The 115,343-nt window shown below is 44.2% G+C and carries 91 protein-coding genes and 2 tRNA genes (2 of these 93 running past the window's edge); 56 read left to right on the top strand and 37 right to left on the bottom strand.

The annotated features are described in order from the left end of the window. Window positions 1-13, top strand: partial view of a sterol desaturase family protein gene (locus PO830_RS04300; protein WP_272852296.1) — the 3' portion only. It extends 863 nt beyond the left edge of the window; the window shows 13 of its 876 coding nt (coding positions 864-876); its start codon lies beyond the left edge, outside the window; its stop codon occupies window positions 11-13. A 66-nt stretch (window positions 14-79) separates the two neighbouring features. On the opposite strand, the gene PO830_RS04295 is transcribed toward PO830_RS04300, so the two are convergent. Continuing rightward, a complete protein-coding gene (locus tag PO830_RS04295; protein WP_272852500.1) occupies window positions 80-238 on the bottom strand; it encodes a GIY-YIG nuclease family protein in 159 nt (52 codons plus the stop codon). 35 nt (window positions 239-273) lie between these two features. After that, window positions 274-346 (bottom strand) — tRNA-Met (locus tag PO830_RS04290). 115 nt (window positions 347-461) lie between these two features. On the opposite strand from PO830_RS04290, the gene PO830_RS04285 reads away from it, so the two are divergent. Then, window positions 462-2,000 (top strand): hypothetical protein, encoded by a 1,539-nt coding sequence (locus PO830_RS04285; protein ID WP_272852295.1) that lies wholly within the window; start codon window positions 462-464, stop codon window positions 1,998-2,000. A 1-nt stretch (window position 2,001) separates the two neighbouring features. Here the strand turns inward: PO830_RS04285 and PO830_RS04280 are convergent, their stop codons facing one another. The 7 genes from PO830_RS04280 to PO830_RS04250 form a co-directional block, all read right to left on the bottom strand. Beyond that, complete coding sequence (locus PO830_RS04280; protein ID WP_272852294.1) at window positions 2,002-2,367, bottom strand: STAS/SEC14 domain-containing protein; 366 nt, start codon at window positions 2,365-2,367, stop codon at window positions 2,002-2,004. Between the two features lie 31 nt (window positions 2,368-2,398). Continuing rightward, window positions 2,399-2,581: a CPXCG motif-containing cysteine-rich protein gene (locus PO830_RS04275; protein ID WP_272852293.1), complete on the bottom strand. Its 183-nt coding sequence runs from the start codon at window positions 2,579-2,581 to the stop codon at window positions 2,399-2,401. 5 nt (window positions 2,582-2,586) lie between these two features. Next, window positions 2,587-4,359: a patatin-like phospholipase family protein gene (locus PO830_RS04270; protein ID WP_272852292.1), complete on the bottom strand. Its 1,773-nt coding sequence runs from the start codon at window positions 4,357-4,359 to the stop codon at window positions 2,587-2,589. A 55-nt stretch (window positions 4,360-4,414) separates the two neighbouring features. Next, window positions 4,415-5,740, bottom strand: a complete 1,326-nt coding sequence (locus PO830_RS04265) for a TolC family protein (RefSeq protein ID WP_272852291.1) — start codon at window positions 5,738-5,740, stop codon at window positions 4,415-4,417. Beyond that, window positions 5,727-8,924 carry an efflux RND transporter permease subunit gene (locus PO830_RS04260; RefSeq protein ID WP_272852290.1) on the bottom strand — a complete coding sequence of 1,066 codons (3,198 nt, stop codon included), beginning with the start codon at window positions 8,922-8,924 and terminating at the stop codon, window positions 5,727-5,729. Before PO830_RS04260 ends, PO830_RS04265 begins: the two co-directional genes overlap by 14 nt. A gap of 1 nt (window position 8,925) precedes the next feature. Next, entirely contained in the window at window positions 8,926-10,074 is a 1,149-nt protein-coding gene (locus PO830_RS04255) for an efflux RND transporter periplasmic adaptor subunit (protein ID WP_272852289.1), read from the bottom strand. A 73-nt stretch (window positions 10,075-10,147) separates the two neighbouring features. After that, window positions 10,148-12,064 (bottom strand): ABC-F family ATP-binding cassette domain-containing protein, encoded by a 1,917-nt coding sequence (locus tag PO830_RS04250; RefSeq protein WP_272852288.1) that lies wholly within the window; start codon window positions 12,062-12,064, stop codon window positions 10,148-10,150. Window positions 12,065-12,119: 55 nt separating this feature from the next. On the opposite strand from PO830_RS04250, the gene PO830_RS04245 reads away from it, so the two are divergent. Continuing rightward, the gene (locus PO830_RS04245) at window positions 12,120-12,494 is read left to right on the top strand and encodes a DUF983 domain-containing protein (RefSeq protein ID WP_272852287.1); all 375 of its coding nucleotides are present in this window, start codon (window positions 12,120-12,122) and stop codon (window positions 12,492-12,494) included. 6 nt (window positions 12,495-12,500) lie between these two features. Here the strand turns inward: PO830_RS04245 and PO830_RS04240 are convergent, their stop codons facing one another. The 8 genes from PO830_RS04240 to PO830_RS04205 all read right to left on the bottom strand — a co-directional run bounded on the left by PO830_RS04240 (window position 12,501) and on the right by PO830_RS04205 (window position 23,021). Continuing rightward, on the bottom strand, window positions 12,501-13,541 hold the full coding sequence (locus tag PO830_RS04240; protein ID WP_272852286.1) for an NAD(P)/FAD-dependent oxidoreductase: 1,041 nt from the start codon (window positions 13,539-13,541) through the stop codon (window positions 12,501-12,503). 67 nt (window positions 13,542-13,608) lie between these two features. Beyond that, window positions 13,609-14,508 (bottom strand): type IX secretion system ring protein PorN/GldN, encoded by a 900-nt coding sequence (porN, locus tag PO830_RS04235; RefSeq protein WP_272852285.1) that lies wholly within the window; start codon window positions 14,506-14,508, stop codon window positions 13,609-13,611. Window positions 14,509-14,523: 15 nt separating this feature from the next. Continuing rightward, entirely contained in the window at window positions 14,524-16,098 is a 1,575-nt protein-coding gene (gene porM, locus PO830_RS04230) for a type IX secretion system motor protein PorM/GldM (protein WP_272852284.1), read from the bottom strand. 39 nt (window positions 16,099-16,137) lie between these two features. Continuing rightward, entirely contained in the window at window positions 16,138-16,779 is a 642-nt protein-coding gene (gene porL, locus PO830_RS04225) for a type IX secretion system motor protein PorL/GldL (RefSeq protein ID WP_272852283.1), read from the bottom strand. Window positions 16,780-16,844: 65 nt separating this feature from the next. Further along, window positions 16,845-18,221 carry a type IX secretion system lipoprotein PorK/GldK gene (gene porK, locus PO830_RS04220; RefSeq protein WP_272852282.1) on the bottom strand — a complete coding sequence of 459 codons (1,377 nt, stop codon included), beginning with the start codon at window positions 18,219-18,221 and terminating at the stop codon, window positions 16,845-16,847. 115 nt (window positions 18,222-18,336) lie between these two features. Then, window positions 18,337-19,497 carry a formimidoylglutamase gene (locus PO830_RS04215; RefSeq protein ID WP_272852281.1) on the bottom strand — a complete coding sequence of 387 codons (1,161 nt, stop codon included), beginning with the start codon at window positions 19,495-19,497 and terminating at the stop codon, window positions 18,337-18,339. Beyond that, window positions 19,494-21,989, bottom strand: coding sequence for a type I DNA topoisomerase (gene topA / locus PO830_RS04210; RefSeq protein WP_272852280.1), 2,496 nt, complete (start codon window positions 21,987-21,989; stop codon window positions 19,494-19,496). The genes PO830_RS04215 and topA overlap by 4 nt, the downstream gene beginning before the upstream one ends. A 243-nt stretch (window positions 21,990-22,232) precedes the next feature. Continuing rightward, window positions 22,233-23,021, bottom strand: a complete 789-nt coding sequence (locus tag PO830_RS04205) for a hypothetical protein (protein ID WP_272852279.1) — start codon at window positions 23,019-23,021, stop codon at window positions 22,233-22,235. A 125-nt stretch (window positions 23,022-23,146) separates the two neighbouring features. Between PO830_RS04205 and miaB the strand changes: the two genes are divergently transcribed. The 9 genes from miaB to PO830_RS04160 all read left to right on the top strand — a co-directional run bounded on the left by miaB (window position 23,147) and on the right by PO830_RS04160 (window position 30,852). Beyond that, window positions 23,147-24,604 (top strand): tRNA (N6-isopentenyl adenosine(37)-C2)-methylthiotransferase MiaB, encoded by a 1,458-nt coding sequence (miaB, locus tag PO830_RS04200; RefSeq protein ID WP_272852278.1) that lies wholly within the window; start codon window positions 23,147-23,149, stop codon window positions 24,602-24,604. A 6-nt stretch (window positions 24,605-24,610) separates the two neighbouring features. Continuing rightward, window positions 24,611-25,885: a sigma-54 interaction domain-containing protein gene (locus PO830_RS04195; protein ID WP_272852277.1), complete on the top strand. Its 1,275-nt coding sequence runs from the start codon at window positions 24,611-24,613 to the stop codon at window positions 25,883-25,885. A 4-nt stretch (window positions 25,886-25,889) separates the two neighbouring features. Then, on the top strand, window positions 25,890-26,396 hold the full coding sequence (locus PO830_RS04190) for an LptE family protein (RefSeq protein ID WP_272852276.1): 507 nt from the start codon (window positions 25,890-25,892) through the stop codon (window positions 26,394-26,396). Beyond that, window positions 26,396-27,283, top strand: a complete 888-nt coding sequence (locus tag PO830_RS04185; RefSeq protein WP_272852275.1) for a hypothetical protein — start codon at window positions 26,396-26,398, stop codon at window positions 27,281-27,283. The genes PO830_RS04190 and PO830_RS04185 overlap by 1 nt, the downstream gene beginning before the upstream one ends. A gap of 6 nt (window positions 27,284-27,289) precedes the next feature. Further along, entirely contained in the window at window positions 27,290-27,643 is a 354-nt protein-coding gene (secG, locus tag PO830_RS04180; RefSeq protein WP_272852274.1) for a preprotein translocase subunit SecG, read from the top strand. Between the two features lie 147 nt (window positions 27,644-27,790). Then, entirely contained in the window at window positions 27,791-28,066 is a 276-nt protein-coding gene (locus tag PO830_RS04175) for a co-chaperone GroES (RefSeq protein WP_272852273.1), read from the top strand. 43 nt (window positions 28,067-28,109) lie between these two features. After that, a complete protein-coding gene (gene groL, locus PO830_RS04170) occupies window positions 28,110-29,744 on the top strand; it encodes a chaperonin GroEL (RefSeq protein WP_272852272.1) in 1,635 nt (544 codons plus the stop codon). 247 nt (window positions 29,745-29,991) lie between these two features. Then, window positions 29,992-30,411, top strand: a complete 420-nt coding sequence (locus tag PO830_RS04165) for a hypothetical protein (protein WP_272852271.1) — start codon at window positions 29,992-29,994, stop codon at window positions 30,409-30,411. A gap of 3 nt (window positions 30,412-30,414) precedes the next feature. Then, window positions 30,415-30,852, top strand: coding sequence for an RDD family protein (locus PO830_RS04160; protein WP_272852270.1), 438 nt, complete (start codon window positions 30,415-30,417; stop codon window positions 30,850-30,852). 323 nt (window positions 30,853-31,175) lie between these two features. Here PO830_RS04160 and PO830_RS04155 read toward each other — a convergent pair whose 3' ends face one another. The 3 genes from PO830_RS04155 to xrtF are packed head-to-tail and all read right to left on the bottom strand — an operon-like array spanning window position 31,176 to window position 32,714. Beyond that, window positions 31,176-31,712 carry a DUF3347 domain-containing protein gene (locus PO830_RS04155; protein ID WP_272852269.1) on the bottom strand — a complete coding sequence of 179 codons (537 nt, stop codon included), beginning with the start codon at window positions 31,710-31,712 and terminating at the stop codon, window positions 31,176-31,178. Between the two features lie 38 nt (window positions 31,713-31,750). Further along, entirely contained in the window at window positions 31,751-32,170 is a 420-nt protein-coding gene (locus PO830_RS04150; protein WP_272852268.1) for an exosortase F system-associated membrane protein, read from the bottom strand. After that, a complete protein-coding gene (gene xrtF / locus PO830_RS04145; RefSeq protein WP_442870045.1) occupies window positions 32,163-32,714 on the bottom strand; it encodes an exosortase family protein XrtF in 552 nt (183 codons plus the stop codon). The genes PO830_RS04150 and xrtF overlap by 8 nt, the downstream gene beginning before the upstream one ends. 80 nt (window positions 32,715-32,794) lie before the next feature. Between xrtF and PO830_RS04140 the strand changes: the two genes are divergently transcribed. Further along, window positions 32,795-33,250 carry a GAF domain-containing protein gene (locus PO830_RS04140; RefSeq protein WP_272852266.1) on the top strand — a complete coding sequence of 152 codons (456 nt, stop codon included), beginning with the start codon at window positions 32,795-32,797 and terminating at the stop codon, window positions 33,248-33,250. Here PO830_RS04140 and PO830_RS04135 read toward each other — a convergent pair whose 3' ends face one another. Beyond that, window positions 33,251-34,507 carry an ABC transporter permease gene (locus tag PO830_RS04135; protein WP_272852265.1) on the bottom strand — a complete coding sequence of 419 codons (1,257 nt, stop codon included), beginning with the start codon at window positions 34,505-34,507 and terminating at the stop codon, window positions 33,251-33,253. It lies immediately after the preceding gene. 128 nt (window positions 34,508-34,635) lie between these two features. Here PO830_RS04135 and purH point away from each other — a divergent pair, with 128 nt between their 5' ends. The 6 genes from purH (at window position 34,636) to rodA (ending at window position 41,718) form a co-directional block, all read left to right on the top strand. After that, the gene (purH, locus tag PO830_RS04130) at window positions 34,636-36,168 is read left to right on the top strand and encodes a bifunctional phosphoribosylaminoimidazolecarboxamide formyltransferase/IMP cyclohydrolase (protein ID WP_272852264.1); all 1,533 of its coding nucleotides are present in this window, start codon (window positions 34,636-34,638) and stop codon (window positions 36,166-36,168) included. Between the two features lie 62 nt (window positions 36,169-36,230). Continuing rightward, window positions 36,231-37,265 carry a rod shape-determining protein gene (locus PO830_RS04125; protein WP_272852263.1) on the top strand — a complete coding sequence of 345 codons (1,035 nt, stop codon included), beginning with the start codon at window positions 36,231-36,233 and terminating at the stop codon, window positions 37,263-37,265. A gap of 11 nt (window positions 37,266-37,276) precedes the next feature. Next, entirely contained in the window at window positions 37,277-38,101 is an 825-nt protein-coding gene (gene mreC / locus PO830_RS04120; RefSeq protein ID WP_272852262.1) for a rod shape-determining protein MreC, read from the top strand. Further along, window positions 38,091-38,597, top strand: coding sequence for a rod shape-determining protein MreD (locus PO830_RS04115; protein WP_272852261.1), 507 nt, complete (start codon window positions 38,091-38,093; stop codon window positions 38,595-38,597). The genes mreC and PO830_RS04115 overlap by 11 nt, the downstream gene beginning before the upstream one ends. Next, the gene (gene mrdA / locus PO830_RS04110) at window positions 38,597-40,459 is read left to right on the top strand and encodes a penicillin-binding protein 2 (protein WP_272852260.1); all 1,863 of its coding nucleotides are present in this window, start codon (window positions 38,597-38,599) and stop codon (window positions 40,457-40,459) included. The genes PO830_RS04115 and mrdA overlap by 1 nt, the downstream gene beginning before the upstream one ends. 2 nt (window positions 40,460-40,461) lie before the next feature. Next, window positions 40,462-41,718 (top strand): rod shape-determining protein RodA, encoded by a 1,257-nt coding sequence (rodA, locus tag PO830_RS04105; RefSeq protein WP_272852259.1) that lies wholly within the window; start codon window positions 40,462-40,464, stop codon window positions 41,716-41,718. Window positions 41,719-41,720: 2 nt separating this feature from the next. Here the strand turns inward: rodA and PO830_RS04100 are convergent, their stop codons facing one another. Then, complete coding sequence (locus tag PO830_RS04100; protein ID WP_272852258.1) at window positions 41,721-42,527, bottom strand: DNA/RNA non-specific endonuclease; 807 nt, start codon at window positions 42,525-42,527, stop codon at window positions 41,721-41,723. A gap of 114 nt (window positions 42,528-42,641) precedes the next feature. On the opposite strand from PO830_RS04100, the gene PO830_RS04095 reads away from it, so the two are divergent. The 6 genes from PO830_RS04095 (at window position 42,642) to PO830_RS04070 (ending at window position 52,483) form a co-directional block, all read left to right on the top strand. Continuing rightward, complete coding sequence (locus PO830_RS04095; protein WP_272852257.1) at window positions 42,642-44,507, top strand: tetratricopeptide repeat-containing sensor histidine kinase; 1,866 nt, start codon at window positions 42,642-42,644, stop codon at window positions 44,505-44,507. Beyond that, window positions 44,500-45,240: a LytR/AlgR family response regulator transcription factor gene (locus PO830_RS04090; protein ID WP_272852256.1), complete on the top strand. Its 741-nt coding sequence runs from the start codon at window positions 44,500-44,502 to the stop codon at window positions 45,238-45,240. Before PO830_RS04095 ends, PO830_RS04090 begins: the two co-directional genes overlap by 8 nt. 118 nt (window positions 45,241-45,358) lie before the next feature. Next, window positions 45,359-46,300, top strand: a complete 942-nt coding sequence (locus PO830_RS04085; protein ID WP_272852255.1) for a hypothetical protein — start codon at window positions 45,359-45,361, stop codon at window positions 46,298-46,300. 173 nt (window positions 46,301-46,473) lie between these two features. Further along, window positions 46,474-48,099 carry a vitamin K epoxide reductase family protein gene (locus PO830_RS04080; RefSeq protein ID WP_272852254.1) on the top strand — a complete coding sequence of 542 codons (1,626 nt, stop codon included), beginning with the start codon at window positions 46,474-46,476 and terminating at the stop codon, window positions 48,097-48,099. 606 nt (window positions 48,100-48,705) lie between these two features. Further along, a complete protein-coding gene (locus tag PO830_RS04075) occupies window positions 48,706-50,901 on the top strand; it encodes a peptidase domain-containing ABC transporter (protein ID WP_272852253.1) in 2,196 nt (731 codons plus the stop codon). A gap of 298 nt (window positions 50,902-51,199) precedes the next feature. Further along, the gene (locus PO830_RS04070; RefSeq protein WP_272852252.1) at window positions 51,200-52,483 is read left to right on the top strand and encodes an HlyD family secretion protein; all 1,284 of its coding nucleotides are present in this window, start codon (window positions 51,200-51,202) and stop codon (window positions 52,481-52,483) included. Here PO830_RS04070 and PO830_RS04065 read toward each other — a convergent pair. Both PO830_RS04065 and PO830_RS04060 read right to left on the bottom strand, forming a co-directional pair. Continuing rightward, window positions 52,480-53,583, bottom strand: coding sequence for an ABC transporter permease (locus tag PO830_RS04065; RefSeq protein WP_272852251.1), 1,104 nt, complete (start codon window positions 53,581-53,583; stop codon window positions 52,480-52,482). The two genes, PO830_RS04070 and PO830_RS04065, sit on opposite strands and share 4 nt — an antisense overlap. A gap of 50 nt (window positions 53,584-53,633) precedes the next feature. Beyond that, the gene (locus PO830_RS04060; RefSeq protein WP_442870050.1) at window positions 53,634-55,766 is read right to left on the bottom strand and encodes a carboxy terminal-processing peptidase; all 2,133 of its coding nucleotides are present in this window, start codon (window positions 55,764-55,766) and stop codon (window positions 53,634-53,636) included. Between the two features lie 208 nt (window positions 55,767-55,974). Here PO830_RS04060 and surE point away from each other — a divergent pair, with 208 nt between their 5' ends. Genes surE through PO830_RS04035 form a run of 5 tightly spaced genes read left to right on the top strand, consistent with a single transcriptional unit; the run spans window position 55,975 to window position 60,787 of the window. Then, a complete protein-coding gene (surE, locus tag PO830_RS04055) occupies window positions 55,975-56,754 on the top strand; it encodes a 5'/3'-nucleotidase SurE (protein WP_272852249.1) in 780 nt (259 codons plus the stop codon). Next, window positions 56,739-57,038 (top strand): hypothetical protein, encoded by a 300-nt coding sequence (locus PO830_RS04050; RefSeq protein WP_272852248.1) that lies wholly within the window; start codon window positions 56,739-56,741, stop codon window positions 57,036-57,038. Before surE ends, PO830_RS04050 begins: the two co-directional genes overlap by 16 nt. 1 nt (window position 57,039) lies before the next feature. Further along, window positions 57,040-58,158, top strand: coding sequence for a lipid-A-disaccharide synthase (lpxB, locus tag PO830_RS04045; protein ID WP_272852247.1), 1,119 nt, complete (start codon window positions 57,040-57,042; stop codon window positions 58,156-58,158). A 44-nt stretch (window positions 58,159-58,202) separates the two neighbouring features. Beyond that, window positions 58,203-58,706 (top strand): C40 family peptidase, encoded by a 504-nt coding sequence (locus tag PO830_RS04040; protein WP_272852246.1) that lies wholly within the window; start codon window positions 58,203-58,205, stop codon window positions 58,704-58,706. 53 nt (window positions 58,707-58,759) lie between these two features. Beyond that, window positions 58,760-60,787: a ComEC/Rec2 family competence protein gene (locus PO830_RS04035; RefSeq protein WP_272852245.1), complete on the top strand. Its 2,028-nt coding sequence runs from the start codon at window positions 58,760-58,762 to the stop codon at window positions 60,785-60,787. Between the two features lie 8 nt (window positions 60,788-60,795). On the opposite strand, the gene PO830_RS04030 is transcribed toward PO830_RS04035, so the two are convergent. The 3 genes from PO830_RS04030 to PO830_RS04020 form a co-directional block, all read right to left on the bottom strand. Next, complete coding sequence (locus PO830_RS04030) at window positions 60,796-61,332, bottom strand: thioredoxin family protein (RefSeq protein WP_272852244.1); 537 nt, start codon at window positions 61,330-61,332, stop codon at window positions 60,796-60,798. 78 nt (window positions 61,333-61,410) lie between these two features. Continuing rightward, window positions 61,411-63,006, bottom strand: a complete 1,596-nt coding sequence (locus tag PO830_RS04025) for a peptide MFS transporter (protein WP_272852243.1) — start codon at window positions 63,004-63,006, stop codon at window positions 61,411-61,413. A 29-nt stretch (window positions 63,007-63,035) separates the two neighbouring features. Next, entirely contained in the window at window positions 63,036-65,252 is a 2,217-nt protein-coding gene (locus tag PO830_RS04020; protein WP_272852242.1) for a S9 family peptidase, read from the bottom strand. Between the two features lie 144 nt (window positions 65,253-65,396). Here PO830_RS04020 and PO830_RS04015 point away from each other — a divergent pair, with 144 nt between their 5' ends. Continuing rightward, window positions 65,397-66,725, top strand: a complete 1,329-nt coding sequence (locus tag PO830_RS04015) for a hydroxymethylglutaryl-CoA reductase, degradative (RefSeq protein WP_272852241.1) — start codon at window positions 65,397-65,399, stop codon at window positions 66,723-66,725. Continuing rightward, entirely contained in the window at window positions 66,722-67,639 is a 918-nt protein-coding gene (locus tag PO830_RS04010; RefSeq protein WP_272852240.1) for a GYDIA family GHMP kinase, read from the top strand. The genes PO830_RS04015 and PO830_RS04010 overlap by 4 nt, the downstream gene beginning before the upstream one ends. Before the next feature lie 51 nt (window positions 67,640-67,690). Here the strand turns inward: PO830_RS04010 and PO830_RS04005 are convergent, their stop codons facing one another. From PO830_RS04005 to PO830_RS03975, 7 genes are all read right to left on the bottom strand, one after another. Continuing rightward, window positions 67,691-69,796: a peptidylprolyl isomerase gene (locus tag PO830_RS04005; protein WP_272852239.1), complete on the bottom strand. Its 2,106-nt coding sequence runs from the start codon at window positions 69,794-69,796 to the stop codon at window positions 67,691-67,693. Window positions 69,797-69,887: 91 nt separating this feature from the next. After that, the gene (locus tag PO830_RS04000) at window positions 69,888-71,141 is read right to left on the bottom strand and encodes a hemolysin family protein (protein WP_272852238.1); all 1,254 of its coding nucleotides are present in this window, start codon (window positions 71,139-71,141) and stop codon (window positions 69,888-69,890) included. A gap of 58 nt (window positions 71,142-71,199) precedes the next feature. After that, complete coding sequence (locus PO830_RS03995; RefSeq protein WP_272852237.1) at window positions 71,200-71,397, bottom strand: hypothetical protein; 198 nt, start codon at window positions 71,395-71,397, stop codon at window positions 71,200-71,202. Next, window positions 71,387-71,977, bottom strand: a complete 591-nt coding sequence (gene lptC / locus PO830_RS03990; protein WP_272852236.1) for an LPS export ABC transporter periplasmic protein LptC — start codon at window positions 71,975-71,977, stop codon at window positions 71,387-71,389. The genes PO830_RS03995 and lptC overlap by 11 nt, the downstream gene beginning before the upstream one ends. 2 nt (window positions 71,978-71,979) lie before the next feature. Next, complete coding sequence (locus tag PO830_RS03985; protein ID WP_272852235.1) at window positions 71,980-73,338, bottom strand: tetratricopeptide repeat protein; 1,359 nt, start codon at window positions 73,336-73,338, stop codon at window positions 71,980-71,982. A 19-nt stretch (window positions 73,339-73,357) separates the two neighbouring features. Beyond that, entirely contained in the window at window positions 73,358-74,602 is a 1,245-nt protein-coding gene (locus PO830_RS03980) for a hypothetical protein (protein ID WP_272852234.1), read from the bottom strand. Continuing rightward, complete coding sequence (locus PO830_RS03975) at window positions 74,602-75,330, bottom strand: type III pantothenate kinase (protein WP_272852233.1); 729 nt, start codon at window positions 75,328-75,330, stop codon at window positions 74,602-74,604. The genes PO830_RS03980 and PO830_RS03975 overlap by 1 nt, the downstream gene beginning before the upstream one ends. A gap of 141 nt (window positions 75,331-75,471) precedes the next feature. Here PO830_RS03975 and PO830_RS03970 point away from each other — a divergent pair. Continuing rightward, window positions 75,472-75,544: transfer RNA gene (locus PO830_RS03970), tRNA-Phe, on the top strand. A gap of 332 nt (window positions 75,545-75,876) precedes the next feature. Here the strand turns inward: PO830_RS03970 and PO830_RS03965 are convergent. Further along, window positions 75,877-77,433 (bottom strand): glycoside hydrolase family 32 protein, encoded by a 1,557-nt coding sequence (locus tag PO830_RS03965; protein ID WP_272852232.1) that lies wholly within the window; start codon window positions 77,431-77,433, stop codon window positions 75,877-75,879. A gap of 19 nt (window positions 77,434-77,452) precedes the next feature. Further along, the gene (locus PO830_RS03960; protein ID WP_272852231.1) at window positions 77,453-78,469 is read right to left on the bottom strand and encodes a LacI family DNA-binding transcriptional regulator; all 1,017 of its coding nucleotides are present in this window, start codon (window positions 78,467-78,469) and stop codon (window positions 77,453-77,455) included. 799 nt (window positions 78,470-79,268) lie between these two features. On the opposite strand from PO830_RS03960, the gene PO830_RS03955 reads away from it, so the two are divergent. The 10 genes from PO830_RS03955 to PO830_RS03910 all read left to right on the top strand — a co-directional run bounded on the left by PO830_RS03955 (window position 79,269) and on the right by PO830_RS03910 (window position 99,836). After that, a complete protein-coding gene (locus tag PO830_RS03955) occupies window positions 79,269-82,403 on the top strand; it encodes a SusC/RagA family TonB-linked outer membrane protein (RefSeq protein WP_272852230.1) in 3,135 nt (1,044 codons plus the stop codon). Window positions 82,404-82,413: 10 nt separating this feature from the next. Next, the gene (locus PO830_RS03950; RefSeq protein WP_272852229.1) at window positions 82,414-83,964 is read left to right on the top strand and encodes a RagB/SusD family nutrient uptake outer membrane protein; all 1,551 of its coding nucleotides are present in this window, start codon (window positions 82,414-82,416) and stop codon (window positions 83,962-83,964) included. Window positions 83,965-84,159: 195 nt separating this feature from the next. Further along, window positions 84,160-87,417, top strand: a complete 3,258-nt coding sequence (locus PO830_RS03945) for a VCBS repeat-containing protein (protein ID WP_272852228.1) — start codon at window positions 84,160-84,162, stop codon at window positions 87,415-87,417. Continuing rightward, the gene (locus PO830_RS03940) at window positions 87,414-90,767 is read left to right on the top strand and encodes a CRTAC1 family protein (protein ID WP_272852227.1); all 3,354 of its coding nucleotides are present in this window, start codon (window positions 87,414-87,416) and stop codon (window positions 90,765-90,767) included. Before PO830_RS03945 ends, PO830_RS03940 begins: the two co-directional genes overlap by 4 nt. Beyond that, window positions 90,760-94,002 (top strand): VCBS repeat-containing protein, encoded by a 3,243-nt coding sequence (locus tag PO830_RS03935; RefSeq protein WP_272852226.1) that lies wholly within the window; start codon window positions 90,760-90,762, stop codon window positions 94,000-94,002. The genes PO830_RS03940 and PO830_RS03935 overlap by 8 nt, the downstream gene beginning before the upstream one ends. Beyond that, window positions 93,977-95,305: a vanadium-dependent haloperoxidase gene (locus PO830_RS03930; protein WP_272852225.1), complete on the top strand. Its 1,329-nt coding sequence runs from the start codon at window positions 93,977-93,979 to the stop codon at window positions 95,303-95,305. Before PO830_RS03935 ends, PO830_RS03930 begins: the two co-directional genes overlap by 26 nt. A 3-nt stretch (window positions 95,306-95,308) precedes the next feature. Then, complete coding sequence (locus PO830_RS03925) at window positions 95,309-96,214, top strand: GyrI-like domain-containing protein (RefSeq protein ID WP_272852224.1); 906 nt, start codon at window positions 95,309-95,311, stop codon at window positions 96,212-96,214. A gap of 10 nt (window positions 96,215-96,224) precedes the next feature. Then, window positions 96,225-97,403 carry a glycoside hydrolase 100 family protein gene (locus PO830_RS03920; protein ID WP_272852223.1) on the top strand — a complete coding sequence of 393 codons (1,179 nt, stop codon included), beginning with the start codon at window positions 96,225-96,227 and terminating at the stop codon, window positions 97,401-97,403. 148 nt (window positions 97,404-97,551) lie between these two features. Continuing rightward, a complete protein-coding gene (locus PO830_RS03915) occupies window positions 97,552-98,886 on the top strand; it encodes an MFS transporter (RefSeq protein WP_272852222.1) in 1,335 nt (444 codons plus the stop codon). Window positions 98,887-98,897: 11 nt separating this feature from the next. After that, window positions 98,898-99,836 carry a carbohydrate kinase family protein gene (locus PO830_RS03910; RefSeq protein WP_272852221.1) on the top strand — a complete coding sequence of 313 codons (939 nt, stop codon included), beginning with the start codon at window positions 98,898-98,900 and terminating at the stop codon, window positions 99,834-99,836. A gap of 12 nt (window positions 99,837-99,848) precedes the next feature. On the opposite strand, the gene PO830_RS03905 is transcribed toward PO830_RS03910, so the two are convergent. Continuing rightward, entirely contained in the window at window positions 99,849-101,525 is a 1,677-nt protein-coding gene (locus tag PO830_RS03905; protein WP_272852220.1) for a sodium:solute symporter, read from the bottom strand. Window positions 101,526-101,627: 102 nt separating this feature from the next. On the opposite strand from PO830_RS03905, the gene PO830_RS03900 reads away from it, so the two are divergent. The 13 genes from PO830_RS03900 to PO830_RS03840 all read left to right on the top strand — a co-directional run. Continuing rightward, window positions 101,628-102,380 carry a DUF481 domain-containing protein gene (locus PO830_RS03900; protein ID WP_272852219.1) on the top strand — a complete coding sequence of 251 codons (753 nt, stop codon included), beginning with the start codon at window positions 101,628-101,630 and terminating at the stop codon, window positions 102,378-102,380. A 114-nt stretch (window positions 102,381-102,494) separates the two neighbouring features. Then, window positions 102,495-102,827, top strand: a complete 333-nt coding sequence (locus PO830_RS03895) for an arsenosugar biosynthesis-associated peroxidase-like protein (RefSeq protein ID WP_272852218.1) — start codon at window positions 102,495-102,497, stop codon at window positions 102,825-102,827. A 3-nt stretch (window positions 102,828-102,830) separates the two neighbouring features. Continuing rightward, window positions 102,831-103,895 carry an arsenosugar biosynthesis radical SAM (seleno)protein ArsS gene (arsS, locus tag PO830_RS03890; protein ID WP_272852217.1) on the top strand — a complete coding sequence of 355 codons (1,065 nt, stop codon included), beginning with the start codon at window positions 102,831-102,833 and terminating at the stop codon, window positions 103,893-103,895. 180 nt (window positions 103,896-104,075) lie between these two features. Continuing rightward, on the top strand, window positions 104,076-104,588 hold the full coding sequence (locus PO830_RS03885; protein ID WP_272852216.1) for a TIGR04282 family arsenosugar biosynthesis glycosyltransferase: 513 nt from the start codon (window positions 104,076-104,078) through the stop codon (window positions 104,586-104,588). A gap of 55 nt (window positions 104,589-104,643) precedes the next feature. After that, window positions 104,644-107,856: a SusC/RagA family TonB-linked outer membrane protein gene (locus tag PO830_RS03880; protein WP_272852215.1), complete on the top strand. Its 3,213-nt coding sequence runs from the start codon at window positions 104,644-104,646 to the stop codon at window positions 107,854-107,856. A 10-nt stretch (window positions 107,857-107,866) separates the two neighbouring features. Then, complete coding sequence (locus PO830_RS03875; protein ID WP_272852214.1) at window positions 107,867-109,309, top strand: SusD/RagB family nutrient-binding outer membrane lipoprotein; 1,443 nt, start codon at window positions 107,867-107,869, stop codon at window positions 109,307-109,309. A gap of 14 nt (window positions 109,310-109,323) precedes the next feature. Beyond that, on the top strand, window positions 109,324-110,658 hold the full coding sequence (locus PO830_RS03870) for a sodium:solute symporter family transporter (protein ID WP_272852213.1): 1,335 nt from the start codon (window positions 109,324-109,326) through the stop codon (window positions 110,656-110,658). Continuing rightward, window positions 110,643-111,470, top strand: a complete 828-nt coding sequence (locus PO830_RS03865) for a metallophosphoesterase family protein (RefSeq protein WP_272852212.1) — start codon at window positions 110,643-110,645, stop codon at window positions 111,468-111,470. Before PO830_RS03870 ends, PO830_RS03865 begins: the two co-directional genes overlap by 16 nt. A 30-nt stretch (window positions 111,471-111,500) precedes the next feature. Further along, window positions 111,501-112,007, top strand: coding sequence for a rhodanese-like domain-containing protein (locus tag PO830_RS03860; RefSeq protein WP_272852211.1), 507 nt, complete (start codon window positions 111,501-111,503; stop codon window positions 112,005-112,007). Window positions 112,008-112,014: 7 nt separating this feature from the next. Further along, window positions 112,015-112,698 carry a TIGR04282 family arsenosugar biosynthesis glycosyltransferase gene (locus PO830_RS03855; RefSeq protein ID WP_272852210.1) on the top strand — a complete coding sequence of 228 codons (684 nt, stop codon included), beginning with the start codon at window positions 112,015-112,017 and terminating at the stop codon, window positions 112,696-112,698. 6 nt (window positions 112,699-112,704) lie between these two features. Further along, window positions 112,705-113,517, top strand: a complete 813-nt coding sequence (locus PO830_RS03850) for a purine-nucleoside phosphorylase (RefSeq protein WP_272852209.1) — start codon at window positions 112,705-112,707, stop codon at window positions 113,515-113,517. 11 nt (window positions 113,518-113,528) lie between these two features. Further along, the gene (gene arsM, locus PO830_RS03845; protein WP_272852208.1) at window positions 113,529-114,497 is read left to right on the top strand and encodes an arsenosugar biosynthesis arsenite methyltransferase ArsM; all 969 of its coding nucleotides are present in this window, start codon (window positions 113,529-113,531) and stop codon (window positions 114,495-114,497) included. 153 nt (window positions 114,498-114,650) lie between these two features. Next, window positions 114,651-115,343, top strand: partial view of a DUF547 domain-containing protein gene (locus PO830_RS03840; protein WP_272852207.1) — the 5' portion only. 111 nt of this gene lie beyond the right edge of the window; the window shows 693 of its 804 coding nt (coding positions 1-693); its start codon is at window positions 114,651-114,653; the stop codon falls past the right edge of the window.

Raw genomic sequence — 115,343 nt, 5'->3', positions numbered from 1 at the left:
AGGACAGAAGTAAGAAGTTGTCGTCTTCAGCATGCCTCGATGGTTCTTCTATTTTCCAGTATCGCAGCTAGATTTACCCCTAAACGAATGTAAAAAGCCACCAAGACCCATACCTTACCGTCCAACCTTTACCCAACTTGTTATGAGAAAGCATCCTAGAAATCAGGTTTGAAGTGAAACCTGTATAGACTTTTCCAGCCGTTTCAGAATCCAATATATATACTACATATTCTTCCATAAAAAAACTCCTCATTTCTGAGGAGTTTTCCTTCGTAGCGGGGACTGGACTCGAACCAGTGACCTTCGGGTTATGAGCCCGACGAGCTACCTACTGCTCTACCCCGCGATGTGGAAGGCAAAGATACAATCATTTTTAATTCTGACAAGTCAAATACCAGCGAAATTTAACAGTTTCTCACAAACTTTTTTGGAGTAGTCATGGATTGTTTATTTTTAATTATATGTCAAAAACACGCAAACGCCTGCTTCTCACAGCGGGAATCTTACTTCTGATCTTTTTACTTGGCTATGGCATCGGAACGGTTGTGATCCGTGCTAAAATTGATGCCGCCATTTCAGAAGCACTTCCTAACGAATATGCATTAGAATATCAAAAAAGTGAGTTTAATCTGTGGACTGCAACGTATGCACTTCAACAACCCACCTTGCGCATAAACGATAGTGCCGCTCAGCCCGTTTTAAAGGTTTCTCTAGAAAAGGTGCGACTTCAGGGTATTGACTATTGGGGGTACCTCGTTAAGGATGCCATTCGCATCAAAAACCTCCGATTGGACCAACCACAACTTCAATATTATTCGGCCCGCTCATTCCCTACCTCAGATTCTGGAAAAAAGAAGTCAACTAAAACCTTTCAGATTAAGAACGTTCAACTGAACAATGCCACTATTGAGGTGTTGCAGGAAGCCGATAGCCTCAAAATGTACCTCGCCAATGTTTCCGCAGCGATTAATAACATAGCTCCCATTCAAAAGAAGATTCCCTCGTACGACGAAGTTTCATTTTCTTCCGATTCGTTGTTTGTGCAACTCAATGCTTTTGACCAACTTACCCTGAACAATATTCAGTTAGAAGACGCGCAATTGCGTTTGGACGAATTTCGGATCACTACGCAAGGTTCGGAAGCTGACTTGTCCAAGGCCTCTCCAAAAGAAAAAGACCATTACGATATTGTGATTCCGAAATTGACCTTCAACGGATTTAAGGCACGACATCAAGCGACTTCCTGGGGTGTGTATGCCCGGTCTTTGCGATTGTCGCAACCGGACATCAAAATCTATCGTGATAAACGTTTGCCCGACGATACCAGCTTTAAGCCCATGTTCGGCCAACTTCTTCGGGAGCTGTCGTTTCCGCTAGGAATAGATTCGGTTGATGTGGAAAATTTGAAATTAATATATCGTGAGAAAATAACGACCTCCGAACCTCCGGGAGAAGTTACGTTCTCTAACTTTCAAGCAGCTATCGCCAATGTAGGCAACACCTACCCAGACAGTACGCAAACCCGCATAGACGTCACCACCCATATTTTTAAAAATACCTCAATCGACGCCCTTTGGACGTTTCGCGTACAAGATACCTTAGACCGATTTACCTTTGAATGTGAAGCCGGAGCGTTCCAGTCGCAAGTGATGAACAGCTTTACCATTCCTTCCTCCCGTATGGCCTTAGAGGGACGTATCAATAAGACCTACTTTACCATTACTGGCGACGATGACCAAGGCCACATCAACCTGAAAACCAATTTTAAGAACTTTAGGATTCGCATGTTAGAAGAGGAAGGCCGAGACACCAAAGAAATTACCAATTTATTGGCGAATGCGGTGGTCAATAAAGAATCGAGCGATGAAGAAGACAATTTTAAGGAAGGGAAGGCAACCACCGCGCGCGTTAAGAACAAATCTGCTTTTAATTATATCTGGATCAATATCATGGCCGGGCTTCGGAAGGCTATCTTAGATCACAACGACGATGACGACTAGGCTAATCTATGGGAGCTTCGGCAATCCAAGACATGGCTTTTAAGCGCTGTTCGGTAGGAAAGGATCGTACTTCGCCTTCCATGATGAAGTCGTCAATCTTTCCGCAGAGATGAATCCAATTGCGATTGGTCACCAGGGCGATCTTATGAAAACTCTTGGCGTGATTGAATTTGAACAATACATTATCGAATACCGCCTGTAAAGAGAAGCCATCAATGTAAGCGTCTTCCAGATAGAGGTTGATCTTCGGAAAGGTTTCCAGCTTGTTGACGATGAGACGTTGTAACTTGTCTCCTTGTTCGGAAGTAAATTTACCTTCGATCAAAAAGCCAACGGTATTGTCCGAAAAACTGAAACTGGAGATCATAAGTCGCTCTTTATCAATACAAGGTACAAAATTATTGCTCGATACTATGCGCTTCAAACGATTCAATAGCACCTCCCTGACAATGCACATGAATTTGAATAGGATTGCAACACACCTCACAATCTTCAATATAGGTTTGCTGCGATACAGAAACATCAACCAACATGGATATGGGTTCCCAGCAATGGGGACATTGAAAAAAGTGTTCTATCATTTTAACTACAGTAATTCATTGTCCCGGAGTTCCTGCTCCAGGTTTTCTTTTACGAACCGATAGCCGGCCCGTTTGGCGTAAAAGAAATTGGCCAGCCCAGAAAGCACCGAACTATTCACCATATATTTCACTAAATAGCCGATTCGGTTTTTTATTTTTTTCTTGTAGCGTTTCTCGAACTCCCTGAACGACACTTTAGGGTAGGCAAATAAATTGATTTTGGCATCTTCTCCAAAAGCAGCTACATCCAGTTGCTCGTCGAAATTACACTTTACCCGAAGGTCCGGAATAAACGGAAAGTACTTTTTCCCGTTAGGGTCTCGTGGAGGCAACGCAAATTCGAAACGCTTTATAGCCTCCTCCGGCAGGGTAACACTTAGACGCTTTTCGGTATTTTCTTGAGCCACGGCAAAGTGATACCGTAAGAAATTCTGGCAGTTTTTGCGACCCAGCTGAAAGTCGTGTTTTCGGAAGTCACTATTAATAAACCCGGCAAATCCCGCAATGGGCGCACTTGCCAGGTCACTTTTAGGACGTACCCATGCCCCGTTTTTCTCTACTTTTCGGATGGGTTCAATTAAGAACTTGGTACGGTCGTTCGTATCGAGGGCATCAATAATACCATCTTGGTTGAACATCACTTGATTCCGAAGCGCCTTAAACAAGCCTGATAAGGTTGCAAAGATACCTTTGCCTGTGTACGCCACATCCCGATCCTTATTGGGAAAGGGATCCACCATGATGACCGCATACTTTTCATTTTTGCAATGCTCGGGATTCTTTTCCTTCAATATTCGCAGCCCAATTCCATAAGGCTCATTATTAATAACACCACCATCTACCGAAGTGAAGCTATAGGTATCACCATCGGGAAGTAAGGCGGTTATTCCGGCACTCTCGTTGAAGAGGTACTTTGGGTAGCGCTGAATGTACTCGGAAGCTACCTTCATCTCCCGCGATTCTAGTCCCACCGGAAAAGCGGCCGTGCTCAGGGTCGCATTTTTCAGATAATTGATATGTTTTTCATCTTGAAGGTCTAACACGTAATAAAGCTCTTCTTTTGATTCAGGAATTCCCACCTTGAATTTTTCATTAGTGAGCTTGTAGCGGAAAAATCCACCGTGATTGGTAATGATCGTTCCTTTGGAACCGGAGCGGTCTAATTGATCAAAATTTACTTGAAAATTGAGACCGCGTAAGTTGGTTGTCGTAAGAATAACATCCAGACTATCGGAAGCAAATTTGGGCAACACTCTAGGTTCTTTCACCTGTAAGGCATTATCGGCTATTTCTTCGATTGGAAGGGTGTTGAGCAGTGAATGAACCGCTTTGTACTGTTTTAGGTCATCTACTTTTAACAATTTATCGAGGGTATCGCTCTGTTCATCATCGGCCATATGCACCCAACTTTGATAAAACACATTGTTTTCTCCCAGTTCGTTTCTACTGCCGAAACTGCGGTATTTTTTATCCGCCAGTGCCAGGAGCATCAGCGTACATGAAATTCCTCCGGCAGAAGAGCCGCTCAGAACGTCTATTTCTACCTGATGCATCGGAATACTGTGGTCGTAGTTTGGGTCACTGGGGCCCAATTTTCGGTTTTTCTCCTTAGCCGCTTCCCAGAGGGCTAGGGTATCTAATAGATAGTCCAGAACGCCCGCTGTATAGGCGCCTGCCGAAACAGCTCCAGCCATGGTAATGCATAATTTAACGGTATTCTTATCCTCCATAATGTCACGTAACGATTGATACAGTTGAAAAGTAACCAAAGTTTCCATGATTACAGAAGGCTTTCCCACCAAATTGAAAGGGGATTTTTCCTAAGGCAAGCGCTTAAAAATCAACGTTCAGCAGTTGTCCGGTAAGTTGCAGTAATTCTAATTCTGCCAATTTCGCTTCGTATTTTGCCAAATTCTTATTGGTCTTCGCATTGAGCAAGTTGATTTGTGCCTGTCTTAGTTCTACGGAAGTGATTTGCCCTAGTTTGTAGCGTTCTTGCGAGCGGTCATAATTATTTTGCGCCGTCGTAACATTTTGTTCTTGCAGTCGAAATACCTCTAAGAGGTTCTCATAATTTCCTTGAGCATTGGCAATATCTCTATTCACCTCGAGCGTGATCTGCTGCAACAACAACTCCTGAGAATCTTGCTGAATACGAAGATTCTTCACATTGGTAATACCACTTCCGCCATCAAACAAATTCCACGTCAAACTGACCCCCGCAGAATACCCAGTGGTGGTGCTGCTCGTGGCAAAGCTGGTTACCGGAAAATTACCTTGATTCCAACCGTAAGACCCGCTTAAACCAATGGTTGGTAAGAATATTGATCTACTGGCCTTATAATCATAATTGGTAATAGAAATATTCTTTTGCGCCTGAAGTAAACGAACATTGTTCGTGTCGGCAGTTCGAACGAAATTTTCAAGTTGCAATTCTCCGATAAAGGACACCGTGGTATCCACTTCAAAATTACGATCCAGATCGCTATTTAACACCACCGTAAGATCGCGCTTGGTATTGCGCAACTGTTGACGAGCGTTCATTAAGTTAATGCTATCGGTAACCAGGTCGACTTCGGCATTAAGCACCTCCAATTTATTTACCTGTCCGTATTCAAAACTGTACTCCGCACGCGTTAATCGATCGCGTGTATTGTTATAGGTTTGCTTTAACACGGCCACATTTTCGGTAATTCTGGCGACCTCATAATACACCGAAAAGAGCTGCAATGTAGTGGTTTCTATGGTCTGCCGTACTTGTAATTCTGTGAGGTTATATTCCTCTTTTAAGCGCTTGTAGGTGTACCACCTTCCCAATCCATCAAATAACGTATAGTTCAGGTTCAAAGACGCGTTGTAACGCTCGGTTTCCGCACCCTCGACATTATTTTCCGACCCGTCTCGAAGTACCACCTCCTGGTCTTCCACATTGTAATTGGCTCCGGCATTTCCAGTGAGTCGAGGTAGGTATCCTGAATTGAGAATACCTTGATTATTATCTGCTATTTCAAGGTCGTTACCCGCTATTTCTATTCCAAAGTTATTGGAAAGGGTCTCTTCAATCGCTTCCTCTTTAGAAAGCACCGGGCCCACTTGCCCTATGCTATAACTCGAGAAGAGAATTCCTACAATAAGTAAGGCATGCTTAAGCTGCTTCATGCTGTTCTTTCTGTTCTTTGATGGCGCGTTCTACTTCTTCTTTATCAATTTTGTTCCCCGTAAGCAACCATTTACTACCTGTTTTTACGCTGTTGGTAAAGCTCAATAACAAGGGTAGGATGATGAGGGTGAGAATGGTCGCAATTCCAATTCCGTAGGCAATAGAGATGGCCATCGGCTTTAAGAATTGGGCCTGTCTGCTCTTTTCCAGGAGCAAGGGTGCAATCCCTGCAATCGTCGTCAAGGAGGTTAAAAAGATCGCTCTGAAACGTGTTCTTCCGGCTTCATACAAGGCTTCATCAAATTTCATCCCTTCCTTGAGGTAGGTGTTGAATTTTCCGATAAGTACGAGTCCGTCGTTCACCATAATTCCAACCAAAGCGATAATTCCTAAGGCTGAAAGGATATTGATAGGGAAATCATGAATCCAGTGACCCCAGGCCACCGCGATAAAGCTAAACGGTATCATGAGTATCAATAAGAGCGGCTGACTATAGCTTCGGAAAGTAAACGCAATCACCACATAGATCAAAAAGATGACTATAGGCACTACGGTGTTTGCCGAACGTTGTAATTTCAACGCCTCCCTATTCTGTCCTTCATACAAGGCCGTTACCGTTGGGTACTTTGAAAGTATTTCGGGCATGACCAAGTTTTCAATTTCCGCCAGTACCTCGGTGGGGCTATCTTTTGGGTTCTTCATGTCCGCATTTACCTGTATCTCTCGTAGCCCGTTTAAGTGACTTATACTTTCATCACCTCTCGCGATATTGTAATCGGCAATCTCGGCAAAGGGCACACGCTGTCCTGTAGGCGTAACAATCCGCATGTCATCCAGGTCAGTAATCGATTCTCTGTTAATTCGGTCGAAACGCACCCATACCCGAATTTCGTCCTGGCCTCGTTGAAATCGTTGCGCTTGTAACCCAAAGAATCCAGCGCGCACCTGACTCATCACTTCGCGTAAATTAAGTCCTAACGCATAGGCGTTTTCTTTGAGTCGGATGTTAATTTCTTTAATTCCTTCCGGGTCGGTATCGGTAACATCGGCCAACATAGAATTGTTCTCCAAATTCAATCGCAACTCATTTTTGGCCGCTTTGAGTTCTTCCGTATTGTTTCCTAAGAGCGAGACAGACACCGGACTCCCGCCAAAGTTTCCACCACTACCAAACGTAAGTCGCTCTACCCCGTACACCTCTCCTACTTCTTCCCGAATGGAGGCGGTTATTTCAGGAGAACCAAAATCGCGCTCTTCTCCCGGCAGCAGATTTACCTGTAAGCTCGCTTTATTGTTTCCGGGCCCTACACGTTTGATAATATTTTCAACCACCTGCTTGTTGTCAGTTTGACGTGCGGTATAATCTTCATTCACCCGCCAGGCCGCCGATTCTACATAAGTAATGATGGAGTCAGTGATCGCTGGGTTAGTACCTTCCGGCATCAACAGGTCGATACTCACCCGGTCGCTGGCTATACTTGGGAAAAACGCGGAACGAATAATACCACCTTGCATAGCGCCAATGGTTAAGATCATAAAGGCAAGCATAATCGCAAAGGTGATGAACCGTTGCTTCAGGGCAAAGCGTAACATCGGACTGTAAATATTATCTCGACAATAGCGCATAAAGCGATCGCCGTATTCATTGAACACTCTAAGTTTCATAAAAAACTTATCGATGCCCTTTTTGTTCTTTTTATCCACTTCATCTTCGTGCACCAATGCCTTCGAGTGGGCAATATGGGCGGGGAGAATGATCAAGGCTTCCACGAGTGAAACGATGAGGGTAAGCATTACAATTACAGAGACTTCACTAAAAAAGTCACCAATACGCCCATCGAGAAACAAAAAGGTAGAAAAGGCCAATACCGTGGTGATAATAGCCGACAGAATGGGCGGCATCACTTCCATGGTACCGTCGATGGCCGCTTGAATACGTGGTTTTCCACGTTCGTAATGTTGGTAAATATTTTCTGAAATAACAATTCCGTCGTCCACCAGAATCCCGATCACGATAATCATTCCGAAGAGCGATAGCACATTGATGGTCACACCAAATTGCGCGGCAAAGATGAACATCCCCAAGAAAGCAATAGGCAATCCAAAGGCCACCCAAAAAGCCAGTCGGGTATTAAGAAAAAACGATAAGAAAATAAGCACGAGTAAAATACCAACCGCACCATTCTCTAATAGGAGCTGCGTACGTTGTTGGAGTCGGATAGACGAATCTGAAACCACATCGATTTGTACCCCATCGTATTTTTGATTGAATTCTACGATGTATTCGTTTACCTGTTCTGCGGTGGAAATAAGGTCTTCGTTATTGGTATTGGTAATTTCAATATTGACCGCGACGTTTCCATTGAAATAGGAGGCATTGGGAGTTTCCGAAAAACGATCGCGAACGGTTGCCACATCCTGTAATCGAACGACCGTTCCATCATTCTGAGCACGTACCACCAGGTTGTTTAATTCGTCTCCATAGTACGAACGGTTATTGGCCCGAATCAGATAATCTTCGGCTTCGGTTTTAATGTTTCCACCGGTCGATAAAATATTCGCCTGACTCACGGCGGAAGCCACCTCAGCAAACGTTAGATTATACGCCAGCAGATCGTTTTCCCGAACCGCGATCTCAATCTCCTCTTCGGGATATCCCGAAACCGAAATTTGTGAAATGCCCTCCATCGCGCGTAGATCATTCTCAACCTGTCTGCCAATTTGCTTTAACGCACTGAGTTCGATATTATCTCCGCTGATCGCAAAATCGATGGTTTGCCGTATGCGTTCTTGCTTTGCGACCACCAGCGGTTCCATCCCGGTGGGAAAGTTTGGAACGCGATCTACGGCATTCTTAACTTCTGCCAGCATTGCGTCGATGTCTTCGTCACTATCAATCTCAACAGTGATACTTCCCCCATTTTCCCGGGAAGTAGAAGTTACGCGCTCTATTCCTTTGAGACCTTTTAGGTTGTCTTCAATTTTTAAAACCACACCCTCCTCGATCTCTTGCGGCGCTGCTCCTGGATACGCAATGCTTATGTTTATAATCTCCGGGTCTTGTAAGGGAAAGAAGGAGGATTGCAGCTGAAAAATACCCAATACTCCAAAGATGATGAAGGCGATGATCAAGACATTGACCGCCACTTCATACTTTATAAAATAACTAATTACCTTTCTCATCTCACTGCACCACTTGATTCGAAGAAGCGTCTCCCGGCAGTGACTCTTCATTCACTTTAACGCGCATTCCGGCGTAGGCCCCGGGAATAGGTTTCGCCAATATCTTTGTACCGTCAGGCACTCCTTTTACCACCACTGTTTTGGGTGAAAAGTACACGGGATCAATCGTTATGGTATTTAACACGCTATCTCGCACGATAAAAATTTCGTCTTCGTCAACCAATAGTTTTCTGGAAATCTCGATGGCATTGGGTTCGTCTTTCGCTTCCAATTGCGCTTCCAGATACATGCCTTCTTTCAGGTTTTCACCTTTCACTTCAACAAACACCTGAATGGTTTGTGTGGCTTGATCTACTCGTGCATTGATACGGCTCACCGTACCGGTATAGGTATTGTTTCCTTCCAGGGTCGCCAAAGTGACTTTTTCATTCAATCCCAAAAGATCGCTATAGGTTTTTCCGATAGACAACTCCAATTCATACACCGAGGTGTCAATGAACTCACCTAGTTTTTGTCCTTGTCGAATTAACGTTCCTTGCGTCACCAACGCTTCAGTGACTGTTCCCGTAAAGGGGGCTCTAATACTGTATTTCCCGAGGCGTTGCTCTAAGTTTTTAATATTGTAATAGGAAGCCAATACGCCGCGACCGGTGATGAAGTAATTCACTTTCTCATCATCAATACTCGGTAATTCGGGCACCGATTCATTCAAATTGAATTCATCTAAATATTGTTGCCACTTCGGAAAGGCTTGCGGATAATCCAGGCGTAAATCAGGCATTAGGGAAGTCACTAAATTGTAGAAGTCACTTTTCGCCGATTGCACGGAAGCGTAATATTCTGCCGCATTGATGCGCAACAAGGTTTCGCCTCTGCGATAGGTTTGCCCGGCTTTAAAATCGTGTGCGCTATTCTGAAAAACCCCTTGAACTTCGGCGTATAATTCCAGTCGGTTTTTCGCCACTAGATTTCCGTTCGCAGGAATCGTAATAGGTACCACACCGTTTTGAACTTCCTCAGCAAAAACGGTCTTGATTACTTTATCAACTTTTGGCTTTGTTTTCGTATTACTTTCGATGATAAAATAAGCCGCTACGATAGAAATACCGATGATAAGAACACCCAGTAGAGTGAGGATTAATTTACGCATGCCAAGGCTTTGAGAGTTAGTTTTTCAAAAATAGTGCGCCTTGGAGCGACAACCGTTAAAAGTATATTAAATGTTAGTTCAGGGCTTCAATTTGGAGGGTAAGTTCTTCCCAGGCTTCCATAAGACGCTGCACCTCGTTTTTTTTCTTCTCATAAATATCGAAGAAGGTAGGATCTGAAACCGTTTCATCGTAATTGGTTTCCATCGCGACGTCGTGCTCTTTGATTTCTCGTTCAAGACTGGCGATTTTGGCTTCGGTATTGCTCAATTTATTCTGAAGCGATTTTAGTTTTTTCTGTGCCTTATAATCTAATTTTCCTTCAGACGTTTTCTGCGGTACCTCTTTCTTCTGTTGTTCGCGTTTCTCTGCCTCTCGTAGGTTCTGAAGGTTTCGCTGTTCCAAGAAATAGTCGATATCGCCTAAATACTCTTTAATCTTGTGATCTTTAAACTCGTACACACGTTCGCTCAAGCCTTGCAAGAAGTCTCGGTCGTGAGATACCAAGAGCAAGGTACCCTCAAAATTGTTCAAGGCTTCTTTTAGCACATTTTTAGATTGAATGTCTAAGTGATTGGTAGGCTCATCCATGACCAACACGTTGAAGGGTTGCAACAAGAGTTTCGCTAAAGCGAGTCGGTTGCGTTCGCCCCCAGATAACACACGTACGTATTTGTCTACTTCCTCTCCCCGAAACAAGAACGCCCCAAGAATATCACGAACCCGCGGTCGTGTTTTCTCATCAGCCGCATCGAGCATGGTATCTTCCACGGTTTTGCTTCCGTCGAGGTATTCGGCCTGGTTTTGCGCGAAATACCCAATTTGAACATTATGCCCCAACTTCAGTTGTCCCTGATGTTCGATCTCTCCCACTATGATCTTCGCCAGTGTGGACTTTCCCTGCCCATTCTGCCCCACAAAGGCGATCTTGCTTCCGCGTTCGATCATGAGGTCAATATTCCGAAGCACTTCTTTCTGACCATAATTCTTTGAAATCTTCTCAGCTTCCAGCACTACCTTTCCGGGCGTCACAGAGAGGGGAAAACGCAAACTCATGACCGCGGTATCTTCTTCATCTACCTCAATGCGATCAATCTTATCTAGCTTTTTGATTAGCGATTGCGCCATGGATGCTTTGGTGGCTTTCGCGCGAAACTTTTCGATGAGCTTTTCGGTATGCTCAATTTGTTTTTGCTGATTCTTTTGAGCCGCCAATTGTTGCTCTCTTAGTTCAGAACGAACCACCAAGTATTTAGAATACGGCTTCGGAAAATCGTAAATTGATCCTAAGGAAATCTCGATGGTGCGATTGGTGACCCGGTCTAAGAACATCTTATCGTGCGATACCAACATAACCACGCCGGGATAGGCATTCAGGAAATCTTCGAGCCATAAAATAGATTCAATATCGAGATGGTTCGTAGGCTCATCTAATAGTAGAATATCGTTATTCTGAAGTAATAGCTTCGCCAATTCAATGCGCATTCGCCAACCACCAGAAAAGGTTTCGGTTGTTTTATTAAAATCCTCTCGCTGAAACCCGAGCCCTTGTAAAATTCGCTCGGTATCGCCTTGATAATTATACCCTCCAATGATTTCATATTGATGCTGCACCTCATTGAGATCTACCATCAATTGATGATACCCATCGCTTTCGTAATCGGTTCGCTCGGCAAGCTGTTCATTGATGTTCGCTAATTTTTTCTCCAGCCGTTTGATCTCAGTAAAAGCTTGGTAGGCTTCCTCCAGAACGGTTCGGCCTTGTTCAAAATCGATGTCCTGTTTCAGAAAGCCAATAGAAACTTCTTTATCGGTGGCAATTTGACCCTTATCGTATTCCTGCTCTCTGGCAATAATTTTCAACAAGGTTGATTTCCCGGCACCATTCTTTCCAACGAGCCCCACACGATCGCCAGGAGTAAGCTGAAAGGTAATACCACTAAACAACGCATCGCCTTGAAAAGAAACCGAAAGATCGTGAATGTTCAACATGAATGTCTGCTATTTTGTGCAAAGATGCTTAATTTTGAGAAGGAAACAAAAGCGAATGAAAGGAACCAAAGTCTACAGTATCTTTACCAGTACCTGCCCGGTGTGTCACAGCGGAAAGATGTATAAAAATCCGAATCCCTATGTGCTTTCAGAAACGCTGAAAATGCACGAACACTGTCCGCATTGCCACACCAAATTCAAGATAGAACCATCTTTCTTCTATGGTGCCATGTATGTGAGTTATGGCGTGGGCGTCGCATTTGCCGTGGCAGCATTTATCATTGCATTTTTTATGTTCGGGCTGAATCGATTAAATACCTTTTTTGTGATCATGGGAACCTTAATCGTGATGCTTCCGGTGATCGTACGTCTCTCCCGAAACATTTGGATCAATTTCTTTTTCAAATACGATCCGGAAAAAGCAAAGTAATTACCATCACAAAAACCGTTTTAGGTCTACTTCTGTAGGTAGTGGTTGGGCTCCTTCTAAGGCATCCAGCAACCAAGTAGCCAACAAGGGTGCCATAAACAGGCCTCGTGTTCCCAATCCGTTCATAAAACAAAGCTGGTCTGTCTCAAACCATCCCAACAATGGCTTTCGATCGGCGACCGTAGGCCGCATCCCAACACTTCGACCGATGATCTCGTAGTTGCAGTGCAGCATTTTAATGAGGGCTTTCTCCAACGTCTCTAAACTGCCACTCGTGGGAGTGGGACTGAGATCTTTATGGATAAAGGTTGCTCCCACACGGTAGGTGTCCTTCCCAAGCGGTATGATGAAAAAGGGGCCTTTAAGTACTGCGTCGAGTTCGAGTTTAGGAGCCCGAATGGTAATATACTCTCCTTTCTTTGGAAGGATATTCTTTGGAAGAAAATACGGATTACGCAAGGCTCCTACCCCTTCACAAAATATCACACGCTTTGCTTGCCATTGTTTATACTGAAGGACGCCCTCGACCCGTTGCAATTGGTCATACGCAAAGGATTCATTCACCCATCGTTGCTGGTGTTGTAAATAGCTTCGGAAGCCTTCTAAGAGGAGGGGTGTTTTAAGCTGTAATGTATTGCGTACAGTACCCAGACCAAATGGAGCTTTTATCGCCTCGTATGGATTGACAGCAATTTGTGACCTTAAAAACGTTTTGCATTGTTCTGAATCACTGGCCACCAACCAGTCGTTTTGTTCTTCTGCACTTTGCAAGATGCGGCGTACCGGAATTTCGTCTAGAAATTCGGGAGACAGGTCTTTTTGCAGATCTCGATAAAAGTGTTGAGCCGATTCAAAAAATTCCGAAGCCTTCCAGACCGCTTTAAAGCGTTTCAGCACCACCGGATTGATGGTACCTCCGGCCACCGCCGTAGCACCGTCTTCTTGAGTATCGAATACCACAAAAGAGTGCCCTCGTTCTTCCAATCGGCGCGCCAGGGCGAGTCCGCCAATCCCTAAACCCACAATGATATAATCCAGCTGCTGCATGCGCAAAAATAGAAAAACCCTCTCAAGCATCGCTCAAGAGGGTTTACAATATATTACTTGAAACTAATTAATAGTTCCAGAGATCGATCTCAATATTTCGAATTTGCTCTTTAATGCGCTCCGACTCCAACAACTGCATCAGCGCATTGTCGTTGATATAATCGGCTACGCCTCGGTCGCCCTGAACGTTGTCTTCTTTGTAGATTACGGCATTGAATCTTCTTGAGTTCAACAGATGATCATAGGAAATAGGCTGTGATGTATTCTTTCGGTTAAAGGCTTTGGCATTGTGTAATACTTCACGAGCACCCGGAAACCACACCCAGAATAATTCCACCTTAGAATCGATGTTATCATCAGGAAAGGCTTTGGCACGCGCTTCATTGGCTACCGGACACAATCCTAGGAGACGATATTTCAACTCCCCCTGGCGTTTGTCTAGATACCAAATTCCACGAATTCGCCACTCTTCAATATCACCGGCATCCAGTGTAAATCGACGAATGTACTGTCGATCTACGGTACCTTCAGCGTTAAACTGCTCAATACCTAGGTCGGTTGTATCACTGTATACCAAAGATGCACTTAAATCATCCAAGGTACGCTTTTCCGTAAAGTACGAATCTGCATATACATCCTCGATCTTACCGTCTTTGATACCACGAACTAATACATCGTATAACGATCGGCGTTCGGCTCCAATGTTGTTGGTGTCGATCGGGTAGTACAGTGGGAAGTTCACGCGCTCATCGAGATCGATGATTTCCCAGGTGGTTTTCGACCAAAGTACATCTCGCTCATCGGTATACCCATACGGCAACGGTTCGTCGTTATCGTAGGCGATCTGAGCTTCGGTTTTCTTCCCGATCTCTTCCGGCGTTTTGGCATTCAAGACGTTGAGCTGTGCGTGTGCACTTACTCCCATCAAGAGGCCAATTCCACATAAAACAACATTCTTAAGAGTCATATTCGTTTGTTTATTCTAGTTTGTCAATTCGATCACTACAGGAGCGGTCTTCTTTAACTTAACGCCACTACCTGCAATATTAGTATTGATATCAAAAATTTGTACCGCTTCTCCGCGACCAGCACGACGCAATGCCGCTTTGGCCTGTGCGTTAAGCGAAGTTCCGTTAACACGAACCGTTGGTTGTCCAGACACTTTAAAGCTAAATCCAGTCACACGAAGGTTTAAGTCGAAGTCGAAATCTTCTAACAACGCACCAATACTTGAAATTTCAAGTCCTTCACGCTGCATACGAACGATTCCTGTTTCTCCACGCACGGATCCTACCGGTGCAGGGATGTCTTTAATACGGAATTCTGAAGTCGTATTTACTTTCTGTCCGTCTGGAAGGGTACCACTTGCAGAAATGTTCACCGTTCTTCCGGTTCCGGGACGCATCACGTACTTACTACCCGATGTTTTTGATAATCCACTTGCAGAAGCAGAAACTTTATTATCTGGAATTCCAGGAATAGAGATCGTCATTGGGTTATCTACTCCACGGTATACAACGTTCATCTTATCGGCAGAGATAACGGCAGCATTCGGTTTAGAAATCGTAGCGAAACCTGTTTTTACAGGAACTTCTACTTTTTCTCCTCCTTCTCCGTATACCAGCATTCCTTCGATCTTGTGATCTCCAGGACTACCAGCGCCTACGTTTAAGACTACGCGCCCGCCTTGAACTGAGTATTGGTCTTCAGAAAGCGGTCTTCCATCTAGCGTAAGATTTACCTCCTGAGGCACAGTGCTCGCATCGGTACGCCCTAGCATGATCGCTCCGTTAAAGGTTTCTCCCGAATAGTATGCTGATTTTTCAACATCCATGATCGTAGAGTAGTTACTGAAAGAAAGTGCCGCGGCTTGTTGACCCGATAACATTTTCTGAAGGATCTCACTTTTATTCGTCTTTACATCATTTTGGATAGACGTCATTTTTGTCAAGGACGCGATCAATGGGAAGCCTTCGTAGTGGTAATTCAACCAGTCTTGTTTGGTTCCATCTCGTGTTTCCACTTGTCCGGTTCCAAAGTTTTCTTCAAGACTCGCTTTGATTTCATCAGCGCCTGCCACTTTCTTAGCGACGGCTGTATCAGACAAAACTTCCATCATACCGTTGCGGTAAGCAGCCATTTTATCGATAAACTCTTGTCCCTCGGGCTTCAAATTTTCACCCCGGAAAAACAAGTTGTTGAAGTAATCTGGCTTGTCCATTACTTCATAATCCTGAGGGTCTTCAACATTCGCTACCGCTCCAGCCTTTAAACCTTCCAGATACGTATCCAATTCGTTTGAAATGGTTGCAATTTCTTGTGCTTTGGCTTCTACCGCCGCATATTGTTCGGGCTCATCACTGGCCTTGGTCGCTAACCCATCCATAAAGGCCTGGTTACGCTGACTCGCCTGTGTATTTGCCGAATTGATCTTTTCGTTTAGAAGTCCAAATGCGGAAAGTACCTCTTTGGACATATTCAGTGCAAGCATAGCGATGAACACCAAGTACATTAGGTTAATCATCTTCTGCCGCGGGGATAATGCTCCTTTAGCCATCTTTAGTTTTTTGAATTAATAAAAATATCTAAGGGAACCTTAGTTTCGGTTCATTGCAGAAAGCATTCCACCATATACTCCGTTTAACGAAGATAAGTTTGACGCCAAGTGCTCCATTTGCTGCTTCAATTGAGCGGCATTTTCGGCAACTTGTTCGTTCACTTCTGCCTGACGGCTGGTAGATTCTACCTGAACTTTATACAAGCTGTTTAACGATTCCATTTGAGCGGCAGCCAATGCCATCTCTTCACTGTATTTTTTCGTGGAGGTCATTGCTTCAGCAGTAGGCGCCATATTCTTTGCAGCACCTTCGAAAGAGCGAATGCTGTCTCCTAAGCTGCTCATCAATTCAGAATCGATTTTCGCTTCCTTCAACATCGCATCTAATTTCTTAGAAAGAATTCCTTGAGCGTCTTTAGGCTCTTCCTTCTTCGTCATTGTCTTTCCACCAGCTAATTCGGGATACACTAAAGACCAGTCAAGATCATCTTCTACCGGTTCAAAAGCAGAAATAGCGAAAATGATCGCTTCGGTAATCAGACCAATGGCCAAAAGAATACCTCCGTTAAGGGGACCTAATTCCCAGTGAAGGATTTTAAAAAGTGCTCCTAAGATTACAATAGAAGCTCCAAGGCCATAGGCCATGTTAAAAAGTCGTTTTGATGATTTAGACTGTGCCATAATACATTCGTTTTTTAGTTAAGTTAAGTAGTTAAGATTGAGTTCTTTGATATTGTAAGGAGCGCTTATCGCGCATCTCCATAGGCTTGATTTAGGGTTACATCAGTTCCCATGTAGTCTTGTACGGTTCGGAAACCAATATAACTTCTAGCAGAGTCTGCGTATTCGTAATCACGCGTACTTACTTGCAAGAAATAGGCTACGTCTTTCCACGATCCTCCACGCACCACTTTGCGCATGTTCTCATCGTCGTTAACGTTGGGGTTCATGGTAGAGGTATACTCATAAGCAGCAGGATCGTAAGAAGAAGCTACCCATTCGCTTACGTTACCAGCCATGTTGTAAAGGTTGAAATCGTTTGGCTCGTAGGCATCGGCCTCTACTGTGTATAAGGCTTGATCTGCCGCATAGTCACCACGCAAGGGCTTAAAGTTGGCCATAAAACATCCTCGGTCATTTTTGGCATACGGACCACCCCATGGATAGGTACCTGATTCCAGACCGCCACGCGCGGCATATTCCCACTCGGCTTCACCCGGAAGACGGAAGGAGTTTACATGTTGACGACGACGTGATTTCTGATACGAATTTTTGTACAAGGTTCTCCACGCACAGAAGGCTTTCGCTTGTTTCCAGTTAACGCCCACTACGGGATAGTCTCCATAAGCCTCATGCCAGAAATAATCGTTGTGCATGGGTTCATTATACGAATAGTTGAAATCCTTGATCCACACCGTAGTGTCGGGATAGACCATGATTTCCTCTTTCTTGATAAAGTCAGAGCGCTTCCCGTTCGAACGAGCTGCTGCCTGAATATCCATGTAGGTATACTGGAACTTTAATTTATTGACGTCGATGGTACGCTGCCCATTATAGGCTTCTTCCGCAGGAATGTACATGGTGTCCATAACCTCCGCATAATACACGTCAGGATATTCTTCGGTGTCCCAAACAAGATCGATATCGCGATTGATCTTACGACCTGCGTAAAAATCTTCGCCCATACCATAATAATTATCATACATATATTGTTCGTATGGCGTCATTTCTTCTTCTCCTCCTTCTTGATCGACAAAGGCGTATTCACCAATACCGTCCTCTCCGGGAGCGGCGCCTACTTCATCCGCCAGGATGGCGAGCTTTAGACGAACCGTAGAATCACGTACCCACTCGACGAATTGTCGGTATTCGGCATTCGTGATTTCAGTTTCATCCATATAGAACGAACGCACCGTTACCGTTTTGGTAGGGGCGTCATTAACTGCAACAAAATCATCATCAGATTTACCCATGATGAAAGAACCACCAGGGATCAAGGTCATACCGTAAGGCTTTTCGGGGTGCCACTTCTTCCCTTGGGCTCCCACCAATTCACCTCTGTCTCCAGCATTACAACTTAATAATAAGGACAGAATCGCAATGAATGCAATCGACTTCTTCATAGGTATTTAGGTTAAATTTTGTCAGATTCAAGGGCGTAAACCTATCTATAAAATTTCAAAAAAGCAACAATTTTATAAAAAAACGCTTGAAGCTGAATGTACTTAGTTCGCTAGGTTATACTTCATTTTTTCGACGGGCTTTCCACCATCGTTCAGGAATTTCCTGATTCGTTGCACCCAAATAATCGCCATAAGTGCAAGGTAATAACGTTCTTCTTTTTAATTTATTATTAACATTCGAAATAAACGGCAGTTCCATCCACCATCGCCCGGTTTTCTTACTCTTTTTGAAAACCAAGACCGTATCGTCCACAGGAACCTGATACGTTATATAATGAGCCTCATCTTCAAAATCTTCATCTGCAATTCTAAAGTTGACTCCTTCTATAAAGTACCACAGCACTTGAGCGATCAACATCGCCCCGGAATTCATTCGATCTAAAGCACTCATTTCGAACACGCCAAAGGACGTTACCCGATTACTGATCCCGGCATAGCGTGCCAAAGCACATACTTCGCGGCCGTCTAAGCCATTGGGACTCGTATTATGATAACTCATTTCGGCGCTTTTTATTGCGGAAATATCTAAGGTAACGATATCGGCAGCACGCATGATGGGCTCTACGGATGTAATGTCTTTGGTGACCTCCCCCAGGCGATAGGCATCGAAAAACAACTTCTCCATGAGAGTGATCTCTGCCGCCGGGTTGAAATACGACTGATATCCCAGCACACTGTAATTAAATAAGTTATAAGGCTTCTCGACGATAATTTTCCCTACGTACGAAACATTTGAGATCGGTTTTTCGGCATCGCCCAGGTCAAACCGACTGTCAATATTGACCATGTTCACCATCTCACCTACCTCATCGTACGCTCTATACAGCGGAAACACCAAATCCTGACTTCCGCCTAAGAGCAGCGGAATTACCTTTTTCTGTAGCAAAGCGGAAAGCACCGTTCGAACTGCAAAGTACGTGTCTTGTACGGTTTCTCCCGCCTCAATATTTCCCAAATCGATGATGGAAGTCGCCCAATTTCCCGGGAAGAGTTGGTAAAAGCTTTTTCGCACCGCTTCAAATTGCGGCACTCCCCCGATGTAATTAATGTCATTGCGATGTTCTTGAATTCCCACCAGAGCCAAGGCCACCCCCTTTAAAGAAGGCAGGTCACCTTTCGTGGCGTGTATCTTTATCTGTTTTCCGAGGACTCCCTCAGGTAATATCTCGCGGTGGGCTACAACCGATTTAGGGACGGGGGAAAGAAATTCGATCATTTTTTCTTCGCAGTGCTTTTACGCTTTCGGGTTTTCTTTTTAGGCGCCTTCTTTTCCAGAAGTTCTTGTGCTTCTTCCAGCGTCATTTTATCGGCCTTCGTGGTTTTTGGCAGTTCAATTTTGGTTTTTCCTTTGATCAACTTGAAGCGACCCCAACGTGCCTTCTCCAAACGTATGCCTTCATCGGGCCATTCGTTTACCAATTTATCGATCTCCTTTTGCTTCTTATCTTCGATCAGTTGGATGATGTCTTCTTCGGAAAGATTATCGAAGTCATATTTTTTATTGACATTAATAAACATGTCATTCCACTTGATAAAAGGACCGAAACGACCCTTCCCTTTCTGCACCGGAAGTCCTTCGTATTCGTAAATAGGCGCATCGGCCTTCTTCTTTTGTTCGATCAGTTCTTTGGCCAAAGCCATATCTACGTCTAAGGGATCTTTCCCCTTCGGAAGGGAAATAAATTTCTTTCCGAAGCGAACATAAGGACCATAGCGTCCATTATTCACTTCCACCTCTTCCCCTTCATACACGCCGAGCGTCTTCGGAAGCTTGAAGAGGTCTAATACTTCTTCAAAGGTCACTAAATGCAATTGCTGATCGGGTCGCAAACTGGCAAATTTCTTTTCCTCATCGTCGGGCGCTCCAATTTGCGCCATGGGACCGTACTTCCCTAAACGAACCAACACCGGCCGTCCCGTTTCGGGATCTTCCCCCAAGATACGCTCACCGCTTTCGCGATCGGCGTTTTCCTGCACATCTTCCACATGCGGATGAAACTTCTTGTAGAAGTCTTTCATCATCTGCGTCCACTCTTCTTTTCCTTCGGCGATATCATCAAAGTCTTCCTCCACCTTCGCCGTGAAATTATAATCGAGAATGTTTCCGAAGTGCTCCACCAAGAAATCATTCACGATCATCCCAATATCGGTGGGAACCAACTTTCCTTTATCACTTCCCACAGTTTCTGTCAATTCCTTTTGCTTGAGCGTGTCTTCTTCCAACACCATTTGCAAATACGCCCGTGGCTCGCCTTCAATAGACCCTTTTTCCACATAATTTCTACTGATAATGGTAGAAATGGTAGGAGCATAGGTAGAGGGACGCCCAATGCCCAGTTCTTCCAATTGTTTCACCAGCGACGCTTCCGTAAAGCGATAGGGCGGTCTAGTAAATCGCTGGGTTGCCGTAATATAGTCGTTATTGAGCAGCTCTCCTTCGGAAAGGTGCGGAAGCATCCCGTCTTGCTCTTCGTCTTCGGTATCGGTTCCTTCCAGATACACCTTTAAGAAACCATCGAATTTGATCATTTCCCCATTAGCGTGAAATTGCTCTTCCACCGGTTGTGCGGCTTTGATCTCAATTTTCACCTGTGTACGCTCTAATTGGGCATCACTCATCTGAGATGCGATGGTTCGTTTCCAGATAAGATCGTACAAACGCTCCTGATCGCGATCGCCGCTAATGGAGTGCTTGCTCATATCGGTGGGTCGAATGGCTTCGTGCGCCTCTTGTGCGCCTTTTGACTTCCCCTTATAGTTTCGGGGTTTGCTATATTTTGAACCGTAAGAGGTTTCAATTTCCTTCTGGGCAGCGTTTCGTGCGTCTTGCGATAAATTCACGCTATCGGTTCGCATATAAGTAATGAGACCGGCTTCGTAGAGTCGCTGTGCAATCGTCATGGTTTTCCCTACTGAAAAATATAGCTTTCGAGACGCCTCCTGCTGTAAGGTACTAGTGGTAAACGGTGCTGCCGGAGATTTCTTGGCGGGTTTTTTAGTTAGTTCTGCAATAGCATATTCGGCTCCCTTATTGCGCTCAAGAAAGGTGCGCGCAGCGGCTTCAGTCTCTATATTTTTCGGAAGTTTTGCTTTGAACGAACTACCTTCCTCTGTTTCAAAAACGGCATCCACGCGATAGGAGGCTTGGGGTGTGAAGGCTTCAATGTCGCGCTCACGCTCTACGATTAGTCGTACAGCCACACTTTGCACACGCCCGGCTGAGAGTCCGCCTTTCACCTTCCGCCATAATACCGGAGACAATTCGTATCCCACCAATCGATCTAGGACGCGGCGGGCTTGCTGCGCATTGACCAGGTTGTAGTCTATGCTACGAGGGTTTTCAATCGCTTTGAGAATAGCCGACTTCGTGATTTCGTGAAACACGATACGTTTGGTATTGGCATCCGAAAGATCTAATTCTTCAGCAAGGTGCCAGGCGATGGCTTCTCCTTCGCGGTCTTCATCACTCGCCAACCAAATAGTTTCTGCTTTTTTGGCCAGATTCTTCAATTCCTTGACCAAACTCTTTTTATCAGGAGAGACTATATATTTAGGTGTAAAATCCCCTTCGGTATCCACGCCCAATTCTTTGGAAGGCAGATCCGCTATATGTCCAAAACTCGAGGTTACCTTGAAATCTTTTCCGAGAAATTTTTCTATGGTTTTGGCTTTCGCAGGAGACTCCACTATCACTAAATTCTTTGCCATCGTCAACTTTTTAGGAGTACAAAAGTATAGGATTTTTTTAAATACATCGCTGTCGAAACAAAAAGCCCGCAAGTTATGCGGGCTCTCTATCAAGGTATTTCACTTCCAATAAATACTAAACTTTACTTTTCCTGTTTCAGAAAAGCACCTAGAAGATGTGATATTTCTGAAAGGTTGCGTCTCAAATGATAATTCTTTCAGGCATACAGCCCACAGGAATACCATTCAAAACATTTCAATCCCTCAGAATGATTCGTTTATCGCACCAGTATCTGGCGCTTCGGGGGCTGCCGTCGGGCCCTCCGTAAACCCTATCGTGTCTTTATAGACATAATACATGGGAATGTGCACAAAATACGCCGTAACAATAACCCCAATAAAACACGCCAATATGCCCAATTGAGCGATCATGGAAGAAACAATGATCAAGCCGAAGATGATCAACCAGAAACGATTACCCAACTTAAAGCTTGCCTTGATGGTGTCGGAAACAGATAATTCTGAATTAAACGCAAAGATGGGCGCAATGAGCTGCAGCGGCACCATCACGTAAAAGATTGGTAAATAACACAGTAAGGCAGCGAGTATGGCAATTCCGAAGACCGCCAGGTTCAGCACAAATAATTTTCCAAAATTGCCTTTCAAATACGTAAAGTAGCCCCCCGTATCTTCATGGGTTTGAAAATCGGCTTTCTTCATCACCCGATAAAAATGAAGATTGATCGCGAATACAAAAATTTGCATCACAAAGCTCAACACCAAAATCAACAAAGCATATCCTACAATCGCCGCCGGGGCATAATCGAAAGAGGGCTCATAACCATACTGACTGGCCTCAAAAGCTTCGATGTAGAATGGAATCATAGGAATATAAACGATCACTATAAAAGGAAACACAAACGCCATACTTAGGAGTCCGTGTAACAAGCCTTGCGTCCAAACTTCTTTAAACAAATTAAAACTTTTGGTGAGAATGTCTCCAAAATCGGGTTTGGGTGCAGCCTCAATACGCTTGAAAATAGAATGTTCCATGAGCAGGTTGGTTGTCAGTTGATGACCCAAAATTAGGAAAAAGAAAGCTGCCATTTTGACACAAACTTAAATTTAATTGTATCTTTGCTGATTCAATTGAAAGCAGAAGCACCAGACACTTATTTATGGAGACCCAAGAGAAGATTATTGATGAAAGCAAGCAGGGGGAAGCGTTGATGCAAACTCCTGAAGGATCGAACAGTCGTAAACTTTACATTGAAAGTTATGGTTGTCAGATGAATTTTAGCGATAGCGAAATTGTCGCTTCAATTCTTGCTAAACAAGGTTTCAATACAACCCAAAAGATGGAGGAAGCCGATCTGGTACTGGTAAATACGTGTTCCATTCGTGACAAAGCCGAACAAACTGTTCGCAAACGCCTCGAAAAGTACAACGCGGTAAAAAAACAGCACAATCCCAATATGAAAGTCGGGGTCTTGGGCTGCATGGCAGAACGGCTAAAAAGTAAGTTTTTAGAGGAAGAAAAGATCGTAGATATGGTCGTGGGCCCCGATGCCTACAAAGACCTTCCTAATTTGTTAGAAGAAGTAGAAGCCGGTCGTGACGCGGTGAACGTGATCCTGTCGAAAGAAGAGACCTACGGAGATGTTGCTCCGGTTCGCCTGGGCGGAAATGGTGTGACGGCCTTCGTGAGCATCACTCGAGGATGTGACAATATGTGTACGTTTTGCGTGGTGCCCTTTACCCGCGGAAGAGAACGCAGCAGAAATCCTTTGAGCATTATCGATGAAGTAAATGATCTGGCGGAAAAGGGCTATAAAGAAATTACGCTTTTGGGGCAGAACGTGGATAGTTATTTATGGTATGGCGGCGGACTCAAAAAAGACTTTAAAAATGCCACTGACATGCAGAAAGCTACGGCCACCAATTTTGCGCAACTGCTGGAACTCGTAGCCCAGGCCCAACCCAAAATGCGTATTCGCTTTTCTACTAGCAATCCGCAGGACATGACGGAAGACGTACTGCATAGCATGGCAAAATACCCGAACATTTGCAACTATATTCACTTACCGGTGCAAAGTGGAAGCACGAGAATTTTAAAAGAAATGAATCGACAGCATACTCGAGAGGAGTATATGGCGCTCATCGATACGATTCGTGACATTATTCCTAACTGTGCCATTTCGCAAGATATGATCTCTGGCTTCCCCACGGAAACCGAAGAAGACCATAAGGACACTCTAAGCTTGATGGAATACGTGAAATACGACTTTGGGTTTATGTTTATGTATTCGGAACGTCCCGGCACCATGGCCGCTCGAAAATTGGAAGATGACGTGCCGGAGGAAGTCAAGAAACGACGTCTTATCGAGATCGTAAACCTGCAACAAAAGCACAGCGCCTATCGCACTCAGGAATTTGTGGGGAAAACGGTGGAGGTGCTAATCGAAAAGGAATCGCGAAAAAGCGATGCCGAATGGAGCGGTCGTACCGAGCAAAACACGGTGGCAGTATTTCCGAAGGAACAGTATAAGGTTGGTGACTTTGTGATGGTAAAAATCGAAGATTGCACCACCGCTACCCTATTGGGGAAGGCTGTGGGGTATTCAGAAAATAATTAAATACCTATGGAAAGCGTACAAGCCGTTAAACAACGTTTCGGAATTATAGGAAGTGACCAAAAACTGGATCGCGCCATCGAGAAGTCCATTCGCGTGGCCCCTACCGATATTTCGGTGTTGGTTACCGGAGAAAGCGGAGTAGGAAAAGAAAGCATTCCGCGTATCATACATTCGCTCTCCCACCGAAAGCACAATAAATATATCGCCGTAAACTGTGGCGCCATTCCCGAAGGCACTATTGATAGTGAACTCTTTGGACACGAAAAAGGGGCGTTTACCGGGGCAACGGCTACCCGCAGTGGATACTTCGAAGTAGCTGACGGGGGAACGATTTTTTTGGACGAGGTAGGAGAACTTCCGCTTCCTACACAGGTTCGTTTGTTACGAATTCTGGAAAACGGTGAGTTTTTAAAAGTAGGTTCCTCTAAAACACAAAAAACGGACGTACGTATCGTGGCCGCCACGAATGTGAACATGGCGGAGGCAATTTCCAAAGGACGATTTCGAGAAGATCTTTACTACCGACTTAGTACCGTGGAGATCAATTTACCACCGCTTCGGAATCGTGGGGAAGACATCCACTTATTGTTCCGAAAGTTTGCTGCCGATTTTTCTCAGAAGTATAAAATGCCGACAATCCGACTTGAAGATGCGGCTGTTCGCTTGTTGTTAAAGTATCATTGGGGCGGAAACATCCGTCAATTGCGGAATATCACAGAACAAATTTCAGTACTGGAGCAAGAGCGTCAGATCACCTACGACACCCTGCGAAACTACCTCCCTGACGTGGGGAGCAACTTACCGGCCGTCATTCAGCAGAAAAAACAAGAAAGCGATTTTAGCAGCGAACGAGAAATTCTCTATAAAGTGCTGTTCGATATGCAACGCGATGTGAACGACCTAAAGAAGCTTACGCTCGAATTGATGAAGAATGGCAACGCCAAAGATGTGCAGGAGGAGAATTCTTCTTTGATCAATAAGATCTATGCGGAAAATAATTCGTACAAAGACAAGTTATCTTCTATGGTGGATGCCGAAGAGGAAGAGGACGCGCACGATGTAGAAGTGCTGAGCATTCCCGAACCTTCAGGAGAACCGAAAGACCGATACGATTTCGCCGAAGATATAGAAGAAGAGGAAAGCCTCTCCCTTCAGGACAAAGAACTGGAATTGATCAAAAAATCGCTGGAAAAGAACAACGGAAAACGAAAAGCGGCGGCCGAAGAGTTAGGTATCAGCGAACGCACCTTATATCGAAAGATCAAACAATACAATCTCTAAGGCTATGAATCGTTGCAAACATCTTATCCTTTTACTCTTTTCGTGTAGCTTGTTGCAAGGATGTGGCGTCTACTCCTTTACAGGCGCCAATGTAGGGAATGCCAGCACTTTTCAGGTCAATAACTTTTTAAACAATGCGCCCATTGTAGAACCGGGAATTGCGCGAGACTTTACCATCCTTTTACAGGATCTTATTCTTACGCAAACCAGTTTAGACCTTGTAAACAATGGTGGTGATCTTATTTACGAAGGCGAGATCACCGAGTACTACGTAGCTCCTATTACGGCGACCGCACAAAGTACGGCGGCGCAAAACCGACTCACTATTTCTGTGAACGTTCGGTTCTTCAACACGCTAGAACCTGAAAAAGATTTTGAACAACGCTTTTCCTTCTACTTTGATTACGGCGGAAGCGCGCAACTAACAGGAGCGCAATTAGAGAATGCTCTGGCAGAGATTTTTGAACGGATTACTCAAGATATTTTTAACGCCTCGCTCGCAAATTGGTAATGACAACAGATCGCTACACATACCTATTAGCACATCCACAGGAGATCGACGAGTCTCATATGAAGGCGTTGGAAACAGTAGTGGAAAAATTTCCTTACTTCCAAAGTGCGCGCGCCTTACAGCTCAAAGGACTCAAAAACCAAGGCAGCTACCTATACAATGAGGCACTAAAAAAAACGGCAGCGCATACTACCGATCGGGATATATTGTTTGATTATATCACATCGGAAGAGTTTGTGCAGAACAAGATCTCAGAGCAAATTCTTCAGCACGATCCTTCCGTGAACGAAATTGAAGTTATTGCGGAAAATGTTTCGGAAGCCGTGAGCGTTGACCTCGACAACAAAATGAAGGCAGAGCTGAAAAAAGCGGAAGCCATTTTAAATCCAGAACTATTCGAACGCAAAGTAGCCTCGGTCGTCGATCTCACTGAGACACCAACTTCCGAAACGACCGCGACTGAAAAACCTTCAGACACGGTGAAGCCGGAAGCTCCGCTTCCGTTTACCAAAGCAGACACTCATTCGTTTGCCGAATGGCTAAAACTGACCAAGGCCGAACCTATTGAACGGGAGGAAACAACAGGTGCCGAAGATGAAAATGAAGAAGAAAAAGCGCGCAAATTTGCGCTTATCGACAAATTTATACAGGAAACACCAAAATTAGAACCTACTTCGCGCCCTTCCGAAGGGAATAAAAACCTTGCTAAACCCTTTACAAAACCACAGGAATCCCTAATGACAGAGACCTTGGCGAAGGTTTATTTACAACAGAAAAACTATAAAAAAGCCATTCAGGCCTATAAAATTTTAATTTTGAAAAATCCCGAAAAAAGTGGTTTCTTTGCAGACCAAATTCGGGCCATAGAAAAATTAAAAAATTCGTAATTCGATATGAGTACATTTACAATATTCCTCGTTTTGATCATCTTTATCGCCTTTTTGTTGGTGGTAGTGATCATGGTACAGAATCCAAAAGGTGGCGGACTTTCTTCCACGTTTGGCGGTGGCGGCGGTCAGCAAATGGGTGGTGTTAAGAAAACAACCGATTTCTTAGACAAGAGTACCTGGACCTTGGCGACCGTAATGTTAGCGCTTATCTTACTTTCAAACATTCCCATCATGGGAGGCAGCGGAAGTCAGGTGGAAGACTACCAACAAGATAATTTAGAAGCGACCATGCCGGCTACCGAAAGTGACGCTGGTACTGACACCGGTGGAACTTCAACCGAGGGCGATCAAGAATAATTCGTTTCGAAATACTGCAAAAAACAATGCCAGCTTCTGACAAGCTGGCATTTTTTATTTCAATCTGTCAGTTTTTAGATCATGGCACAATTTCTGTCTTTTGACGCGTGACACTTTGAAAATTTATCAACTAAAATAATTTTGAATATGGCATTAAAAATTCAACCCCTCTCAGACCGCGTTTTAGTGGCCCCTCAAGAGGCTGAAACAAAGACGGCATCGGGTTTATACATTCCCGATTCGGCTAAAGAAAAGCCGCAACAAGGAAAAGTAGTGGCTGTCGGAAAAGGCAAAAAAGATCACGACATGACCGTAAAGGTAGGTGACGTGGTATTGTACGGAAAGTACAGTGGAAGCGAATTAAAATTTGATGGAAAGGATTATCTCATCATGCGTGAAGATGATATTCTCGCTATCATTTAAACCGTAGTTCAACAATATATAACAGCATAAAATTTAGCATATTATGGCAAAAGATATAAAATTTGATGTAGCTGCACGCGACGGAATCAAGCGCGGTGTAGACGCATTGGCCGATGCGGTAAAAGTAACGCTCGGACCCAAAGGACGAAATGTAATTATTGGTAAATCGTTTGGAGCCCCACAGGTAACCAAAGACGGAGTTTCCGTAGCGAAAGAAATAGAGCTTGAAGACGAGCTGGAAAACATGGGAGCGCAAATGGTGAAGGAAGTCGCTTCCAAAACCAATGATCTCGCCGGAGACGGAACCACCACGGCTACCGTATTGGCGCAAGCTATTGTAAAAGAAGGATTGAAAAATGTGGCTGCCGGAGCCAACCCTATGGATCTGAAACGCGGTATTGACAAAGCTGTAGAATCTGTCGTAAAGGAACTGGAGAAGCAAGCCACCAAAGTAGGAAACTCTACCGATAAGATTAAGCAAGTCGCAGCCATTTCAGCAAACAACGACGATCAAATTGGAGACCTTATCGCACAGGCATTTGATAAAGTTGGTAAGGAAGGCGTGATCACCGTAGAGGAAGCCAAAGGAACCGATACCTATGTAGATGTCGTGGAGGGAATGCAGTTTGACCGCGGTTACTTATCTCCTTACTTCGTGACCGATAGCGAAAAGATGCAGACCGAGTTGGAAAACCCAATGATCTTGTTGTTCGACAAAAAGATCTCGAACATGAAAGATTTACTCCCAGTTCTTGAACCTGTAGCGCAACAAGGAAAATCATTGCTGATTATTGCAGAAGACGTAGAAGGAGAAGCCTTAGCCACATTAGTTGTGAACAAACTTCGCGGCTCCTTAAAGATCGCCGCTGTAAAAGCTCCAGGATTTGGAGATCGACGCAAAGCCATGTTAGAAGATATCGCAATCCTCACCGGAGGAACGGTTATTTCGGAAGAGCGTGGATTTACTTTGGAGAACGCCACTATGGAGATGCTGGGAACCGCTGAAAATGTAACCATCGATAAGGATAACACGACCATTGTAAATGGAGCTGGAAAGAAATCAGACATCCAGGCGCGTGTGGGTCAAATTAAAGCGCAAATTGAGACGACAACGAGCGACTATGATAAAGAGAAACTTCAGGAACGCCTGGCGAAATTAGCCGGTGGGGTTGCTGTTCTATACGTAGGCGCTGCTTCTGAAGTAGAAATGAAAGAGAAGAAAGACCGTGTAGATGACGCCCTTCATGCCACTCGTGCTGCGGTAGAAGAAGGTATCGTTGCCGGAGGTGGTGTTGCGTTCGTTCGCGCTTTAAAAGTGTTAGAAAAGTTGACAACCGACTCGTTGGATGAATCCACGGGAGTGCAAATCGTCGCACGCGCCATCGAAGCACCGCTTCGCACTATTGTAGAGAACGCAGGAGGCGAAGGTTCAGTGGTCATCAACAAAGTGTTGGAAGGTAAAAAGAACTTTGGATACGATGCGAAGAGCGAAACCTATGTGGACATGCTTAAAGAAGGAATTATCGATCCTAAGAAAGTGACACGAATTGCACTGGAAAACGCAGCTTCTGTGGCCGGAATGATCCTGACTACCGAGTGTGCGTTAATCGATATTAAAGAAGACAATCCAGCTCCAATGCCTCCTATGGGCGGCGGTGGTATGCCAGGAATGATGTAAGAAACAAGCACTATTTATCTAAGAACCCTCCCCTTAAAACGGGAGGGTTTTTTTATGCGATACGATGTAACATTACTCTGCTTTCATGAATCACCAGAAAATATAATTGCATAGTTTTCAGTATTTTATCAATTTTATAACATCAATTGTTTATGGGTCTACTCGTTCTCCCTTTTATGGCCGAGTAGTAATCGGCTCGCGACCGCCGAAAAGCGCAAGAGTAGGCATCACCATAAACCTTTATATTATGTCAACACGTATCTATGTAACCCGAACCCTTCTTATGATTGTAATGATTTTAGTCACCCTTTCTGAAGTCAGAGCACAAGAAACCACAGTAGTAAATAATGCTACGCTATCACAATATGTGCCTGCAGGCGAAAGCAGTCGGAATTTTTGTCAAGACGTAACCATTGAGATTGATGGTCAATTTATCACAATTAGTACCACAGTCACTATTTGTTGCAACACAGAGCATTTTATATGTTTTCCTATCTTTAAGAATCACAAACAAGCCAGTGCGCGAAAAAATAGTGATTCGGTTACCGTCATAAGCTCCAATACCTTCACTTGGGGAGCTAATCAAATCTCGGTGAAGCCCGGAACGTATGCGGTAGACGAAGAGGGTAACATCACTGATCTCGAATACTGGGTTCAAAAAAAATAAACTATGAACACGATCGCATTACGAAGAATAGTAGCTTATCTCATCGATGGCCTTATCATAGGAATCATATCCAGCATTGTTACATCATTCATCCGCCCATTTTTTAATCCAATTCAATATACCTGGTGGGGTATGGACATTGAATTCAATGCCGAATTTTTACTATTCTTCTATCTGGGGTATTTTGTTCTGTTTGATTTCACCCACAGAGGCGTTACTTTAGGAAAGCTGATTAGCGGTATTCATGTAGTCTCTAGTAGTCATTTAGCACTATCGCCCACGCAACACGTGAAACGTTCTTTGATAAAAATGATTTCTGTGGTGTTTTCCTTGATCGCCTTCCTGGTCTTCATTGTTACAAAAAACTGGACCCTTCACGACACCATCGCAAAAACGACAACCGTGTCTAGAACTGGTACCGTGGAAGCTTCCAACGAATAAGAACACCACACAAAAAACCCTCTCAAAGGAGAGGGTTCTAGGTTCATATTAAGTGTATTCATAAATTGTAACAGGCATTTCCAATCTCTAAGAACGGACTGCCAGAGAAATCTGCTTACTTCTTGTTGGCAGGTTTCGGAGCCTTCTTCGCAGGTTGCTGCTGAGCTTTCGCTTGTGGCTTCTTGGTTTGCTTTTTTTCCTTCATTATGTCATTATTTAAAGACAATTAAAGGTACGCTTGAAACCTAATAGTCAGTTGTTAATTGGCGAATTTTTAACCAAAAGTGAATCTTTCTAAAGCCGCTATACTGACATTAAAATTTTTATTCGATCTTTGAATCGACACGGCCACAACGCAGCATCTTATCTCCAAAATAGGGATTATAAATTTCTTTGGAATCACTTAACCAGTAAGCACCGGTATTATTGAAAGCCATAGGGCAGTATTGCTTGTAGACAGCACCTTCCGAAAGCGCTCCTTCTAATAACGTTTCTACTTCCGCAGTAACCACTACAAATGCTTCTCGCTGTGCCTCCACATCTTCAGCTTCTACCATGGCTTGCCCCGCCATAAAAGCCTTCTCACTAACTCCTATATTAGCAAAGGCCGTGAGTAAATTAGACGCAGCCGTTTGTGTCGCTTCCTTATCGGTTTGTACTAACGCATTTTTTACTTCAAGGTATTGATCAAACACTTGCTCCATCTTGGCATCATTAAAGGAAGTGGTTTCTTCGGAAGCTTCTATGGTAATGGGCGCCTCATTATCTACGGTAACCGTTTTCGGTTCTTTCTTTTCGTTTCCGCAGGCAATCAACGTTAATACTAGGCCGAAATATAAACAGTTTTGAAGGGTTCTCATATCTAACGAATTTCTTTCCGCAAAGATACAAATTACTGCTATCGCTGCTGAAAATAAAACGCCGGAATTAACAACAAGACTAAGACAGGGTGAATCAAAAATCGGCGTACATAGAAAATTACCCCGGTGGATGGTGTTTCCAGATGCAACAACACGATGAGTAACACCATGGCCACGATAAATAAAACGATATACAACAAAGATGAGAGTAACAGCACGCCTCGTTTTTGAAAGAGTGCCCACAACAGCAGAAGTGATATCACGCTATTCAACCAAAAACGTGCTCCCATATGCAGCCCCCACTTCCATAGCTCTATCTGCGGAAGCGATTGCGATAAATGACCCGATTTAAAATAGGCGATCAAAGGATCGTAAAATAGCTGTGGCGCCCTTGCACGAATAGCCACGAGTACTAGCACCGCTATAATCCCAACGAAAATTCTGAGGAGTTTATTCATGCTTGTTGGCTATAGGTTTGAGTTGTCGCACCCAAACGATCCACAGTAGAAACACCATTCCGTAGATCAGGCCGGGAAAAACGATGCCGTGTAACCAAGAGGCATGCTGCGGATATTCGTAAAGAGCAATCGCTAAGACTGCAATACGAATTAAATTGACACTGTATATTAAAACGGCTCCGGTCAACAGATAAAGCAGCGTTTTCTTCCATTGTTGGGCAAATGCGATGACAAATGCCATGAATAATATAATAATACTCACCGAATTACACCCTTCGATGATACGCGCTAAATAGTCGCCATTTACATACAACTTCATCGTAGGCTTATCGGGATGGGGTGCTACCATAGCCTCATACTCAAAAACACGAATGACCGCTGTACTTTGTTTGGCCACAAGGTGGGTGATCAGATCGGGTTTGTAGGCACTTTCTTCCGAAAGATGGAGATACCCACCATACAACCCACTAAGCACTAGATAACTTCCAAAGAACAACCCCAAAAAAAGGAGCACCGATTTGTATTTTCTGAATATCGTTCGCAACAGAGGCTTTTTAACAAAAATACAGCATTCCGAATTGGCAAAAGCGTCCCTTTTCAAATACATTTACAAAAAATTCGCACATGCCATTCGATATCTTAAAAAAAGAAGTAGTTACCTTATTGCAACAACCCAAGAAATCGGTTGATGACCGACTTACAGAGGTGTGTGTATTATTGCAGGAACGCATCGGGTATTATGACTGGGTAGGCTTTTACTTTGCCAACCACGACACCAAAACACTGCATTTGGAAGCCTTTGCGGGAGAGCCTACCGATCATACTGAAATCCCCTTCGGAAAAGGGATCTGCGGGCAGGTGGCCGAAAGCAATGCGAACTTTGTAGTTCCTGATGTAAAGGCGCAAAACAATTACATAGCGTGTAGTATCTATGTAAAAGCTGAAATTGTGATTCCCTTGTTTAAGGACGGAATAAATATGGGTCAGATTGACATTGATTCGCACACGGCTGATCCGTTTTCTCCGGAAGACGAAGAATTTCTGGTTTGGGTGAACGCTGAAGTCGCGAAGATCTTATAATTACATTCCTGTTCGAATGGCCTCTACGGGATCTAATCGCGAGGCCGATATGGCCGGAAGAATCCCGGAAACCAGTCCGATGACTGCCGAAATAGCCGTTCCCAGGAAGAGGTTCCAGGGAGATAATACAAATTCGAAATCCCCAGTAAACTGTGACGCGATTAACGAGACGATAAACACGAAGAAGAGTCCGATTAACCCACCTATCACCGCCAAAATCACTGCTTCAAAGAGGAATTGAAATAAAATAAACTTATTCTTGGCACCTAGCGATTTCTGAATTCCAATGAGGTTGGTGCGCTCCTTGACACTCACAAACATAATATTGGCAATACCAAACCCACCAACAAGCAACGAAAACCCACTAATGATAAGTCCGATGACATTCATTTGCCCTGTGATGTTATCGATAAAATCGGCAAATCCTTGTAATTGGTTGACAAAAAAGGTGTCAATTTCATCAGGCTTTAGGCCTCGCATCTGTCGTAATTTTTGAGTGAGCAAGGCGATAAATTCGGCTTGATCTACGTCCTTTTCGGGTTTGATAACAATGAATGGAAAAAGATTTTTGTTGTTAACACCATAAATCTTACGCACCATATTTACCGGTAGAAACACTGCTGTGTCTTTACTATTTCCGAAGAGACCACTCCCCTCCTTCTTCAGCACCCCAATCACGTTGAACTTACGACCGTAGAGTCTTACTTTCTTCCCGATGGCTTCCGGACCCGACCCAAAGAGGGTCTGTGCGATTTCGTCTCCCAATACAATCACCGGAGCACCACTAATGGATTCCGGCTCGTTAAAAAATCGTCCTTCAGCAATCTGCAGCGCCTCAATATCGTAATATTCTTCAGTCACCGCACCAATTTCTACGTTACCCACCGATTTGTCCTGATATTTTACGGTTTCCGCAGCCACATTAAGGGTGTAGGAAGCGGCATACAAATTGGGTGTATTCCGTTTTAAATATTGATATTCTTCATAGGTAACATCGGGAAACTGCTCGTATTTCCAACGAGGAACATCGGTAGGACCAAAGGAAAACCGACCTACAAAAATGGTGCTGTTATCGAGGGAGCTTATGCTGCCCTCAATCTCTTTTTTGAGGGAATCTACAGCAGCGAGTACCGCGATAATGGAAAAAATACCAATAGTCACTCCAACTAACGAAAGAAAGGTGCGCAGCTTATTATTTTTAAGCGCGTTGATCGCAAAATTGAAGCTTTCTTTTAAAACACGAAGATAGATCAACATAGAGAAAAACCGGTTTATGGCGCAAGGTAAAGATAGGTCTTTTTATGCGTCTCAATGTTACAAAAATCTCCCTTTATTGTTTATTTTTGCACCTATCTTACGCAGTATTAACGAATAAATCACTTTTCATGAGCGACTCCAAAAAGATTACTTCCGCGCTAATTTCGGTATTTCACAAGGATGGTTTAGAACCCATTGTCAAAAAACTGAATGATCAGGGAGTAACCCTTTATTCTACCGGCGGTACCGAAAAATTCATCAAAGAGCTAGGCATTCCAGTGGTACCGGTAGAGGAGCTTACCGATTATCCTTCCATATTAGGAGGTCGTGTAAAAACATTGCATCCCAAGATCTTTGGAGGGATTTTATACCGTGGAGATCATCAAGACGACTTAAAAGAAATTGGGAAATACAGCATTCCGCAGCTAGATGTGGTGATCGTAGATTTGTATCCGTTTGAAAAAACAGTGGCGAGCGACGCCAGTGCACAGGAAATTATTGAGAAAATTGATATCGGAGGTATTTCGTTAATTCGAGCGGCTGCTAAAAACTTCAAGGAAACCTTATGTGTCTCGAGTCGCGACGACTACCAGGAGGTCTTAACCCTGCTTTCAGAACAGGAAGGAAGTACCACCTTGGAACAGCGAAAGCTTTACGCCGCAAAGGCCTTCCAGATATCATCGCATTACGACACCGCCATTTTCAATTACTTCAATAAAGACGAAAAAATCGATGCGTTCAAGCTAAGTGAGAGCAAGGGAAAAACTCTTCGTTATGGGGAGAACCCACATCAAAAAGGGTATTTCTATGGAGATTTCGAAGCCATGTTCGATAAGCTCCACGGAAAAGAATTAAGTTACAACAACCTGTTAGACGTAGATGCTGCTGTGAATCTCATGGCCGAGTTTACCGGCGAAGCCCCCACCTTTGCTATTTTAAAACACAATAATGCCTGCGGTCTAGCGCAGCGAGAATCGCTTCACCAAGCCTATGTCGATGCGCTGGCGGGCGATCCGGTTTCTGCTTTCGGAGGGATTCTCATCAGTAATACTGAGATCGACAAGGCGACCGCCGAAGAAATTCATTCCTTGTTTTGTGAGGTGGTGATCGCTCCCTCGTTTGCTTCCGAAGCGCTCGAAATTCTCAAGGGAAAAAAGAACAGGATTTTGCTGGTTCAGAAGGAAACCCCACTTCCTTCAAAACTCGTTAGAACCTGTCTTAACGGCACCTTAGTACAAGAACGAGATAGTAAAACCGATGACAAAAACGGACTTTCCGAAGTGACCCACAATAAACCCACTGAAAAACAGTTAGAGGATTTGTTATTTGCTTCCAAAATTTGCAAACACACCAAATCGAATACGATCGTGTTGGCCAAGAACAAGCAACTTTGTGCCAGCGGAACCGGGCAAACCTCCAGAGTAGATGCGTTGCGTCAAGCCATCGACAAAGCGAATCACTTCAAGTTTGATTTGCAAGGTGCTGCAATGGCGAGCGATGCGTTCTTCCCCTTCCCAGATTGTGTAGAAATTGCAGACAATGCCGGAATCACCAGCGTTATTCAGCCGGGGGGGTCGATAAAAGATCAGCTGAGCATTGATTATTGCAACGAAAATGACCTCGCTATGGTATTTACCGGGACCCGTCATTTTAAACACTAAAATTGTTACATTTGTTGGAATAGCAAGCATTACAAAGACAAACCTATTACACCGAAAGATTTATGGGATTTTTTGATTTCCTAACCGAAGAAATTGCGATCGACCTAGGGACGGCCAATACCTTGATTATCCATAATGATAAAGTAGTGGTGGACGCCCCATCTATCGTTGCCAGACATCGCACTACCGGAAAGATTATTGCCGTAGGACGGGAAGCGTCTATGATGCAGGGAAAAACCCATGAAAATATTAAGACGATTCGCCCTTTGAAAGATGGAGTGATCGCCGATTTCGACGCGAGTGAGAAGATGATCAATATGTTCATCAAAGACATTCCTGCCTTGAAAAAGAAATGGCTCAACCCTTCCCTTCGGATGGTTATCTGTATTCCTAGCGGAATCACCGAAGTAGAGATGCGTGCAGTAAAAGAAAGTGCTGAACGGGTGAACGGAAAAGAGGTCTACCTGATTCACGAACCTATGGCCGCCGCTATTGGTATTGGTGTTGATATCATGCAGCCGAAGGGTAATATGGTGGTTGATATTGGAGGAGGAACCACCGAAATTGCTGTGATCGCTTTAGGAGGAATCGTCTGTGATAAGTCGGTTAAAATCGCGGGAGACGTCTTCACAAATGATATTATCTATTATATGCGCACCCAACACAATCTGTATGTGGGAGAGCGTACTGCGGAAAAAATTAAGATTCAGATTGGGGCTGCTACCGAAGATCTCGAACTTCCCCCGGAAGAAATGGCCGTTCAGGGCCGAGATTTATTAACCGGAAAACCGAAGCAGATTCAGACTTCCTTCCGTGAAATCGCAAAAGCACTGGACAAATCTATTTTGCGTATCGAAGATGCCGTAATGGAAACGCTTTCGCAAACACCCCCAGAATTGGCTGCCGACATTTACAATACCGGGATCTATCTCGCCGGAGGCGGGTCGATGCTACGTGGGTTAGACAAGCGGTTGTCGCAAAAAACAGACCTTCCCGTCTATATCGCTGAAGACCCCTTGCGAGCGGTGGTTCGCGGTACCGGGATTTGCCTTAAGAACCTCAACAAATACAAAAGTGTATTGATCGGTAAACAATAAGCAGCGACCCCATGCAACAGATCCTATTTTTCTTTATACGGAATAAGAACTTTCTGTTGTTTGTCATTTTATTTGCGATATCATTTTTCTTTACCGTACAATCTCATTCCTATCACAACAACAAATTTATGACCTCTGCGAATTTTTTCAGCGGAGGCGTCTACACTATTAAAAGTGGTATCACCGACTATTTTGGCCTGGAAGATCAGAATGCGTTGCTGCTTGAAGAAAACCGGCGATTACGACAATTGCTGGGCTCGCGTATAGCATCCGACAGTAGCGCTATCGACTCCTTGCCGCCTGATGGTCCATACGCCTTTGCCAGTGCCCGGGTGATCAACAATTATTACGCGAAAACGAAAAACCATATTACGATTGATAAGGGACGAAATGACGGCCTTGAAATTGATATGGGTGTTATTTCTTCTCAAGGCGTAGTAGGCATCGTTAGTAGTGTTTCTGCGAACTATGCGACCGTCCAATCGATTTTGAATACCGAAAGTCAGATTAACGCCAAACTGGAAAAATCGGGTCATTTTGGAACGGTGGTTTGGGAAGGTAAGAACCCTTCCGAAGTAACGCTTATCGATATTCCACGTATCGCGCCCGTAGCGGAAGGCGATATCGTGGTTACAGGAGGTCGCTCTACCATTTTTCCGGAAGGTATTTTGGTAGGTACTGTAGCCACCTACCAATTGGCGCAGGGAGAATCCTATTACGATCTAACGGTTACACTATTTAATGACATGACCAATTTGGATCACGTTTACATCATTGAGAATCGTGATCTACAAGAAATCCGGCAACTAGAAACCACCGTGGAGGATGCAGAATAGCGAAATTATTACCAACCTTTCCCGCTTTATCATAGTGTTGCTACTTCAGGTATTGCTGCTCAATCACATCAACTTTTTAGGGTATATAAACCCCTACCTCTATCTTCTGTTCATCCTGTTATTTCCCTTTACTGGGAACAAGAGCTTGCTCATCGTTTTGAGCTTTCTCCTTGGGTTATTCGTTGATATTTTTGGGGATTCTGGTGGGGTTCATGCAGCGGCTTCCGTGTTCGTCGCATGGGTGCGACCGTGGTTGCTTAAATTTTCCTTTGGAGTGAGCTATGAATACAACGCCGTACGCGTCAGTAAAGGAGCTCTATCACAACAACTTACGTTTATTTCTATTTTCGTGTTCCTCCATCATTTGGTGTTATTTTCAATGGAGGTTTTTAACGTTTCTCATATACTTTTGATCCTGCAATCTACGTTGTTCAATAGCCTCTTTAGTATCCTTGTTATTCAATCTGTAATTCTTATCTTTAGTAGAAACAGCTAATGCGAAAGTTACTCTTACTTATACTTGTACTTGTTAGCGGCGTGGTCTTCGCGTCACGGCTTTTCTATTTGCAGATTTACGATACTTCCTTTGACAAGCTTTCGGAAAACAATGCAATTAAAATTCAATACGATTACCCCCAACGCGGCTATATTTTTGACCGTAACGGAAAGCTTCTGGTATCTAACCAGCCCTCCTACGATGTCATGGTGATTCCGCGAGAGGTAAAACCCTTAGACACCTTAGAATTCTGCAAACTGCTGAAACTAACAAAAGAACAGTTTATCACCAAACTCGAGAAGGCCCGAGTCTATTCGCCTCGCCTTCCGTCGGTAGTTATTCCACAGCTTACCAAAGCCGAATACGCGTATTTATCAGAAAAAATGCACAAGTACGAAGGCTTTTATATTCAGAAACGATCGCTTCGAGATTATCAGATCGCTCATTCGGCGAATGTGTTAGGGTATATTGCCGAAGTAAACAACCGCATCATTGAAAACAACCCGTATTATCGCATGGGAGACCTTATTGGTATGCAAGGTGTAGAAGAGCAGTATGAAGATGTCTTACGTGGTGTTAAAGGGGTAAAGTATACCCAAAAAGACCGCTTCAATCGTGAGATCGGGCCGTATAAAGGCGGAGCTTTTGACACCCTTCCCGAACGGGGAAAAGACATTGTGCTAACTATTGAATCGCAACTTCAGTCCTACGGAGAAGAACTGATGATCAACAAGCGCGGCGGTATTGTTGCCTTAGAGCCTTCTAGCGGAGAAATATTGGCGCTAGTTGCGGCTCCAAATTACGATCCGGCCTTGCTGGTAGGAAGAGAGCGATCTAAGAATTTTACGAGGCTCTGGTATGATACTATTGCGCGACCCTTGTTTGACCGTGTTCTCAAAGGCGAATACCCTCCAGGGTCTCCTTTTAAAACTCTCACCGGACTCATCGCTTTGCAGGAAGGTGTTATAGATACCAAGGAAAAAGTGTATTGCCCGCATGGCTACGTTTATGGACGTGGTAGAAAATTAGGATGTCACAGCCATGTTACGCCGCTCGCTATGGAAGGCGGTATTGCGAATTCTTGCAATGCCTATTTCTGTACGGTGTATCGAAGAACTATTGAGAAGTATCCGAGTCCGCAGGAAGGCATTCAAAACTGGCACAACCACCTTAAAAGTTTCGGGTTAGGAGATTATTTGGGATACGACCTTCCTATCGGTAGTAAAGGCCTCATTCCCGACTCTACCTACTACAATCGATGGTATCCAGAACGTAACTGGTATGCTACAGCAACCATTTCCAACGCTATCGGTCAAGGAGAGGTAAGTTTAACTCCGATGCAGATGGTTAATTTCACGGCTACTATTGCCAATAGGGGTTGGTATATAAAACCGCACATCATAAAGAATATCAAGGGGGTGGATACGATTCCTTCGGAATACAATAAAAAACAATACACCACTATTGATGCGAAACATTTTGAGCCTGTGGTAGAAGGAATGCACGATGTCTATCGCTATGGAACCGCTTCTAGTCTTAAGATTCCGGAAATTGAGATCTGCGGAAAGACAGGAACGGCTGAAAACTATACGAAGATTGACGGCAAGCGCGTGCAGCTAACCGACCATTCAGTTTTTGTGGCATTTGCTCCGAAAGACAACCCAAAAATTGCCATTGCCGTTTTTGTTGAAAATGGCTATTGGGGAAGTCGGTGGGCCGGGAAGATCGCGAGTCTCATGATCGAAAAATACATAAAGGGAGAGATCACCCGAACAGATCTTGAAAAGTACGTGCTAGAGGGTAGCCTCATGGATGAATACGCGAAACCATACAGTGGCGAACCCTTTAAAATTAACCAATAGTAGTGAATCCAAGAGGAGAATATGTCAAGTACGATTGGATTACTATTTTCCTGTATCTGGCTCTGGTGGCCATTGGATGGATCAATATCTACAGTGCTTCTGCCAACGAGGCCATTGAGCCGTTTAGTTCCTTTCAGGAAGAATACGTAAAACAACTCTTATGGATTGGGCTTAGTGTCTTGCTCATTGTCGTAGTACTTGCACTTGATTCAAAGTTCTACAACCGCTTCGGAAGTATCATTTATCTCGTTTCTTTGGTGTCACTCTTAGGGCTATTCGTGCTCGGAAAAAACATCAATGGGGCTACCAGTTGGTATGCCTTGGGGCCGGCCTCCATTCAGCCCAGTGAGTTTGCGAAAGCAGCAACAGCATTGGCGTTAGCGAAGTTCATTAGTGATATTCAAACAAACATCAAGAGTTACAAGCACCAGCTACAAGCCTTTATAATAATCGCGCTTCCGGCTTTGTTTATTATTCCACAGCCCGATCCCGGAAGTGCCTTAGTATACGCCGCCTTCTTGTTTCCACTGTATCGAGAAGGACTTCATTTTATCTATCTATTATTAGGCTTCTTTGCGGCGGCGCTATTCTTCGGAACACTCATCTTAGGAACCACCTGGATTTCCATCTTAATTGTGCTCATCGCAGCCTTTGTGTTTTTTTGGCGAAGAAAAAAACGCCCTAACTTAGTGCGATACGGACTCATAAGTGTGATCTGTATTGGCTTCGCTTTTTCGGTGAATTATATCTTTAACAATGTATTTGAACAACGCCATCGCGATCGATTCAATATTGTACTGGGAAAAGAAACCGATTCCCAAGGAATAGGCTACAACACCAATCAAAGTGAAATCGCTATAGGAAGTGGCGGTTGGACCGGAAAAGGATGGACCCAAGGTACCCAAACCAAAGGAAATTTTGTGCCGGAGCAGCAAACCGACTATATTTTTACGACTGTGGGAGAAGAGTGGGGCTTTGTTGGAAGTATGGTAGTTATTGTACTGTTTATACTCCTCATTGTTCGTATTTTAAGCAGAGCTGAACAGCAAAAGGCACAATTTAACCGGATATATGGCTACAGTGTTGCCGCTATATTGTTTATCCATTTCTTTGTGAATATTGGTATGGTAACCGGGCTGTTACCCACCATTGGAATCCCCCTCCCTTTCTTTAGCTATGGAGGTTCCGGTCTTTGGGGCTTTACCATTTTGTTATTTATTTTCGTACGTCTCGATGCGTCCAACACCTTTTACAAATAAGGCTATTGCCACCAGGTAGTTGCTACAGTCGCTTCCAGTGGATGTTCTATGGAATCGGTCAGCTTCGGAAAGAAATCAATTCCCGTCACGGCTTCCAAAGCATCTACGGAAACAGTATAGTCAAAATACGAGCGACTACTCGGTTGATTCGGAATCAGAAATGCAATGACCTTATAGCTTTCTCCATCAGTTGCCAGCACGATTTTATAAAATGCCTCCGGCACAGACACCGCTTCCCGGCCTATTGCGTGTAATTCGTTGCGTAGCACACCACCAACGATGACATAAAGCGCACCCTTGTCTTCTGTCCATCGACGAACTTTTTGTTCTAAGCGGTTCCATATTCCCGAATTGAAGTCATGGTTTTGCGGACTGATATTGCTGGTGAAAAAGGTTTCTTCATACGCCTGGGAAGAAAAACGCCGATCCCCTGCGGGACAGAGGTGGCCTCTATCGTACCCCGAACCTTTGTAGTTGTTCCAATGAGCAGAACGGGATCGTACCTTTGGATCCATTTCAAAATTGGGTCTGCTATGATTTTGGTCGGAAATATGTTCTGGTCTCAATTCGTACGCAACCCATTCGGCTTGTTCGTGACTTTCCACATAAGAGAGGGTATAGAATTGATGCGAAATAATGGTTCGAGTAGTACTCTCCGGAAGTAGTTGTTCCCCCACTATTTTAAGGGACGTAGTTTCAGAAACCTCTGGGTTGAGCGTGATATTATTGGAATCGATATAACGTTCCGCCAAGTACAATCCGGAAACAATAACAACGAAAAGGAACACATACAGAAGCCGAGAACGCATGACACAAACCTACGTTGAAATATGGGTTTGTGCAACTCTTTGTCCTATTTGAACGAAAGGTAAATTCTCATCGGAAAGAACGCTTGGTCCTGTTTTATTTTCTAAGTTTGAGTTATGCGAATACTAACCATCATCCTATTCGTGGCGAGCCTATGTATGGCTTGCGAAAACGTAAGAAAAGACTCGCAGTTTTCGTATAATGAACTTTGGGACCTTCAAAGCAAGGCATATAGAACACCCTCCGATTCATTACCTATTTATCTAGATTCGATCGAGCGCATCATGAGTCGGACAAAAATGCTTCCAGATTCGATTCAGGCGCGTTATTATGACCTCCAAGGCATGAGGCTACTAGATACTGATGAATTAAATCGCGCGGCTGAATCTTTTCAGAAATCCATCTATCTGATCAAAAAACCGTTGCGGAATCTATATGTGGTTCATTATTTCAATCACGCATTCAAGGCCTATTTAGATCTTGGGGAATACGGAAACGCGGTTGCCGTTGGGGAACGTTATCTGGAAGTAATTCCTGCTGACGATAATAGGTTAAGGGCACATGGGTTATATTACCTTTCGGAAGCCTACAAAACAGCAGCAAATTTTGACAAGGCGGTTTTTTACAATCAACAGAAAATTGAGTTGTTACAACAGAATAAAGACACAATAGCCTTGGTCTCTGCCTTACTCACTCAGGCGAAGCTCTTGTACCATCAATCAAACCGAAGCAAAGATGCATTGGTTGTGTTAGACAGTATTCAAAAAAGCAATTGGACCCTGTCGCCCGACCTGGAGCGTCAACTCTATGGAACGCTAGGAGTCTATCATTTTCTTGATGGCGACTTTGATAGCGCAATTACTGATTATCAGAAATCGCTGTTAGCCACTAAAAAGATTACTCCACTTCCCTCAAACAGTAAGAGTCTCTTGGCACGAGGGTATGCAAATCTGGCGGAAGCTTTTATATGGAAAGAGGCATATTTAGATGCTCGAAAATACCTAGATTCTGTTCGTCTCATTGGAATTCACAATATCAATAGAGAACTGCGCAATAGCATCTTAAAGTATGAACTTCAACTAGCGACAGCAACCGACAAAAATATAGACCTTCTTTTAAGAAATCTAGATACGCTTGAAAAATACCAAAACCTTCAGTACGAAAAGAAAATGGAGAAGGAACTGGTGGCACTAAGTAACGCCAACGAAAACGAAAAAAGGCTACTGCGAGAAAAGCAACTCAGCGAAATTAGAAATATAGAATTACGGATAGGATTGTATGTAGCGATCTTTGGTCTCATCTTAGCTTCAATTATTGGATATCTGTGGTATCGCCAGCGTCAATTACGTTTTGAACGAAAAAGCCTTCAGATGCAGCAACAGCTGTTGCGCTCACAAATGAATCCACATTTTACCTTTAATACCCTGTATGCGATTCAGCAACAAGTAACCACCGAACCAGAACGCGCCACCTCGTACCTTTTGGGGTTTTCTAAATTACTACGACTCATCCTGGAAAATTCCACCAACAGTTACGTTTTACTAGAGAAAGAGTTAACTGCGGTTCGAGAATATCTGGAACTTCAATTATTGCGCACGCCAGAGAAGTTCACATATCAATTTAATTTAGTTTCCTTGTCAGAGGACGATTTTATATTTATTCCGCCTATGTTGCTACAACCCATTGTTGAAAATTGTATCGAGCACGGATTTCAGAATATTGGATATCAGGGAAGAATTCAAATTAGTTTGACACTAGAGGACTCATTTCTTAGTTGTAAAATTGAAGACAACGGTCGCGGAATCGATGTTCAAACTACTTCAAAAGATAAAACATCTACCGCCACTGACTTGATTCACAGTTTTCTTCGGAAAACGACTGGACGGGGACTACAAACGAAAAATAAGCGTGACTTAAATCCCGAGGAACCCGGAGTAATTGTTACCTTTCTCATCCCTACAAAAAATTCAGAACATGATTAAAGCACTGATCATCGACGACGAACCGCTATTCCGAAATGCCATTCAAGAGAAAGTGACGCAACGATTTGCACATGCCATCGAAATTGTTGGGGAAGCATCCGGCGTTTCACAAGGCTTAGAAGCCATAGCAACCTTGAATCCCGAACTTCTTTTCTTAGATATAAACATGGAGGATGGTACAGGCTTCGACCTTCTAGAAAAAACACCTTCTGTTTCTTTTGATATTATTTTTATTACCGGGTACGACCAGCATGCGATCAAAGCCATTAAAGCGGGCGCCTTGGATTATGTGTTGAAACCTATAGACGATTTTGAATTCGACGAAGCTGTAAGAAAGGCGATTGACACCCACAAAAAGGAAGATCAAATAGAAAAGTTGTTGGAGATTTCTGGAGAGTATTTTCGAGGTGTTGAGAAGAAGCGAATTATACTAAAAACTACAGATACCGTGTACGCCGTTTATGAAGAAGATATTTTGTATTGCCGATCGGAAGGAAACTACACCACCTTTTACACCTTAAAAGGAGAAACTATTATGGTTTCTAAATCCCTTAAGCAGGTGGAAGAAATTGTGTCTGAAACCACCTTTGTAAGATGCCATCAATCGTATATGGTCAATAAAAAACACGTACTACGATACAACAAAAATGGTACGCTCGTTGTGAAGCGAGACTTTAAAGTACCGGTTTCAAGCAGACGAAAAGATTACACTTTGGCTAGAATATTTGCATAATAATCCAAATATGAAATGCCTTAATACGAATTTACATCCAATTGCTACGCATCTGTAGTATAGCTTGTGTAATCGTAGATTGCACCGCATATTTGAGAGAATCAGAAAACTATTAATTATGAAAAAATCACTCCCACTCCTTGTTATTATCATTGTTGTGTTGTGTTCTATGATCGCTTGTGAACAAGAAGTTGTTCCAGCATCAACAGACACACAGCAACTCATACAGCAAACGTCGAATGAAGATTCTCCATCGACCATCATTGAAACCGATGGACCCATGTCTAAACAACGAAATGAAACAGCTACCTTCGAAAAGCGCCTTCATTGGACGTCCTTTATTACCGCTAAAATCATTCGTTATAATACAACCGGAAGGAGTCAACTGGTTCAATCGTTAGGCCTTATGAACAACACTGTGAATTTAAACATACTCATCGGTGATAACTCCAACTATCCGGCCTTTAACGCCGCTTTTAAAGACTACCTTTACTATTACATAGAAGGGACGCGTCCCGATCCCGATGATGAACCGGAAGACCCTGGGTTTCCTCCCGTTCCTCCCGGTGGGAATTCGGCACCAGACCTCTTAGACAATACCTCCGTTAGCTATGTTGGTCCGGCACAAATGAAATCGTTTGATGACAATGATGGAAATAATGATCCTGCAATTCTCGCCGCAATAGATGTATTTATCTCTTACATGATTGATGATAACTGTACCGAACTGTACTTCCCCAATGGTCTGAACCTAAACGGTTCTTTTGAACTCACCTCAACAGCGCATCCGCTTACCACAGCCAATTGGAACAACGGTATTCTACGAACCTACACGGGACAAAGCGGCGGTATTAGTGGTTCGGATGGAAGAAACCCGGTGTGCGCCCATTACAATGGTTGTGTTACACATGCGGTTGCCTCTGTAGACAACACCTACGTTTTAAACAACGATAATATCATTGTGGCGCGACCCAAACGAAATCCTTTTGCGCAACTCGATGACCCATGCTTTTACGGCGGCCAATACAGTGGAATTGATTTTACCGACTTATTAGATTAAATTATAAAAGCTTTTCGTCAGTAACCAAGCCGCCCCATTATGGGGCGGCTTTATTTTCTGTATTTGAAGATCTTTACGAATATGAAATAGAAGGCTACGCTTTTACAATGTGTATTGTTTGTCCTTTTAAAAAGGAAGAATTTAGAGAGAAATCAATATTAAATTCTTCTCATATGAAAACTGCAATGCACTCCCTGCTAAAAAAATTGTTGCTTACTAATCACATCAACATTCACCAAGATGAATTAAAATTTCAACTGGCAAGTCACCCTTCCTATCCTAGTTTGCATGCTATTGTAGGAGTATTAGATCACTTTTCGATTCCAAATGCAGCGCTTAAAATGCCTACCACCAAAGAAAATTTGGAGCAACTCCCCTCCTCCTTCCTTGGCGTATTATCCAGCGAAACCGGAGATACGCTAAGTCTCGTTGAAAAGCGAGGAGAACAACTCAAAATTACCGATGAAAACTCCGCTTATTGGCTGACTGAAGAGGTTTTTCTAACGAGATGGAACGGTATTTTGGTAGCAATAGAAAAAGACGAATCGGTAAAAGAATCAACAAAAAACCCGCTTTCCAGAAGGATTCACTGGGGAGTGATTGCAGTACTTCTAGGATTGACGGGTTTCTTCTTTTACTCAGTTCCATCAGTATATCCGGCCAGCTTTTACGCCTTCAGCTTTCTTGGCGTATTACTGGCAGGACTCATTGTTAGACATGAGTTGGGCTTTCACTCTCAGGCGACTCAAAAGCTCTGTAATTTTTCAGAAAAAGCGAGCTGTGATGCCGTGTTAGGCTCTAAAGGGGCCACGCTGCCCTTCGGAATCAAACTGAGCGATGTTAGCTTTGTTTATTTCTTCGGAATGATTGCAAGCGGATGGATCGCAATGGTTCTTGGTGATGCGTTTTGGGGCGTTTGGGGCATCCTATCGATGCTGGCTGTTCCTATCGTGATTTATTCTGTGTACTATCAGGCCGTTGTGGTGAAAAAATGGTGCCCTCTTTGTTTGGCATTAGGCGGAATATTGAGTCTCCAGGCTGCACTGTCTGTGTTTTTTGTTGCTTCGGAAAGGATCTTGACTCCTTCGCCATCAGCCGTATTACTCGTGTTGGGTATCGTCTTCTTTTCCGCCATGCTATGGGCGATGCTGAAACCCTTACTTATTAAACAAGAAGAATTCGCCAAGCTAAATGTGGCACATACGAAATTCAAACGAAATTTCTCGTTTTTTCAAGCAGCGTTGCAGGAAGAAGCACCCCTCGCAGAAAATCCTATCATTCCCAACGAATTACAATTCGGAAATCCGGACGCGGCAGTACAGCTTACCTTAGTTACAAGTCCGTTATGCATTTTCTGTAAACAAGCACATCAAGACCTCGCAGGAATTCTTGAGCAACATCCCGAACAGGTTTCACTACGAATTCGATTCAATGCAGATGCGGAAGCAAAAGAGAGTATGCTCACGAAAATTTCTTCCCAACTTCTTCATATTTACCATACTCAAAGCCCTGCAGCCGCCTGGAAAGAATTGCATCGGTTATATTCTGAAAATGCGGATGTACCCGCCTGGGTGGAAGCACAATCCATTCATTTTAACCCAGCTTACGATACGGTGATCGAGGCGCAGCGCGAATGGTGCTCTAGACATCAGATCAATTTTACTCCGGCGCTGTATCTCAACGATCAAGCCTTTCCAAAGCAATACGACAGAACCGACCTGGCGTGGTTTATTGAAGAATTAACGCAGGCCTATCTAGAAGAGGCAGAAGCGCAACAAAACACATTAAAAGCTTCTTAACAATATCTTTTCGCGAAGAGCAGACATACCCCACGCGTGTCTCTAAAGGTGTCGTGGAATCTTATCAATTTAAATTTTTAATCATGTTAAAAAATCTTTTAAAAACAAAAGGCACTAACGAAATGAGTGCCAATGAACTACGCGATGTGAAAGGCGGTGGAGATAATTGCTTTTCGGACGTGAACGGCGGCGGATGTCGTTGTGATTTCCCAACCTATTGTGTTATCGTGCCGGCTTCAGGATCGTGCCCGTCAGGGAGTGTCCCTGCAAACCCTCGTTGCTTTAGGTAATAGGTGTGACGCACCCCTCAGCGTCAATAAATGATGAGGAAATATTCATTTAAAATTTTACATCATGTTAAAGAACATTTTAAATATAGATCAAGTCAAAAAATTAAGTAAGCAGGAGCTTTCACAAACTTTTGCTGGCAACAGTTTTCCCTGCACTGGTTTCGAGCAATGTATAATTGCCTGTGGAGGAACTGGCGGCCATTGTGGTCCAGTCTATTCAAGAAACGGATGTACTTATCAATGCATAATTGACCCGGGGCAAGATCTTTAATCAAATTTACAGGGTAAAACGTTTCGTTTTACTCTGTTTTTTCCAATGAAAAAATTCCCAACATACCGACAACCCGACGCCAAAGACTGTGGCCCCACCTGTCTTAAGATTATTGCCAAACACTTCGGAAAAAACCTCTCGCTTCAGCGATTGAGAAGCTTGAGTGAAACCACCCGTGAAGGGAGTTCCCTGTTGGCATTGAGCGATACCGCGGAAAAACTCGGATTTAGAACGCTGGGCGTAAAACTTTCCGCAGAAACCCTTTCCGAAGCAACCCTACCCTGCATTCTACATTGGAATCAAGATCATTATGTGGTGCTTTATAAGATTAGAAAAGGGAACTATTATATCTCAGACCCTGCACATGGCCTCGCCACCTTTACTGAACGAGAATTTATCAATTGTTGGATCGGAAAAAATGCCGATCAGGAAACACAAGAAGGAATCGCATTGCTCATCGAGCCCACCCCACGCTTTAAAGACCTCAACACAGAACTGGAAGACGAATCCAAAAAATTTGGGTTCACGTATCTGTTTCAGTACGTGTTCAAATACAAGAAATTTTTATTTCAACTTATTCTTGGCCTCCTGGCTGGAAGTTTGTTACAGCTTGTCGTTCCTTTTCTCACCCAAAGCGTGGTGGATGTAGGGATCCGAAATCAGGATATTAACTTTGTCTACCTCATCTTGTTCGCGCAAGTAGCGCTATTCCTTGGAAGAAGTACCATTGAAGTAATTCGTAGCTGGATCTTGTTGCATCTCAGTACGAGAATCAATATTTCTATTATATCCGACTTTTTCATCAAGCTGATGGATTTGCCCATCGCCTTTTTTGACACCCGAATGACGGGCGATATCATGCAACGCATCAACGACCATCAACGCATCGAACGCATTCTTACCACTTCTTCGTTGAGCACGGTGTTTTCGATGGTTACTTTTATCATTTTTAGCGCGGTATTGGCCTATTATAGTGGCACCATCTTCGGAATCTTTCTCGTAGGTAGTCTCATCTACTTCTCCTGGATCCTTATTTTTCTAAAGAAGCGAAAGGAACTTGATTACAAACGCTTTTCACAAACCAGTACAGAACAGAGCAAAGTCATTGAAATGATTAATGGCATGCAGGAGATCAAACTGCACAACGCCGAAAAACAAAAACGCTGGAACTGGGAACACGTACAGGCCAGACTCTTCAATATTTCTATTAAAAACCTTGCGTTAGAACAATACCAAAGCGTTGGGTCATCGCTCATCAATGAACTAAAAAATATCTTGATCACGATGATCGCAGCCACGCTAGTGGTGCAAGGAGAGATCACCCTAGGGATGATGCTGGCCATTACCTATATCGTGGGGCAACTCAACGCGCCTATTCAACAATTTATTGGGTTTGTTCGAGAGCTGCAGGACGCTAAAATTTCGTTGGAACGCCTCGGTGAAATCCACAACAAAGAAGATGAGACCACCAAGGATACACACGCTATTACTGAAATTCCGCTACAAGAAGACCTCTATCTCAAAAATCTAAGCTTTCGATATACCGGTGCTGCCGATTCGGTTTTAAAAAACCTTTCTCTTACCATTCCGGCTAATAAAATCACGGCCATTGTAGGGGTGAGCGGAAGCGGTAAAACTACTCTGATGAAATTGCTTCTAAAATTCTATGAACCACAAGAAGGTAGTATTTCCGTAGGAGAACATAATTTGAATCGAGTCTCCAATAAAGTTTGGCGCCAACACTGCGGTGTGGTCATGCAGGAGGGATATATTTTTAACGATACCATTGCCGGAAACATCGCCATTGGCGAAGATGATATTGACTATGAGCGATTAGAACATGCGGTGGAAGTAGCGCAGATCAAAGAACATATTGAAAGTCTTCCGTTGCGCTACAACACCAAAATAGGCATGGAAGGCGTGGGGTTGAGTACCGGACAAAAACAACGGTTGCTCATTGCGAGAGCCGTGTATAAAAACCCTGACTTTCTATTCTTCGATGAGGCTACTTCCGCCTTAGACAGCAATAACGAAAAAAAGATCATGGAGAACCTAAATCGTTTTTTCGAAAATAAAACAGTAGTGGTAATCGCCCACCGATTGAGCACCGTGAAAAATGCCGATCAGATCGTGGTATTGGACAAAGGAAAAATCATTGAAAAAGGCACGCACGAAGAACTCGTGGCACAACAACAAAGCTATTTTGAACTCGTAAAAAACCAGTTAGAACTAGGCACATGATATTTCTTGCAAGAACCGACAGAAATTGCGACTGTCGTTAACTGTTCGCTTATAAGTAACACCAATAAACTTAGAATTATGTTACAAAACATTTCAAAATTAGGAACCGCCCTTTCTTCCAAACAAATGGAAGCCATTTTGGGTGGAAAATTAAATTGCTTAAATCAAGCGGGACGCTGTACGAGATGCAGCACCTCATGTGCGCAACCACAATGTCAACCAGGAAGTGTAGCTTGTCCATAAGCAGAAAATAGTAATCAAGTCGCTCGCACTAGCGGGCGACTTAAAATCACTCCCAATGCCACAACAACAAAATATTCGTAGCGAAGCAGTTCAAGACATATTAACCAAAGTTCCGCACTGGATGATTATTTGGGGAAATGCCTTGATCATTGCCTGCATCGTCCTTTTTTTCGCTTTTAGTTGGTTTATCAAATACCCCGATGTCATTGCTTCGGAAGCGATCGTTACCTCGAATCAACCCCCACAAAAACAATATGCTCCTACCGCGGCTAAAATTACGTCCATACTAGTACAAGATAAAGAAGTTGTTTCGGAAGGCACCCTTTTGGCGGTTATGGAAAACACAGCGAATCTTACCGATGTCCTGCAGCTAAAGCATATTTTAGATACCATCACACTACAGCAAGAACGGTTTGTTTTTCCGTTAGAAAGACTACCTCTTCTTTCCTTAGGTGATATTGCACCCGACTACGCGGTTTTTGAAAAAGACTATATCGATTATTCCCTTAATCAATCGCTTAATCCGTACGCAAACCAAGCGCAAGGGTATTATTTGTCTGAAAAGGAAATACAACTTCGCATTGCAAGTTTAGAAAACCAGAAAGTAATTGACCAACAGAAATTTGCTTTGTCTAAAAAAGAATTCGCCCGGAATGAACAGCTCTATAATAAAGGGGTTATATCTCTCAATGAATATGAAATCAAACAACTTCAATTCTTGGAAAAGGAAAAAAACCTGAACAATCTAGACATATCCTTATCGCAATTAAAACAGTCACTACATGAAACCTATCAGAATTCTAAAGACAGTAAAATCAATCATAAAATGGAGGAAACCAGGCTATTCAAAAACCTGATTCAATCTTTTACCAATCTCAAGGATGCTATTCGGACCTGGGAACTAAACTATGCCGTGACCGCAGATGTTTCGGGCCGTGTTTCGTTTATGGATAATTGGACCGAAGGACAATTCGTTCCTCAAGGAACGCTGCTCTTCACAGTAATTCCAGATAGAGATCAGCACTATTTCGCCACCATCAAAGCGCCCATTCAAAATTCGGGAAAGATCAAAACCGGACAAAAAGTACACATCAAATTGCTTAATTTTCCGGAAACTGAATACGGAATGCTTACCGCTAGTGTGGCTTCGATGTCTGCTATTCCCAACGAAGAAGGATACTATTTAGTGAAGGCGCAGTTAGATTCCGAATTGATCACCTCTTATCAGATTGAAATTCCGTTTCGTAACGAAATGAATGGTACGGCCGAAATCATTACCGAAGATTTGCGTTTGTTAGAACGATTTTTCTATCAATTACGAGGAATATTTGATAGTTAATTGCGAACATCCAACGCGTCGCGAAGCGCATTTCCTATAAGCATAAAGGCCATCACGAGACTCATGATTGCTACGCCCGGTACCAAGGCGAGATACGGTTTTCCTAAGATGATATAGGCGTAGTGATCTTTGATAATGCCACCCCAACTGGGCATAGGAGGTTGCGCGCCTATTCCCAGAAAACTCAATCCGCTTTCAATTAAGATGGCTGCCGCAAAATTGGCCGCTGAAATAATGATCACCGGCGCCAGACTATTGGGTAGAATGTGTTTTGAAATAATTCTAAAATGTCCAAATCCCAAGGCTGTGGCGGCCGTTACATACTGCATCCGTTTAACGCTCATGACCTGCCCCCGAACCACACGCGCTACTTCCACCCACATCGTTAGCCCCACCGCGATAAAGACCTGCCAAAAACCCTTTCCTAAGGCGAGGGTGATGGCAATGACCAAGAGCAAGGTAGGAATAGACCAGGTAACATTGATAAGCCACATAATGGCGGCATCTACTTTCCCGCCAAAATAGCCCGCCATCGCTCCTAGCGTAATGCCAGTGATGAGAGAAATAAAGACGGCTACAAAGCCAATGGAGAGTGAGATACGAATGCCGATGAGCATTCTGCTGAGAAGATCCCGACCGTATTTATCGGTTCCTAACAGGAATTTGGTATTCGCTATGTAGTGCTTCGGAATGTCTTCTACGGAAACTGCCTTCGGAAATTGATCAAGCGCATATTCTTTCTGGAGTCCTTCTCCCTCCTCGTTATATTCTTCAATCGCAATGCCTTCCGAAGTAAGCGAATACGAATTGATGGGAACTTCGCTAGCGGTATTTTTCTTCCCCATAAAAAAAGTGGCCAGACTGGAAGATTCCTCAGGAACTTTTGACGGAATGGTGAGGACCGTAGCTTGAAAACCAGGTGATTTTGAGTGTATGGAAAGATGCATTTGATTGGCGTTCTCTGAGTCGTCTGGTGCCAAGGCGTAGGCAAAAATAGCAGTGAGTACACAAACCACTAAAAAGCAACAACTAAAAACGCCCCAAAAATTCCGCTTGAATTTTTGGAGCGCTATACGGGATAAGGAGGTTGCTTTTTTCACAGGATAAAGGTAACAAAAATGCAGCTGTTACTTATCCCTATCAACCCGCTCTAATCTTTCACTTTTGCCATTTTTCCGTTGCGAATATTATTCAGTTTCAAATCTTCTAGGACATTTACAGCTTCTTCTACGTAAATATCTTTTGCCAGATTTTTATGCCAGCGCTTTCTTTTCTCGCGAAGGGTGGTGTCCTGACGCATCATTTCCATCTCGTAAGGCAATGAATTATAGCTCAATTGGTTGTCGTAGGTGTCAATTGCATCGAACTTTTTTGTTTCTTGCTGACGCTCTTCTAACTGACGCTTGTACTCTGCAAAATTAAGCGGCACGATGGTTTCATCTCGCTGTTTCTTAATCCATAAAGCATTCTCTTCAATCAATCGCAATTGATCGCTTTTCGCCATCCGTTCTTTGCTCTTCTCGATGGTTGCTTCGTAATCGATATAACCATCCCAGGCCTCATATTCAGCCGGACTAATTTTATCATAGGGTAACGGATTGTCATAATCGCGCTCACCAATATCGATATAACTGTATCGGTCGGCCATCACCACATCACTCTTTACACCTTCCAATTGAGTTGATCCACCATTCACACGATAGAATTTCTGCGTGGTAATCTTCAAGGTACCCATATCGCCTAAGTCATTTTTTCGAAGCCATTGGTTCAGATCGATTAGGTTCTGAACGGTTCCTTTTCCGTAAGACTGTTTGCTTCCGATGATCACACCGCGCTTATAATCTTGCATGGCGGCGGCTAAGATTTCCGAAGCTGAAGCAGACAGTTCATTGACCAAGATAACAAGGGGCCCGTCCCATACAATCGACTTGTCCTTATCCTCCAGTACTTCTTTGCGTCTTCCGTTTGAAGCAACCTGTACTACGGGACCTTGTTCTATAAACAGACCTGCAATATCCACTGCCGTTTGTAATGAACCTCCACCGTTTCCACGTAAATCTAAAACAAGACCTTCCATTCCTTCTTCCTTGAGTCGAACGATCTCATTTTTCACATCCTTGGCTGCATTACGTTCGGTATAATTTTGCATATCGAAATAGAATTGCGGCAAGTTTATGAGTCCGAATTTCTTCTCCTCCTTCTCAATTAAGGTAGATTTCGCATAGGTTTCTTCCAATTCTACCACATCTCTCACAATGGTTTCTTCTTTGATACTTCCATCCACCGCTTTGATCGTTAGCGTCACTGAAGTTCCCTTAGGGCCTTTTATCAATTGTACGGCATCGTCTAAACGCATTCCCACAATACTGATGGGCTCCTCTTCATCCTCCTGTTTCACTTTGGTGATGATGTCTCCCACTTCAATGTGCTCACCGCGCCACGCGGGACCACCGCTAATGACCTCTACCACTTTGATATTGTCGTTATTTTTCTGAAGTCTAGCGCCAATACCTTCCAACTTACCACTCATGCGAAGGTCGAATCGGTCGCGATCCGGTGGTGCCAAATAGTTGGTGTGGGGATCAAATTCTTCCACAATATTATTCAGGAAGATGGCAAAATAATCTTTGCGCTCGAGGTCATCGGTGAAATCAAAATACTCATCTAATGAATTCAAGGTGGTGGTGCGCGCCTTCTCCTCTAAGCTGGCTTCAGTCTTTCGCTCATAACCATCTTCCTCTTCTGTTTTGGTATCATTTTCTTCTACCAGATCGTAATAATTTCCAATGGTAGAGAATTTTAATTGTTGTCTCCAACGCTCTTTCAATTCTTTCTTAGAACCTGCATACGCCAATTGGTCGTAATCAACATTTATAGATTCACTAGCATTATAATCGAATGGAGCGGCTAACACTTCCTTATAAAATCCTTTGGCATCGTTCATTCGCTTTTGATAGGTCTCAAAAACCAAGTTGAAAAAGGTGAGGTCCTTCGCCTTTAATTGATCGTCTATGTCGGTTCTATACGCTTCAAACGATTCTATGTCGGATGCTAAAAAATAACGCTTCAAGGGATCGAGCGCCTCTATAAAGTCTTCGTAAACGCCTTCGGAAAAGGCGTCATCCATATCTTTTGGGTTGTAATGACCCTTTTCTAAAACGTAAGTAATCAGGTCTATCAGTAGTTTGTCTTTATCGGGATCGTCAAACGATTTCGTAGTAAAGCTACACGAAGCGGCCGCCACGAATACGGCCAACAATAATATCTTCAAATTTCGTTTCATCATTTGCATATGCGTTCTCATTTATGGGAGTTGACTAAATTATATAAAAAACTGTGCCAACTCGCTATTCCGGTACTAATTTTTTGTTAAACAGATACTTCCAAATGACAGGGGATCTCCTCTAAATTTAAAGCTTCTGTAAAACCTTCGGTATCGCAACGAAAAAGTAGGGCTTTAATTGTATTTTAGCAAAAGATACTTCTGAATTATGCCTACAAAAAAACCCCTGATTTTAGTAACCAATGACGATGGCATCACCGCCCCCGGAATTCGAACCCTGATTGAGGTAATGAACGAATTGGGAGAAGTCTACGTGGTAGCCCCTGATTCGCCTCAGAGCGGAATGGGACATGCTATTACCATTAACGACACCCTCTACTGTGATAAGGTGGAGATCACCGAGAACGCGCCCCAGAAAGAATTTAGCTGCAGTGGCACGCCAGTCGATTGTGTGAAATTAGCCGTTAACGAAATTTTGAAGCGCAAACCCGATCTCTGTGTGAGCGGCATCAATCACGGAAGCAACTCCTCTATCAACGTGATCTATAGCGGAACCATGAGCGCCGCGGTGGAAGCCGGTACGCTGGGAATTCCATCCATAGGTTTTTCATTATTGGATTATTCACTGGAAGCCAATTTTGAAGCCACCAAAAAATATGTGCGACAACTCGCCAAAGAATGTTTGGAAAACGGCATGCCCAAAGGAGTGGTCTTAAATGTGAATTTTCCCAAATTAAAAGCTTCCGAAATAAAAGGAATCAAAGTATGCCGACAGGCGAATGCCCATTGGATTGAGAATTTTGATAAACGCACCAATCCTTTAGGACGCGACTATTACTGGCTGACGGGTGAATTTGTGAATGAAGACAAAGGTGAGGATACCGACGAGTGGGCATTGAGACACGGCTATGTTTCTGTGGTACCGGTGCAATTTGATCTTACCGCACATCACGCCATCAAAGATATTAATGCATGGGACTTAACATGAAGAAAGAAATAGGAATTGGATGGCTCGTAGGGGTCATCGCCACCACGATAGGGGTGATGATTTGCGTGTCGCTAATTGCTATGGCGAAGGGACTTCCCTTTATGGAAACCCTAACTTTTTATCAACGCTCAGGTTCGCTATGGATGATCTTAAGCCTGGGAGCCCTCCCCAACCTACTTGCTTTTTTCGGTTTTCTGAAAATTAATCGAGAATATCGCGCGCGAGGCGTATTGTTGGCTACCTTTATGACAGCCATTATCGCATATTTAATTTATTTCTTGTAAGATGAAATATTACATCATATCGGGTGAAGCCTCCGGAGATCTTCATGGCGCCAACCTCATGAAGGCCCTTCAGAAGCAAGATCCAAAGGCAGAATTTCGCTTTTGGGGTGGCGATTTGATGCAGGCCGTGGGTGGAACCCTGGTAAAACACTACAGAGATTTAGCGTTTATGGGGTTTGTAGAGGTGCTGCTCAACCTACGTACCATCCTGAAGAACATTTCCTTTTGTAAGAAAGACATTCAGGCGTTTCAACCCGATGCGATTGTTTTTATCGATTATCCCGGCTTCAATCTGCGCATCGCGAAATGGGCCAAACAACAAGGGTTTCCAACACATTATTATATTTCACCGCAAATTTGGGCCTGGAAAGAAAACCGCATCAAAGACATTAAGAAATCGGTGGATGAAATGTATGTTATTCTTCCTTTTGAAAAAGATTTCTACGAAGAAAAGCATCACTTTCCAGTGCATTTTGTCGGGCATCCCCTTATTGACGCCATTGCCAATCGCATTCCTGTAGATCCAGAACCCTTTAAACAAACGCATCAATTGGATAGCCGCCCTATTATCGCACTCCTTCCGGGAAGTAGAAAGCAGGAAGTTTCGAAAATGCTACAAGTGATGCTAACGGTGACTGATACCTTTCAAGAATATCAATTTGTTATCGCGGGAGCACCCAGTCTGGATGCTGAATTCTACACACCCTTTATTCAGAAGAAAAACGTACATCTCTTATTAAATAAAACCTACGATCTATTGAGTGTGGCCTCTGCGGCGGTAGTGACTTCTGGAACAGCCACGCTAGAAACCGCCCTGTTCAAGGTTCCCGAAGTGGTATGCTATAAAGGCAGCAGGATTTCCTACGAGATTGCTAAAAGAGTGATCGATTTAGAGTACATCTCGCTGGTCAACCTCATTCTAGACAAGCCCGCAGTAACCGAGTTGATTCAAGAAAATTTTACCACGGAAACCCTTACTGAGGCGCTTCGAAACATCCTGGATGAGTACCATCGAGCTACCTTATTCTTGGACTATTACGATCTCGAAAAAGCCCTTGGAGGCAAAGGCGCAAGCGAAAAAACCGCCCGCCTTATCTTTGAGAAAGTGTCTAGTGAATGAAATAATTTCCTTAATTTTATGTTAAAGAAAAGATGCCTAGACCCATGAAACATTTCTTCTACCTACTTTTTTTTACCGTTCTCCTATCCTCCTGTGGAGGTTCTAAAAACACCTCCCGAACCTACCGTGAGACCACAACTTCAACTACATCCCAGGCTGGCAGCAGTGCCTCCATTAATATTGTAAATCGCGCCAAAAGTTTTGAAGGAGTTCGATACAAATATGGAGGAATGGACAAGCGGGGAATGGATTGTTCGGGACTTGTGTACACTTGCTTTCAGGAAGAAAATATCACCATGCCCAGAATTTCAAGGGATATGGCCAAACAAGGCAAGCGCATCGCCCTTAATCAGATTTCAGCAGGTGATTTGGTTTTTTTTCAAACCAATAAAAATAGGAAGGTTATCAACCACGTGGGGCTGGTTGTGGATAGGAAAGATGGTGAAGTGTTTTTTATTCACTCCACTACTTCCAGAGGTGTTATCATCTCATCGCTTAATGAAAATTATTGGAAACGCGCCTTTGTAGAGGTGCGCCGGGTCATCTAAATTTTATATCTTTATTCTGAACATCTCCCCGATGCTAATTAATGTGTCGCGGCATGTTCTTCTTGAAGTATCCTCTTACCCAACCCATTCTTGCTTTCGCATTTGGCATTCTTTGGGCGCATTATGTCCCGATCGCCTATCCCGTTTGGCCGTATGCCATCATTCTACTATTGATACTCACTTCGGAATGGCAACGAACAAAACAAAGGTTTGCGCGTAGCCGGAGCTTCTACCCTATCCTATTGCTCCTATTTATTTTGTTGGGCTACCTTAACTACCAATGGCATCAACCCGAATACCAGCCCTATCACTATTTACAGCAAAGCACGGTCGGCAATCGTTCTGAAGTATTCCAGGTAAAGATTATTGAATCCCTAAAGAAGAACCCATTTCAGGAGCGCTATGTGGTACGCTGTGTTGGTTTAAACGGTGCTAAATGCAGCGGAAAACTGTTGCTTCAAAAAGCAATAGACACTGTCAACCACGCCTGGACTATTGATGATGTGATACTACTAAAAACCAGGTTACAGCCGCTTCCATTTCCCAGGAACCCCGGAGCTTTTAATTACGCGGCTTATCTTCAGAATCAATCCATTTATGCCCTACTAGCTCCTTCTTCCGAAGAACTAGTCCTCCAAACCGCCGGTAACAATACGCTCAAGGGCCAGGCAAATGCCTTTCGTGCCCACCTCATCTCAAAACTATCGCAAAGCGGTATCCCTCCCAGGGAGCGCGCTATCATACAAGCGTTAGTTTTGGGTGAAAAGCGCGCTATTTCACCCACGCTATACAGTGGCTATGCCGATGCCGGCGCGCTGCATATCTTGGCTGTCTCGGGCTTGCATGTAGGGATCCTATTTTTGTTGTTTTCGTCCATTTTAAGACCGCTAAAGTATCTGTACTACGGAACTTATATTCGGTCCGTCTTGCTGGTGCTGCTGCTTTGGGGTTTCGCATTTATGACGGGCTTATCGCCTTCGGTGGTTCGTGCGGTAGTCATGTTTACACTCTTTGCGATCGCCCAATGGTTCGGAAGAAATACCAATACCTTGATGATACTGTTCCTGGCCTTCTTTCTTATGCTCGTTCACCAACCAAAGCATCTCTTTAACGTTGGGTTCCAAATGAGCTATTTGGCCGTTTTCTTTATTGTTTTCGGGCAGCCTATTGTAGCCAGAAGCCTTCGACCGAGAAACACAGTAGTGCGAAAGGCGTGGGCCTTCATCACAGTGACCCTGACCGCCCAATTGGGTGTCATGCCCATAAGTTTGTTTTACTTTCACACCTTTCCCGGGTTATTTTTAGTGACCAACATCGTGGTGCTTCCGCTAATAAGCCTCTTGTTGATTGCCGGGCTGCTGAGTGTCCTTTGGAGCGCCATTATTCCGTTGCCACCAACCATCGCGCAGGCGGTTACCTTTCTATTTGAACAATTGAACAATTTTATACTTTGGGTGGCACGGCAGGAGACTTTTATCTTTCGGAATATAGCATTCAGCAGATGGGAAGCGTTATCGCTGTACGCAATGACGATAAGCGGACTCCTATTAATTCAAAGGTTCTCGGTTAAAAAAGCGCTACAATTTGGAACCTTTGTTGCAGTGTTACTAGGGAGCGTAGGAATTCTTTCCTACCATACTTCCCGGCAGTCTGAATGGCTCGTCTTTCATAAATACAAAGCCTCTCTCTTTGGATTTCGAAGCGGAAACAAACTTCGTTATATGTACTCCGATTCACTCACTACTTCATCCCGCAACAGCCTGCTAGACTACCGTGTCGCAAATCGGGTTAGCACTGAAGCAGCCGTAACCCTACAGCACTATTTTGAGGTAGCGGGGAAACGGGTATTGTTGGTAGACAGTCTTGCACAATATGCCCTTCAGGCCCCGGTAGATATTGTCATTCTTACGGAGAGTCCGAAGTTACATTTAGACCGACTTATTGAACGTTTACATCCAGAACTAATTATTGCCGATGGAAGCAATTATCCTTCCTATGTAAAACGATGGCAGGGCACCTGCATTCGAAAACAAATTCGGTTTCACGATACACGCGCTCAAGGCGTATTTCGATCGGAATGACAGGTTGATTACCTAAAAGTTCCTTCGAAGTTCTGCTGATAGGCTTTCCAGGCTTCCGCAGTGGTTAAAGACTTATAATCGTCGCTGGCAATCATTTTTAGATAAATCTCCAGTTGTTGTGGCGTTTTATATCCGGGAATGGCTTGAATAAGCATACCATCTTCTGCGAAAAACACTAAACTAGGATATCCTCGTAGCTTTAATGCATCCGCGAAAAAATGCGTCGCATTTCTGCCCTTACGCCCTTCTTGGTAGTTCGGATTGGTATAGGTAAAGTCTTGATAGGTGATCTCTTCGGTGCCTTCACCATTGAACTTAACCGGATAGTAGTGTTCGTTGATATAGGCAATCACATCGGGGTTGGTAAAGGTGTTTTTATCCAATAATTTACACGGGCCACACCAGGTGGTATACACATCCATGATGATCTTTTTGGGAGCTTCCTGTTGGGCCGCTAGCGCCTCGTTCATGCTCATCCACTGAATTTTTTGAGCGGAAAGGCTGGTCGTTAGTATCACCAATAGTAACGTAAGTAAGTATTTCATAAGCATCGAATTTCTTCTAGTAAGAAACAAAAAACGTTCCAAATATTGGAACGTTTTTTAGGGTTTCAAATTGTGTGATTATCGAATACCGTGCATCATTCGAATAAGTACTTTGTTGATCAACAACATAATTACGCCTGCTCCCGCGGGTATCAAGGTGAAGATCAAAAAGAAAGTAGCAAGACCGTGTTCTTCCAATATCGGGTCCATATAACTGGCCGTCCATCCTCCAATGACCCCTGCCAGGAAGTTTGAAATAAACCAAACTCCGAACATGAGTCCGACTAACCGTACCGGCGCTAATTTACTCACATACGATAATCCAACCGGAGACAGGCAAAGTTCGCCTAGGGTATGGAACAGGAAGGCCAAAATAAGCCAAATCATGCTCACTGAGGCGGTTTTGGCGCCCAACGGAATATCCATAGATCCGTAGGCCAAGGCGGCGAAACCAACACCTACCAGGATTAATCCAATGGCAAACTTGATGGGTCCTGACGGATTGATCTTACTTTGCCACAGTTTCGAGAACATGGGAGCAAAAATGATAATAAAGAGCGAGTTGAGTACAGAGAACCAAGAAGCGGCGACTTCTGTAGTATCTGATTGGAATTCCCGCACGAGCATCCAAATAACAATCCCCCAAATAATGACGAAGCTCGTCCCCAGGAATACATTCGATAAGGCATAGTGGCCAAACGTTTGTTTAAACAATAGCGCAAGCACCCAGCTTATTACCAGCAATGGGACAACCGTAATGATGGCGTTAATCACTTTGAAGGTAAGCGCAGCATTTCCAACAAGCGCTCTATCGGTATAGTCGTTTGCAAAGATGGTCATAGAACTCCCTGCCTGTTCAAAAGCCCACCAAAAGAAGGTGGTAAACAGCGCAAAAATACCAATCACGATGAGTCGGTCGCGCGTTACTTTAGAACGTTTCGCCTCATCCATAACATCTGCCACGGCTTCTTGTGTGTCTTCTACGGATTCCTCCATGGCATCGTCGAAATCCTCAGATTTTGAAGGAGACAATCCGATCTTTCCGAAAATCTTCTGTGCAAAATAAAATTGCAGCATTCCGAAGAACATAAAAACACCCGCCAGTCCAAATCCATAATGCCAGCCTACGTTTTCTCCGATATATCCGCAGAGAAGAATTCCTAAGAAAGCACCCGCATTAATACCCATGTAGAAGATGGTGTAACCCGCGTCCTTTTCCTTGCCCTGATCTTTGTAAAGCTGCCCTACGATAGAAGAAATATTTGGCTTAAACATTCCATTTCCAATGATCAACATTACGAGTCCGATCCAAAAGAAAATATCGACAAAAACCTCCAATGCCATAGACGCGTGTCCCAGCGTCATAATGAGTGCGCCGATAACCACCGCGTTGCGATACCCGGTAATCTTATCCGCGATAATTCCACCGATGATGGGGGTGAGATATACCAACCCAATATACCAACCATATAAAATTGTTGCATCTGCACGTTCCCAGCCCCAGCCTTCATTTTCACCAGTTAATGAAGCAATTAAGAAAAGTACAAGCAGTGCTCGCATTCCGTAGTACGAAAAGCGTTCCCACATTTCTGTAAAGAACAACACAAAAAGGCCGGAAGGATGCCCTAGTACGGTTCTTTGGTTGATTTCAGATCCTCCAAATTTAAATTCCATATAGTTTAGTATTGGTTATACGTAGTTGATTATTCGTCGTCTGTGGAAGTTTGAGGCACACGCGCCACCCCTAAGGTACTTCTCACGAAATCGGTCATTTTGTTATACAAATGAAGTCGGGTATTCCCACCATAGATTCCGTGGTTCTTATCAGGATAGATAAGCCAGTCAAAATCTTTATTGGCTTGTACCAGTGCCTCCACCAAACGCATGGTGTTTTGTACGTGCACATTGTCATCGGCGCTTCCATGTACCAATAAAAAATCACCCTCCAATTTATCGACGTGCGATATAGGAGAGTTCTCATCGTATCCCGATGCATTTTCTTGTGGTGTGGTCATGTATCGCTCGGTGTAAATGGTATCGTAGAATCGCCAGCTTGTCACCGGGGCGACGGCGATGGCCATAGAAAAGGTGTCGGCTCCCTGAAACAAACAGTTCGATGACATAAATCCACCATAGCTCCAGCCCCAAATCCCGATGCGTTCGGCATCGATATATGGTAAAGCGGCAAGTTGCTGCGCGGCAGCAATTTGATCTTCCACCTCGTACTTTCCGAGTTCCTTCTGAGTAACTTTCTTAAAGTCACGCCCTTTGGCACCGGTTCCGCGACCGTCGATACAGACCACGATCATTCCTTCCTGTACCAACATCTGATGCCAGTAGTCATTGGCACCATTCCATCGGTTGGTTACTTGCTGCGAACCGGGTCCGGAATACTGATACATAAATAAGGGATATTCCTTTTCAGGATCAAAATCTAATGGCTTGATGGTATACATATTTAGCGTTTCCCCATTAACTTCAATAGTACTGAACTCTTTGGGAGAAATTGCATAGTTGGAAAGCTCCTGCTTTAATGAATTGTTGTTTTGGATCTCTCGAATCAATTTTCCGGAAAGCGCCTGGTGTAATGAAAAAACATAGGGCGTTTCCGCACTGGAAAAACTATCTATGAAGTAGGTATAATCGGCGCTAAAGGAAGCGTTGTGTATGCCCGTTTGCTCGGTGAGTCGCACTTTATTCTTACCAGATCGAGTAATGCTGTACACATCGCGGTTGATCGCACCGCTTTCAGAACTCTGATAATACACGCGTCCTGTTTTGGTATCGAATCCGTAGAACTGCGTCACTTCCCAGGGACCTTCGGTGACCTGGTTCAATAATTTACCATTCTTGTTATACAAATAGATGTGGTTCCAGCCATCCTTTTCGCTCGTCCAGAAAAAGCTATTGTTGTTAAGAAAGGTAAGATTATCGGTAACATCTACATAGGCATCATCAACTTCCTGCAAGATTAATTTGCTAGTAGCATCGGTTGCATTCACAAAAACAAGGTCGAGAATATTTTGATTGCGATTGGTGGTCTGAACACTTAACACATCGGGATCTTTCGTCCACTCTAAGCGGGGTACGTAGTAATTTTGAAAAGCATCTAGCGCAACTGCAGTGGTTGTACGTTGGGTTACGTCGTACAAATGAAGACTCACGGAAGCGTTTTCTTCTCCGGCTTTTGGATATTTGAATACGTCTTGATGCTGATATAAATCACTTCCGTAGACATCCATAGAAAATTCGGGAACGTTAGTTTCGTCGAATTTCAAATAGGCAATTCGGGAACCATCGGCATTCCAGTCGAACGCACGAACAAAAGCAAATTCTTCCTCATACACCCAATCTGTGATTCCATTGATAATGCGGTTTTTACTTCCATCATCTGTAATCTGATAGGTCTCTTCGGAAACCAAATCTTTAATGTATAAATCGTTGTGATAGCCATAGGCTACTTTGCTTCCATCCGGACTAAACGTCGGCTCCTGAATCGTATGGTTGGATACGAGGGTCACTTCATTCGTGGACAGATCGACCACATAATATTTTCCAAGGGTAGAACGACGATAAATCGGGGTCAACTCGGTTGCAATCAGCAGTTTTGATTCGTCTTCACTAAACTCATAATTAAGGATGCGTTCAACGCTGGTAAGGTCTGAACTATTGACCAAGGTACGTACTTTCGCCCCGGTTTCGTAACTGTACACATCGACCACAAAACCATTGGCATCGCGGTCGTAATTCAATACCGAATACTCTGTCCCATTGTCTAACGAACGGATGGACCGCAAGGATTCGGTACGGAAGGCTCCCCCCCAAATTTCTTCTAAAGTGATTTGTTTTTGCTGCGCGGTAAGGGAGATGCCAAGACTCAAGAAAAAGAAGCACACCCATGAATTAGTAGAAGCTGTCAAACTGTTAAAATTTTGTTAGCTCAATGTTACTAAAATTTGCTGAATTTACACAGGATAATTTTGTTAAATGCCCCCACTAGGTGCGCATGCGTGCTTTATGCTACTTGCGATTTAATGCTATCTTTGTGATTCAAATCGAGTAACATGTCGCAACGTCGTATTTCGGGTTTTTCAAAAAAAAGTCAGCATCAGAAGACCCGCTGGCTTATCGAACAATACCTTCAAGATATCCCGGAAGCAACATCGCTCTTAGCCACCTACCGCCACCCTGATGCCAAGCGCCAACAGCGCCACGATGATTTTATAGAAAACGCGTTAACCAACTACTACCTTCCCTACGCCGTGGCTCCAAACTTTCTCATTGATGGCACCTTGTATGCACTTCCTATGGCGATCGAAGAGAGTTCTGTAGTAGCAGCGGCTAGTAATGCCGCTAAGTTTTGGTTAGATCGCGGTGGGTTTAAGGCAACGGTACTGGGAACCGAGAAAAACGGGCAAATACATTTTAATTACTTCGGAAACAAAGAGGTCTTAGCATCGTTCTTCACGGACATAAAACCCATCTTGATCGATAGCATATCCCATTTAGAAAAGAATATGAAAGCCCGTGGAGGCGGACTCCTAGCGATTGACTGTATCGACAAAACGGAAACACTCGAAGGATATTACCAATTGCATCTTCGCTTTGAAACCAAAGATGCTATGGGAGCGAATTTCATCAATAGCTGCCTGGAGCAAGTCGCGACAACGTTTGAAGAAAAAGCGGCACAACACTCCCCCTTCATTGCTAGCCAAACGATTCCTGAAGTAGTCATGAGCATTTTGTCGAACTATGTGCCTGAATGCCGGGTTCGGACCGAAGTGTCATGCCCTGTAACAGCATTCGATACTTCTGACATAAACGGAGCTACCTTCGCTGAAAACTTTGTGCGTGCCGTTGAAATCGCACACGCAGACCCAAGGAGAGCGGTAACCCATAATAAAGGAATCATGAACGGCATTGATGCGGTGGTTTTGGCTACTGGAAACGACTTTCGGGCGGTGGAAGCCGGAGTGCATGCCTACGCGGCACGCAATGGGCGTTATCAAAGTCTGACCCACGCTACGATTGAAGACGAACAATTTCACTTTTGGATAGAACTTCCCTTGGCCCTAGGCACGGTAGGCGGACTCACTTCTTTGCATCCGCTTGCGGATTTGTCCATGAAAATCCTTCAGCAACCCGATGCCGAAACCTTAATGCGAATCGTAGCCGTAGCCGGACTGGCTCAAAATTTCGCTGCGGTGAAATCGCTAGTAACCACGGGAATTCAGAAGGGACATATGAAGATGCATATTTTGAATATACTGTCGCAACTCAATGCCACCCCTTCTGAAAAAGAAGCCACGCTCAAGCATTTCGACACTAAAGTCATTTCCCATAGCGCGGTAACCCGTTATATAGAGTCACTCCGCAACCACGCTCCCTCATGAAGTCGGTGACCTATCGAAGTAACGGAAAATTGCTCATTTCAGGAGAATATGTGGTGTTGGATGGAGCCAAAGCGCTCGCCCTTCCTACGCGCCTGGGGCAGACGTTGGAAGTAGTTCCAACGACAGAACGCACGCTGCATTGGACAAGTGTACGAAACGATGGCAGCGTATGGTTTGAAACGATCCTTAAGCTTCCTTCCTGGAAATCACTTCAGCAAGAGACCACAGCGCAAGCCAGCGCCATAGAAGATCAGCTCATCACCCTCGTACAACTTGCGCAACAGGCAAACCCTGAATTTTTATCAACGGGAGGAGCACGGGTCATCACACAACTAGAATTTCCGCAATCGTGGGGCCTAGGTTCTTCTTCCACCTTGATCAATAACATCGCACAATGGGCTTCTGTAGATCCATACGAACTTCTTCAGAAAGGATTTGGTGGCAGTGGGTACGATATTGCCGCAGCGCGAGCCACAGGGCCAATACAGTACATGTTTACAGAAGGTCTTCCGAAGGTAACACACAAAACCCTTCCGTGGAACTTCACCAACCAACTTTACTTTGTCCATTTAAACCGAAAACAGAGCAGCAGAAGCGCTATAGAAGCCTATCGAGAACACCGCCCTTCCGAAGCAGATATCACTGTTATTTCGAACTTAACAGAAGCATTAGTGACATGCCAAGAATTCCATCGCTTTGAAACGCTACTCCGCGAACACGAACAACATATGGGCCGGATTCTTAAAACACCGCCCGTTCAAGCCACGCGGTTTCCAGATTATTCTGGGGTTGTGAAGAGCCTTGGAGCCTGGGGCGGCGACTTTGTTCTTGCCACAGCAAGGGAAAACCCACTACCCTATTTTAAGTCAAAGGGCTATGAAACGGTGCTTTCTTTTTCAGAAATCATTGTATAAAAAAAAAGCGCCCCGAAGATCAGGACGCTTTGAATGTATCTCAACTCGCTATTAATAAAAAGTAGCTCGGTTGTCTTGAATATCCGCTTTCTTTTTAAGTGCCTGATATACTTTATTGCTAATTTGTGGCGTCACTTTCGCTTTCGCTTGTTCTGCAAACGACTGGTAGCTTTCTAAATCCGGCGCCTTGTTAACGGCCAGTACACGAACCTTGTACACTCCGGTATTTCCATCAATCAATCCCGTAGTTTGTCCGGCTTCCGTTCCGAAGGCAGCACCCACTACTTTTGGCTCTGTTCCGGCTCCGGCAATCGTAGGAGCCGCCATAGTCACCGCCGTAGCGTTTTTGACCGTCACTCCCTGACTGGATGCGATTTCTTGCAGGGTGGTTCCGCTAATGTCTTTTCGAATCATTTCGGCTTTCTTCTGCTTGCGCAAAATAGGCGCTACGGTAGCGGTCGCTTCTGCTACGCTCATCAATCCTTTTTCCGCATTTCGACGTGTCAATCTTGCGATCACATATCCGTCGGGGATATTAAATCGCTTCACATCGCCTACGCTTGTACCGTCTTCAAAAGCCCAGTTGATGATCGTTCTGTTGTTCCCTACGCCCGGAATGTTAGTGTCCATTTTACCAATGCGATTTACAGGTCGCACTTCGAGATCTTGTGCCGCGGCAGCTTCTGTGAAGTCTCCTTCCTGTGCCGCAACCTCCAAGGTGGTTGCTTTACTAAACACCTCGTTAATGGTTTCTTCGGAAGCCTCAATATCTTTACTCACCGACGCTACTTTGATAACACGCTGAAGGTTCTTCTGATCTTCAATTTTCACCACGTGATATCCGAAATCAGTTTCTACAACTCCTACATCACCAATCTCATTGTCAAAAATGAAATCGTCATACGCAGGAACCATGGCACCCGGACCGTAATAGCCTAGCTCACCTCCGTTATCCCGGTTGGAGGCATCATCAGAAAAATCAGCTGCTAATGCTTCAAACGTAGCAGGGGCTTTCTTGATCTCAGACAATAAGCTGTCTGCTAATTGCTGAGCCTCTTCCTTCGATCGCGTAATGTCTGAAGATGCGCGCATGCTTCCTTGATATCGAATCAGGATGTGTTTTGAATTCACCGAGTCGTATTTTTGAGCAACGTCCATCACTCGAGAAAGGTTATAGGTATAATCCACTTTATAAGGACCGTATACATACCCTACAGGTCTGTCGAAAATACTGTCTCGGATGTTCTCAGGAATATCATTTTTAAAGAACCAACGATCTACATAGGTTCCATCTGAATTTTCATTCACAAAAGTTTCGACGTCTGTGGTCGCCGCAAATCCCGGAATCGTATCGCCATACTCAACGCGAGACCCTATTAAGGAACGAACGTTCTCACGGGACGCATCTATATCGTCATTAGAGGGATCTTCGAAGAAAGCTACATACTCGATATCCACCATAGGCTCTACTTCGTAAGCCGCGCGGTGTTCTTTGATATAATTCTCAATTTCCTTATCGGTCACCGTCACATCTTCATCGGCGATCTTGGTGTAAGGAATTTGAACATATTCAATATTGATCTTATCGTTTTCGAAACGGTATTGCTTTTCTCCATCGGCTTGCGTAGCAACGAGTCCGCTGCGCACCAGGTTCATGTAGGAACTTTCAAGAATACTCGCGCGCGTATTCTCTTTGAAATTTTGCCAGTTTGATTGTAACTGTGGGTTGTTCTGAATGCTTTGTTCGTACTCTACCACCTTTCCGAAGTTGAACTGTCCGGTTTCATCCAAGAAGGTAGGATTACTTCCTAAAGTGGTTCTGTACGTATCATCTAATTGTTCCTGCCCTACGCTGAGTCCAAGACTTTCATACTGCTCCCGCAATAGCACCTTGCGCAATTCGCGTTCCCAGATCGTGTTCATTGCTTGATTTGGGTTTGCATTAGGACCCAGTGAACGTTGGTACGCCTCTACTTGTTCCATGAACTGTTGCCGCGGAATATCTTCTCCATTTACGGTCGCAACGGTTGTTTGCGCATTATTGCTTGAAAACCCACCGTTTCTGATCACATCTGCCAAAACGAAAGAAAAGAGTGCTAGGGCGATAATGATGATAAGAAAAACGGAACGTTGTCTAATTTTGTTTAAAACTGCCATCTGTCATTCAATTTAATAGGGGGCGAAAATACTATTTTCACGGCAGTAATAAAAAAAAGTTGTGATAAAAAAATGGAGCGCGAAACGGCGGTTAATCTTCTTCCTGCACCTTGAGTTCCACCAATTCTATTTTTGTGTTGGAAACTTCTAAAATTCTGAATTGAAATGGCGGGAGCAGTACCGAGGTTCCCTGCTCGGGAATTCCCTCTGTTTCATTTACAATAAGACCTCCCAGCGTTTCGTAATTCTCACTTTCCGGAAGCTCCAGCTTATAGGCCTCATTAAGGTAATCTACCTCCAAACGCGCTGAAAACTGAAAGTGATGCTCGTTGATGGCTACTTCGGTAAGGGCTACCTGATCGTGTTCGTCTTCAATTTCTCCAAATAATTCTTCAATGATATCTTCTACCGTCATGATGCCTGAGGTACCTCCATATTCATCCACCACGACGGCCATGCTCTTCCGCTTTCGGGACAAAATATTCATCACATCTTTGGCCAACATGGTTTCAGGCACAAAAACCACCGGCATAAGGATCTTTTTAAGATTCGCCGGTTTTTTGAACAGTTCGAAAGAGTGTACATACCCCAGGATGGTATCAATATTATCCTGATAGACCAGGATTTTCGATAGCCCGGTTTCCACAAAAAGTTTGATCAGCTCTTTGGGCGTGGTAGCAATATCGACCGCAACCACTTCGGTTCTGGGAATCATGACTTCTCTCGATTTTATTTCTGAAAAGTCTAAGGCATTCTGAAAAATTTGAATTTCACTATCAAGTTCTTCTTGTATATCGGAAGTTTCAATTTGCTCGTTGATATAATTTCCCAACTCCAGTTTACTGAAGCTTAACTGCACCGTATCTCCTTCTGTCTTAAAAAAGATTTTCAAGACTTTATCTGAAATCCAAATCACGAATTCTGAAATGATGGAAAAGAGTACATAGAATAGATAGGCGGGTACCGCAAAGATCTTAAAGAGACTATTGGCATAGATCTGGAAAAACACCTTCGGAAGAAATTCTGCTGTGATTAATATCACACCCGTTGAGATCAAGGTGTGCACCAAAATTTCTGCAAAGCCTTCCAATGCCAGGTAGCGTACCAAAAGCTCTCCCATAAATAGCCCATACACCACTAGTGCGATATTATTACCTACCAGCATGGTAGCGATAAATTTAGAAGGGCGGTTCGTTATTTTCCGAAGCACATTGGCAAGAAAACCCGATTGCTTCTTTTCGATCTCGATATGGATCTTATTACTGGAAACATAAGCGATCTCCATTCCCGAAAAGAAGGCCGAGAGCAAGAGTGAACATATAATGATGAGAATCGTGGGATCCAAGGCTTAAATGACATCCGTTTTGTGAATGTCTAAGGTAGTATTTTTAACGGGAAGCACCTTACTCCTGATTTCGCTTTTCTAAATTTCTTCGGAAGCGACGTTTAAAAAAGAACATAAAGATCGCCACGACACCAAAAAAGGCGAACATATAGGCGCGATTTCGGTCGGTTTCCCAGTTGGTAATAACCAGGTAGATAGAAAAGGCGGCCATGGCCAGGTAAGCATATTCAAAAATTCGATAGATTTTATTCCCCATTTTCGGTTGTATTTTTTTCAGTGGACGTATTTTCCACGATTTGAATTCCTTGATTGTCTCGAGATAAGAAAATACTAAAATCCTCACTCGAATCAAAGCGTGCCCCATCGTTATACGAACCATCCTTGAAGGTGATTCGATAGGGTTCGTTGGTAAATAACCATTTTTTCGCCTGGTCCCAGTAGAGTTGTTCTGCGCTTAATACGTTGCCATCGCTCGTTGTCAATACCACGCTATCTCGAAGGTCGACGATTGCCGTTTCCTCAAAGCGAATGGCGTATTTAGAGGTAACGGTACTTTTTTCACCCTTCTCATTCCAGAAGAGCACTTCTATACCGTCTGGAAATTCCTGATACGGGAAGTCAAAGTTAGAATAGTCTTCCAGCGTCGGGGCCATGAGATTTGTGATCAACTTACCCGAATCTGTGTACTTAAGATTCACTTCCTTCACAATATTGATGGGGAGGTTGTCTTTTTCAGACAGCTTTTGAATGTTTTGATAGTTCCCCTCACAAGCAAAAAACGTGATGGCAATAAAAATTGCCACCACGTTTATCCACGTATTTTTGAGAGTATTCATTCTTATAGGTTCGGTACGCGAACGCTACCACCAACCCAACAGCTGAAGCTTACGGTTTTTCCACCCATACCAGCACTAAAGATATCACTCTTACTAGGCGCTAATCCTCGGTAGCTGCTTGCTGTTTGGTTTGCGGTTCCTGAGATCGAAGGATCTACACGCGCCGCTTTATCGGCCATTTGAGCTGCCAACCAGTACATCGCGCGCTTTTCGAATACGTTACTTCCGCAGTTATTAGCACTCTTCGCATACATATTTGCGATCTTCAGGTAGGAGTTTCCATCGTTTGGCTTGATCTCAAGCAGTTTACGATAGTAGTTTCTCGCTTGTCCGTACTGCCCTTTACCTCTAAAGTTCTCAGCAATGCTTCGGTAGTACCGTACTTTTTGATTAGGATCGCTCTCCAACTCAACCGCCTGGTTATAATAGTCTAAAGCTTCGCTCGCTTTTCCGTCTCTTTCCGCAAGACGTCCTAAATAGAAAGCAGAAGAAGCAGAAGGTTCTAGAGAGTGCAATTGTTGTACCATTTGGTAAAACATAGGGGTTTCACAATCTTTGGCATTCAAACGTCCTGCCGCACTTTTCAACCAGTTTACATCATTCTTTTTCTCTTCGAATAGTTTTTCGTACAGGGGAATCAGGTTTTCGCAATCGGCAAGAATTCCTAGCTTTCCATTCACACTACCTTTTACCTTACTGTAGGCGCCAAGATTTGTTTCATAGGCATTGACCAAACGCTTTTCTTTCGCGGAAAGATCGGTACCGTTTTCTTGCTTATCGATAAGCTCGGTAAGACGCTCTGCCAACTGCCCTTCTTCATCCTCGATTTTCTCGGTTACTTCATCATACATATCGAATACCTCCTGGATGTCCTTTTCTCCAGAATCATATAGGTCTACAGCCAAAGAAAAATAGGTATAGATACTTTTTGGGCTCGTAAAGTTATCAGGATCGGTTTCGTACGCCTTGTCGAAGGCATTGAATTGCTCCATTTTTGAACCAATATTGTTTTCGTACTTCAGCTGGGCGATCTTGGAAAGTACTTCTCCTTCTTTTGTTTTAGCAGGATAGTTTTCTAAACGCATTTCAAAATTCTGAATGTACGCAGGGATCTTAGAATTATCGCCTTCATCAATGAAGTGTTTAAACATCTTCTCTCCGTATTGATAGATAGAGATGTGATACTTAGGACATTCTTTGATCAATTTTTCGTAATGAGGCAAGGCCGCATTGTAATTTTTTGTTTTGGCAGGTTCTGCAAACAGGGACAAGGTTACAGCACAGTCGTCCATTTGAGCTATCGCTTTACCCCCCAAACTAAGCAACATCACTGCCGCCAGAATAAAAACTCTCTTTTTCATGGTCTTGGTATTTATTGTGTTAATCATAATATCTTTTCTGGAACCATCTGTCGTTTAGCGACAGACTTATATAGGTGTTAAAGAAATTCTCCTGAATCAGATTAAAATCGGTGGTTCCTCTTCTTCCGAACTCAAATCCGACGTTTACATTCGAGAATAATCGTCCTACGGGTAATCCTACTCCAAAGGTTATGCCAAACTCATTAATTTTAGTCCCATCAACGCGTATCCCTGTTTCCTCAAACCGAAATCCTGCCCGATAGACGATACGCTTAAAATAGCTGGTAAAGGACTTATAATCTGGGATATAAAATCCTCCCAATCGCACTTTTGTCGCATCGGTAAAAGTTACATTGGTGATTTCAAAAGTACGATTATTAAAATTACTGGTTTTTTGATCGGTATACTCTACCCCGGCAAACCATTTCTTAGGTTTTCCTACACCCACGCCTAGGGTATATTGAGAAGGAAATGTAAAATCGGTATTGGGCACTTCCTCCATTTCAGAATCGATAATAACCAATTCACCGCCGCCCGGGGATTCAACCACCGTTGAAACTTCACGAATATTATCGCTTTCAAAATTGGTTTCTGGCGTATAGGTTGCTGAAGCCATCAATTCTAGCTCTTCGGTAATCATTTTCTGGTAGGCAAGTCCGAAATTAAAACTAAATCCTAAAATATCCGATTTATTGAATTCCCGCGACCCAAACTGCACATCGTCCAAAAAGGCCACGGCCGTATTTTCAATGTTTCCGAAGTCGTAGTTAGCATCCACCCCAACGCTCAGTTCGGGTGTAATTTGATATCCCAAGGTAAGAAACGCCTTGTTGAGTCCGCCAGTACCTTCATAAAACTCGGTGCCCCCATTGGCATCCAATTGGACATCGTACCCTACCGAAGAAAACGGAATCAAGCCAAAACTCGCTCCAAATTTCCCCATCGGCACACCAATAGCAATATACCCTAAGGAGGTGGCGGTTGATTGTTCCGACGTGGAAGCATTCTTTAAGTTGGTCACCCGGTGACTCCCGCCTACCGAATAATTGACCAACCCGAGCCGCGCCACGGAAGCCGGATTTTGTATGTTCAGGTGAATACTATCTGCATAGACACTCATACCCCCCATGCTTCGGTTTTCGATCGTTCCTTTGAATTTCAATTCGCCAATACCGTAAAATGAATAAGGAGAAGAAGTTCCCTCTTGAGCAAACGTGATGCCTGAAATTAATACTACAAACGCTACAATAAATCGTCTCAACATCAATCTTTATTATGTTCTAAAATGAAGTGTAATCCCTCCAACAAGAAATTAGAGTTGGCAAAGATGTCATTTTTTAAGCTATCTCGCAAAAAATGAGCATCTCCTCCTGTTAAAATAACTGTTAAATCACTATAGGTTGCTTTGAAATCGCCTATAAAACCATCGATCTCTTTTGCAATTGCCAACACTACGCCAACATGCATTGAGGCCGAAGTACTTGTACCTATAAGGGATTCGGGTTGCTTTGGTTTCAATAACGGTAAATTCGCGGTAAACGTATGCAAGGCACGATACCGCATTTGGAGTCCGGGTGCGATCGCTCCACCCATGTACGCATTATCTGCGTTAATGAAATCGTAGGTAATACAGCTTCCCGCGTCAATCACCAACACATTTTTTTTCGGATATAGGCTCGCAGCGGCACTGACCAACGCAATACGATCGACTCCTAAGGTCTCTGGCGTACCGTATTTATTGAGGAAAGGAACCGAAGTATGGTGATCTAAAAATAGTAAGGCTACGGATGGTGGAAGGTTTTGAAGGGTTGCTTCGGAAAGCGTACCAACCACCGAAAGGATTGCGTGCGTAATGGCCGGGTAGTCTAGAAGCAGTTGCCGAAAGGTGGCTTCGAAAGCTTCCGAAGTAGTAGTACTGCGAAACGACAGGGTTCCCTTTTCAAACAGGGCCCACTTGACCGTTGAATTTCCGACATCGATAATGAGATTCATCCGAAGCTATTTAACGGTAAAAATACAATAAGCTAAAAGATCGCGAGCGCCTCCTGCTTTAAAAAAGATAGAAGAATACTGATTTTTTTAAATTTATGTTTTGCAAACGGTAAAATACAATTATATTTGCCGTCCCATTAGGGTACCTTAGCTCAGTTGGTAGAGCAACGGACTGAAAATCCGTGTGTCCCTGGTTCGATTCCTGGAGGTACCACAATGAACCAAAACCCACTCATTTGAGTGGGTTTTTTACGTTTCAGAAGCGGCGGAAACATCAGTTTTTGTGAGCGAATGAAATGTAAAAAGCGGCAACCGCAGGTTGTGGGTTTTGTATTCTGACTTTCGGGACCAAAGGAACATTTTTCTTCGTAAAATGAATCCTGGAGGTACCACAATGAACCAAAACCCACTCAAATGAGTGGGTTTTTTACGTTTCAGAAGCGACGAAAACATCAGTTTTTGTAAGCGAATGAAATGTAAATAGTCGCAACTATAGAGTTTATATCACGCATATTAGAGATGGCGGTTAAAATCAATAACCATTTCTCAAGGCATCCAGATAGCGGGTATTGATCCTACGGAAATATTTTTTGGTGGAGCAGCCGTGGTATGCGTTACCGTAAATTCCGTATATGTTTCGGTAGGAAACAACAGATTCGTCATAACGTATCGACCGTCGTGGATAAATAGCTCTAAAGAAGATCGATCTACTATAAACTGCGCCTTCACCCAACGATTCTCAGCCTTGTACGGCATGATTTGTTCATTTTTCACGAAAGAATCATTAAAGTCTGTCCGTCCGGAATGACTTCGATCGAAGGTCATGATTTGCTGCTTCGGAAGCAGTTTAAAAACCACGGCTTCTCCCTTCTCATTTTGATAGGTAAAAGTGTACTCTTCAGATAAATTGATTTCGAGTTGAATCGCTGTCTGTCCCAGGGTTTCCATAGAAATTTCCAGTCTGTCTTGAGTAGCCCGCATAGGGATGGTGTCATTCATCTCAATATAGTTTTGAAAGGAAGCTACCGGATTCATCCGTAAGAAATATCCTGTCGTATCTTGATGCAAGGAGAGGGCTCTTGGCAAGGTCATGGCACTACGCCAACTTTTTGTTGGTGTCGTTTGGGCATAGTCCCAATTGCTCATCCACCCAATGAAAATTCGTTGATCGTCTGGAGCATTATTATAAGTAACCCCTGCATAATTGTCGCGGCCGTAATCAATCCAATTCGATGTCTCGGAGTCGGCGGTAAAGGTCGAACCATCAAAATCTCCCACAAAATATTGCGTGCCACTACCCCCATTAGGCGCGCCCGGATTGACACTCACGAGCAGCACCCATTTTTCTAGATCTGTGCCTTGCACGGGAAGTTTAAAAAGATCTGGGCACTCCCAAACGCCTCCATGTGCACCTTGTGTTTTTCCGAAGTCGCTCATCCATTCCCATTCTTTGAGATTGTAGGACTTATAAAACTTAGTGTGATCTCCAGCCACCAAGACCATCACCCATTGCGAATCTTCTTCATGCCAGAAGACCTTGGGATCTCTAAAGTCACGTATTGCGGTTGCATTTGAAATGACGGGATTGTTCTCGTATTTGACCCAAGACATGCCATGATCCAGGCTGTAGGCAATTCCTTGGGTTTGAAAATCATTGCGTCCGGCTTTTTCACCTTCCATCTGGTGGTAGGTAAACACGGCAACTATAGGGGTACTACCGTTTTTTCCAAAACCCGAACTGTTCTCGGAATCAATGACCGCGCTGCCAGAAAAAATATAACCGTGTTCATCTGGGTACAAGGCGATAGGATGATGTTTCCAAGAAATCAAATCTTCACTGCTTGCATGTCCCCAATGCATTGGCCCCCATACAGTGTCTTCAGGATAATACTGATAAAATAAATGATAGGTGCCATTTTCATACACGAGTCCGTTTGGATCATTCATCCATTGTGACTTTGGAGAAAAGTGAAATTGAGGACGAAAAGGCTCTTGATACGTAGCAGGAGTTTTTTCTTCCGCTTGTTTTGTAGCGTTAGTATCTGTTTGATTTTGACAACCAAGGAACAGGTAACAAATTATTAATAAAGTATGTGTCTTCATCACGCAACGGTGGCTGGAGTTAGGTAGAATTACGTTTAATCACAGCGGTGGGAAGTGTCACCGTTGTTGGAGTAAAGCGACGTTTGTTCTTTTTGGCTTTGATTTCTTTCCGAAGCATCTTAAAGGTCTGTTTTCCCATTTGATAGCCCGGCTGATCGACCGTACTGAGCGAAGGCGTGATGGCCTGCGACACAAACCAATTGCTGAAGCCCATAATCGAAACTTGTTCGGGAACCTTAATTCCACGTTCATTAAAAACGGCGATCGTTCCCACGGCAATGAGATCGGTATTGGTAAAAATACCATCTACATCATCGTGATCGTCTAATAATTTCTGGGCTGCTTTTCGGCCATCTTCATAATTCACCCGTTCACATATATATACTAAAGAAGAATCGTAGGTAATTCCATGGTCTTCTAATGCCTTCTTATACCCTAAAAATCGATCGATTGAATTTTGGGGCAATAACGGACCGCGAAAATGGGCAATTCGCTTACAGCCCTGGTCAATTAGGTGTTTGGTGGCCTTATAAGCAGCTTCGCGATCGTCGATAATAATCTTAGAGCAATCTACCAATTTGGAAATCTTGTCGAACATAACCAGCGGTATTTCCAGTTCTTTGATTCGATTGATGTGGGAGATGTCGGCCGTAGAACTCGCCAACGAAATCATGATTCCGTCTACGCGCTTGCTAATTAGTAGTTCTACCTGCTTCTTTTCGAGTTCAAAATTTTCGTTCGACTGCAGGATGATCACCAAATACCCTTTCTTTTCGGCCTGCTCGATGATTCCATTGATCACGCTTGAGAAGAAATGGTGCACCACTTCAGGAATGATCAACCCAAGGGTCTTCGATTCTTTCGTTCGCAAATTAACCGCGAAGACATTAGGTTTATAGTTTAATTTGGTTGCCTCCTCTTTAACGCGCGCCTTTGTTTTGGCACTCACATCGGGATAGTCTTTGAGGGCCTTCGATACTGTTGTTATAGAAATACCTAAATTTTCGGCAATTTGTTTTAAGGTTACTTCTTTCATTGACGCGTGCTAAATTGAATTACAGGGTTTATCAGAAACAAAAATTGACTTTTGGTTTGGCGCTATTGGGCAATTATTCTTTCTGGTCTTCTCAAATATAATATTATGTTAACAAACCAACGAAAAAACCATCCGCTTATTTATGGAGAAATCTTTAAAATCCTTGATAGAGACTCGCAAATTGTGAATACCACAATCGAAAACGTTTTCGGCTGTTAAAATGGTGTTTTTAGCCAGTAATTATTATAAAATTCAAAAAAATATTTGAAATTCGTAGTTACTAAAATGTTGTTAAAATTTTAACAATTCAAGTTTTATAGTTAACTAAGTGTTTAATATTCAACAAATGAATGTTCGCAATATGCACCTTTTCACGAGGGTGTTTGTCGTATGTTTGATATTGATGCCTATGTGTACTCAAGCCTCATCTCTTGACCATACAGGTAGCCATTCGACAGTTGTGAACGTCATTCTAATGAATTCAAATCAATCCTCTTCGCAAGCATTGGAAATAACTATGAATGGTTGCTTGAACACCACAGATTATTATTTGGGAAAAGGTCTGGGAATTAGCCATCCGTTGAAGAGGATTGATTTTTTTATGTACGCTTGGAAAACCTCCCTTGCAAATAGTGAGAATTTATTTCGCAACTCATTTGTTCATAGCAAATTGAGTGGCAAAACAGATAATTATTTTGTATCTTCCTACAATCTCTCTCGGAACTAATACGTAACCGAGTAGGTGGTGATGGAAGTGAATTTTATGTAACGATTAAATTAACTTTAAACCAGGAACCAAATGAGAAACAAATTATTAACTAAACTTCTGTTGCTCCCAGTGCTGTTGCTTTTGGGAGGTGCGTCGTACGCGCAAACAACTGTGAGCGGTAATGTGACCGATGCGACCGGACCTGTTCCGGGCGTGAACGTTATCGTGAAGGGTACTGCTAATGGAGCACAAACAGATTTTGACGGAAACTACACTTTAAATAATGTAGCGTCAGACGCTACCCTCGTTTTTAGCTATGTGGGTTATGCCACGCAAGAAATTGGGGTGGATGGTCGCGCTACCATAAACGTGAGACTTTCTGAAGATGTGGAAGCGCTTAACGAAGTAGTGGTCATCGGATACGGTACAACCACCGTACGTGATGCTACCGGTTCGGTTACTGCGGTTACTTCTGATGAATTTAACCAAGGGGTTATCTCGTCTCCAGAACAATTAATTCAAGGTAAAACAGCAGGGGTGCAAATTGCTCAAACAAGTGGTGAGCCCGGTGCTGGAATCGATATCCGTATTCGAGGTGCTAACTCGGTACGATCCAATAATAACCCGCTTTTCGTAGTAGACGGAGTGCCATTATCTGGTGACAATACTACGGCTGAAGGGCAAAATATCGGTTTTGGTACGTCTGCTTCCAAAAACCCGCTATCCTTCTTAAACCCGAACGATATTGAAAGTATCAGTATTTTGAAAGACGCCTCAGCAACCGCTATTTACGGTTCTCGTGGTGCCAACGGGGTGGTTATTATTACTACGAAATCTGGACGTGGCGCTCGTGGAGGTGTTTGGAACTTCAATTCTCAATTAAGTATTTCCAAATCTCGTAAGACCTTCGATTTAATGAACGCGCAGCAATATCTGGAGCAGTCAGAACGTTTCGGATTTCCGCTAAGCGAACGTGATTTTGGAAGTTCTACCGACTGGCAAGACTTCGTGTTACGCACCGCGGCGTCAACCAATAACAACCTATCGTATGCGAACAGCTACGAAGGGGGTAACGTGCGTGCTACCTTTGGATATACAAAACAATTTGGTGTGGTAAAGAACTCGTCTCTCGAGCGAATTACTGGACGATTGAATGCCAATCACAAATTTCTTGACGACAAATTACGTTTGAGTCTGCAAGGAACGATTTCTCGCGTGAACGACGAAACTGCACCTCTTAGTGGTAGTGCAGGTTTCCGTGGAGACGTGTTAGGGGCAGCGTATAGTGCTAACCCAACGTGGCCTACCGATCCAACCTTCGGAAATACAGGCGGACTAACAAGTCCGGCGGCATTATTGGCCTTCACACAGAATGAATCAAACACAAATCGTTATCTGATCAATTTTTCTACGGAATACGATATTGTACCTTCTTTGACCGCAAAAATCAATTTAGGATATGATTATGCAGAATCTACACGAATCGCTGTGGTTTCCGCAGAAGCACTAAATCTTGACCGTGGAGTATTCGGAAACGGTCGTGGTAGTTTGAACGATCTGGATAGCGAGAACCGCCTTTTAGAAGCGACGTTGAATTACAATGCCGACTTCGGAAGTTCTAACTTAGACGCTATTGTTGGTTACTCTTTCCAGGACTTCCAACGTTCTGGACGCAACGTAGATGGTTTTGGATTTTTCACCAAAGACCTAAACTATATGGGTGACGATCTTGAAGCGACTGCTAATTTAATTGAAGATGCTATCGCTGTTGATGACTATCAATCGTACGGGTATGCGCCAAACATCAGTGAAGGGGTATTCGTAAACCGTTTGACAGATCCGTTGCAAACCAACTTTATCAACCGCCCACAAGGATTGAAGGTACGTTCCTTAATGGGAGATACCTTCGATAATACCGACGAATTACAATCGTACTTTGGGCGTATTAACTACAGTATCAATGACAAATACCTGATCACTGCAACGATTCGTGCGGATGGTTCATCTCGATTTGGTGATGAAAACCAATACGGTTATTTCCCTTCTGGAGCGATCGCTTGGAAGCTTCACAATGAAGACTTTGTTGGAGATAACGTATCAACGCTGAAACTTCGTGTTGGTGTGGGTATTACCGGTAACCAAGAGGGATTAGGATATGGTAACTTTAGAGGCCAACGTCGTTTTGACTTTATTAGCCCTGGAGATAATGGAGACATTAACTTCAACACTGCCGACACCTTCCCATCTTCTCAGATCGCTTTTGCAAACCCAGACCTACAGTGGGAGGAAACCTTGCAGTATGCTGCCGGATTAGACTTCGGATTTAACAACGATCGATTTAATGGTAGTTTAGATTTCTACCGAAAGGAAACTACAGACCTGCTCTTTAGAGTAGAGGCTGCACAACCTGCGGTAAATCCATTTATTTTCCAAAACCTTCCCGACTCTAAGGTAGTCAACCAAGGGGTAGAACTTGCTTTAGGGTACGATCTGGTACAGGGAGAAGATTTCAACTGGAATGTAAACTTCAACATTGCTTATAACGATAACATTATCGAAGACCTAAAAGGACAGTACAATGCAGGTACTATTAGAGGGCAAGGACTTTCTAATGCATTTGCTCAAAAACTGGAAGCAGGACAGCCATTATTCTCATATTTCTTACGTGAGTTTGAAGGGTTTGACCCTGTTACCGGACAACCTATTCAGGAGGACGTTCAGAAGTTCGTTGGAAAGAGTGCCCTACCCGATTTCACTGGGGGTCTTTCTACGTCGGCTTCCTACAAGCGTTGGACGCTTTCTGCATACTTCTCAGGACAATTTGGACACTATATTTACAACAACACGGCGAACGCTTTCTTTACGGCAGGTTCGTTTAACAGTGCTCGAAATGTACCTTTAGAATCATTGAACTCAGGTGAAGCGCTTACTGCTGCTGCTGAAGTTTCTACTCGTTTCTTAGAAAAGGGTGACTTTGTACGTATGCAAAATGCCTCTATCGCCTACGATTGGCCATTGGCGGAGGATTCTTTCCTAGACGGATTGATGCTTTCCTTTACCGGTCAAAACTTATTTGTAATTACCGATTACTCAGGGCTTGATCCAGAAGTTAGCTCTTCTCCAGGTGGAGGAGACCTATTGAACGGTCTTCCTGTGTTTGGTATTGACTATTCAGCCTTTCCAAGACCAAGAACCTTTACTTTAGGATTAAATGCTAAATTTTAAAAAAAACATTATGAAGAGAACTTTTGTGACAACATGGAAACCCATCCTTGTGGTGGCGTTGATGAGCTTGGTTTCTTTTTCTTGTACCGATCTAGAAATTGAACCAACCGACTCTGTGTTTGAAGACTCCCAAGGAGACTTTAACGGAGTTGACGTAGAATCTGAATTGAGTGGAACCTATAATGCCATTTATGGTATGCTGGGAGACCAAGCGAACTTCTTCGCGCTTAATGAGGTTTCTACAGACGAACAATTAGTCCCTACTCGTGGAACCGACTGGGGAGATAATGGGATTTGGAGAACGCTTCACGCACACACGTGGAGTCCTACCCACCAATATGTATTGACCGTATGGAACCAATTAAACCAAAATGTGTTCCGTACGTCTCAAATTATCGATGATCGAAGTGCTCCTACTCCACAGCAGGCGGCAGAGGCAAAATTTTTACGCGCCTTCTGTATGTATTTCGTACTTGATTTATACGGTCAAGTACCCTTCCGTCAGCCAGACGAAGGAGCGGATGTAAATCCTGTGGTATTTACGCCACAAGAAGCATACGACTTTATCATTTCAGACCTTAATAGCGCCCTTCCTGACTTACCAGCACGTGGGCCAAGCGCAGAAACAAACCTCGCCTCAAAAGCGACGGCAAATTTCTTATTGGCCAAAGTAATCTTGAACAGCGAACGATATACAGGAACTACTCCTAATTATCAGGCTGTGATTGATGCGGTGGATGCGATTGCTGCAGACGGATATGCCCTTCAGGCAGGTTATTTCGACCTCTTTACTCCAGATGTAGACTCTGAAACTATTTGGTATGCGACTACTTCGGTAGGAAACCGTATTTGGAATGGTATGCACTACAACCAAAACTCTCCGGACAACACAGGAGGAGGATGGAATGGGTTTACCACCTTGGCTGAATTCTACGACAGTTTTGAAGGAGATCCAAATGTTAACACCGTTGGAAGCGGACAAGAAGAGCGTCGTGGATTTGTTCCAGATGCGAGTAACGCCAATAGCGATAACCTGGGAATCGGTTACGGATTCCTTATCGGACAACAATTTGATGAGGATGGAAGTCAATTGACTACGCGTGCCGGTGCTCCACTAGTGTTTACAAAAGATCTTCCAGGTCTTTCAGGAAATACTGAAGATACCGGAGTACGAGTGATCAAATATCACCCGAACGAAGCTGACGGTGGTTCCTTCCGTGCACACGAAATCGTTTTCCGATATGCCGATGCGCACTTGATGAAGGCAGAAGCTATGCTGCGTAACGGTGGTGATGCTACCGCAATGGTAAATGACCTACGCACCTTACGAGGAGCTGGCGCTCTTGGAAGTGTAGGCGAAGCTGAAATGCTGGCAGAACGCGGACGTGAATTATACGTTGAGTTCTGGAGACGAAATGACTTAGTGCGTTTCGGACAATTCACACGAGATTGGGATTTTAAAAATGAAGAATCAGTTGGTGATGAAACCAAAAATCTTTATCCTATTCCAGTGAACGCAATTCTTTCGAATCCAAACTTAGTGCAGAATCCTGGTTACTAATTCATTTAATCAATACCTAAGTAACAGGTCGTCTCTTCGAGGCGGCCTGTTCTTTTTATATTATTTTTGCTTTGCTGAAGGTTCTTCGGAATTAGGCTGATGTACATGATTTCAAACGTTACATATTACTCAAAGTACGCCATGCGTTTTTTCTCCTTACTTTTTCTTTGTTGTATTGGATGTCAACAAAAAGAAGTGTCAAGTAAAACCGATTACCTCTTCACCCCCATCGCACCGGAACGTTCTGGAATTGATTTTGAAAATACCCTAAAAAGTACTCCAGAACTCAATATTTTAAACTACATCTATTACTACAATGGTGGCGGCGTAGCCACAGCCGATTTTAATGGCGACGGACTCCAAGACCTTTATTTCACAGCCAATCAAGGCCCTGATAAAATATACCTCAATTTGGGAGGGTTAAAGTTCAAAGATATCACCACAGCATCCGGCGCTTCGAATGCAACCGGATGGACCACTGGAGTAACAGTCGCCGATGTCAACCACGACGGTCGTATAGACATTTACGTAAGTAAAGTAGCAGCGCATAGCGATCCGGCTGCGCACAATCTATTATTTATCAATCAAGGCAATGACCCGCAAGGACAACCTATCTTTCAGGAACAAGCTGCGCAGTTCAATTTGGATTTTAAGGGGTTCGGGACACAAGCGGCCTTCTTCGACTATGATCTAGATGGCGATTTAGATTGCTTTTTATTAAATCATGCCACCAACCCCAATCAAAACTACGGAAGAGGCAGCGCCCGTAATACCCCGCATCCCACCTCTGGGGATAAATTATTGGAAAATAGAAACGGCGTTTTTACAAATGTTTCCGAAGCTTCGGGGATCTTTCAAAGCAAGATTGGTTACGGACTGGGTGTTTCCGTTAGCGATTTGAATCAGGATGGCTATCCGGATCTTTATGTGAGCAATGATTTTTTTGAAAACGATTATCTCTATCTAAATAATGGAGACAAAACGTTTAAAGAGCTTATTACCTCAGACCCTGATCAACTGGGGCACTCTACGCATTTCTCAATGGGAAATGACATTGGCGATCTCAACAATGACGGCCTCCCGGATATCATTTCACTCGATATGCTTCCAGAAAACCTTGAAACCTATAAGACCGCCGGTGCCGAGTTTAATTATCAAATTTATTCCAATTACATTAAAAATGGCTATGCACATCAATTCATGCAAAATAGCCTTCAGTGGAACAACGGCAATAATAGCTTCAGCGAAACCGGACAATTAAGTGGTATTGCCGCAACCGAATGGTCATGGAGCCCCTTGATCGCAGACCTTGACAACGATGGATGGAATGATATTTATATCACCAATGGCATTTTAGGAGCCACCAATGATATGGATTTTATCAACTTCATCGCAAACGAAACGATTCAACAATCTTTGAACGAAGGTATGGATGAAAGTGATATGGCTTTTATCGATAAAATTCCGAAGAAACATGTACCCAACTATTTCTTTCAGAATAACAAAAACAACACCTTTAGAAACACCAAGGAAGATTGGCATCAACCCACTCCGTCCTACAGCCATGGTGCGGTCTACGCAGACCTTGATAACGATGGCGATTTAGACCTTGTTACCAATAATGTCAACGCTCCTGCCTTTATTTATGAAAACAGAAGCAACACCGCCTTTCCCGAGCGTTCATTTGTTCGCATTACGCTTAAAGGGGATTCTCTTAATCCCTTCGGAATCGGCACTAAGGCGATGTTATATACCAACGGACATTTTCAGCAAAAAGAGCTTTTTACCACCAAAGGGTATCTGTCTGCTATCGCGCCCCAACTGCACTTCGGTTGGGAGTCATCCAACGCGGCAGACTCGCTAACTATTGTTTGGCCAGACGGATCTTTTGAAACAATGAAAAACGTTCCTAAAAATGAGAGGCTCCATTTCCAAAAGTCAAATGCCGCCGGCAATTTCTATAGCAGTACGGGTACTAAAACACCTTCCTTTTTAAAAGCGGTTCCGGCTCCAATACCGTTTCGACACCAAGAGAATCAGACCTTAGATTTTAACAGAGACCCTTTGATCCCTTTTGCCATGTCGAATGAAGGGCCCTCAATTTCTGTAGCAGATGTCAATAACGACCAACGGCAAGATATGTTCGTATCTGGCGCTAAAAACCAAGCGTCTCAGTTATGGATACAGACCCCTACCGGAAGTTTTATGCAACAGCAAGAAGACATGTTCCAAAAAGACAGTAAGTCGGAAGATGTCGCCCACGTATTTTTTGATGCGACTGGCAATGGTTTTAACGACTTGTTGGTGGTTTCCGCGGGAAATGAATTTCTGAACGGCGAGGCCATACAACCCAGACTATACCGTAACGAATCAGGACGGTTTATCAAAGACACGCTCAATTTTCGAGGGGTGCAAATCCACGCTTCGGATATAGCCGCTATTGATGTTGATTTGGACGGCGATCTTGACATCGCCATAAGTGCTTCCCTTACGCCGCACCAATTTGGACATACGCCGAAGCAATACCTGTTTGAAAATGATGGAAAGGGTCGCTTCACAGACGTCACCTCCACGTGGGCACCCGAGTGGCAGACTATTGGAAATGTTACCAACATGACCTGGGTTGATCTCGATGGAAATGGATGGATGGACCTCATCGCAGTAGGCGATTGGATGCCCGTGACCGTCTTTTTGAATGACGGAAATCGATTGACACGTCAACAAACAAAAGGGTTTGAAAAAACTCATGGTTGGTGGAATCGTATCGTAGCCGAAGATTTTGACGGTGACGGTGATGTAGACCTGGTCGCCGGAAATTGGGGATTAAATACACGACTCACTGCTTCCGCTTCCGAACCTATTACCCTCTACCGAAATGATTTTGATGACAACAAGAATGTAGAAACTATTGTCACCCATCACTATCGAGGAAAAGAAACCACCTTCGCCTCCAAAGACGAATTGGTCAAACAAATACCTGTTCTCAATAAAACCTTCCTGAGCTACAGAGATTTTGCGAAGGCAGAAATACAGGAGCTGTTTCCGAAGAAACTTTGGGAAGATTCCTATCAAAAAAAGGCATACGAACTGGCTACTTGCTATTTTGAAAATACCGGAAACGGAACCTTTAAAAAACACCTACTTCCTTTTAAAGCCCAAATTTCCAGTGTGAATGATATTTGGGTGGAGGACGTTAACAACGATGGCTTTCCAGACCTGCTTTTGGTGGGGAATAATTTTGAAATCAGTACACAATTGAGTAGATTAGATGCCTCGCACGGGTTGCTAATGTTGAACAACGGTTCAGGCCAATTCTCAGAAGCCAAAAACACCACATTCAATATCCCGGGAGCGGCACGACATATCCAAGAACTAACCATTGCCGGCGACACCTATTTGGTGATTAGCCGGAACAACGATTCACTTTTATTCTTAAAAAAGATTGAAGAATGATTAATGCCTTTATGCGTCAGGCTATCCCATATCTCTGGATATTGATACTAGCCACAAGCCTATTATCCTGTAACCACAATTCTGAAGAATCCCAACCTTCCACCGCGGAGACCCCTAGCCTATTCACAAAACTTTCGGCAGAAGATAGTGGGTTAGACTTTACCAACACCGTGGTGAACCAAAAGGATTTCAACATTTTTAAATATCGAAATTTCTATAACGGGGGTGGCGTTGCCATAGGTGATGTGAATAACGATGGTCTGGCCGACATCTACCTCACCGCAAACATGGGGGAAAACAAACTGTTCCTAAACAAAGGAAACATGACCTTTGAAGACATTACCGCGACGGCTGGTGTGGCCGGAAACAAACCCTGGTCTACTGGAGTTACCATGGTCGACATCAATAACGATGGCTTGCTCGACATCTATGTGAGCAATGCTGGAAATATGGAAGGCAACAATCATGACAACGACCTGTACATGAATAATGGAGACCTCACCTTCACCGAAATGGCTGACGAATACAATCTAGCGAAAACCGGTTTCAGTACCCATGCTACCTTTTTTGACTATGATAAAGATGGCGATCTCGACGCCTATATTTTGAACAACAGCAATGTTCCAGTGAGTAGCTTAGGGTTTGCACATCAGCGCGACGTGAGAGCGCAGAATTGGGATATCCCGAAGATTTTTAGAGGCGTGGGCGATATGTTGTTGCGGAACGATGGCGACACCTTTACGGAAGTAAGCGAAGAGGCGGGCATCTATGGGAGCTTGATTGGCTTCGGGCTGGGGGTCATGATTAGCGATGTTAATAACGATCTTTACCCCGACATTTACGTTTCTAACGATTTTTACGAGCGGGACTACTTGTATATCAATAATCAGGACGGGACTTTTACCGAAGACATCAAAAGTTGGATGTCGCATCTCTGCCTATCTGCCATGGGAGTTGATATGGCCGACATCAATAACGATGGAAATGCAGATGTGTTTATTACCGATATGCTTCCGGATGGCGATCAACGGGTTAAATCGGTTATGGAATTTGAAGGTTACAATGTGTTCAAGCTGAAACAAAGCAAAGATTTTCATCAGCAATACATTCAAAATACCCTTCAACTCAATAATGGCAATGGCACGTTTTCTGAAATTGCCTATTACAGCGGAATTTCTGCCACCGATTGGAGCTGGTCTGGACTTATGTTCGATATGGATAACGACGGTTTTAGAGACATCTTTATTACCAATGGGATCAACCACGACCTTACCGACTTGGATTTTGTAGATTTCTTTGCCAATGAGATCATCCAAAAAATGGCGCTAACCGGGAAAAAGGAAGCCATCGATTCGATCATCAATAAAATGCCGGTGGTGTACCTTCCTAATTATGCCTACAGCAACAACAAAGACCTTACCTTTTCCAATAAAGCAACGGAATGGGGACTTGGGGAACCAAGTCTTAGTAACGGTGCCGCTTACGGCGATCTAGACAATGACGGTGACCTGGATTTAGTAGTTAACAATGTAAATATGCCATCATTTCTCTACCGAAATAACACGAACGAGCAAACAGATAACAACTTCGTAAAGCTTCGCTTCGAGGGACCCGAGAAAAATCGATTTGCGATTGGCACCACTATCAAAATGTATTACGACGATCAGGTGGTGCTGCAGGAAATGATTCCGTCGCGCGGCTTTCAGTCGTCTATGGAATACGGAATGACCATTGGTTTAGGGGCTGCGGAAACCATCGATTCCATTCGTGTAATTTGGCCGGATGATCAAACCACGCTGCTAACAAATATCACCGCCAACCAAACCTTGCAGTTGCTACATTCGGAAGCTTCCGAACGCTATATACCAAGACAAAACGCCGTAAAAACCTTATTTACCGAACGAGACAATTCAAAACTGGTAAAACACGAAGAGAATACGTACGTTGATTTTGATTTTGAAGGGATGATCAATCGGATGGTGTCACAAGAAGGGCCTGCCGTAGCTGTAGGTGATATCGATGGCGATGGAAATGAAGACATTTTTACGGGCGGAGCTGTGGGGCAGCCCGGCATGCTATATAGACATCAAGGAAAAGGAGCCTTGGTCCCCAAGCCAGCTGAAGTATTTTCAGAAGACGCTACCTATGAAGACACCGCAGCTAGTTTTTTTGACATGGATGGCGATGGCGATCTCGATCTTGCTGTTGGCTCAGGTGGAAACCAGGTAACCCAAACCATCGACGCTGGGATACGCTTGTACAAAAACGATGGCAAGGGTAATTTTACGCGGATAGATTTCAATCAACCGCCTTCCAGTTACAACGTATCGGTAATCACTCCGGCCGACATGGATGACGATGGCGATATCGACTTATTCGTTGGTTCCAGAAGTGTGGTGGGTATTTACGGTGTTACTCCCAAGCATCGGTATTTGGAAAATCAGGGCGATGGAACTTTTCTCGAAAAACCATCCGTGGTTGAAGCGACAAAAACCAGTGGAATGATCACCGACGCAACATGGCTTGAGCTGAACAATACGAAGGTGCTCGTTACCGTATCTGACTGGGGGGCTCCGGAATTCTATCAATTTAGCGATGGCAAACTTCAAAAGAACGCCTCGCCTTTAGCGAACCTAAAAGGATGGTGGAACACTATTCATGCAACCGATATCGATCAGGATGGCGATGTAGACTTTATCTTCGGAAACCAGGGAGAAAATATTCACTATACTCCTTCCGAAACAAGCCTTATCAAGTTATGGATTAATGACTTCGACAACAATGGAACCATCGAACAAATTATGACCCAACAAATCGACGGACGCGACATGCCGATTCATCAGAAAAAGGAGATCGTTTCCCAACTGGTAAAATTGAAAAAGCAAAACCTAAAAGCATCCGAGTACGCCAAAAAATCGATTCAAGAACTATTTCCAGAAGAAACACTGGCACGTGCTACCGTTAGGGAGGTAGCTACCTCTTCCTCCGTAATCGCTATCAATAATGGCGATGGGACCTTCGGTACAAAACCGCTTCCCGCAAGAGCACAACTTTCCTGCGTCTGTGGGATTGCCTGTACCGATGTGAATAATGACGGTAATCTAGATATCGTTTTGGGCGGAAATGACTATGAGTTCAAACCGCAATACTCTCGCTTAGATGCCAACTACGGAAGCGTTCTGTTAAACGATGGCAACATGAATTTTTCCTGGGAAGACTATAACTCCAGTGGCTTTTTTGTTCGAGAAGAAGTAAAACACATCGCTACCTTCAAGGATCGCGACGGCGTTGAGTTCTTTTATGTAGCCATCAATAATCAAAAACCGAAAGTCTTCGCAACCAATGAGTAAAACGCTACTGCTGCTTTGGCTCGTACTTGTAATTGTAGCTTGTGAATCGGCTTCAGAAGAAGTGCCGGTACACCGGCTGTTCAAAACAATGAAAGCGTCAGCACTTGGTATCGATTATAGGCATCAACTCAAGGAAAGCGACTCGCTCAATATCTTAGACTATCTCTATTTTTACAACGGTGGCGGACTTGCCATGGGAGATATCAATAACGACGGACTCCCAGATCTGTTTTTCAGCAGCAATCAAGGACCCAACAAACTTTATATCAACAAGGGAGATTTATCCTTTGAAGATATTTCAGAGAAGGCGGGAATTCAAGGCAAGAGTTCCTGGAATACCGGTGCGGTCATGGCGGATGTCAACGGAGATGGTCTCCTAGACATTTACGTACTTGCGGTGGTGGGTATCAATGGATTTCAGGGCCATAATGAACTGTTTATTAATCAAGGGGATTTGACTTTTGTGGAAGCTTCCAAAGCACACGGACTAGATCTTTCGGCCTATGGGACAACGGCAGCCTTTTTTGACTACGATCTCGATGGCGATTTGGATGCATACGTCCTAAACCATGCTGTGCACACGCAAGAGTCCTTCGGAAGGGCACAAATTCGGAACCGCAGAAACCCGAAGAGCGGTGACCGACTCCTCCAAAATAACGACGGGCGCTTTACCGATGTGAGCGCGCAGGCAGGGATCTTTGGCGGCGATAATGGGTACGGACTGGGATTGTCGGTATCCGACTTTAACCAAGATGGCTACCCAGACATCTATGTGGGAAATGATTTCCATGAAGACGACTATTATTACGTGAATAATGGCGATGGCACCTTTACGGAACGTCTCAAAACACATTTTGGGCATACTTCCCGATTTTCCATGGGAAATGCCGTAGGAGATGTCAATAGAGACGGGCGCCCAGACCTGATTTCTCTGGATATGTTGCCACAAGATGAGACGGTTTTAAAATCTTCAGAAGGTGACGACACCTACCACACCCTTAAAATGCGGACCGAGCAGTTTGGATATCACTATCAATACGCGCGAAATATGTTATTTCTGAATCAAGCGAGCGGAAATTTTAGTGAGCAAGCGCTTCAAAGCGGAATTGCCGCAACCGATTGGAGCTGGAGCGCGCTCTTTGCCGACTTCAATCAGGATGGGTACGAAGACCTGTTCATCTCTAACGGAATTCCGAAGCGACCCAATGACCTCGATTTTATTCGCTTTGCGTCCAACGAGCAAATTCAAAAAAAGATGAGCGAATCGCGATTGGTAGATCAACAGGCCTTAGAAATGATGCCTTCGGGCGCGGTTGCCAATTACGTATACCAAGGTACCGAAGAAGGGACCTTTAAAGATCAAAGCACCCAATGGCTTAAGGAAACACCCAGTATTTCGGGGGCCACAGCCATCGGTGACCTGGACGGGGATGGTGACTTAGATGTGGTAACCCAAAATATCAATAACGTGCCCACGGTGTATATCAATCAAACCAATCAACAGCAACACTATCTCAAACTGCAATTTCAATATGCAGCACCAAACACCGCGGGAATTGGAACCAAAGCGATGCTGTTTACCGAAGACGGCATGCAATTCCGCGAACTATACCCTAACAAGGGGTGGCAAGCCACAAGTGAAAACGTCCTGCATTTTGGAATCCCCGCCCAGACTAAGGTTGATTCGCTGCAGATCATTTGGCCTAACAGGACCTTACAAACACTTGTAGAACCTTCTATCAACACTACCCTCGCTATCGCTCCAAAACAGACCATTCCCTGGCAACCCGCCGCTTCCGAAACAAACAATTTTGAATGGAAACGCGCCTCCGAAGCCAATTCGCTTGCGTTTACGCACCGGGAAGACACCTACTCCGATTTCAACGTACAAAAGCTGATCCCCTACCAACTATCAGATCGCGGACCCGCTCTGGCCCTTGGTGATCTCGACAACAATGGCACCTCCGATATTTTCTTTGGAGGCGCCGTAGGACAACCGGCCTCCGTTTTCTTGCAACAGGGCAATGGTTTTCAGCCACACGCCTTTCCGGAGCTCAGATCAGATTCGCTGTCAGAAAATGTGACCGCAGCAATTCTGGATGTAAATAAGGACGGGTATAACGATATTCTCATCGGAAACGGAGGGAATCGCGTACAAGCTTCCTTACAAGATTTGAAAGATTTCCTCTATTTGGGAAGTGAGGAGGGCTTCCAAAAAAAACAATGGACGGATGAAATGGTCAACACCGCCGTAATCACCGCTTCCGAACAAGAAGGCTTTGTTTTTGTGGGAAATCACTCAAAACCCCTAGATTTTGGGAAGAAAGTGAGCTCGTACCTCTTCAAGATTTCTTCGGAAGAATTGCTCCCCATGCATCAAAAAATTGAATTTGAAGGAATGGTGACCGATGCCCTTTGGACCGATTTCGACAAGGATGGTGACGAAGATCTGTTGGTTGTTGGAGAATGGATGCCTCCTACGTTTCTGGAAAATCGCGAGGGTCATTTCCACTTAAAAAATCTGGAAGGTCCTCCGTTATTCGGACTCTGGCAAACGGTTGCGGCACACGACATGGATCACGATGGCGATATGGATTATGTCCTCGGAAACTGGGGATTGAATTCGAAACTGAAGGCAAGTACCGCATTTCCCCTACACATGTACTATGACGATTTTGACGCTAACGGTACTTCAGAAACCGTGATCGCCATCGAAAAGAACGGCAGCTATTACCCGCTACTTGGTTTGAACGAGTTGGCCGAACAATTGGTGTATCTTCGCAAGAAATTTGTAGCCTATTCTGATTTTGCAGGAAAAGATATAAAGGCTGTTTTTGGCGAAGCCGCCCTTCAGAAAGCTGTTCGATACGAAGTAACCGAGCTGGCCTCAGGCTATTTGCGAAACGATAATGGCCGCTTCTCCTGGCACCCATTGGAGGGGCCCTTGCAGATCGCGCCCCTTACTGCCTTCGCTTCGGTGTCAGAAAAAGAATATCTACTGGCCGGCGGAAATTATTTTGGGGTCATTCCGTTTCACGGAAGGTTTGATAGCTTTTCCGGTAGCGTGATCCATTCCGAAAAAGAACACCGTCCCGCCTTTCAGTACGGGATCGATTTTTATCAAAAATCGGTTCGACACTTAAGAACCCTAATGATAGATCAAAAGGAACACCTTTTGGTCGTTTATAATAATGAAACTTCAGCGCTTTATGAATTGGATAAAAACACCCCTTAAGCTACTTTTTACAGGGCTACTTATTGTAAGTTGCCAGGAAAAAGAACCCATACAAATTAGTCCGGATGACTTTAGAAATAGCGTCGATCAGGTGACCGATATTATGGTGCATGATATCTTCTCGCCCCCGGTGGCCAGCAGAATTTACTCCTACCCGAATATTGCTGCCTACGAAATCGTCGCACAGGGAGACAGCACCTATCAATCGCTCGCTGGGCAAATAAACGGACTCACGGCCATACCAACGCCAAAAAACAAACAACTTAATTATCCACTGGCAGCCATGGTAGCACACATGAATTTGAGTCAGTCGTTAATCTTTTCAGAAGAACGTATGCAGCAATTTTCAGACAGTCTCTACCAACAATGGTCGCAGCAAAACGACGCTGAGTTTATGGAGGCTAAGGAATACGGACTCGAAGTTGCCGATCATATCCGTGCCTGGATGAACGAAGACCTGTACAAAGAGACTCGTACCATGTCTAAGTTTACAGTGAATACCGACGAACCTGGACGCTGGCAACCCACACCACCAGCCTACATGGACGGGATTGAGCCTCACTGGATGAAGATTAGACCGTTTGTGCTAGATTCTGCCAATCAATTTCAACCCATTCCGCCACCGGAATTTTCGCTGGAGGAAGACAGTCAGTTTTATCGTGAACTCCTAGAGGTATATGAAGTTAGTCAGGGGATTACCGAAGCCGGTGATACTTCAGAAGAGATTGGGATCGCGCAATTTTGGGATTGCAATCCGTATGTATCAGTGACCCGTGGACATTTGATGTTTGCCACTAAGAAAATTACTCCGGGAGCCCATTGGATTGGCATCACTGAAATTGCTACAGAGCAGGCCGAAACCGATTTCAACGCGACGGTTCACGCCTATACGAAAACGGCCATGGCGATTTTTGATGGATTTATTAGCTGCTGGGATGAAAAGTACCGCAGTAATTTGATTCGGCCTGAAACTTTGATTAATCTTCACATAGACGAAAACTGGAAGCCCATTTTACAAACACCGCCGTTTCCAGAATATACCAGCGGTCATTCGGTGGTATCGGGAGCAGCTTCCACCGTCCTAACCGATTTGTTTGGAGATGATTTTGCCTTTGAAGACGATACCGAAGTGCCATATGGAATACCCGTTCGCTCCTTTCCTTCCTTCAATAAAGCGGCCGATGAAGCTGCGCTCAGCAGGCTATATGGGGGTATCCACTATCGGGCCGCCATAGATGAAGGATTGAAACAAGGTCGCGCTTTGGGACGACTGGTGAATGAAACCATTACAATGAAGAAATAAGCGATGCGTTTCCTTAAAATTGCGATACTATTACTGATCGTTGGGGTACTGGGATGGTACTTTTTTCTTCGGAAACACCACCATCAAATTACGTTTACCACGCCCCTGCCTAAAGGACTGGTAGCCCTGCAAATTGCCGATTGGGAGCGTTTTTCGGATGCAGACATCGATTCAATTGAATTGCTTCAGAACGATTTTGAAAAGAAACTGATGCAGCGTGTGTATTACAATGATTCCATCAGCACCTATCAATGGTTCTTGCGCAGTGTTGACGATTCTACTACCCAAGTGAAGGTATGGATCACCGATGAGCAACATTCCTTTCAGCAAAAAATAGCCACCCCTTTTGTTCAGAATGCGTTTACAAAAACAAATATTAAAAATGCCTCTGCGATCGCCGAAGTACTCAAAGAAACCAAAAAGGCATTTCGAGTTACACCCGTGTCTGAAACCACCATTCCCGGCACCTTTTATAGTTATCTGACCTTAGACGCGAAAGTCGATCAAAAGGCAAATGTGATGGTGCGAAATATCTATACCATCATGAGCTACATAAAAGAGGATTCGCTTAAACTCAAAGACGATCCATTTTCTGAAGTCGTCGCCTGGAACAGAGAAGAAAACACCATGCAATTTCATTTTTCCTTTCCTATCGCAAAAGATGCTGTACCCCCTGAGATCCCTGAGATTCAATTGGGAACCCGACCCGAACAAAAGGCGTTACACCTCAGCTTCCGTGGAAACTATCGGATATCCCATTTGAGTTGGTATTATTTATTACAGTACGCTCAGCGTCATGGCTATAAACACAACGGTAAACCCATTGAATATTATCGCAACGATCCACACGTTACTGGTGGCGACCCCCTTAGTTGGGAAGCAGATATTTATTTACCTTTAATCGATTAAGTTGTAATCTATGCGTGTTTCCATAGCCACCTTATTGCCAAAAGCAACCGAGTTATTATTCGATTTGCTGACACCGCACGGTTTTCTGGCGAGTACCCAAAAGAGCGATAACTATAAACGAATATGGGCGCGGGATAGTGTGGTATGCGGACTCGCAGGCGTTCTTTTGAACGAAGACAGGCTGTTGGACGGCTTACACCGATCGTTGCGAACGCTGGGCGATCGACAACACGATTTGGGAATGATACCATCAAACGTAGCGCCCGAAGAAGACACGGTAAGCTACGGAAGTCTGGTGGGTAGAATCGATACGGCCAGCTGGTGGATTCTGGGTGCCTGCTTCTATTATAAACACAGTAGCGATGACGACTTCTGGGATTATGCCCAACCCATTATAAAAAAAGCGCGAACCTTTCTACAGGCTAGTGAATTTAATGGGAAAGGCTGGATATATACACCCTTAAGTGGAAATTGGGCCGATGAATATCCGGTTCATGGATATACCCTTTACGACAATGTATTGCGGTTGTGGGCAGAACAAATTTGGTCTGAACTGTCAAACAAGAAGAATAGCTACGAAAGCATTACAGAGCGAACGCGCCAAAATTTTTGGCCGCTACCGGAAATGGAGTCTCACCATGCCTATCAGCGTGTGCCTTTTGAAACGCTACAGCAACAAGAGCTATCTCATTTTGTTTCCTTTATTCTTCCGGGAATCTACGATCAGCGATTTGACGCCGCCGGAAATTCTCTGGCGATGCTTTTATACTCTCTTTCGGAAGCTCAAAAAAGAGGTGTTTCCAAAGGGCTAACAAATTTCAAAAAGGAGCTTGGCACAACCTTGATTCCGGCTTTCTGGCCCATAATTACAGAAACTTCGGAAGACTATTTTCTTCTGAAAGGAAATTATTCCTATGCGTTCAAAAATCGAGCGGGACATTTTCACAATGGCGGTATCTGGCCTGTCTGGATGGGGTTATTCTGTCTGGGACTTGCCCGTCAAAAGATGCACGACGATCTTTCAGAAATCGTAACTTCTTTTGAAAACACGCTTGAGAATCAGCCTCGTTGGAATTTTCATGAATATCTGGACGCCAAAACATTAGCACCCGGTGGTACTCCATCCTTAGGATATACGGCTTCAGGCATTGTTTTTATGCATGCCGCTCTTAATGACAACTATCTTTAGAGCAAGCTAGAAGCGACTTCGATAACGTTTTCGGTTGACTATTCATCAATTCCTTAGTAGAATAAATACATTATTTCCAAAAATTATAGATATTACTCCTCTAAAATTATGGCATTACTAAGAATGTCGTTGCTTAACTTCTGTGATCATGCGCGTAAAAAAACCAAGCCTTAGTTTTTGGCAGATTTTAAACATGAATGTTGGGTTTTTAGGAATCCAATACAGTTTCGGTTTACAACAAACAGCCATCAATCCTATTTTCCTATACCTGGGTGCTCCCGAAGAGATGCTTCCCATACTGAACATCGCCGGCCCGGTCACCGGACTCATCGTGCAACCTATTATTGGAGCAATGTCTGATAAAACATGGTCCCCTCGTTGGGGAAGACGCAAGCCCTATTTCCTGATTGGCGCGTTAATGGGAAGTCTTTGCCTGTTTGCCTTCCCTCACAGTCCGTTGCTCTGGTTTGCCGTAGGATTACTATGGATCCTTGATGTGGGAAACAACATGGCCATGGAACCGTATAGAGCCTTCGTAGGCGACAAACTCCCCGAAAAACAACTGAGCTTAGGATATCAAATGCAGAGTCTATTTGTGGGTGCCGGTATCCTCTTAGCCAATGGTTCGATCATTTTGTTTCAGTATCTATTTGGTGGTGAATCGGTAGAAGAAGTGGGAACCATTCCACAGTGGATCTATTATTCGTTCTACATTGGAGCGTTTCTTTCACTGGTCACCATTTTATGGTCGGTGATCAAAACCCCGGAAATTCCGCCAACCGACCAGGAGCTAAAAGAGATCAATGCCATAAAAAAACTACCCTTCACCCAACGTGTAAGCAAGCCCTTTCTAGAGATTGCCAACGCGGTAAAGGAAATGCCCAAATTTATGTGGAAGATCGGCGCCGTCTATCTTTTTCAATGGTACGCACTCTTTATCTATTGGCAATTTACGACGCCTTTGTTTATGAAAACGCTCAATTTTACTACTTCAGAAGCCGCCGCGCAATCTGCAAAAATGAGCTTCACGTATAATACCGTAACCATGCTGGTGGCACTCGCCTTGGTACCACTTACCTTAAGATTTGGTGGCAAACGCGTGTACGCGCTTAGTTTATTTGGAACCGCAGTCGCCTTATTTAGCATTGCCAATATTAGCGATCCAAACCTAGTGTTAGTACCTATGGTGTTGTTCGGGATTGGATGGGCTGCCATGATGGGAATACCCTATACCATGGTCTCCAAAGTGGTTCCACAAGAACGCCGTGGCGTTTACATGGGAATTTTGAATATGATGATTGTGATCCCCATGTTCATTCAGACCTTATCATTTGGACCGATCTACAAATATTTCCTCGGAAGCAATGCCGTAAATGCCATGCTCTTCGCAGGCGCTTTCTTTGCTATCGCCGCCTTTTTAGCCATGCGATTGAATGTCAAAAAAGTAACGATTGAGAACCAGGTTCCTTCAGCGGACAACTGAAAAAGGCCATCATGACAGAGAAAAGCATCGATATCCTTTGCGTAGGAGAAGCGTTAATTGACTTTATTGGAGCGCAAGTAGAAGCCCCGATAAAAGCTACCAAAGATTACCATCGTTATTTGGGTGGATCACCCACAAATGTCGCCATGAACTTAGCGCGTTTGGGGTCTACCGTTCATATGGTGGCCACGGTGGGAGCCGATGGATTTGGCGATTATATTCTGAAACGTTTACAGGAAACCGACATCCAACTGGATGCCGTTCGTGAAACGGAGGAAGCCCCCACGACCGTAATTTTTGTGAACCGCACCCAACACACTCCAGAGTTCATCCCCATGCGGGGCGCCGATTCTATCATTGAACGTGCACAGATTTCGGATGCGCTCTTATCACAAACCAAAATTTATCATACGACCTGCTTTGCACTGAGCCGCGAACCCGCGCGTTCTACAATACTAGATAGCGCCCAAAGAGCGAAGGCGTTAGGGTGTACACTGAGTATTGACATTAACTTCTCGCCACAGATCTGGCCGGAAGTTTCCGAAGCGAAAAAGACCTTAGCCGCCTATCTTTCGCATGACGCCTTGGTAAAAGTTAGCCAGGATGACATGGATCGTCTCTTCGGAAAGGGACTCACCCATAATGAGATCTTTGAACGTTTACATGCCTGGGGCGCTTCCCAAGTATGCCTTACCTTAGGAAAAGAAGGGGCTAAATTAAGTCAGAAGGGCCACGAGGTGTTACAACTTTCGGCCCTACAAGTGGATAAAATCATGGACGCAACCGGTGCCGGAGACGCTTTTTGGAGCGGCTTTCTCTTCGGAACCCTCAAAGAGCAAACTCCAGAAAAATGTATGGCCACCGCCCTAAAGATGGCGGCCATCAAGCTTCAAAATGTAGGACGTGTACCCGACTATGCCGAAGTACTTTCTGACCTATTGAAGCTTTAAGCCTTCGTTCCGCTATCTAAAAATCCACCACAGAGCTAAGACGATCACGATGATGAGCACGGTGAGCAAAAATTCTTTGCTTCGGAACATCGAAGGTCCCGCTTGCGACACATGTCGTTGATAGACCAATTGTCCGTCTACCGGCTTGGCCGTGGCCTGTGTCGCCAAACTTACCACAACCATGATAGAAACACTTACCACGAACAAGAAGATGGCATAGTGCAAAAAGTTCATGGTAACCAGCGTTCCTAGTAGCGACGTATCCGAAAGGCTCATTCCGCCTTCCTGACTCATATATTCCAGAACGAGGCGACCAATTCCTAAGATAAAACCAGCCCACAAGGCAGCCAACGCACCTTTTCCGTTGATTTTCTTATAAAAGATTCCCAGCAAGAATGCCGCCGCAATGGGTGGTGAAATATACGCCTGTACGCTTTGCAAATACCGATAGATACCGCCGCCTTCCGTTAATTTCTGCATAAAGGGTATCCAGGCCAATCCTACCAGTACAAGAGCGATGGTAGCCAACCGACCTACATTCACCAATTCCTTTTCAGAAGCACCCGGACGCCATTGCTTATAGAAGTCGAATGTAAACAAGGTAGAGGTACTATTAAAAACACTCGACAGCGAACTCATAAGCGCCGCCAGAAATCCGGCGACCATTAAGCCTTTGATCCCTACCGGCATTACCTGTAAAATCAAAGCGGGTAGTGCGGCATCGGTAGTAGTTTTCGTTTCTCCGGTAATAGGATTCTCGATAGTAAACAGGTCGGGATATTCAGTGACCGATAAGGCGTAGGCGATGATTCCGGGGATGATAAAAATAAACAAGGGTAATAATTTTAAGAATCCGCCGAAAATAGTTCCTTGACGCGCGGTTTTTATATTTTTTGCGGAAAGGACCCGTTGCACGATAAATTGGTCGGTACACCAATACCAGATTCCTAAAATGGGGGCTCCTAGGAGCACTCCGGTCCATGGGTATTCTTCGTTCCGCCATAAGCTCATAAAAGTATCCGGGCTAGGCGCGTTGTCTTCAATAGCGAGGAGCACATTATCCCATCCTCCAATGGCTTGCAAGCCAAAATAGGTTGCGGCTACCCCTCCCAGAATAAAGATGATACTCTGCACCATATCGGTATAGATCACAGCTTTGAGTCCGCCAAACACAGTATACAGTCCGGTAGCAAATACAGTAATAATGGCTCCCGTCCAAAAGGGGATTCCAAGGAGTACCTCAAATACCAAAGCGCCCGCGAATATGGTAAAAGAGATTTTGGTGAGCACATACGAAATAATAGAAATGATAGAAAGGTAGGTGCGCGCCCCACGGTTGTACCGCTTCTCTAAGAATTCGGGCATGGTAAACACCCCACTTTTAATATAGAAAGGAACAAAGACCCATCCTAGCAATAAAAGAATGAGAGCCGCTAATATTTCAAATTGTGCTTCCGGAAAGGCACCGCGAGCTCCCGCGCCTGAGAGTCCAATAAGGTGTTCTGAACCAATATTACTGGCAAAGAGCGACGCTCCAATAGCGAACCACCCCAGGTTTCTTCCGCCTAAGAAGTAATGGGAGGAGTCAGATCCCGCCTTTTCCTTTTTAGTAACATACCACGCAATTCCGAATACCAAGATAAAATAACCGATAATTACGACCAGATCGAGAGGGTTGAGTTCGCCCATGTAGTTGTTTTTTGGTTGTTAATGAATTCTTAAAAGTAGGAATTTTTTTCATGTCAACCGTGTTCCGAGACATTTCACTAATTTTAAACTCAAAACTAACCAATGAAATTTTTCTTAATAGCGCTATGCGTTTGCTTTTCCACAGCATTGCATGCCCAAATCCTCAATGTAGAATCCCTGCGAAAAGTAACCGACACTTCGGGCTGGTCGGGCTATGTAGGTGCCAATTTTGCGCTCAAGCGCAATGTGAATGATTTTGTCACTTTTGGAAGTGATGTTCATATTCAATACAAGAACAAGCCCCATCTTCTTCTATTTAAGAATGATGTAGATTTCCAAAAGATCGAAGGTCAAGATTTTAGCAATAGTTTTATTTCCCACCTTCGGTATAACTACCGTTTCCATCCGCGCATTGCCTGGGAGTTCTTTTTACAAGGACAGTACAACAAAGTGAATTTAATCGACTTTAGAGGTTTGATTGGGGCTGGACCCCGCTTCAAATTGACCGATTCAGAAAAATATAAATTTTATGCCGGAACCTTGGTGATGTATGAATACGAAGAAGTAGCCGATGGAATTACACCCTTGCAACGAGATTTCCGAGGAAGTGCTTACCTGTCGTTCAGCCTTTACCCATCCGATCGTATCACCTTTGTAAGCACCACGTACTATCAGCCGGATTTAGGAGGGTTTAGCGACTACCGAATATCGAGTCAGAGTTCCCTTGTCGTCACACTCATCAACAGCCTGGCCCTTACCACACGCTATACTTTTGTATACGATGCGTTTCCAGCGGTGGGGATTCCCAACTCTCAATACGACTTTACAACGGGTCTAACCTACAGCTTCGATTAATAGTACAGAGGTTTTTGTAAGTTCTCAAGGGTATTGTCGACTTCTTCCCTATATTTACGCACATCGGTAAAAACCGAAACCCTCATAAGTTCGTAACTATTAAAAAATACAGGCATGTCTACCTATTATGATCCGAAGGATCTTCGGAAATTCGGCAAGATTACAGAATGGAGTGAAGAATTAGGCGATAAGTTCTTTGACTGGTATGGGACCGTTTTTGAAGACGGGGCTCTTACAGCTCGTGAAAAATCACTCATCGCCCTGGCCGTTGCCCACACCGAACAGTGCCCGTATTGTATCGATGCCTACACTAAAGATGCCTTACAACGAGGGGTTACCAAGGCCGAAATGATGGAAGCCATTCATGCTGGAGCAGCGATCAAAGGAGGAGCGAGCCTCGTACATGGAGTGATGATGATGAATAAAGTGAATAAACTGGACGGATAATTTATGACGAAAGTAAAAACCCAATCTCTTAAACGTAGAAAAAGTGACTTAGCCGAAGGGGAACGCCAACTTGAAATTCTATCCAATGGAATTTTTAAAGACGGAGAACTTCCCACCTTTGCTAAAAAAATAAAAGAATCGGGGCAGTTCCCCTTACGCCCAAAGAAGTTAGAAATTCTTCAGATTAATGTAGGCTATATGTGTAATCAGGTGTGCGAACACTGCCACGTAGACGCTGGACCCGATCGAAAGGAAATCATGACCTGGGAAACCATGGAACAGTGTCTAGAGGTCATCAAAAATACGGGAGCACATACGCTCGACTTAACCGGAGGCGCCCCCGAAATGAACCCTAATTTTCGCCGATTCGTAGAAGAAGCCAGCAAAGCGGGTATCCAGGACTTCATTGTACGTAGTAACCTGACGATCATTCGAGCGAATAAAAAGTATTATGACCTCCCTGAATTCTTTAAAAAGCACAATGTTCACGTCGTGAGCAGTATGCCACATTGGACACGCGGCAAAACTGACAAACAAAGGGGTGACGGAGTTTTCGACGCTTCAATTCAAGCGCTCAAAGACCTCAATGCCATTGGCTATGGAATGCCTGATAGTGACTTACGCCTCGACTTGGTCTACAACCCCAGCGGTGCTTTTTTACCCTCAGACCAGGCCAGCATGGAGCGTGATTTCAAAAAAGCCTTGTTAGAAGATTTTGGGATTCAGTTCCATAATCTTTTTGCTATCACAAATTTACCGATCTCTCGCTTTCTCGATTATTTGATTGCTTCAGAAAACTACGAGGACTATATGTATCAGTTAGTGGAAGCGTATAACCCCGCAGCTGTCAAAAATGTGATGTGTACCAATACCCTCTCCATAAGTTGGGATGGGTATTTATACGACTGTGATTTTAATCAGATGCTGGGCTTAAAAGCAGCGAGTGACGTCAAACATATTTCAGATTATAACGAAGACATACTGAATGACAGAAACATTATTATCTCACAACACTGCTACGGATGCACGGCAGGCTCAGGAAGCAGTTGTCAAGGCTCGGTAACCTAATACTAAAAAAAGATCAAACCAACCACCGCCATACTTATCTTTGCGCAGTCAGCTGCGCAGGAAGCCCTTCGGAAACCATTCGTAGGCGCCTCACAACTTTTTGAGGAACTCAATGCACAAACGCTACGCACTGTAAAGCGCAGCGGACTCCCTTATGTGATTCTTTCCGAAGAACAACAAATGGGAACTACTTTCGGCGAACGGTATCTCAATGCTATTGAAACGGTGTTCGCTCAGGGATACGACCGTATTATTACTATTGGAAACGATACACCACAACTCACTGCAGCTCACCTAAAGCAAGCGGATAAACAATTAGAAAAAGATTCGGTTGTTTTTGGACCCTCCGCCGATGGAGGGTATTACTTGTTGGGTTTACACCGGTCGCAATACTGTCGCTCGCAATTGGCGTCAATGCCCTGGCAAACTTCATCCCTCTTGAGATCGATTGCGGCTCAATGTAAACTACAAGGCGCAGCGGTTCATTTTTTAAACCGACTTCGAGATTTGGATAGGCTGCAAGACGCGCGCTATTTCCTTGATGCATTTCAGTCGCTCTCTAATGTTCTAAAACAAGTACTCAATTCACTCTTTGGAAAGACTCAGCTTACTTGGGGCTATCATTCCAACCTCATATCCCAACTTTTCTATAAAAAACCGTTGAATAAAGGGTCTCCGATTGCGATATACTAACGATTTCAATTTTTTCTCCGCCTAGTAGCGGTATCGCATATCTCAAAAATCATTTATGAAGCAATATTATCTCGTGCTTCTGTTACTGTTTGTTTCTGTAACACATGCACAAATCACCATAGAAGGAACCGTGACTCGCGTTCCTACCAATGAAACCGTACCTTTTGTGACGGTGCTAGCGTCCAACGGCGAAGCTACAACCACCAACGAGGACGGTAATTATACCATTGAAGTAACAAATCAAGAAGACACTTTGCAATTCTCTGCCATTGGCTATCAAACCCGTACAGAAACCGTAGGTACACGCACCCGAATTGACGTTCCCTTGCTTGAGGCGACCACCAGTTTGGACGAGGTGGTCATTACGGCTCTCGGACTCGAACGGGAAACCAAGGAGCTTGGATATACCGTGCAACGCCTTGCTTCCGAAGAAATCAACGAAGTGAAAGCAGTGAACTTTTTAGATAACCTGACGGGAAAACTAGCGGGGGTCACTATTACTCCGGGACCCACCGGGGTAGGTTCAAGTTCGCGTATTTCCATTCGGGGTGAATCCTCTTTTTCTAACAACAATCCGTTGTTCATTGTAGATGGAACGCCCATTAATAACACCACCGTGTTGAACGTGACCAATGAAGCGGCCGCCGGGTTTCAAGAAATTGACTTCGGAAACGGCGCTATGGAAGTGAACCCCGATGACATCGCGTCGGTGACGGTACTTAAAGGCCCTACTGCCGCCGCCCTGTACGGTTCCAGAGCGAGCAACGGAGTGATTGTTATTGAAACAAAAGATGGTAGCCAAAAGAAAGGAATTGGCGTGAGTTTTAATACCTCTCTTTTTATTGACAGGGCGTTTCAGCTTCCTGAGTTTCAAAATTCATTCGGACAAGGAAACAGTGGTCAATTTGAATACGTAGATGGATTAGGTGGCGGCATCAACGATAACATCACCTATTCTTGGGGACCTCGTTTAGATCAGGGGTTACTCATTCCACAATACGATAGTCCGGTAGTGCTTCCTGACGGAAGTATTGTGCGCGGTGGCGATACGGCACTGTACAACGGACTGGACATTACGCCTACACCCTTCGTTTCAAATCCAGACAATTTGAAGGATTTTTATGAAACCGGTATTACTACCATCAACAACCTGGCGGTTTCCAATCGCTTTGAAACCGGGCATTACCGACTTTCGTTCACCGACCTCCGTAGTGAATCGATTATTCCCGGTGTCAATTTAGACCGACAAACAGCTGCGGCACGACTCAATTTTAAACCTACGGAAAAGTCGGAATTCAATGCGTCGATCAATTATGTGCATTCTCAAAGTGACAACCGACCTTCTAATGGCTATGGAAGTGAAAATGTAAATTATTCGTTGGTCGCGTGGGGCCCGCGTTCGCTAAACATTCGTAATCTACGAGACTACTGGCAGCCGGGACTTCAGGATGTACAACAGTATTCGTTTAATTATACGTTTTTTGACAATCCGTATTTTATCTTGTATGAAAACCGAAATTCCTTTGAGCGTGATCGTGTCTTCGGAAATCTCTCCTGGCAAAAACACCTCACCGATAAATTGAGTGTTTCGGTACGCACCGGAATTGATTATTCCACCGAGCTTCGGAAGCTGCGCAGGGCTTTCAGCAGTAACCGTTTCCAGAATGGTGGATACGCCGAACACGACGTGAGTTATCGCGAAGTAAATACCGATTTCCTGATAAAATACGAAGATCAATGGGGTCCCGTTTCGTTTAATCTATCTGCTGGAGGTAACCGTTTCGACCAAAAAGCCAGTACCAAACAATCGCAAACAGTGGCACTGGCCCAACCCGGTATTTTTAATTTGAACAATGCCGCAGCACCTATTGAAGTATTTCAATTCCAATCCGAAAAACGGATCAACTCTCTCTACGGTTTGCTAAAATTAGGCTATGAAGATTATCTGTTCTTGGACATTACGGGAAGAAACGATTGGTCCAGTGCGCTAGCCACCCCGTTTTCGGTAGACGGAACGTCCTTTTTCTATCCCTCGGTCTCGGCTAGCTTTGTTTTGTCGGAAGCAGCATCGTTACCCGATGTCTTTTCCTTTCTGAAACTTCGCGCCAGCGTAGCACAGGTGGGGAACGACACCAATCCGTACCAAACCAGTGGAGCTTTTGTCTCGCAAACACCCTTTAACGGACAAGCCACGTTTAGCGATCAGGATTTTATTCCGAATCCCAATCTGAAACCGGAGCAAACTACTTCCTACGAATTTGGAGGAGATATCCGTTTTTTTAGAGACCGTCTGAATTTTGATGTAACGTACTACAACGCCCTCACCGAAAACCAAATTATTTCTCTGCCTATTGCTATTTCTTCCGGCTACGAGCAACAAGTAGTAAACGGTGGGAAAGTACGTACACGAGGGGTAGAACTTATTGCACAACTCATACCTGTTCGCAACCAAAACCTGAGATGGACCTCTACGTTTAATTTCAGTACCAATACCTCCATAGTCGAAGAATTACCGCAAACCGATGGCCGCCTTACGTTGGCCTTCAGTAGAATTTACGACAGCGCCGATCAAACCGTGTGGTTTCAGGTGGAAGAAGGAGGCGAAATTGGAGATATTTATGGTACCGGCTATCTAAAAAACGAAAATGGTGACTTCATTTTGACCGAGAGCGGCAGCTATATCGCTGATAATACGCTTCGGAAAATAGGAAACTATAACCCCGATTTCACCCTGGGGTGGAACAATGACTTTCAGTATAAGAACTGGAATCTCAATTTCTTATTCGACTGGCGTCAAGGCGGTGAGCTCGTATCACGAACCCGCGCCCTGGCCACGGTAGGAGGACAACTCGCTGAAACGGCCAATCGCCCGGAAGCAGGCATCGTACCTCAGGGAGTGGTAAATATAGGAACGGCCGAAAACCCAGAATATGTACCGAATACCACGGCCGTTCCCGCCGAAACCTATTACCGACAATTCTACGATCGAAATCACGAAGAAAATAACACTTATGATGCCTCCTTTATTAAATTAAGGCAATTCTCGTTGGGCTATTCTTTTACCACAAGGGATGGATTTCTGGGCTTGGAAGAGGGAGCAGAAATAAGCGTGGCACTGATTGGAAGAAATTTGTTCGCCATTTCAGACATCCCACATTTTGACCCGGAGCAATACGCCATTCAAGGGAACACCTTCGTGAGCGGTGTAGAAGACATGAGCTACGCAACCACACGAAGCTTTGGCTTCAAAGCAGGCATTAACTTTTAAATATACGATCATGAATACAAGACACTATACTTTATTATTGCTAGCCTTCTTCATGACGTTGGGATGTACCCAAGATTTTGAAGAATTGAATACCAATCCGAATGCGCCCAACTCGGTGCAACCATCGCTATTATTGCGGCAGGTTCTGTATAATACTGGAGATGAATTAAGTTATGAGGGTTTTGTTGCTGGAGATCTACTTTCGCAACATCGCACCGCCATCGATTTCAACCTATTTGATCGTCATGCCCTTAAATCGCCACAACTTGGTGGCAATCCCTGGCCCATTTTATATCAAAACCTTCGAGATAACGAAATCATGCTGCAGCGGGCGCTCAACGAACCTACCAATGCCATATATGAAGGTCCGTCGCGAATTATGAAAGCATATCTTGCAGGACAGCTCACCGACTTGTTTGGAGACGTGCCGTATTTCGAAGCGTTTAATGGCACCAATGGGACGGTTCGGCCGGCCTATGATGCACAACGCGATATTTACCTTCAGGAAGGAGGAATCCTAGATAACTTAGATCGTGCTCTTGAAGCGTTAGCAACGTATGACGATGTCATCGCCCTGGAGGGAGATATTCTCTTTAACGGCAATTTAGAAAGCTGGATTCGCTTCGGAAACTCTTTAAAGATCAGGCACTTGCTTCGTATATCCGGAAGAGAAGATGTGGCAGGCGAATTGCAAGCTATTTTTTCCGAAGGTAATTTTATCAGTACGAACGACCAAAATGCCATCTTCAATTTCACCAATACCGAGCCTAATAACTTTCGGTTGGCACAATTGCGTATTGGCGATTTTAATAATTTCGTGCTGTCGGAAACCATGGAAGACCTAATGATTGGACTGGAAGACCCTAGAATTGGCGTGTTATTCCGGCCTTTTGAAAATGCTTCTTCGGAAGCATACAACGGCCTAATCAACGGTATCGACGCCTCCTCTACCTCTATCGAGTTGGCTGAATATTCGCTGGCCGGTACGATCTTTCGTGAAAATACGGCCTTGCTGGACGCTAATTTTATGACGGCATGGGAGACCTACTTCTGTTTGGCGGAAGCGGCAGCACGCGGACTCATAGCCGCCGACGCCCAGCAACTCTATGAAACGGGAGTGCAACTGGCATTCGACTACTGGAATACGCCGCTTCCCGCCGAGTACCTCACAGGACCCGCAGCTTATGATGCCCCGGGAACCGAACCCCTTCAGCAAATCATCACTCAAAAATGGATCGCCAATACGATCAATAGTTATGAAGGCTGGGTAGAATACCGTCGTACCGGTTTCCCGGAATTTCGCCCTGTTCAAGCAAGTTTGAATGACGGGTTAATCCCGATTCGTATGCCATACCCTGCGGAAGAAGAAGCTCTGAATGCTGAAAACTATGCGGCCGCTGCTGCTGCGACCAATGGCAATAGCATTAACGTTCCCGTTTGGTGGGATGAGTAAAATAATTGAAGTAAATGAGTAGTACAGTCTGGCAGTGGATTTTGGTCATCGGATCAAGCGGCCTCCTATTTTGGTTGTCGCCTTGGGCAAAAACGCCTGCGCAGTTCTTTCAGGCAGCGCAAGGGAAGATCAAACCCAATGCCTGGATGCTTACAGGAAGCTTGATTATCTCTTGGATCTTTGCCAAAAGTATTACCAATGCGGCGAATCTCGGACTCGAATTTGGCTGGGTAGGCGGTATAGCGTACGCAGGCTATTATCTGTCGTTTGCGGTAGCGGGCATACTCATCTACCAGCTTCGCACCAAAGGAGGCTTCAATAGCATACATCATTTTTTAACCCAACGATTTGGAAAAGGCGCGATGGCGCTCTTTTCCTTTTTGATCATCATTCGCTTGTTCAACGAGGTTTGGAGCAATACCATGGTCATAGGTACCTATTTCGGGGAAATGGGCACGACCCCTTATTATGCCGCTATCTTAATTTTCACGATACTCACATTGGGCTACGCCCTGAAAGGAGGCTTGAGTAGCTCTATTTTTACAGATGTTATCCAAATGGTATTGTTCACCATTTTGCTTATGGTTATCCTGGGAGCCATTTTCTCGACTCCCGAATTTTCTTCGGAAGCCATTGCTGCTTCAGGAAGTTGGGGCTTCGACACGGGAATAAACCTTCTTCTGGCCGCCATATTGCAATCGTTTAGTTATCCATTTCACGATCCTGTGTTAACCGATAGAGGCTTTATTACGAGTCCGAAGATCACCCGAAAAAGTTTTCTCTGGGCCAGCGTGCTAGGCGCTTCCTGCATTTTCTTATTTAGCTTGATTGGGGTGTATGCGCAGCGTCAAGGAATGGAAGGACAAGCCGCGGTGGAAGTAGGCAAGGCCTTCGGAATTGTGATTCTCTTGGTAATCAACTTTATCATGATCACTTCGGCGGCCTCAACGCTAGACTCTACCTTCTCGTCTTTTTCCAAACTACTTTCGGTCGATCTGGGCATGGGAAGAAATTTGACCTTTGGTCGTGCCGCGATGATAGGCATTGCCATAGTTGGAACCATACCCGTATTTCTAGAAGCTGAAATTTTGAGTGCTACTACTATCTCGGGTACTATGGTCATTGGGCTCACCCCCGTTTTTTGCTGTTGGAAGGTGAAGGCACCCCCACTTAGTTTTTACTTAAGTGTGGGATGTGGCTTGTTTTTTGGGGTATTGTTGGTCCTCGGGCTATTTCCGAAGGCGCTTTTGTTCACCTCGGGAAAATATGCTTCCTTATTGTGGGTGAATCTCTGGGGTATCGTTTGTTGTTTTATATTGTATTTCGTTCCGGCATGGATAAAAAAATAAAATCATTAGGGAAGTTGAAGGGCAAAGTGCTATTATTCGGTGGCGTATACAGCAACCTGCAAGCCTTAGAAGCGCTAATATGCATTTCAGAAAATCTTGATATTCCGCCGGAAAATTGCATCTGTACGGGAGACATCATAGGGTATTGCGCCCAACCAGAAGAAACGCTACAACTGTTCCATAGTTGGGGTGCACACAGCATATTGGGGAATGTCGAGATTCAATTGCGCAGCGGGGCTCAGGATTGCGGTTGCGAATTCAGAAAAGGATCGCGTTGCGATGATTTTTCCCAACAGTGGTACCCGTATGCGCAAAGCAAGCTGTCACAACAGTCTTATACCTATCTCAACACCTTACCCGATCACATCGAATTCACCTATGCCGGGAAACGAGTGATGGTAGTTCACGGATCTTGGTTTGAAGTGGCTGATTACATCTTCAAATCGACTCCCTGGGAAACAAAGAAAGCTTCATTAACGGCTACCCAGAGTGATGTTATTGTCGCGGGACATTGCGGTATTCCCTTCCAGCATGAGGTGGAGGGCCAACTTTGGCTAAATCCCGGTGTTATTGGCATGCCTCCCAACGACGGTACGCCGCTGGTATGGTACGCACTGCTGGACGATACGGATGACACATTTTCGTACACACAGAATACCTTTGCGTATGATCATATACGAACCCACCGTTTGATGAAAGAGGCACCGTTACCTCCCGAATACGCCCGCACTATCCTGACGGGAATTTGGGACAATACCGAAATCCTTCCGCCCGTGGAAACCGGATTGCAAGGTTTTGGCATTCGTTTGTAAGGCGCCAAGAAAGAATAGACCAAGATACCTATGAAAACACTGCTTTACATAACATTCTCTCTTACCTTTTTTCAAGGGTTGGGGCAAAGCGCGTTACAAGAGCTCTTGCAGCGGTACAACACCCGAAGTGTTCCTTATATTTCGGTAGAAGCATTACGGATGTTTCAGCAGCAGGGGAATCGAGTAGTGCTGGATACCAGAGAACGCAATGAGTATGAGGTAAGTCACATTCAAAACGCCACGTTTGTTGGATTCTCGGATTTTTCCGAAGCCGAGATCGATTCGATCCTACCCAATAAGGAGACGCCAATAGTGGTCTATTGCTCACTCGGGATACGTTCCGAAGAAATTGCTGAAAAACTGAAAAAAGCAGGCTACACTCAGGTAGAAAATTTGTACGGTGGTATCTTTGAATGGAAGAATAAGGGCTATCCGGTGGTGAACTCAGAGAACCAACCTACCGACAGCATTCACGGTTACTCTAAAAGCTGGAGCAAGTGGCTGCACAACGGAATCATCGTGATAGACCAAGAATAATACGATCATGGAATCATCCTCTATGCAAGAAGAAACGAACGCGCAAAATACTGCCGGGTTGCCGTCGCACAAAAGCGCCCTTGTAATCTTTACCAGAAATCCGGAGTTGGGAAAAGTGAAAACCCGACTCGCCGTGACGGTAGGAGACGAATCGGCACTTGAGATTTATAAATTTTTGCTGAAACACACGGCCTCGATCACCCAAAAACTACCCGTAGATAAATATGTGTTTTATTCCGAAAAGGTGCGTGAAAACGATATTTGGTCGGAACACGTATATCGAAAAAAAGCACAGCAAGGAACCGATCTGGGAGCGCGCATGCTGGATGCGTTTGAAGGGCTTTTTAGCGTGGGCTATGAAAAAGTGATCATCATTGGAAGCGATATGTATGATCTTGGTGAGCGCGATCTATCCAACGCTTTTACCGCCTTAGACAGCGCGGAAGTAGTCTTGGGACCCGCTACTGATGGGGGATACTACCTGCTCGGGATGAAGCAGTTGCTTCCGAAACTTTTTAAAGAGAAGGATTGGGGTACCGATACCGTGCTAAAAGCCACGTTAGCCGACCTCAACAATAAAAAGCTGACGCTCTTAGACGAACGAAACGATATTGATTATTTTAGCGACATTCGGCATTTGGAAGCCTTACAACATTTGCTTCCGGACCACTTAGACAACACTTTTAGGTAACGAAATATGGATAAATACATAAACGAATCGGTCGCATTTCTGCAAGAACGCGGCTTTGGAAACCCTCAAATTGGTATCATACTGGGTACTGGTCTTGGCCAGATCCTGGAAGAAGTAGCAATTGAAGCTGAAATGAGCTACAACCACATTCCCTACTTTCCAACCGCCACGGTTGAATTCCACCAGGGAAAGTTGATCTTCGGAACCCTCGCCGGAAAAAAAGTGATCTTAATGCAAGGTCGTTTTCATTTGTACGAAGGATATTCATTTCGGGATGTCACCTTTCCGGTACGCGTAATGCATAAGCTGGGCATTGAAAAATTACTGGTAAGCAACGCGAGTGGCGCCATCAATCTTTCCTTTAAGAAAGGAGAAATTATGCTTATTGATGATCACATCAACTTGCAGGGTGGATCGCCGTTGGCGTTTAAGGGTGTAGAGCGACTTGGGCAACGATTTGTAGACATGAGTGCACCCTACGACCCCAACATGAACGAAACTATTGAAGCGATTGCCAACGAACACGACATCACACTACACAAAGGAGTCTATGCCAGTGTGGTGGGACCGCAATTGGAGACCCGCGCAGAATATCGTTATTTGAAGATTATTGGTGCCGATGCCGTAGGCATGAGCACCGTTCCTGAGATCATTGTGGCCAATCACTTACAGCTTCCCGTCGCCGCTGTATCGGTACTAACCGACGAATGCGACCCCGACAATTTAGAACCTGTAGACATTGCCGATATCATGGCAATGGCCGCCAAGGCAGAACCCCATATGATCACGCTTTTTACTGAATTAATAAAACAATTGTAAGCACCCTTTTAATGAGCTACTTAGAAACCACCCACAACGTATATAAAGATGCGGCTTTGACGCCGGATGTCGGACTCTGCTGTACGACCAACCCTATCTGGGAGCTACCCGGCCTCAAAATTCCAAAAATCATGCAGGAGATGAATTATGGCTGCGGAAGCACCGTACATGCTCGGGACCTTACCAACAACCCTAAGGTGCTTTATGTTGGCGTGGGCGGCGGAATGGAGTTGTTGCAATTTGCCTATTTCAGCAGACAAAAAGAAGGTGTCATTGGTGTTGATGTGGTCGATGAGATGTTGGAAGCTTCACGCAAAAATTTTATGGAAGCGGAAGCACAGAATCCGTGGTTTTCAAGTGACTTCGTATCCTTGAAAAAAGGAGATGCCTTGCATCTTCCGGTAGCCGACAATACGATTGATGTGGCAGCTCAAAATTGTTTGTTCAATATCTTCAAAGAAGACGACCTCAAACGTGCGATTGAAGAAATGTACCGTGTGTTGAAACCGCATGGCCGACTCGTGATGAGTGATCCAACCTGTGAACAGCCCATGAATGAAGCACTTCGAAATGACGACCGTTTACGCGCTTTATGTCTCAGCGGAAGCCTGCCCATCAAAGAGTATGTGAAAGCACTAACCGACGTTGGCTTCGGAACCATAGAAATACGAGCGCGCAAACCCTATCGTATTTTAGACCCAAAACACTACCCCACCGAGGAATTGATCTACATTGAATCAATTGAGGTGGCTGCCATTAAAGATCCTATGCCCGAAGATGGCCCGTGCATCTTTACCGGAAAAGCGGCTATTTATTACGGAACAGAAGATTATTTTGACGATAGCAAAGGACATGTATTGCTAAAAAATCAACCGCTGGCCATTTGCGATAAAACGGCCAATGCCTTACAACAATTAGGGCGTGATGATATTTACATTAGTGAAAGCACCTATCATTACGATGGAGGGGGCTGTTGCTAACAACGGCACCTCATAGTACGCTAAATTTTTGCTAAAACACTCCTAAACCCTGTTAAGTACCGCGGTTCACCTTTCTGAAGCAAGTATCTTTAAGGAATTGGTATAAGGAATCTATATTGTTTCCGACTACGTATATTCTTAAAACACTCATGTATGAAATGCATCAAACTACCGTTACTGACCATCGCAATAGCCCTCACCCTTCAAAGCTGCAATTTACTTTCCGCCGCCGGCATTACCAGTCAGGGACAACCTACTAAAAAGGTAGATGGAACGCTTACCTCATCTACGGCCAACTCGGCCATCAATGTAGATCACAGCGCCTGGGACACCCTGTTAAAGAAACACGTAGACGCCAATGGACTCGTAGACTATCAAGGCATGAAGGCAGATCGTGCTGCGCTCAACGCATATCTACAAGAGTTATCGTCTTACGATCCTTCTAACGATTGGAGTGTGCAAGAACTACTGGCGTATTACATCAATTTATATAACGCTTATACCGTAGACCTCATTCTTGACAACTATCCTTTAGAAAGCATTAAAGATATTGACGGTGCCTGGACCAAAGGAATTGTTCCTGTAGGAAACCGCGAGCTATCATTAGGGGGTATTGAAAATGGTATCCTTCGAAAAATGGACGAACCTCGTATCCACTTCGCCATCAATTGCGCGTCGATGTCGTGTCCCAAACTCCTCCGAGAAGCTTATACGGCAGCAACCATCAACGAGCAATTGGACCGGGCCACTTCAGAATTTATCAATAGCGACAAAAATGATATTACAGCGAACAAGCCCAAAGTGAGTTCGATTTTTAAGTGGTACAAAAATGATTATACGGTAGAT

The organism is Altibacter sp. HG106, from assembly GCF_028561755.1.
GTDB lineage: Bacteria > Bacteroidota > Bacteroidia > Flavobacteriales > Flavobacteriaceae > DFVG01.
The sequence above is the reverse complement of the archived record's forward strand: the minus strand, read 5'-3'. Positions and strand labels throughout refer to the sequence as shown.

Bases quoted from the DNA above. Each gene is read 5' to 3' on its own strand.
- PO830_RS04295 (WP_272852500.1), bottom strand. From the start codon at position 238: ATGGAAGAATATGTAGTATATATATTGGATTCTGAAACGGCTGGAAAA.
- PO830_RS04285 (WP_272852295.1), top strand. From the start codon at position 462: ATGTCAAAAACACGCAAACGCCTGCTTCTCACAGCGGGAATCTTACTT.
- PO830_RS04280 (WP_272852294.1), bottom strand. From the start codon at position 2,367: ATGATCTCCAGTTTCAGTTTTTCGGACAATACCGTTGGCTTTTTGATC.
- PO830_RS04275 (WP_272852293.1), bottom strand. From the start codon at position 2,581: ATGATAGAACACTTTTTTCAATGTCCCCATTGCTGGGAACCCATATCC.
- PO830_RS04270 (WP_272852292.1), bottom strand. From the start codon at position 4,359: ATGGAAACTTTGGTTACTTTTCAACTGTATCAATCGTTACGTGACATT.
- PO830_RS04265 (WP_272852291.1), bottom strand. From the start codon at position 5,740: ATGAAGCAGCTTAAGCATGCCTTACTTATTGTAGGAATTCTCTTCTCG.
- PO830_RS04260 (WP_272852290.1), bottom strand. From the start codon at position 8,924: ATGAGAAAGGTAATTAGTTATTTTATAAAGTATGAAGTGGCGGTCAAT.
- PO830_RS04255 (WP_272852289.1), bottom strand. From the start codon at position 10,074: ATGCGTAAATTAATCCTCACTCTACTGGGTGTTCTTATCATCGGTATT.
- PO830_RS04250 (WP_272852288.1), bottom strand. From the start codon at position 12,064: ATGTTGAACATTCACGATCTTTCGGTTTCTTTTCAAGGCGATGCGTTG.
- PO830_RS04245 (WP_272852287.1), top strand. From the start codon at position 12,120: ATGAAAGGAACCAAAGTCTACAGTATCTTTACCAGTACCTGCCCGGTG.
- PO830_RS04240 (WP_272852286.1), bottom strand. From the start codon at position 13,541: ATGCAGCAGCTGGATTATATCATTGTGGGTTTAGGGATTGGCGGACTC.
- porN (WP_272852285.1), bottom strand. From the start codon at position 14,508: ATGACTCTTAAGAATGTTGTTTTATGTGGAATTGGCCTCTTGATGGGA.
- porM (WP_272852284.1), bottom strand. From the start codon at position 16,098: ATGGCTAAAGGAGCATTATCCCCGCGGCAGAAGATGATTAACCTAATG.
- porL (WP_272852283.1), bottom strand. From the start codon at position 16,779: ATGGCACAGTCTAAATCATCAAAACGACTTTTTAACATGGCCTATGGC.
- porK (WP_272852282.1), bottom strand. From the start codon at position 18,221: ATGAAGAAGTCGATTGCATTCATTGCGATTCTGTCCTTATTATTAAGT.
- PO830_RS04215 (WP_272852281.1), bottom strand. From the start codon at position 19,497: ATGATCGAATTTCTTTCCCCCGTCCCTAAATCGGTTGTAGCCCACCGC.
- topA (WP_272852280.1), bottom strand. From the start codon at position 21,989: ATGGCAAAGAATTTAGTGATAGTGGAGTCTCCTGCGAAAGCCAAAACC.
- PO830_RS04205 (WP_272852279.1), bottom strand. From the start codon at position 23,021: ATGGAACATTCTATTTTCAAGCGTATTGAGGCTGCACCCAAACCCGAT.
- miaB (WP_272852278.1), top strand. From the start codon at position 23,147: ATGGAGACCCAAGAGAAGATTATTGATGAAAGCAAGCAGGGGGAAGCG.
- PO830_RS04195 (WP_272852277.1), top strand. From the start codon at position 24,611: ATGGAAAGCGTACAAGCCGTTAAACAACGTTTCGGAATTATAGGAAGT.
- PO830_RS04190 (WP_272852276.1), top strand. From the start codon at position 25,890: ATGAATCGTTGCAAACATCTTATCCTTTTACTCTTTTCGTGTAGCTTG.
- PO830_RS04185 (WP_272852275.1), top strand. From the start codon at position 26,396: ATGACAACAGATCGCTACACATACCTATTAGCACATCCACAGGAGATC.
- secG (WP_272852274.1), top strand. From the start codon at position 27,290: ATGAGTACATTTACAATATTCCTCGTTTTGATCATCTTTATCGCCTTT.
- PO830_RS04175 (WP_272852273.1), top strand. From the start codon at position 27,791: ATGGCATTAAAAATTCAACCCCTCTCAGACCGCGTTTTAGTGGCCCCT.
- groL (WP_272852272.1), top strand. From the start codon at position 28,110: ATGGCAAAAGATATAAAATTTGATGTAGCTGCACGCGACGGAATCAAG.
- PO830_RS04165 (WP_272852271.1), top strand. From the start codon at position 29,992: ATGTCAACACGTATCTATGTAACCCGAACCCTTCTTATGATTGTAATG.
- PO830_RS04160 (WP_272852270.1), top strand. From the start codon at position 30,415: ATGAACACGATCGCATTACGAAGAATAGTAGCTTATCTCATCGATGGC.
- PO830_RS04155 (WP_272852269.1), bottom strand. From the start codon at position 31,712: ATGAGAACCCTTCAAAACTGTTTATATTTCGGCCTAGTATTAACGTTG.
- PO830_RS04150 (WP_272852268.1), bottom strand. From the start codon at position 32,170: ATGAATAAACTCCTCAGAATTTTCGTTGGGATTATAGCGGTGCTAGTA.
- PO830_RS04140 (WP_272852266.1), top strand. From the start codon at position 32,795: ATGCCATTCGATATCTTAAAAAAAGAAGTAGTTACCTTATTGCAACAA.
- PO830_RS04135 (WP_272852265.1), bottom strand. From the start codon at position 34,507: ATGTTGATCTATCTTCGTGTTTTAAAAGAAAGCTTCAATTTTGCGATC.
- purH (WP_272852264.1), top strand. From the start codon at position 34,636: ATGAGCGACTCCAAAAAGATTACTTCCGCGCTAATTTCGGTATTTCAC.
- PO830_RS04125 (WP_272852263.1), top strand. From the start codon at position 36,231: ATGGGATTTTTTGATTTCCTAACCGAAGAAATTGCGATCGACCTAGGG.
- mreC (WP_272852262.1), top strand. From the start codon at position 37,277: ATGCAACAGATCCTATTTTTCTTTATACGGAATAAGAACTTTCTGTTG.
- PO830_RS04115 (WP_272852261.1), top strand. From the start codon at position 38,091: ATGCAGAATAGCGAAATTATTACCAACCTTTCCCGCTTTATCATAGTG.
- mrdA (WP_272852260.1), top strand. From the start codon at position 38,597: ATGCGAAAGTTACTCTTACTTATACTTGTACTTGTTAGCGGCGTGGTC.
- PO830_RS04100 (WP_272852258.1), bottom strand. From the start codon at position 42,527: ATGCGTTCTCGGCTTCTGTATGTGTTCCTTTTCGTTGTTATTGTTTCC.
- PO830_RS04095 (WP_272852257.1), top strand. From the start codon at position 42,642: ATGCGAATACTAACCATCATCCTATTCGTGGCGAGCCTATGTATGGCT.
- PO830_RS04090 (WP_272852256.1), top strand. From the start codon at position 44,500: ATGATTAAAGCACTGATCATCGACGACGAACCGCTATTCCGAAATGCC.
- PO830_RS04085 (WP_272852255.1), top strand. From the start codon at position 45,359: ATGAAAAAATCACTCCCACTCCTTGTTATTATCATTGTTGTGTTGTGT.
- PO830_RS04080 (WP_272852254.1), top strand. From the start codon at position 46,474: ATGAAAACTGCAATGCACTCCCTGCTAAAAAAATTGTTGCTTACTAAT.
- PO830_RS04075 (WP_272852253.1), top strand. From the start codon at position 48,706: ATGAAAAAATTCCCAACATACCGACAACCCGACGCCAAAGACTGTGGC.
- PO830_RS04070 (WP_272852252.1), top strand. From the start codon at position 51,200: ATGCCACAACAACAAAATATTCGTAGCGAAGCAGTTCAAGACATATTA.
- PO830_RS04060 (WP_442870050.1), bottom strand. From the start codon at position 55,766: ATGAAACGAAATTTGAAGATATTATTGTTGGCCGTATTCGTGGCGGCC.
- surE (WP_272852249.1), top strand. From the start codon at position 55,975: ATGCCTACAAAAAAACCCCTGATTTTAGTAACCAATGACGATGGCATC.
- PO830_RS04050 (WP_272852248.1), top strand. From the start codon at position 56,739: ATGGGACTTAACATGAAGAAAGAAATAGGAATTGGATGGCTCGTAGGG.
- lpxB (WP_272852247.1), top strand. From the start codon at position 57,040: ATGAAATATTACATCATATCGGGTGAAGCCTCCGGAGATCTTCATGGC.
- PO830_RS04040 (WP_272852246.1), top strand. From the start codon at position 58,203: ATGAAACATTTCTTCTACCTACTTTTTTTTACCGTTCTCCTATCCTCC.
- PO830_RS04035 (WP_272852245.1), top strand. From the start codon at position 58,760: ATGTTCTTCTTGAAGTATCCTCTTACCCAACCCATTCTTGCTTTCGCA.
- PO830_RS04030 (WP_272852244.1), bottom strand. From the start codon at position 61,332: ATGAAATACTTACTTACGTTACTATTGGTGATACTAACGACCAGCCTT.
- PO830_RS04025 (WP_272852243.1), bottom strand. From the start codon at position 63,006: ATGGAATTTAAATTTGGAGGATCTGAAATCAACCAAAGAACCGTACTA.
- PO830_RS04015 (WP_272852241.1), top strand. From the start codon at position 65,397: ATGTCGCAACGTCGTATTTCGGGTTTTTCAAAAAAAAGTCAGCATCAG.
- PO830_RS04010 (WP_272852240.1), top strand. From the start codon at position 66,722: ATGAAGTCGGTGACCTATCGAAGTAACGGAAAATTGCTCATTTCAGGA.
- PO830_RS04005 (WP_272852239.1), bottom strand. From the start codon at position 69,796: ATGGCAGTTTTAAACAAAATTAGACAACGTTCCGTTTTTCTTATCATC.
- PO830_RS03995 (WP_272852237.1), bottom strand. From the start codon at position 71,397: ATGGGGAATAAAATCTATCGAATTTTTGAATATGCTTACCTGGCCATG.
- lptC (WP_272852236.1), bottom strand. From the start codon at position 71,977: ATGAATACTCTCAAAAATACGTGGATAAACGTGGTGGCAATTTTTATT.
- PO830_RS03985 (WP_272852235.1), bottom strand. From the start codon at position 73,338: ATGAAAAAGAGAGTTTTTATTCTGGCGGCAGTGATGTTGCTTAGTTTG.
- PO830_RS03980 (WP_272852234.1), bottom strand. From the start codon at position 74,602: ATGTTGAGACGATTTATTGTAGCGTTTGTAGTATTAATTTCAGGCATC.
- PO830_RS03975 (WP_272852233.1), bottom strand. From the start codon at position 75,330: ATGAATCTCATTATCGATGTCGGAAATTCAACGGTCAAGTGGGCCCTG.
- PO830_RS03965 (WP_272852232.1), bottom strand. From the start codon at position 77,433: ATGAAGACACATACTTTATTAATAATTTGTTACCTGTTCCTTGGTTGT.
- PO830_RS03960 (WP_272852231.1), bottom strand. From the start codon at position 78,469: ATGAAAGAAGTAACCTTAAAACAAATTGCCGAAAATTTAGGTATTTCT.
- PO830_RS03955 (WP_272852230.1), top strand. From the start codon at position 79,269: ATGAGAAACAAATTATTAACTAAACTTCTGTTGCTCCCAGTGCTGTTG.
- PO830_RS03950 (WP_272852229.1), top strand. From the start codon at position 82,414: ATGAAGAGAACTTTTGTGACAACATGGAAACCCATCCTTGTGGTGGCG.
- PO830_RS03940 (WP_272852227.1), top strand. From the start codon at position 87,414: ATGATTAATGCCTTTATGCGTCAGGCTATCCCATATCTCTGGATATTG.
- PO830_RS03935 (WP_272852226.1), top strand. From the start codon at position 90,760: ATGAGTAAAACGCTACTGCTGCTTTGGCTCGTACTTGTAATTGTAGCT.
- PO830_RS03930 (WP_272852225.1), top strand. From the start codon at position 93,977: ATGAATTGGATAAAAACACCCCTTAAGCTACTTTTTACAGGGCTACTT.
- PO830_RS03925 (WP_272852224.1), top strand. From the start codon at position 95,309: ATGCGTTTCCTTAAAATTGCGATACTATTACTGATCGTTGGGGTACTG.
- PO830_RS03920 (WP_272852223.1), top strand. From the start codon at position 96,225: ATGCGTGTTTCCATAGCCACCTTATTGCCAAAAGCAACCGAGTTATTA.
- PO830_RS03915 (WP_272852222.1), top strand. From the start codon at position 97,552: ATGCGCGTAAAAAAACCAAGCCTTAGTTTTTGGCAGATTTTAAACATG.
- PO830_RS03910 (WP_272852221.1), top strand. From the start codon at position 98,898: ATGACAGAGAAAAGCATCGATATCCTTTGCGTAGGAGAAGCGTTAATT.
- PO830_RS03905 (WP_272852220.1), bottom strand. From the start codon at position 101,525: ATGGGCGAACTCAACCCTCTCGATCTGGTCGTAATTATCGGTTATTTT.
- PO830_RS03900 (WP_272852219.1), top strand. From the start codon at position 101,628: ATGAAATTTTTCTTAATAGCGCTATGCGTTTGCTTTTCCACAGCATTG.
- PO830_RS03895 (WP_272852218.1), top strand. From the start codon at position 102,495: ATGTCTACCTATTATGATCCGAAGGATCTTCGGAAATTCGGCAAGATT.
- arsS (WP_272852217.1), top strand. From the start codon at position 102,831: ATGACGAAAGTAAAAACCCAATCTCTTAAACGTAGAAAAAGTGACTTA.
- PO830_RS03885 (WP_272852216.1), top strand. From the start codon at position 104,076: ATGGGAACTACTTTCGGCGAACGGTATCTCAATGCTATTGAAACGGTG.
- PO830_RS03880 (WP_272852215.1), top strand. From the start codon at position 104,644: ATGAAGCAATATTATCTCGTGCTTCTGTTACTGTTTGTTTCTGTAACA.
- PO830_RS03875 (WP_272852214.1), top strand. From the start codon at position 107,867: ATGAATACAAGACACTATACTTTATTATTGCTAGCCTTCTTCATGACG.
- PO830_RS03870 (WP_272852213.1), top strand. From the start codon at position 109,324: ATGAGTAGTACAGTCTGGCAGTGGATTTTGGTCATCGGATCAAGCGGC.
- PO830_RS03865 (WP_272852212.1), top strand. From the start codon at position 110,643: ATGGATAAAAAAATAAAATCATTAGGGAAGTTGAAGGGCAAAGTGCTA.
- PO830_RS03860 (WP_272852211.1), top strand. From the start codon at position 111,501: ATGAAAACACTGCTTTACATAACATTCTCTCTTACCTTTTTTCAAGGG.
- PO830_RS03855 (WP_272852210.1), top strand. From the start codon at position 112,015: ATGGAATCATCCTCTATGCAAGAAGAAACGAACGCGCAAAATACTGCC.
- PO830_RS03850 (WP_272852209.1), top strand. From the start codon at position 112,705: ATGGATAAATACATAAACGAATCGGTCGCATTTCTGCAAGAACGCGGC.
- arsM (WP_272852208.1), top strand. From the start codon at position 113,529: ATGAGCTACTTAGAAACCACCCACAACGTATATAAAGATGCGGCTTTG.